The organism is Streptomyces sp. NPDC055400, assembly GCF_053644375.1.
On record NZ_JBSHLM010000005.1, the window covers coordinates 40,778 to 152,484 of the forward strand.

A 111,707-nucleotide genomic window follows, 5' to 3' on the forward strand; every position below is an offset into this window, starting at 1 on the left:
GGGGGGGGGGGGGGGGGGGGGGGGGGGGGGGCGCGGGGGGGGGGGCCCCCCCTGGTCTCTTTTCGGCCCCGGGGGGGGGGGGGCCCCGGGCCCCCCGCGGGCGGTCCCCCCCCGACACCCCCTGATCGCCTCACGGCAGACGACGGATACCCACAGCAGATGCGTACGTACAGGAGACTTGAGCCATGCACGAGTCAGCCGGGGACCGGCCACCGGAAGGCGCGCGGGCCGAGCTCTCACGCCAGGTCTCCCCGGGCGCCGTTCTGCGTGCCCCGTTCACGGCTCGTGCCTGGGCCGAGGCCGCGTACTGCCTGGCCGGCTTCCCCCTGGCCGTCGCCGGGGCCGTTCTCCTCCTCGTCCTGCTCGCCCTCGGCACCGGTCTCACCGCCTCCCTCGTCGGCGCTGTCCTCGGCCTTGCGCTGGTCGTCGGGGCGGTCGGTCTCGCGCGCGGCTGCGCCGCCGTGCATCGCCGGCTCGCCCAGGGGTTGCTGGGCGAGCGGGTGGAGGCGCCTCCGCGGCTGCGGCCGACGGGCAAGGCGTTCGCGCGGCTGGACGCTCGCCTGCGCGACGCGGCGGGGTGGCGTTCGGTGGCCTACGTCCTGGTGAAGCTGCCCGTCGCCGCCTTCGGCCTGGACGCCGTCGGCTGGTGGCTGACCGCCCTCCTCAATCTCTCCGCGCCACTGCGCTGGGCCGCGTTCCACCAGCGCCCCGCGGCGGGCGAGGCGGGTATGCCGACGATCACGCCGATCCCCGTCGGCGGTGGCGCCCCGCACAGCACGAGTTTCGCCGGGACCTTCGTGGCGGCGGCGATCGGCGCGGCGACGCTGCTGGCGGCACCCTGGTTCACGCGTGGCGTCGTCGCCGTGGACCGCTGGCTCATCCGGGCGCTGCTCGGTCCGGGCCAACTCGCCGAACGTGTAAGGAGTCTGGAGGAGAGCCGCGCTCTCGCCGTCGACGACTCGGCTGCGCTGCTGCGCCGCCTGGAGCGCGATCTGCACGACGGGGCGCAGGTCCGGCTCGTCGCGCTGGCCATGAGCCTCGACATGGCGAAGGAGCGGCTCGGCCCGGAGGGCGAACCGATCGCCGACCCGGCGCGGGTGCGGCAACTCGTGGACACCGCGCACCGCAACGCCACCGAGGCCCTGGCCGAGTTGCGTGACCTGGCACGCGGCATCCATCCCCCGGCTCTGGACGACGGCCTGCCCGACGCGCTGTCGACGCTGGCCGCGCGGAGCACCGTGCCGGTGGAGCTCTCGGTGGACGTGCCGCAGCGGCCGACGCCCGCGATCGAGACGATCGCGTACTTCTGCGCGGCGGAGCTCCTCACCAACGTGATCAAACACAGCGGCGCGCGCCGAGCGGTGCTGTGGGTGGCGCAGGAGGCCGGCGTCCTGCGGCTGCGGGTCACTGACGACGGCCGCGGCGGGGCGGCACTCGGCGCCGGAAGCGGGCTGTCGGGCCTTCAGCAGCGGGTGCGGACGGTGGACGGACGCCTTGACGTGTCGAGCCCGAGCGGCGGGCCGACCGCGGTGACGGTGGAACTTCCGCTCCACGCATGAGTGACACCGCAAGCAACGCGCTGAGGGACACGGCGGACGGCCCGCGCGCAGCGCGTCTGCCCCCGCCGTCCCCCGCTCGCACCCGTGAGAGCATGCCCCCATGCGCATCGTGATCGCCGAAGATGCCGCCGTGTTGCGGGAGTTGCTTGCCCAGATGCTCACCGAGCGTGGCCATGAGGTGTGCGCGGCCGTGCCCGACGCCGACGCCCTCCTCGCCGCCGTCGCCGAGCACCGGCCCGACGTCACCGTCGTCGACATCCGGATGCCGCCGACGCACACCGACGAGGGCCTGCGGGCCGCGATCGGCATCCGGCGCGAGCACCCGGGCACGGGCGTGCTGCTGTTCTCCCAGTACATCGAGACCAAGTACGCGACCAGGCTGCTCGCCGCGGGCTCAGCGGGGGTCGGCTATCTGCTCAAGGACCGCGTCGCGAACGTCGCCGAGTTCACGGACGCCCTGTCCCGCGTCGCCGCCGGCGGCACCGCTCTCGACGCCGAAGTGGTCACGCAGCTGGCCGGTGCGAGCCGCCGTGGAGGCGACCTGGAGTCGCTGACGGCGCGCGAGCGGGAGGTTCTGGCGCTGATGGCCGAGGGCAGGACGAACGCCGCGATCGCGCAGGCGCTGGTGGTGTCGGCGGGCACGGTCGAGAAACACGTCGCGGCCATCTTCGGCAAGCTGGGCCTGCCCGCGTCGGAGGACGCGAACCGGCGCGTGCTGGCCGTACTGCGCTACCTGGAGTCGTGAGCGATGCCGGTCCGCTGGGGGGGTGAGGCCGGATCTGTGGGCCGTGGCTGACACCGGTGCGCTGGGGTTCAGGTCGAACCTGTGGGCCGTAACTGGCGCCGTCCGGCCGGGAGTTCAGCGATCCTTCGGGTCGAGCAGCCACAGCCCCAGGACCACCAGGAAGGACAGGCAGAGGAACCCCGCGCCCCACCAAGCCGTACCGGTCGCCCCCATCATCCACTCGTTGACCACGACGGTGAGGCCCCAGAGCTGGCCGATGACCACCGTCATCGCCAGGACGAGGCGGGCCGTGAGTTTCGATGAGCGTTCCGGCTCCTGGTCGGTGCCGGCGCCGGGACCCGGTCCCGTGTGCCGGGTCCGGGGGTCGCCGTAGCCGCTGGTCGGGCGGATCTGCGGGTAGCGCTCCTGGACCGGGCGGTTGAGGCGCGGCTGGGCGCTGCCGGGGGTGTACAGGGGCCTCGGGGGGACGGCTTGAGGCTCGTCGGCGCTCATGTCCGCTGACTCCTTTCCCCGTTGGCATCGTTCGCGACGGGGCAGCCGAGCTGGGCCCGCACCTCGGGCCGCGCGTCGGCGAACTCCCTGCACACCGCGTCCTGGGCGCTCTCGCCGGAGCGGGCCGTGGCGACCGCCCACACGCTCCCGTCGCCCTGCTCGAAGAGCAGCACCTTGGGCAGGCCGCGCGGTGGCGGGCCCGCGGTGACCTCGCCGGTGCGGGCGTCGAAGACGCCTTCGTGGCAGGGGCAGTACAACTCGCCCTCGCTGCCGCGGTCCTTGCGCCACAGCACGCCGCACGCCAGGTGCGTACAGACGGCGGAGTAGCCGACGAGGCTGCCGTCCGTGAGGCGGACGGCGACCGCGCGGTCGTCCTCGCCGGGGAAGCGGAAGGCAATGGACTCGCCGGGGGCGAGGCGGCCGGTGATCCGCTTGGGTTCCGGCGCGCCGTCGGTGTCGCCGTGCCGGTGCAGCACTCCCCCGGCGACGGCGATGCCCCCGACCGCCAGGCCGCCGGAGACGGTGGCGACGATACGGAGGTAGTCGCGGCGCGTGGTGAGGGAGTCGGCTGAGATGCGGTCCTCGAGCGCCGCCTGCGCCGCGTCGTCGTCGGTTCCGGGCTCGGGGAGCGGGGGCTGCTCGGTGACGCTCATCGGGTCACGTCCTTCCCGTTGACCTGGACGATCGGCAGTCCTCCGGGCACCGGCCACTGGACCTTGTCGGCGGGGACGACCATCGCCACGCCGGTGTTGACGACGACGTCGCCGAACGTGAAGGAGTCCGCGACCTGGACGCCCGGGCGTTCGGCCTGGAGTTCCTCGAGCGTTCCGTAGAAGAGGGCTCCGGTGGGGCAGACCGTGGCGCACATGGGGGCGAGTCCGTAGGCGGTGCGGTCGTAGCAGAGGTTGCACTTCATCTGCAGCTTGGCCTGGAGGTCGATCTTCGGTACGCCGAAGGGGCAGGCGTTGACGCAGTTGGCGCAGCCGATGCAGCGGGTGGTGTCGGCCTGCTGCACGACACCGTCGGCGGTCACCAGGATCGCGTCGGCGGGACACACCTCGGCGCACGGGGCGACCGGGTCCTCGCAGTGCATGCAGACCGTGGGCAGGGACGCGACGGAGTGGCCCTCGTCGGGGTAGTCGAGGTGGATCATGGACTTGCCCCGGTGCGAGTCGCACTCCCGGCAGGCGGACACGCACGCCTGGCAGCCGATGCACCGGCCCGGGTCGATGAAGATCGTTCTGCCCATCATGGCGTGACCTCAGCTCCTCTCGGCGGTGCCACGGCCCTGCGGGGCCGTGGGCGGCAGGGGGTCGGTACGGGACACCTGGGCTTCCGGGTACGCGACCTGGCCGGGTGCGGTCGGGGGCGCGGGCACCTCGTCGATCTGCTCGGCGTGCTCGATGCGGCAGGCACAGACCTTGTACTCGGGGATCTTGGAACGGGGGTCGAGGGCGTCGATGGTGAGCGCGTTGGCGGCCGTGGGGACCGGCCAGTGGTACGGCACGAAGACGGTGTCGGGGCGGATCGCCTCGGTGACCAGAGCGGGGAAGACCTCGCTGCCCCGGCGCGTCACGACGCGTACCGGATCGCCGTTCTTGAAGCCGTGCGAGGGGTGGACCTCCGCCCATGGGCGCGGGGTCTGCTCGACCAGCGCGCCGAGCCGGCGCGTCTGGTTGCCGGACAGGAAGTGGGCGACGGTGCGGCCGGTGGTGAGCGACATGGGGTGCTCGTCGTCGTACGGGTCCATCGGCGGGTGCCACTCCACGACCTGGAGGTGGATCTTGCCGTCGGGGTGGTACGACTTGCCGTCCTCGAACAGGCGGGGGGTGCCGGGGTGGTCGGTGGCGGGGCACGGCCAGGCGATGCCGCCGGTCTCCTCGAGACGGTCGTAGGTGATTCCGTAGTAGTCGATGACCGTGCCGGCCGACGCGATGCGCAGTTCCTCGAAGACTTCGCGGGAGCCCGGATAGTCGAACTTGTCTCCCACTCCGAGGCGCCGGGCCAGCTCGCACATCACCCAGGTGTCGGTACGTACGCCCTCCGGCGGCTCCTGCGCCTTGTTGTGCTTGATCACCCGGGCCTCGGCGTTGGCCATCACGCCCTCGTCCTCGGCCCAGGTGGTGACGGGGAAGACGACGTGGGCGTTGTCCGCCGTCTCGGAGAGGAAGAAGTCGAACTGGGCGTGGAACTCGAGGGTGTCGTAACCGTCCTTGACGGTCTTGTAGTTGGGGAGGGAGATGAACGGGTTGTTGCAGATGCCGATCAGACCGCGGATCTCCTGGCGCTGCATCTGCCACACCATTTCCATCATCGACGTGCCGGCGGCCGGGAGTTCGGACTCCTCGATGCCCCAGATCTCGCAGATCTGCCGCCGGTGGTCCGGGTTCAGGATGGAGCGGCCGCCGGGCAGCAGGTCGGCCTTCTGGCCGTGCTCGCGGCCCCCCTGGCCGTTGCCCTGGCCGGTGAGGGTGCCGTAGCCGGCGCCCGGCTTGCCGATGTTGCCGGTGGCCACGCAGAGGTTGATGACGGCGAGGCAGTTCTCGACGCCCTGCGAGTGGTGCTCGACGCCCCGGGCGTGCCAGGCCATGGCGTTGTCGGCGCCCGCGAAGGCTCTGGCGACCTGGACGACCTGTGCGGCGGGGATCCCGCAGATCTCGGCGGCCCGTTCGGGGGGGTACGTCGCGACGGTGGCCCGGACCTCGTCCCAGCCGGTGGTGTGCGCGGCCACGTACTCCTCGTCGACGAGGTTCTCGCGGATGACGACGTTCAGTACGGCGCTGAAGAACGCGGAGTCGGTGCCCGGCTTGAGGGCGACGTGGATGTCGGCCGTGCGGGCGACGGACGTCTCGCGCGGGTCGACGACGATGAGGACGGCGCCGCGGTCGCGGGCGCCCCACACGTACTGGGTCATCACCGGGAAGCACTCTCCCACGTTCGACCCGGCGATCAGGAGGCAGTCGGAGAGGAGGATGTCGGAGAAGGGGTTGCCGGCCCGGTCGATGCCGAAGGACAGCTTGTTGGCTCCGGCGGCGGAGACCATGCACAGGCGGCCGTTGTAGTCGACGTGCTTCGTCTTGAGGGCGACGCGCGCGAACTTGCCGACCAGGTACGTCTTTTCGGAGAACAGGCTCGCTCCGCCGAGCAGCCCGAACGCGTCGTTGCCGTGGGCAGACTGGATGCGGCGGATCTCGGAGACCGTGAAGTCGAGGGCCTCCTCCCAGGTCGCCTCCCGGAAGGGTTCGTCGCGGGAACGGCGCATGAGGGGGGCGGTCAGCCGGTCCGGGTGGTTGATCTGCTGGTAGGCGTTGATGCCCTTGGGGCAGAGCCGCATGCGGTTGATGTCGTGGTTGCGGGGCTCGACGCCGAACACCTTGCCGCCCTTGTCGACACGCAGGTACATCCCGCACTGCACGCCGCAGAAGCAGCAGTGGGTGGGGACGAGCGTCTCGCCGTTCTGGTCGGCGTGCCACTGGTCGGCCGGAATGCCGCCCGCATCACGGAAGTTGCGGGTGCCGGGCGGTGCGATGGAGGGGTCAAGCGGGATGTACTGCTGGGTCACTTGAAGCCCTTCTTCACGTCGCTGAGGTATGCGGTGCCGCGCAGCACCCGCTTGCAGCGGGGGCAGTACTCGGTCCAGGTGTCGAAGTCGAGCTTGAGGTCGCGCATGGTGCCCTGGAGGTTCTCGACGTACGGGGCGGTGTCGATCAGCTGACCGCAGCGCTTGCAGTGGAAGAGCTGTTCGTCCTTGCGGGCCGTGTACTTGAACAGCTGCATGCCGACGGCGGCCGGCCGCTGGACGATGTGGAAGAACTTCCCGAAGGGGATGTAGATGAGGGTGAAGACCACCGACACCATGTGCAGGATCGCCAGGAACTCGTAGCCGCCGCCGTGCAGGAAGATCGACGAGAAGGTGAGGAGCAGGCCGGTCACCGAGATGACGATCAGGGCGATCAGCGGGACCAGGTCGTAGGCGAAGCGCTGGCCGGTCATGGCACCGCGGTCCTTCATGCGCCGCCACAGGAAGTACGAGGCACCGGGGATCACCAGGACGGCGGCGATGTCCAGGCCGTGGAACATCAGCCAGCCGACGATGTTCAGCGAGTCGAAGCCGAGGACCTTCAGGCCCCAGATCCGCATCTCGTAGCCGGGCCCGGCGCTGGACGAGGCGGTGAACGTGAACCAGCCCCAGGTCAGCGGGAAGGTGATCAGGGCGGCCAGGATGCAGCCCCAGAAGATCAGCTGGTGGGCGGCCCAGCGGGCCTGCGAACGGGCCCCGAGGAACTTCTGGAAGCCGAGGTAGGTGGCGATCATCTTCGGCAGCGCGGTGGGCGCCTTGTGGAAGTTGTCGGACGAGAACAGGCTGCGCCAGCCCTGCTTGAACAGACGGCGTGCGCCCGGGGCGGAGATCCACACGGTGTAGCGGTAGGCGACACCGAAGGCGAGGAACACGGTCGCGACGGCGTACGGGAGGAGAGCCGAGTCGAAGTCCTTGAGCATCCGGCTGCCGAACACGATGGCCAGGACCAGCAGTACGGACACGATGGTGCCGGCGAGCGTGGCCCGCCCTGCGACCGAACGCGGTCCGGGCCCGCTGACCGCGCCGGTGGGCGGTGGCGCGTCCTGGGCGGTGGCCACGTCCGAGGCGGCGGCAGGGGGTGCGGGTGGCTCAGTCACCCGGCCCACGATAGGGACTTTTGTATGTGTTTCGCCCGTTCTCGCAGGCGCACGAGTGACGTGTCGGTCGGCGGCGGGCTCAACGGGGCACGCACGCCCGGCCAGTGATGAGGCCGCAGACCTGCCCTATGGCCGTTCCTCCCCGATGTTCCGCATGCGGCCGTACGCATAGACGCAGCCGGCGAGAGCCAGGTCGGACAGGAGCATGAAGCCGATGGAGTACGAGCTCTTGGCGCTGTACACCGCGCCCATGACGAGCGGTGGCACGAAGCCGCCGAGGCCGCCCATCGCGCCGACGATGCCGGTGACGGAGCCGACCTGCGGCTGTGGGGTGACCTGGGAGACGAGCGCGAAGACGCTGCCGCTGGCCGTGCCGAGTCCGGCGGCCATCAGCAGGAAGCAGATCGTGCCCACGGGGTTCAGCCTCGGGTCGAAGGCCTGGACGATCGCGAAGAGCGCGACGACAGCCAGGGCGCAGGCAGTGACCGTCGCCGGGTGGATCCGGTCGGAGAGCCACCCGCCGATGGGCCGGAAGATGACAGTGACCAGGGCGAACCCGGCCGCCTTGGTGCCCGCGTCGGTGGGGTCGAGCTCGTACCAGGTCTTCAGATACGTGGGCAGGTAGACGCCGAACGCGACGATGCCGCCGAACCCGATCGCGTACAGCCCGGACAGCTCCCACGTCACCCTCAGCCGACCCGCCTGCCCGAGCCGGGTGGCGAGCGGGCTGGTGGGGATCGGCCGGTCGGGGCGGTCGGTGATGAGGAGCAGAGCGAGCAGCGCGTACGCGGCCAGCGCGATGGCCACCACGAAGAAGGGGAGGTTCTCACTGTGCTTGGCCATGCGTGGCGTGAAGTAGCCGGACAGGGCCACACCACCCATGCCCATGCCGAAGATTCCGAGCGCGAACCCGCGGCGGGCGGGCGGGAACCAGGAGTTCACGAGCGGGATACCGATGGCGAACGTCGTGCCGCCGATACCGAGCAGGAAGCCGACGCCGAGCATGGCGATGAACGAGCCCCTGGCGGGGATGACCAGGAGCACCGGGATGATCGTCAGGGCGGAGATCAGCGGGAACATCAGCTTGGCGCCGTAGCGGTCGGTCAGCGCGCCGACGGGAACGCGGCCGAGGGAGCCCACGATGACGGGCACCGCGACGAGGAACGACTGGTTGAACGAGCTCAGGTTCAGGCGTTCCCCGAAGTCGCTGCCAAGTGGCGCGATGAGGGCCCAGGCCCAGAAAGTGAGAGCGAAGCCGATGGTGGCCACGGCCAGGTTGCGGTAGGCCGCGGCGGTCGGCCGGCCGGTCGTCTGTTCCGGTGCAGGGTGTTCCACATCCCGATGCTAGGAAGCCTGCGGTATCCCGGCCTGATCTGGTGCTCCGATCGATTCTCGAACCCCGGGATCGCGTCAGCATATGTTGACACCCGTCCGAACGTCAGCATATGCTGACACCCATGGAGAGCACACTCGAAATCGCCGAGGGCGCCGCCAGCAGCGACCCGGACACCGGGCTCCGCGCGGTGGCCGCCCTGCGAGAACTCACCGAACGCCTGGAGATCCTCCAGGTCGAGAACGCCCGGAAGCTTGGATGGTCCTGGCAGGACATCGCGGAGCGGCTCGGCGTCACCAAGCAGACCGTGCACCGCAAGTACGGCCGCCTGATAGGGAGTCGATGATGTTCGAACGCTTCACACCGGACGCCCGCACCGTGGTGGTCCACACCCAGGAACACGCCCGCCGGCTCGGTCACAACTACGTCGGCCCCGAACATCTCCTGCTCGCCCTCGCCTCCGCCGATCAGCCCGCGGGCGCCGTACTGCGTGAGCACGGCGTGACTCCGCAGGGCGTGGAGGAGGAGATCGTCCGTCTGGTCGGACTCGGGGGCGCGTCCCACCTGTTCGGCACCCTCAACCGCGACGCGCTCGCGTCCGTGGGCATCGACATCGACGCCGTACGCGCCAGGATCGAGGAGTCCTTCGGGCCGGAAGCCCTCGCGCGCGCCGACAGCGCCGTCCACCACGGACCTCGCTCGCCGAGGCGCGGCCCGCGCCGCGTGGTGTCCACGGTCCTCGCCCGCCAGTGGCGCCGAAGTCGCGCCGCCCGACGCCCCGCCCGCACGGCACAGGCCCCCGCTCCCACCGGCCTGTACCAAGCCGCCCGCGCTCGCTCCGGCGGGCACATCCGGTTCTCCCCTCGCGCCAAGGAGAGCCTCGCGAACACGGTCCGCGAGGCACAGGCCCGGCACGACAGTTACATCGGCCTCGAACACCTCAGCCTCAGCCTCATCACCATGCCCACCGGCCTCGTGCCCTCGGTACTGTCGGCACTCGGCGCCTCGGCCCCGGTGTTGCGCACCGCGATCAGCGAGCGGTACTGGCAGGTGAGCTGATTCCCTCCGTCCCCCGGCCATGATCCGCCGGACACTCTTAGGGCGCCGTCGCCGTGGTCCGGTCGGGGGCGGGCGGGGCCGCCGGGTCGACGGCGATGACGAGGAACGTGGCGACGAGGGCACTGGCACCCGCGAGCCCTACGACAAGACGGCGCCGGGCCGTGAGGGTGGGAAGCGGCGTGGGGCCTGCGGGCTTGCGGTGGCGTCCCATGGGGGTCTTCCTGTCAGTGGTGTACGGCATCCGCGCCGGGTCAGAATTTGAAGCACTCTGCGTGGATGTGGTCTTCGGGCACCCCGGCCCGCACCAGCGCCGTGGTGGCCGCGGCCGTCATACCGGGCGGCCCGCACACGTACACGTCGTGCTCGGCGAGTTCGGGTACGAGATTGCGTAGGGCCTGCGGTGCGAGCGGGTCGAACGAGGCGTCCGACGGGCCGAGCAGATAGTGCAGGGCCGCCTGCCTACTGCGGGCGATGGCCTCCAACTCCTCACTCAGGACGAGTTGTTCGGCCGTGCCCGCGCGGTAGAGGAGAGTGAGGTCGCCCGGCGCTCCGGGCAGCGTCTCGAACAGGGCCCGCAGGGGCGTGATGCCGACGCCGCCCGCCAGGAGCAGCACCTTGCGCCGTGTGCGGCGGTGTGCGGTGAGCGCGCCGAAGGGCCCCGTGGCCAGGACGCGCGTGCCCGGGGCGAGCCTGCGGACGCGGCGCGTGTGCCGGCCAAGTGCCTTGACGGTGATACGCAGTTCATCGCCGCGCACGGGCGCCGAGAGGGAGAACGGGAGCGACGTGTGCCAGAGCCCTCCCCTGAGGAATCGCCAGCGGAAGAACTGGCCGGGCTCGGCCCGCAGTCCGTCGAGCCCGATGCCCTGCATGACGACGGAGAAGACGCCGGGCCCCTCGCCATGGACCGCGACCACGCGCAGGCTGTGCCGCAGCGCCTGATGGACGGGCACGACCAGCCGGTACCAGACGAGCAGGACGGCGACGGTCGCGTGCAGGAGGGCCCAGAGCCACCGCGTGGCGACGCCGCTTGCCACATCCGGGCCCGCGAGTTGATGCACGAAGCCCAGCGCAGCGCCCAGATAGGTCAGCAGATGCAGGGCCCGCCACGTCTCGTGGGCGACCCGGTGGCGTACCGCACGAGCGCTGCTCACACCGACGGCGACGAGCAGGGCCGTACCGGCGCACGCGGCCGCGACGGCCGGGTATCCGAGGAGGTCCACGACGGTGGAGACGAGGTCGGTGCCGGCGTGGGTGGCGTATCCGCACACGGCGAGGACCAGATGGGCCGCGCACAGCACCAGGACGTGACGTCCACCGGCGGCGTGACGGCGGGCGAGGCGGTCGGCGCCGACTCCGTGCTCGACCGCGGGGATGCGCGCCATGAGGAAGAGCATGACGAGGATGCCGTATCCGGCGAGCAGTCCGGTGAGATGTGCGCCGGTCGCGAAGAGCACGTCGAGCCGTGCCGACGGTTCGGCCTGTACGGCCCAGAGGGCGCCGACGCCGATGCCGCCCACGACGATGCCTGCGCGCAGGGCGCCCGGCGAGATGCGGAGGGGAGCGGCGGGACGGCCGATGCGGGGGCGGCGGGTGGGGCGCGGAGGTATGGGCGGGTACTCCGCGCCCGGGCCCTCGACATGGCGCAGATACGCGTTCAGGGCGGGGTACCTGGAGAGTTCGGATTCGCTGGCGGCCTCGGTCGTCACGCGGCCACAGTAGGGGGCGAGGGGGGTGAAAAAAGCCAGGTCAGAGCCTCATCGCTGATCCTTAAGGCGGGCTTGAGGATCGCCTCAAGGGTGGTTAAGCCACGGGCCTGTCGAGGCAACGGTGACTCCCATACCGCACAAGGGACTTCGCCCTCTTGTACACAATGTCGGACAGGCCGGGGATCCGACGCCCCCATGGAGCCTGATACAAACCGCTGGCACCCTGGTACAAAGAACACGTCTTCGGCTCCTCCCGACCGTGCCTCACACATCGGCCACGGCGTACGAGACAGACGTGCCGGCCAGACCGGCCCGCGCCGAAGCCCCCGCACCGAGCCTCGACCAGGCATGCCGGGCGCACTGATCAACAGGCGGCTCAGAGCAGCCCCCACCCGTGCAGAAAGGCCGACGGTTTGAACCCGCAGACATTTCAGGATCAGGCACCTCCCCACATACCCGCCTCGGGTCAGCGCATTGTGATCATCGAGGACGACGAGGCCCTGGGGCGCTCCGCAGCGGCTCACATCGGCCGCTGGTACGGCACGGTGCACCGCCTGCCGCGGCCCGACGACGACACGCTGCGCGAGTACCTGGAGCAGTCCGTCGACGCCGTCGCTGTCGTCTCCCGTGATGACATCGTCGCCCTGCGCTATGCCTTGCTGGCCGAACATCTCAAGCCGGGTATCCGGTTGGTCGTGACCCTCTTCGACCGCACGGTCGCCGACGAGGTCTCGCGTACGGTCCCCAACTGCACCGTCCTGAGCATGACCGACGCCATCGTGCCCAGCCTCCTGGCCGAATGCCTCGCCCCGAGCTACGCCATGCTCCAGCCCGACGGCGGGGGCGTCATCGCGGTCCGGCGGGAGGACGGGACCACGTCCGTCGAGCATCTGAACGGACGTGCCCTCGCGGCCCACGCGCATGTTCACCCCCGCGCGTCCTTCCTTTCCTGGCTGCGCTCCCTCGGGACGTCCGCGAAGGCGCTCATCGCGAGCCTGGCCGCCCTGTCGGTGGCCTTCTCGGTGGACATCGCGCTCGGCGTCCTCGTCCTGCACGAGCACTGGACCGACTCCGTGTGGAACGCCGCCCGCGCGCTCACCACGATCGGCTCCTCACCGGCGGCCGAGCACGGACCGGGCTGGTACAAGGTCCTGTCCGCCGTCTCGATGCTCGCCGTCCTGGTGCTGGCGGCCATCTTCACCGCGAGCGTCGTCGACCGGTTCACCGGGCACCGCATGACGAGCATCCTGGGCGCCCGGTCCATCCCGCGCCGCGGCCACGTCATCGTCGTCGGCCTCGGGCAGGTGGGCCTGCGGCTGTCGGCGCGGCTGAAGGACCTCGGCATCAAGGTCGTCGCCGTGGAACGCAACCCCCAGGCGGCGTGCCTCCCCCTGGCCCGCTCCCTGAACATCCCCGTCGTCCTCGGCCGGGGCGGTGACCGCTTCCTGCTCGAACGCCTCTCCGTCCTGCGGGCCCGCGGCCTTGCCGCGGTCGGCTCGGACAGTCTGGCGAACATGGCTGTCGCGGTCGCGGCCCGGGCCGTCGCCCCCGACCAGCGGATCATCCTGCGCGCCGGAAGCGACGAGGTCACGACGGACTCGCAGTCCCTGTTCCGGATCGGTGCGGTGTGCGACTTCCCGCGCATCGTCGGCGCGTTCGTCGCCGCGTCGGTACTGGGCGCCGAACCGTCCAGCGTCTTCGTCGCCGAGGACCGCACCTGCGCCCTGTTCCCGGACGGCCAGGTGGTGGACCTCGCGACGTGGGACACACGCCCCGAGCAATCCGGGGACGAGACCACACCTGGCCGTACCGCGTCAGGCGTTGCGGCGTCGGCGGCCACGAACTGAGGGCGGACTCACCACGCTGTCATTGCTGGCCAGTTGGCGGCCGTCCGCTCCACCCGGCATGCCGTGAACGCGGCCGACGAGAAGGGGGCCATTGTGTATCGCGGGCGTATCGAAATGGCATACGCCACCGCAACGGCCCTCCGTCTCCAATGGGGGCATGAACCACGACGCATCTCTGCCGGCACCGCCCGGCCGCACCCGCAGGATCGTGTTCCCCGGCCTGGCGATCGTCGCCTTGGCGAGCGGCGCGTTCGCTGTGCGCGGGCCGCTCATGATGTCCGCTCCGAGGTGCATGGCCGGGCGGTGGCACGGCTGCTTCGACACGTTCAACGGTGTGGTGCTCATGACGTCGGTCGGGCTGCCGTCGGCCGCGCTGGTGGTGTGGGCGCTGGCACGCCGTCGGCGTCTCGTGGGCGTGGCGCGGTCTCCTCGTCACGGTCCGGATTCCCGGCACCCCGTAGGCACGGTCCCCGAGCTTGGCTGGCGGTCGGACATGGCGTCGTGACGCCGGAGCCGACCTGACCGGGCTCGGCCGGGCCGCCTTCGCACCTACGGGCCGGACCGCGAAGTTCTCCCAGAGTTCCTCTACGGGCGTGCACGTACGTGGCCGGATGGCGGATCCGCTGCGATGCTGCCCTCATGGGGACAAGACCGCGGCGCAGCCAGTCCGAGCGGGATGAGATCACCGTCGAGATCGGCTATGCACTGTTCAGCGCGTGCTTCCTCGGCAGCATCGTCTTCGCGACGATCGCCGGCCCCGCCTTCGTCTGGCGCCTTCCTCCCTCTGTCGAGCACACTCTGGTGGCTACGGGGGTTGTGGTCGGCGGCGTCCTGGCAGTGATGCGCGTCGTCCACGTCCTGTGGCGATTCGACTCGCAACACCGCTGACGGACAACCAGGCGCGGGTTTCATGGCCCGCTGAGTCGGACCGCTCCGGCCACGTACAGGCTCGCGGATGTCGTCGTCAGGAGAAAGGCGAGAGTCGTGTGGACGACGAGCCCTCGTCCCGGGGCGAGGCCCAGGTATGCCCGTGCCGCACGGCTCACCCGGGGTCGGGGGACTCCTCGCGCGGCGTTCGCGTCGGCCTTCTCGATCGCTCGGCGAAGCTTCCCGCGGGCTCTCTTCGTCGTGACGCCCAGGCGCACACCATGGACGTCGCACACCACCAGGGTGCGGTGCGCGCTGCCGTACGAAAAGGTCGTGAGCAGGCGGACGGTGGTGATCCGGTTCAGGTCGACGGACCGTACGCCGGTCAGGGTGTGCGCGGTCAGGTGCGACGACGAGTGCCGGAACGGGGCTCGTTCCTCGCACAGTGCGGTGAGGAGGAGGAAGCCGATGATCGCGCACAGCAGGCCGAGCACGGTCGGTGTGCCTTCGGGGACTGCCCCGGTGCGGGCCAGTCCGTAGGCGACGAGGGGCAGCAGAAGAACGGCCACCGCCAGTCCCGATCCCACGCGCGCACGCGCCACGCTGCGGGTTGTACTCGCTTCCACTGACGCCCCCCGTTTCAGCCGACGGGCACCAGCATGCATGAGCGGTGGGTTGTGCCGCACTGCCGATGTCCGGCAATCTTCGGCGCGGGATCCGCCAGGAGCAGGACGCAGGACCGCACGCGACCCTGCCCGTCCCCGGACAAAAAAGAAAGGCAAGGAGGACTTCCCACTCCTTGCCACTCTCAACTTATAGCGCACTGGGGGGCTTGCGGCAAGGCCCCCACCTTGCCGCACAATCGCTGGCCGAGGCCCGAACTCTGCGGAAATGGGAGATCAACGAAGTGCATGTGCTGTTGTCGGTTTATGGGTCGTGCGGTGGCGTCGCGCCGGTGCGGGCGCTCGGCGCCGAGGTGCCGGTGGGCGCCGCGTCGGACTTCGCAGGCGTGACCTCGGATCGGAGCTGATGACATTGACCTCCACGACGACCAGTGCGTTCGACCTACCCGAGCGTCTTTCCTCCAAGGCCGATGCGACGCTGATCGCCGGCGATGAGCGTCACTTCGCGGCCGTCGCGAGCAGCCTCGACCAGACGATCGCCGAGCTATCCGACCGTCTCGACGTCCTGCGCAAGGCCCCCGGCGGCATCGGCCGCGAGGCGATGGACCGTGACTCGGAGATCCACCGGCTGACCGGCCGCCTGCGCGCCCTGCGCCGCTTCGGCCTGGACCTGTGCCTGGGCCGCGTCGTCAGCGCGGACGACGCCGAGCCCCTGTACATCGGGCGGCTCGGCCTCACCGACGGCGAGGGGCGCCGGCTGCTCGTCGACTGGCGCTCCCCCGCCGCCGAGCCGTTCTTCGCGGCGACGCACGCCAACCCGACGGGCCTGGCGAGCCGCCGCCGGTACCGCTGGACGGGCGGCCGGATCAGCGACTACTGGGACGAGGTGTTCACCGCCGACGGCCTGGAGCAACGCGCCGCGCTCGACGACCAGTCCGCGTTCATCGCCAGCCTGGGCAGCAACCGTTCGGCCCGTATGCGGGACGTCCTCGGCACCATCCAGGCCGACCAGGACGCCATCATCCGCGCCGGTTCGCGCGGAGCGCTCGTCGTCGACGGCGGGCCCGGCACGGGCAAGACCGTCGTCGCCCTGCACCGTTCCGCGTACCTCCTCTACTCCGACCCGCGCCTCAGCCACCGCCGGGGCGGTGTGCTGTTCGTCGGCCCGCACCGGCCCTACCTGGATTACGTAGCCGATGTCCTGCCGAGCCTCGGAGAGGACGGCGTACAGACCTGCATCCTTCAGGACCTCGTCACCGAGGGCGCCGCGGCGACCGTGGAGACCGACCCGGACGTGGCCCGCCTCAAGTCCTCGGCGGACATGGTGCAAGCGATCGAGAAGGCCGTCAGGTTCTACGAGGAGCCTCCCACCAAGGGCATGACCGCCACGACGGCCTGGTCCGACATCTGGGTGAGCGCCGACGACTGGGCCGAGGCCTTCAAGGCGCCGGGTCCGGGCGCTGCGCACAACGAGGCGCGCGAGCAGGTCTGGGAGGAACTGGCGTCCATCCTCATGGACAAGCAGGGCATGGACGAGGACGAGGACGGCGTCTCGCCCGATCTGTTCCTGCGGTCGCTGCGGCAGGACAGGGATCTGGTCGCGGCCCTCAACAGCGCGTGGCCGCTGCTCGAGGCCGCCGACCTCGTCTCCGACCTCTGGACGGTCCCCGCCTACTTGCGCATGTGTGCCCCCTGGCTCGACCGCGACGACGTGGCCAAGCTGCAGCGCAAGGACGCCCCTCAGGCCTGGACGGTGTCCGACCTGCCGCTCCTGGACGCGGCTCGGCAGCGCCTCGGTGACCCGGAGGCGGCGCGGCGCAAGCGGCAGCACGACGCCGCGGTCGCCGCCGAGCGCGAGCGCATGGCCCTCGTCATCGACGACATCATCTCGGCAGCCGACTTCAACTCGGCCGGCGACGACAGTGAGGGCGCGGTGCGGATGCTGCGCGGGAAGGACCTCCAGGACAGCCTGATCGACGAGAGCGCGCTGCCCACCGCCGACCCGGACCGGCTCGCGGGACCGTTCGCGCACATCGTCGTGGACGAGGCGCAGGAACTGACCGACGCGGAGTGGCAGATGCTGCTGCTTCGCTGCCCCTCCCGGAGCTTCACCATCGTCGGTGACCGTGCTCAGGCGAGGCACGGGTTCACGGAGTCGTGGGAGGAGCGCCTGGAGCGGGCCGGGCTCGACCGGATCAAGCTGGCCTCCCTGAGCATCAACTACCGCACGCCGGAAGAGGTCATGACGGAAGCCGAGCCGGTCATCCGGGCCGAGCTCCCCGACGCCAACGTGCCGACGTCCATCCGCAGCAGCGGCGTCCCCGTCGTCCACGGACCGGTCACGGACCTGGACTCGATCCTCGACACCTGGCTCGCCACGCACGACGACGGCATCGCCTGCGTCATCGGCGACCCCACGTTCCGGGCGACGTCACGTGTCCGGTCCCTGACCCCGGAACTGTCGAAGGGCCTCGAATTCGATCTGGTCGTGCTCATCGATCCGGAGGAGTTCGGCGACGGCATCGAAGGAGCGGTCGACCGCTACGTAGCGATGACCCGGGCGACGCAGCAGCTCGTCATCCTGACGAGTCCATCCTGACAACTTCCATCCTGACGAGTTCCTGACCCGGGAGGGACAGGCCGGCGTGATCGCCGGTCGGTGATCGTCCGGATCGCAGCCGAAGGTCTACGGGCGTGCCCGGGCCTGCCGCGTACGTGGCGGGCCCGGGCACACGGGCGTACAGGCATGCGCCTCTCAGGTGCGGTCGTCCACCAGACGGACCGGCTCCTCCTGCCCCGCCAGGGCGTGCGGCATCGGCAGTCCGCCGTCGGAGTCCAGGGTCATCAGGTGCGCGTCGACGGCCGCCCGGCCTTCGTGGAAGCCGAGGTCCATCAGACCGTCCGCCGGCCCGCTGCTGCTCCACTCGTGTTCCTGTCCGTCGCACCGGGCCGCGGTGCTCCCGAAGCCGAGCCGCTTGTTGTCCTGGACCAGGTTGCCGGAGACGAAGACCGCGCGAGCGGATGACGGGGGCTCGCACCGGTAGGTGCCGGAGAGGGTGAGGGTTCCGTCCGGCGCGATACGGACCTGCCGGTGCGCGGAAATGCTTCCGCTGAAGGAGTCGGCTGACGCGCTCGGGCTGAGCACGACAACCGCGGTCAGGGCGGCCAGGGCCAGTGCGGGAAGGCGCATGAATTCCTCCGGTGGAAGGCTGGTCGGCGGTGTCACCGTCGAACCGCATACTGCTGATCACGCCCACCGAACTCACTCACAGTCACCCCGATGTCGGCGTCATTGACCCGGACGGCGGTGTGGGCACGGCCGCACCCGTCCGTCCGGTGCAGCCCGGGCGGCGCCGGGCGCCGCACTCCGGTTGCGCGAGCACCCACCGCGCCGGGGAATGGCCAAGAGAGGAAGACCACCCACGTAAGGAACACCCCCATGCAGAACGTCCTGCTCAACAACGGCGTCGAGATGCCGATCCTCGGATTCGGCGTCTACCAGATCCCGCCCGAGCAGACCGAGCAGGCTGTCAGCGACGCACTCGCCGCCGGCTACCGGTCCCTCGACACCGCGGCCGCCTACGGCAACGAGGAGGCCGTCGGCCGTGCGATCAAGGCCAGCGGCATCCCACGCGAGGACCTGTTCGTCACGACCAAGCTGTGGATCTCCAGCGCCGGAGAGGAGAACGCCAGGCACGCCTTCCACACCTCGCTGCGCAAACTGGGCCTCGACCACCTCGACCTGTACCTGATCCACCAGCCCTTCGGCGACGTCTACGGCTCCTGGCGTGCCATGGAGCGCCTGCACCGCGAAGGCGTCGTCCGGGCCATCGGCGTCTCCAACTTCTACCCCGACCGGCTCGTGGACTTCATCGACCACAACGAGATCACGCCGGCGGTCAATCAGATCGAGACCCACCCGTTCAACCGGCGCACCGTCGACCAGGACGTCATGCGTGAGCGCGGGGTCCAGATCGAATCGTGGGGCCCCTTCGCCGAGGGCCGCAACAACCTCTTCTCCGACCCGGTGCTCACCGAGATCGGCGCCGCGCACGGCAAGTCCGTTGCGCAGGTCGTGCTGCGCTGGCTCATTCAGCGGCAGGTCGTCGTGATCCCCAAGTCGGTCCGCGCCGACCGCATGGCGGAGAACCTCGACGTCTTCGACTTCGAACTCACCGACAGCCAGATGGCGTCCATCGACGCCATGGACACAGGCAAGTCGCTGTTCCTCGACCACCGCGACCCGGAGGTCGTCAGCCGGATCGGCAAACTCCAGCCGGCCACCTGACCCTCGACCGGACGGCACGCCTTCGCTGGACATGATCCTTTCCCTCCCCCTCAACCTACCGCCACGGCACGCGTGACCTGCGCAAACACCTGAGTCCGGCACGGGCCCGGCGCCGGATGCGGACTCGTCCCCAGGTCCCCGCCTCCACCTCCCGCCTGCACCCACGGCTCTACAAAAGGGGTCCCGCGGTCATACCGGGGGATGACCGGCCACCGCGTCGTACTACCGCAGACGTGGGCCGGAGTCCGGCCCGGAGGCTGACATCCGGGCTCCGGATTGCGGCGACGATAGAGGGAGAAATCCTGCTGACTTCCCTGACGTGCCACGGCACCGCCGGGCGGTCGCGCCTGCCTCCGCCTCCACCCGACGGGAGTCTCTTTCGCCGTGGCTACCTTCCTTTACAAACTAGGGCGCCTCTCCTTCAGGCGGCGCCGCTATGTGGCCCTCCTGTGGGTGCTGCTCCTGGGCGGCATCGGATACGCGTCCTCGGCCGCGCCCGCGCCGCCCGCCGACTCGTTCTCCATGCCGGGCACGGACTCCCAGAAGGCCTTCGACCTGCTCGACGAGCGCTTCCCCGCCGCCAGCGCGGAGGGCGCGACCGCCCGCGTCGTCATCCGGGCGCCGGAGGGGGAGAAGATAACCGACCCCGCCGCGAAGGCCGAGGTCAACCAGCTCGTCACCGCGCTCGGCAAGGGTCCGCAGGTCGCCGGCGTGGCCGACCCGTACAAGGCGAACGCCGTCAGCAAGGACGGCACCACCGCGTACGCGTCCGTCACCTACAAGGTGATCTCGACGGAGCTCACGGACAAGACGCACGACGCGCTGACCGATGCCACGGACAAGACCCGCGCCGAGGGCTTCACGGTCGAGACGGGCGGTGACGCGGTCCAGGCCGAGCAGGAGATGGGCGGCTCCGCCGAGCTCATCGGCATCGCCATCTCCGCGGTCGTCCTCGTCATCACCTTCGGCTCGCTGATCGCCGCCGGCCTTCCGCTGCTGACCGCCATCATCGGCGTCGGAATCGGTGTCTCCGGCATCGCCGCCCTGGGCAGCGTCCTCAACCTCTCGGGCACGACCTCGACGCTGGCGATGATGATCGGGCTCGCGGTCGGGATCGACTACGCCCTCTTCATCGTCTCCCGCTACCGCGCCGAGATCGCCGAAGGCCGGGAACCGGAGGAAGCGGCGGGCCGGGCCACCGGCACCGCGGGCTCCGCCGTGGTCTTCGCCGGACTGACCGTCATCGTGGCTCTCGCGGGTCTGTCGGTCGTCAACATCCCCATGCTCACCAAGATGGGCCTCGCGGCGGCGGCCACGGTGGCCATCGCCGTCCTCATCGCGCTGACCATGATCCCCGCGCTGCTCGGTTTCGCGGGCAAGCGCGCCCTGCGCCGCAAGGACCGTAAGAACCTCGCGAAACCGGCCGCCGCGCACAGTGCCAGGGATGCCAAGGACGCCAAGCCCAACCTCGGCACCCGCTGGGCGCGCCTCGTGCTGCGCCGCCCCGTCACCGTGCTGCTGATCGGTGTACTCGGCCTGGGCGCGGTCGCCGTCCCGGCGACGAGCCTGGAGCTCGGGCTGCCCGACGAGGGGACGTCGGCGCCGGACACCACGCAGCGCAAGGCGTACGACATGCTGTCCGAGTCGTTCGGGGCGGGCTTCAACGGCCCGCTGATGGTCACCGTCGACACGGGCGGAGCCAAGGACGCTGCCGCCGCCGCCAAGACGGTGGGCACGTCCCTCGCCAAGGTCGACGGCGTCGCGGCGGTCACCCCCGCCTCGGTGAACCCGGCCGGTGACACGGCGATCATCACGGTCGTCCCGGCCACCGGACCGAGCGACCACAAGACCGAGGAACTCGTCAAGACGATCAGGTCCACCGCGAGCGGCCTGGAGGCGGACACCGACTCCGACGTCCTGGTCACCGGGCAGACGGCGATGACCATCGACTTCTCCCAGACCCTCAACGACGCGCTCCTGCCCTACCTGGGTCTCGTCGTCGGGCTCGCCTTCCTGCTCCTGATGCTGGTCTTCCGCTCGGTTCTCGTCCCGCTGAAGGCGGCCCTCGGCTTCCTGCTGTCGGTCGCCGCGGCGCTCGGTGCGGTCGTCGCCGTGTTCCAGTGGGGCTGGCTCGCGGACATCGTCGGCGTCGACCAGCCGGGCCCCATCATGTCGATGATGCCGATCTTCATGATCGGCGTGGTGTTCGGCCTTGCGATGGACTACGAGGTGTTCCTCGTGACACGGATGCGCGAGGCGTACGTCCACGGGGCGCGCCCCTCCGAGGCGGTCGTGACCGGCTTCAAGCATGGCGGCCGGGTCGTCGGCGCGGCGGCGATCATCATGATCAGCGTCTTCTCCGGGTTCATCATGGAGAACAACGACATGATCAAGATGATGGGCTTCGGGCTCGCCATCGCGGTGTTCTTCGACGCCTTCGTCGTCCGCATGGCGATCGTCCCGGCGGTCCTCGCGCTGCTCGGCCAGTCGGCCTGGTGGCTGCCACGCCGGCTCAACAAGATCCTGCCCAACGTGGACGTCGAGGGCGAGAAACTGCACAAGGCCCTCGCCCCGTCGTCGTCACCGGCGGCCGAGGACGAGGGCAGGGACAGCGACGAGGAGGAGCGGGAACTGGAGCCCGTACGCGGCTGAGGCCCTGCGGTCCGGCCCCGTCCGGCACCCTTCCCCACCACTAGCCCGCCGCCCCGGTGACCACGGTCACCGGGGCGGCGGGCTTGTCTCAGCCGCGGATCATCGACATCAACTGCCCATGGGTCTCGACGTCGGCGGCCACCACAAGTCCCCGCCCCCCAGCCCCGGTCGGGGCACCGTCGATCCCAGTGACCACGCAGCCGGCGGCCCGGCACAGTGCGATGCCCGCGGCGAAATGCACACTCCCGGTGAGGTCACCGCCATCGGTGACGTACGCGGCGCGCTTGCCGGCCGCGACCCAGGCCAGCGCCAGCGTCGTCGACACGACCCGCGGCCGGAACCGCTCGACGAACGCGGGACGGGCCAGCAGATCAACGGCCCGGAATCCGGGCGCGTTCGGGAACGGCGCGTCCAGGTTGACGTCCACGAGCGAGGTGGCTGACGTCGGTACCAGAGGCTCGTCCACCCCGTCGCGCCGCACCCGAGCGCTCGTACCGTCGGTGAAGAACACCTCGCCGCTGAACGGGTCGGCCACCGCCGCCGCCCCGTCGCGCAGCGCCACGTTGACGGCCACGAGCATGTTGCCGACGGCGTAGTTCAGCGTGCCGCACAGGGGGTCCACCAACCACTGGCGCGCGGCGTCGTCCGTACCGTGCTGCCCGCCTTCCTCACCGAGCACCGCGTCGTCGGGGCGGGCGCTGTGGATGACACCGACGATCGCCTTCTCCGCCTCCACGTCGGCGGCGGTCGCGAAGTCCCCGGCGCCCTTGTCGATGCGGGTGAGCCGCCGGCCGTACAGAGCGCGCACCACGTCCGCGCCGGCACTCGCCGCTGCTACGGCGACCACGGAATCGTCGGAGGCCGCAGATGAGTTGATCACGCGATGCAGGGTATCGGGCGGCGCCGCACCCGGCGGCGGAATGCTCACCGCCGGGTCCGGCCCAGGTGCACATCGCGTGGCGGACAGGTCGTTACGACGCCGCTCGCCGGGTCCCGGCTTCCACGGCGGTCGGTTCGCTCAAGCCCAAGTGGTCGCGGAGGGTGGTGCCTTCGTACTCCGTGCGGTACACCCCGCGCTCCTGGAGCAGCGGGACGACGGTGTCGGCGAAGACGTCGAGACCGCCGGGGGTGATGTGCGGGACGAGGATGAAGCCATCGGCCGCGTCCGCCTGGACGAAGTCGTTGATCGTCTCGGCGACCGTGGCCGGGGAGCCCACGAACGACTGGCGGTTGCCGGTCTCGATGACGAGATCGCGGATCGACCACTTGTTGGCGGCGGCGCGCTCCCGCCACTCGCGGGCCGTGGCCAGCGGGTCACGGTACATGCGGACCTGGGCGCGGCCGCGCGCGATGGTGTGCTCCCCGGGGTCGGGGTCGATCTCGGGGAGCGGGCCGTCCGGGTCGTAGCCGGACAGGTCACGGTTCCAGACGAACTCCAGGTGCTTGATCGCGGTGGCACCGCTGACCTGCTGTCGGCGTACCTCGCGGGCCAGTTCCGCCGCCTCGGCGTCACTCTCGCCGAGCACGAAGGTCGCGGCGGGCAGGATCAGGAGCTGGTCCTGCGTACGGCCGTGGCGGGCCAGGCGGCCCTTGACGTCCGTGTAGAACGCCTGGCCCTCCTTGAGAGTGCTGTACCGGCTGAAGATCGCGTCGGCGCTCGACGCGGCGAACTCCCGCCCCTCGTCGGAGTCCCCCGCCTGGAAGATCACGGGACGGCCCTGGGGGCTGCGGGGGACGTTGAACTGCCCGCTGATGTCGAAGTGCTGTCCCTGGTGGACGAAGGCTCCGGCCTGGGCGTCGCGCAGGAAGGTGCCGCTCGCCTGATCGGCGAGGATCTCGTCGCCGTGCCACGAGTCGAACAGCTCGCTCGCGGTGGTCAGGAACTCCTTGGCCCGCGAGTACCGCTCGTCCTGCGGCAGGAACCCTCCGCGCCGGAAGTTCTCGCCGGTGAACGCGTCCCAGGAGGTGACGACGTTCCACGCGGCACGCCCGTCCGAGAGGTGGTCGAGGCTGGCGAACTGGCGGGCGACCTCGTAGGGCTCGTTGAAGGTGGAGTTGATGGTGCCGGTCAGGCCGAGGCGCTCGGTGACCGCGGCGAGCGCGGTGAGGATCGTGAAGGTGTCGGGCCGCCCCACGACGTCCAAGTCGTAGATCTCTCCGCCCTGTTCACGCAGTCGCAGCCCCTCGGCCAGGAACAGAAAGTCGAACTTGGCCCGCTCGGCCGTCTGCGCGAAGTGGGCGAAGGAGCTGAACTCGACGTGGCTGCCGGCCTTGGGGTCGCTCCATACGGTGGTGTTGTTGACGCCCGGGAAGTGGGCCGCGAGGTGGATCTGCTTGCGAGGCATGGTCTGTGTTCCCTCCGGCTCAGACGGTGGCGGTGGCGGCGTAGCGGTTGGCGGGGCGCGTGAGCCCGAGGAGTCCGCGCAGGGTGTCGGCCTCGTACGCGCTCCGGAACGCTCCGCGCCGCTGCAGCTCGGGGACGAGTCCCTGGGTGATCGCGGGCAGGTCGTGGCCGACGACGGCGGGACGAAGCCGGAAGCCGGAGAGGCCCGACTGCTGCAACTCCTGGAGGAGATCGGCGAGTTGGGCGGGGGTACCCGCGAAGATCCGGGCGTCACTGGTGTACGTGTAGCCCGCCAGGCCGTCGAGGCGTTCGCGCCGTGCCGCCGCCGCGGCCGGGTCGTCGTCCAGGAAGACCACGAGGTCTCCGAAGACATGGACGGGCTCGTCCGAGCGTCCGGCCGCGGCCTGTGCCGTACGGATCTCGTCGACGACGGCACGCGCCTGGTCCGCGTCGTGCGGGGTCACGTATCCGATGTCGGTGGAGCGTGCGACGAGTTGGAACGGCACGCTCCGGTGGGCCAGGGCGCTGACGACCGGCTGTCCCTGGGGCGGACGTGGCGTGATCGAGGGGCCCTTGACACTGAAGTGCCTGCCCTCGAAGTCGATGTAGTGCAGTTTGTCACGGTCGATGAAGCGGCCGGTGGCGACGTCCCTGATCTCGGCGTCGTCCTCCCAGCTGTCCCACAGCCGGCGCACCGCTTCGACGTAGTCGGAGGCCTCGTCGAAGAGGTCACCCGTCAGCTCTTCCGCCTCCGGGCTGTCCAGGTCCTCGACGCGCAGGGCGGGGAACGTACGGCGCCCGAAGTGCGCGGCCTCGTTCCGGCGTGCCGACACCTGTACGCGTAGACCCGCGCGGCCGTTGCTCACATAGTCGAGCGTGGCGATCGCCTTGGATATGTGGAACGGCTCCGTGTGTGTGGCGACCACGGTCGGCACGAGGCCTATGTGCCGGGTCAGCGGGGCGACGCGGGCGGCGATGAGCACGGCGTCGAGGCGCCCGCGGACCTGGTCGGTGCGGGCGTCGGGTTCCGTGAAGTGCGAGGACTGGAGCCCGAGTCCGTCCTCGATCGTCACGAAGTCGAGCAGCCCGCGCTCGGCCTCCTGGACGAGGTCGGCCCAGTAGCGGGCGGTGAACAGCTCCCGGGGCCGCGACACCTGCTCGCGCCAGGCGGCCGGGTGCCAGCCTGCCCCGTCAAGGGCAACGGCGAGGTGCAGTGCGGAGGTTGAAGAGGGCAGCGAAGAAGACGAGGACACGACAGGGTGCCTTCCTGATCGACCGTACGAGATGAGCGACCCTCAGGCGGAGGGTGCGACGGCGAAGAATCCGGTCAGGAACAACAGAGCGCGCCGGCCACGCGCTGGAGGTCGATATGGGCCCGGGTGTACAGGTGCACCGGGCGGTACGGGGCGAGGACCAGGGCGCACAGGCGGGACACCTGGGTCATGAACGCCCCCTCCCCCTCATCGCCAGTGCGCACGGCTTTGTCAGCAAGAACGGTCGGCCCCCGCCGTCTGTTCCCGCTTGGGGGCCGGATTTCACAAGGTCAGTCCTTGGCCCGGTGAAGCCGGATCTCACGGTTCACGAAGAGGTGGACGTATCCGCACTTCCAGCAGATCAGGCCCGTCGCCGTCTCGTCCGCCCACGCCAGCTTCATGAACTCCATGCCAGTGCTGTTGAGCTTGATGCCCCGCTCACGGAAAAGTTCGCCGTGGCAGACCTGGCAGGTGATCCACATCTCCCCCAGCGACGCGCGTACCGGCTTGGCCATGGTCCTACTCCCCCGAGTCGTCACCCCACACCCGAGCCGAGTGGGGTGATCACCATACATTCGGGTGCTCGTGGCCGATGAGGCAGGTGATGCGCGCCCGTCACCGAGCGAGGGAACCGACCCAGTCCTCGACGGTGACGACCTCCGCCCACTGCGGGAACAGTTTCCCGATGAGGATCCGGTGCACCTCCGGGTCGAGGTCGAGGCAGGCGTCCGACAGGACGGTGAGGCCGAAGTCCAGGTCGTTGGCCTGGCACAGGGTGTGCAGCACCACGCCGCTGGTGGCGATGCCTGCCAGCACAAGGCTGTTGATGTCGCGCGCCCTGAGCACCGAGTCGAGGTCGCTGCCCGAGAACGCGCTCGCCCGCCTCTTGGTGACCACGATGTCGCCCGGCCGGGGCGCGACGTCGTCGTGGATTTCGGTGCCGGGAGCCCCGTCGGTGAACAGGTCCGCCTGCAAAACAGCGGCGAGCGTCCTGTTGCGCGGACTGACTTCGGGCTGACCCGGCCGTAGCCGCATGACCACGTAGATCACGGGGATGCCCGCGGCGCGGGCGCCCGCGATCGCCCCTTTCAGGCGGGCCAGACAGCCGGATCCGTCGTCGGCGATGCGGACGACGTCCCGCTGGACGTCCATCACGAGCAGAGCGCTGTTCTCCTTCGCCATGCTTACCGTCCCTTCCCTCATGGAGGACCTCGACCGGGGCCTCCATGGAATCAGAAGAGGGTGCGAAGCAGGGTCCAGTGCTGTGAAGAGTTCACCGCGTACCGGATCCGGCGTCCGAACCACTCTGTGCCGCGAGGTGGCGCCAGGGCCGTGAACCGGAATCGGCCGGTGTGCCGTCCAGGATGCGGGCCGTGCTCGTGGCCGGTTCGAGGACGACCGTCGCCAGGCTTGCCCAGCGCTGTCCCTCGGGAAGGCTCATGTCGGGCAGGCAGGTGAGGGCCGCCTCGCCCTCCCCCGATACGAGAAGGGCGACGAGTTCGTCCGGGGACTGCGGCAGCGCGGTGGGCGTCAGGCGCTCGCGGATGAGGTCGTAGCGCTCGCCGGAATCCGGCTGGTAGAGCCAGGTCTTCTCGCCGGCCGCAGGGGTCGGCGAGAGGAAGTGGTTGGTGCGCACGAGCGTGCCCCGGCGGGATTCCACCGCGAACACACCCTCGGGGCTCAGGTCGAGGAGTACGGCCTCGGTGGTGTCGAAGAGGGCGAACGATCCCGAGGAGGCGATCGGGGCGCCGCGCACGATCTCGACCGCCTCGGCCACGCTCCCGGCTTCCTCCAGGACGACGGCGGCAAGGACGTGCATGGGGATGCCGCCGATTCCGTCGCTGCGGTGGCCGAGGATGTTGAAGTGCAGTGCGAGGCCTGCGCTGTTGATGCCGATCTTGCCGAGGATGCCGTGCTCGGTGAGGCCGACCACGTCGTGGGTGCCGCCGCGGGATTCCAGGCTGTGCCAGTAGGGGTTCAGCTCGACGTGCCAGTCCCAGGTCTGAACACCGAAGGTGTCGACGGTGCCGGAGGCACCGCGGCGGACGATCGTCGAGCATTCGCCGGGTGGGACGGTGGCGCTGCGGGCGAGTATCTCGGTGCGGGCGTTGAGCGCGGCAATGCGCCAGACGTCGACGCCGGCCCCATGTGCGATTCCTTCGATCTCGGCCCGCGCATGGGGGCGGTACGCGTCGATGGCTGCGAGAGCACGCTCGGCGTCGTCGCGGACCTGCCGCGGGCCGATGCCGCCGAGACGGAAGAAGCGGTCGTACCCGGCGATCCCTCCGGGGAGGGTGTCGCGCAGTCGCTCACCGCGGGCGGCTCCGCGCGCGAAGGGGTCGGACGAGGCGACCGCGACGTGGAGGCGCTCGGCGGGGCGGGCGATCACGACTGCCTTCTCCTCGGAGGGGGTGGGGAATGGGCGGGTGTGGGGACGTGGGGGCATTGCGTGGGCAGGTGGCTGCGGCGCGGCGGTCACTCGCCCGGTTCCGTGATCACCGCGCGGCGCCGCGTGCGCCCCAACCCCCCGTACACGGCGGCCGAGACCACAAGTCCCGCGATGAGGGACAGGTTCGCGCCGCCGAGCAACGACGCGACGGGGCCGGTCCACAAGCTCGTACTCACGCACAGGACTCCGGCGAGAGCACCGGCGAGGAACCCCGCCACGCCCGCCCGGTGCACGCCCGCGTCGTACCAGAAAGGGCTGCCGCGCCTCTCGTCGAGGAGTTGGGGGCCGTCGTAGCGGTTGCGGCAGATCCAGATGTCGGCGACGTACACGCCGACGGCCGGTCCCGTGACCACCACGACGAGTTCGAGCATGGTGTTCACGCTGGTCAGGAAGTCGAAGACCAGGAGTGCGTACAGCGTCATGGCCGTGGCCAGGATGCCGATGATCAGGACGGCGCGGATCCGGCCGAGCCGCACGCCGATGGACTGGAAGGCGAGACCCGCGCTGTACGCGGTGAGGCCGTTGTTGGCGACGGTGTTGAGGACGACGGCGATGACGAACACCGGGATGAACCAGCCAGGGAGGATCCCCTCGAGCGCCGCCTCCGGGTCGCTCATGTCGAGCGTGGTGGCGGCCAGGGCGCCGACGCCGGTGAAGAGCACGCTCGGCAGGAAGGCCCCGAGCGCGGTCCACCCGGCCACCGCCTTCGGCTTGCTGTCGCGCGGCAGGTATCGCGCCAGGTCGGGGCTGTTGCTGTACGAGAGCGGGGTGGACGCGATGATCGCGAAGCCGCCGACGAGCGTCACCCAGAGCTGGGCGCCGTGCAGTGACTCGGCGGGCCGGTAGGACCAGTCGGTGTGTCCCAGTACGCAGCCGCTCACGACGACGAACACGACGGTGAGGGCGACGCTCAGCACGGAGTACAGCCGCACGATCGTGGCGTGGCCGTACACGCTGACCACGAGGGTGACCGCGGCGATCCCGCAGATGATGACGGCGTCGAGCACGGGGCTGTCGGGTGCGCCGAGCCGCCGGGCGAGCCCGAACGCGGCCACCGAGGCGGCGGACCAGTTCAGCGCCAGATAGGCGGCGGAGATCAGCCAGCCGGTGAGCGCGATGACGGCCTTGTTCCCGAGGATTCCGTACATGGCACGGGAGATGACCGAGCCCGTGGTGCCCGCGGCCGGTCCGCTGACGGCCAGGACTCCGGTGAGTGCCCACAGCAGGTTGCCGGCGACGATCACCGCAAGCGCCTGCTCGAGGGTGAGGCCCATCAGGACCAGCGCCGCACCCACGACGAGACTCAGGTAGCTCACATTGGGCGCCGCCCACACCGCGAACAGCTCCCGCGGCCAGCCGTGGCGCTCCTCCTCGGGGATGTAGTCGATCCCGTGCGCTTCCAGCTGTCCGGCCTGTTCCACGGCCTTGGCCGCGTCACTGCCGACGGTGGCTGTCAGGTCTCTGGTCGCCATCGCGTCCTCCCATGAAGCGTCACGGCATGACCGCTGGCCCTATTGGCCGCATGCCCAATAGGGGAGATCTAATAGCGGAGGGTCACGAGACGTCAAGGGTCAACCGGAAATACATTCGCGATACAACGGAGGCCACACCGTCGATAGGCCATGTTCAGGAGGCGGCCGGACCCCCGACGGGCGCCTCGGCCCTGACGCCCGCCAGGACGACGGTCACCTCACGGACCGCGACGACGGAGGCGACCGCGCGAGCCGCCGTCCCCCGGGCTACGGCTCGGCACCGGCACGTCGAGACACCCCGACCCACGTGCTCACCGTTTAAGATCAGCGACGCCGAGGCGGCAACCATGGATCGGCCGACTCGACGCGGTGAAGGTGGAGCACCGCGTCAGGTACCGCGGAAGGGGCGGGGAGCACATCGTGAGCAAGGGCGGGGCGTCCATATCGGACGAGGAGTGGGAGCGTTTCCAGAGGGAGGCCGAGGCCGGGACTCAGGGCGCGCCCGAGGAACCGTCGGCCCGGGCCCGGATGGTGACGCGACGGCTGCGGGACGAGGCCGGCCGGCCCGAGGGGTGGCGCACGCACGAACCGGCCCGGCAGCGGCGGGGCAAGGGCTGGTACGTGGTCGGTCTGCTCGTCGCCGCGGGCATGCTGGCCGTGGCGCTGGATCCCGGGCGTGTGACCGATTGGTTCGGCGGTGGAGGCGGCGGCGACACACCGCTCGCCGCGGAGTCGGTACGTCCCGTCCGGCCGCCCGGGACGGAGTCGGCGCCCCGACAGCCCACTCTCCAGCAGCCGTTCAGGGGATCGCCCGCGGCGCAGTGGGGTGACGGAACGGCGGGGATCACCGTCCCCGAGGCCCGGGCGACCGGCTGGATGAGCAAGGCGCAAGTCGCGCAGGCGCTCGACAGGTCCCGGGACTTTCTTGCCGCGTCCAATCTGGATTCCGGTGTGCTTCTCGGACGGCCGCCCGAGAAGGCGATCGCGTTGATCAATCCGGATCAGAAGGACGTCCAGGACTACCTGGCGACCGCGTTCCGCGCGCCGAGCCAGGACGACGATCCCCTGCTGCTGTTCAGCCGTTTCGCGACGGAGAAGGTGCGTCTCGTCGGGGACGTGGTCAAGACGCGCGGGCGGATCACGTACCGGGAGGGCATGCGCGGTGCGGTCGAGGTGACCACCGACGTCACGTACGTCTATCCGGTCGCGCACGCCGCGGAGGGAAGGGACGAGGTCGCGCGCACGATCGTGCGCCGCGAGGTGGTGATGAGCTGGGACGATCCGGCGAAGGTGATCACCGAGCCGGGGACGTTCTCCCTCGTCTCCTACAAGTCGGACACCGCCAACGGCGGCTGTGACAACGACACCGGTTTCTACGTCCCGGAGTTCCCCTCCGCGCGCTCAGCAACCGGCCCGGGAGCCGGCCCCGAGGTCGACCCGTATGACCGGAGCACGTCGATGGACGTGCGCATGCAGGGCGCCGACGACGCGGAGTGCGGGACCGCGACACGGTCGTGAGTGGTGCGGGGGAACAGTGTGAGCGGTGCGGGGACGCAGAGGGGACGCCAAGGGTGAAGGGGGACCGGTCGGCCTGGACACGGGGGCGCGTGCTCGCTGCGCTTGCCGTGGTGACGGCCGGACTGTTGGCGTTCCACCGGGCCGTGCCCAACTCCGTGGGTCACCTGGGCAGTCTGCTGGAGCAGTTCCTGCCCTGGCTCGGCCTGGTGGTCGTGGTGCTGTTCGCCCTGGCGCTGGTGCGCCGTTCGGCCGCAGCGCTGGTGGCCCTGCTCCTGCCCGTGGCGGCATGGACGTACCTCTGCGGCGGGCTGCTGTTGCCGGGGAAGTCGCCCGGCGCACACGACCTGGTCGTGGTGCAGCACAACGTCAGTGACGTGAACGCCGACCCGACGGGCACGGCCCGCGGCCTGGCCGACGCCGGGCCCGACCTCATCGCGCTGGAGGAGTTGGTCCCGGCAGCCCGGCCGGTCTATGACAAGACGCTGGCCGCGCGGTACCCGCACCGCGCGGTCCGGGGCACGGTCGGACTCTGGTCGAAGCATCCACTGACCGACTACCGGATGGTGGACATCAAACCCCATGGGATCACGAAGAGTTGGGAGCGTGGGCTGCGCGCCATGGCCCACACCCCGCACGGCGAGATCGCGGTGTACGTCGCGCATCTGCCCTCGGTCCGCGTCGGGGCGAGCGGCCTCGGCGCCACGTGGCGCGACGAGAGCGCCCGCATGCTGGGACAGGCCGTCGCTGCCGAGAAGTTGAAGCAGGTGATCCTGCTGGGCGACCTCAACAGCACGGTCGACGACCGCGGGCTGGCCCCGCTGACCTCACGCATGAACACGGCGGAGCGCGGATTCGCGTTCAGCTTCCCCGCCGCCTTCCCGGTGGCCCGGATCGACCAGGTGATGGCCCGCTCGGCGACGGTCACCCAGATCCGTACGCTGCGCGAAACCGGCAGCGACCACCTGCCCGTGGCCGCCCGGATCGCACTGGATTAGGGAGTGTCGCGCGGCCGCCACCGCAGGTCGGCAGCGGCCACACACGACGTCAGGACAGCTGGTCGGCGAGCGGTCCGAGCACCGGGGACCACTCCCGGACCGAGACATCGCTGACGAGTCCCTGTACGCGGAACGGGTCCTTGTCCGTGGCTGCCAGCGCCGCCTGCTTGTCGGCCGCGCGGAACAGGAGCAGCGCGCCGGGCGTCTCCCCGGTGGTGAAGGGGCCCGAGACGAGGTTGGTCCCCTGTTCGACGAGTGTGCCGAGGAACTCCCGGTGGGCGGGGTGGAGCGCGCCGCGGGCCGCGGAGTCGTCGGTGTAGGTGTAGGTCACAGCGTAGATGGGCATCGGGGCGTTCTCTCCTGTGAGTCTGGGGTGAGCCCGGGTCAGTCCGAGTCCCAGGTAGGTCCGAGGTCTTAGATCTGAGCCCTGAGGTCGGGTCTGAGTGTGAGGTGGGTCGGGGCGATCGCTGTGCGAATAAGCTGCCCGGTCTGTCGAAAAGATCAGTATCCCGTCCCTGGAGCCCGCATCCAGGGCGAGCCACGCCGGTGGGACGGCTTGGGGGGATTGCGGTGGTGACCTCCCAAGGCGACCGGGCAGGTTTCGAAATGCTGGTGGCCTCGCCCTGGGTGTGCCGTTCGGCGGATCATGGGCCGGGCCAGGGCCGGACACCGAGGCGAGGGCCGGCCAGTGCCCTAATCGTGTTGACCGCCCCCGGCAGGCAGTGCTGGAGTCGGCACGTGGACAGCATCCCCGCCAACCGGCGGCTCTGGAACCAGATCAGCAGCGCCTACCAGCACGAGCACGACCCGCAAATCGGCGCCACACCCCGGCTGTGGGGCATGTACTCCATCCCCGACGCGCACCTGCACGCCCTGGGCGACGTCACCGGCAAGCGCGTCCTCGAACTCGGCTGCGGCGCCGGTCAGTGGTCCAGGGCGCTCGCCGCCGAGGGCGCCACCGTGGTCGGGCTCGACCTGTCCGAAGCCCAACTCGCCGCAGCGGGACGCGCGATGGGAGCGGCCCGCTACCCGCTGGTGCAAGGCACCGCCGAACAACTCCCCTTCGCCGCCGACAGCTTCGACCTGGTGTTCTGCGACTTCGGTGGGCTCAGCTGGGCGCCCCCGCACCTGGCCGTCCCGCAGGCCGCACGCGTCTTGGGCCGAGGCGGGCGCCTGGTGTTCAACGTCGCCAGCCCATGGTTCGAAGCTTGCTACGACGAAGCCGCCGGCCGCGTGACCACGACGCTGCAGAAGGACTACTTCGGGCTGAACACCATCGCCGAAGGAGACGGCGCGACCAGCTATCAGCTCACCTACGGCGACTGGGTCAAGGTCCTGCGCGGCGCGGGTCTCATCATCGACGACCTCATCGAGCCGCGGCCCGAACTCGGAACACCCAACGGCTACAACGAAACCGACCCACCCGACTGGGCACACCGCTGGCCGGCGGAACTGCTCTGGGTAACCCACAAAGCGTAGTTCTCAGCCGACGCGCAGGGGCAGTTCGGTCAGGCCTCTGAGCAGGGGGCTGGTGCGCCACGTGAGGGTGGCCGGGTCCGTCGCGAACGCGAGGGTGGGGCGGTCGTGGAGGAGCAGGCGGAGGGCGATGGCGGCTTCGGCGCGGGCCAGGGGCGCGCCCAGGCAGTGGTGGAGGCCGTGGCCGAAGCCGAGGTGGCCGTTGGGCGCCCGGCGTATGTCGAACCGGTCCGGGTCGGGGAAGTGCAGTGGGTCCCGGGAAGCGGCGGCGAGGGAGATGAGTACGGCGTCGCCCGCGGGGATGCGCACGCCGGCGATGTCGAGTGGTTCGGCGGCGAAACGGAACGCGCTTGCGTGTACGGGTGAGTTGTAGCGGAGCGATTCCTCGATGGCCGCGCCCGTCAGCTCAGGTTCGGCTCTGAGGAGGTCGAGCTGGTCCGGGTGGGTGAGCAGAGCGTGGAGCGTGCCGGAGATGAGATTGACGGTGGTCTCGTGGCCCGCGACGAGGAGAAGGAAGGCCATGCCGAGCAGTTCTTCGGTGGCCAGGGGGGCGTGGACGGCCGCGGTGTCGGTGGCGGCGAGGATGCTGATCAGGCCGGAGTCCGGTGTGCGGCGTTTGTGATCGATCAACTCGGCCAGATACGCGGTCAGATCGGTGGCTGCCGTGACCGCCTGCTCCGGGCTCGCCGGCATGACCAGCGCGTTGGACCAGGTGTGGAACACGGCGCGGTCGGACGCCGGGATGCCCAGGAGGTCGCAGATCACGGTGACCGGCAGCGGCAGTGCGTAGGCGCTGACCAGGTCGGCGGTCCCGTGGCGCGGGAGTTCGGCCAGCAGGTCGGTGGCCATGGCTTCGATCCGCGGGCGCAGGACAGTGATGCGACCCGGGGTGAAGTGGCCCGCGACCAGGCGGCGCAGGCGGGTGTGCTGGGGTGGGTCGGTCTGGAGCATGTTGCGCCCGATGGCGTGTCCCCCGTCGTCGCGCCAGGAGGCCGAGTGCCGGATGTCGTTGCGCAGGCGCGGATCGGTCAGCGCGGCGCGCGCCGCGTCACGCGTGACGACCAGCCACGCCTCGCCGCTCTCCGGGACGAGGACACGGTGCACGGGACCCTCGGCCCGCAGGGCCGCGTATACGGGGAAGGGGTCTGCGGTCACGTCGTGGCCTGCCGGGGCGTGGTCGTCGAGGGTAGGTGGCTGCTGCATCCTCGTCATCCCTTCCACAGACGGGTCACCGTTTCCGCGAGCGCGGTGGCCTGGGCATGGCCGGCGCGGGCGGCGGCGGGCCGGCGCGTATCGGCGGTCATGTCGCGTCCCATGGCGCGACGGGCGGCACGGTCCGGGGACACCAGCACGACGTCGGCTCCCGCGGCCGTGAGTTCGGCCGCCTGCTGCTGGGCGCTCGGGTGCGGGCCCGGCGCGGTGGTCAACGGAGCGACGGCCAGGACCCGTCGGTAGCCACGGGCCAGATGGATGTTGGCCGTGGCGCGGCTGCCACCGTCGATCCAGCGGCGCCCGGCCGCCGAGGCCGGTGGCCAGACGATCGGGACGGCACAACTCGCCGCGACCGCTTCCGCGAGCGTGACCGGCCCGGCGGCGTCGAACGTCTCAAGTGACCCGGTGTGCGCGTCGATTGCCGTGATCCGCAGATCGGTGTTCGCGGGCCAGTCGGTGGCATCCCGCAGCAGGGTCGCGACGGTGCGGCGGACGTCTGTTTCGGGTGCTGTCCGGGCGGCGAGCGCGGCTCGCCCAAGCCGCCGCACGGACCGCTGCGCGTCCCGGGACCCCAGTGCCGCCCAGAGAAAGCGCAGGGTCTGGGCGGCGGTGACCGGCAGGTCGATCTGATCGGCTCTTGCCAGCTGCCGCTCGTGCAACTCGCGAGCGGATTCACCACAGGCCATACGGGCACCGAAGATCGCGCCCGCCGACGTGCCGATGACCAGGTCGGCACGCAGGAGGTCGATCCCCGCGTCGGCGAGCCCGGCCAGCACGCCTGTCATCCAGGCGCCGCCCACAGGTCCGCCACCACCGAGCACCAGCGCCATGCCGTCCCCGTCGCTCTTGTCACCCCTGTCGCCCCTGTCGCCTCTGTCGCTCATGCCGCAGCCCCCTCGAAGCCGTAAATGGGGAGTACTCCCCATTTCTTGCTTCGACGATAGCATCGGTACCGGGGAGCACTCCCCGGTACCGTGAGGGGTGATGAAGACGACAGGCAGAACGGACCGCCCGAACGGGACCGCGGACACGGACACGGGCAGCGGCAGCGGCAGCGGCAAGGACGGTGCGGGCGCACCCGTCCGCCGCCGAGACGCCCGGCGCAACAGGGACCTTCTGATCGACGCCGCTCACGAGGTGTTCAGCGAACAGGGCCTGAGCGCGCCGCTGGACGTGATCGCCCGTCGCGCGGGCGTGGGAAACGCCACCCTGTACCGGCACTTTCCCCACCGCGCCGCACTCGTCGACGCGGTCTTCCGCGACCAGCTGACCGGCACGATGGACGCCGGCGAACGAGCCCGGTCCACCGACGACGCCTGGACGGGGCTGACCGGCTACCTCCAGGCCGTCTTCACCGTCCTGGCCACCGACCGCGGTACGAACGACCTCATGACGACCCACCTGGAGGGCGTCGAGTCGCTGGAGGCCGTACACGCCCACAATCACCGCACCGTGGAACTCCTCCTCGAACGCGGTCGCGACCAGGGCACCGTCCGCCCCGATGTCACCACCGAGGACGTCCTGTTCGCCCTCGCCGCGCTCGGCCGCGCGGTGCCCGCGCTCACCACAGCGACCACCGCCGACGCCTGGCGTCGCCCCCTCGCGCTCCTCTGCGACGGCATCCGCGCCACGCCGCCGTCGCCCCCACTGCCCTCCCCCGCGCTCGCTCCCGCGCAACTCAACGACACCTTGCGCCACTTCAACCGCTGACGGCTGAAGCCGTCCGCCAAGGGTGCCCGCGAAGGCGCTGCGCGTCCGCCGCCGCCGCAAGTCCAAAAGGGGGCCCACGGACCGCGCGTCACAGCTACGGTCATCATGTGGAACAGGACGAACGGCTACTGCACAGCTCGTCGTTCGGTGCCGCGGCGCCCGCATACGCCGAGCACCGCCCGGACTACGCGCAGGCCGCGGTGCGTTGGGCGCTCGAGCCCGCGCCGGGCCTCCGAGTGCTCGACCTCGGCGCCGGAACGGGCAAGCTGACCGCCGCGCTGGTCGCGCTCGGCGCCGAGGTCATCGCGGTCGAACCCGACCCGGCGATGCTGAGCGAGCTGGGCCGCGCGCTGCCGACCGTCCGCGCCTTGCCGGGTAGTGCTGAGGCGGTGCCGCTGCCCGACGCGTCCGTCGATGCCGTCGTGGCCGGCAACGCCATGCACTGGTTCGACATGGACGTCGCGGGGCCCGAGATCGCCAGAGTCCTCGCACCCGGTGGGGTGCTGGCCGGCTTGTGGAACGTCTTCGACGACCAGGTCGACTGGGTCGGCGAACTCGAGCGCGTCAGTGGGAGCGCGGCCATCGGCCCGCGGGACACACGCAGCAGCTGGCGCGCCGAGACGGACGGCGCGCACCTTCCGAGTGCCGGCCTGGTCGCCCGGTTCGGCTCCCCGGAGCAGACCGAGTTCCCTCATGGGCAGCGCCGGACCGCCGACTCCCTCGTCGCGACGTTCGCGACCAAGGCGGGGGTCCTTGTCATGCCGGAACAGGAACGGGAGGCCACGCTCGGCCCGATCCGCGCGTTCCTCACGAGCAGACCGGAGACCGCCCGCGGCGAGTTCACCCTCCCGATGCTGACCGGAGTGCTGCGCGTCCGGCGTCTGTGAATGTCACCAACTCTCGTGGCCGATCACGTGAACTGGTGTGCGGGCCAGGATTGTTGGGACGTAGGTTATGCCGTGGCAACAGTTCACACCTCGGTTGGAAGACGGACGGTACCCATGACGGACGACGCGACGACGCCCGGAGCTGCGGCTCACCAGAAGATCGACACGTCGGTTCCGCATTCGGCCCGGATCTGGAACTACTGGCTGGGCGGGAAGGACAACTACCCGGTCGACGAGGAGGCGGGCGACGCGTACAGCGCCGTGTTCCCCGGGATCTCCACGATCGCCCGAAGCAGTCGCGCCTTCCTCCGCCGCAACATCTCGTACCTGGTCACCGAGGCGGGCATCCGCCAGTTCCTGGACATCGGGACCGGCCTGCCGACCGTGGACAACACCCACGAAGTCGCCCAGCGGCTCGCCCCCGAGACCAAGATCGTGTACGTCGACCACGACCCGATGGTCCTCGCGCACGCCCGCGCGCTCCTCACCTCGACCCCCGAGGGGGCGACCGCCTACGTCGACGCGAACCTGTCCGACCCCGACCGCATCCTCGCGGCGGCCGCCGAAACGCTGGACTTCACCCGCCCCACGGCCCTGATCCTCAGCAACATCCTGGGCCACATGGGCGACTACGAGCAGGCGCGGACCATCGTCAAGCGGCTGATGGACGGACTGCCGCCGGGCAGCTACCTCTCCATCAACGACGGGTCGCGCGGCTTCGACGCCGGCTTCGAGCAGGCCCAGGACGGTTACAACAGCTCCGGCGCCGTCCCTTACTTCCTGCGCCCGGTCGACGAGATCACCGCGTTCTTCGACGGCCTCGAACTCCTGGAACCCGGTGTGGTCTCGGTGCCGTTCTGGCGCCCCGAACCGACCTCTCCTGCCCCGGAGCTCGTCGCCGAACACGGCGGCCTCGCCCGAAAGCCGTAAGCACGTCCGGGAGCCGAGGCGGACCGGTCTACGCGTCCGGGTGGTCCTGCCGCCACCACGGGCCGGCGCCGAGCCGGCGGCGGCCCGAGTCCGTGAGGTCCGCGTCGTCGGCGAGGTCCGGGTCGGGGAAGGGGTCGAGTGGTCGCGGGGCAGCGCCTGCTCGCTCCGCAGCCGTGCGGCCTCGTGCGGCGCGCGCAGGCTCAGGGGCCTGGTCGCGGCTCGGTCCGGTGCCCAAGGGGCGGCGGGAATGAATCACGCGGGAGAGTCTCGCAGGTCGCCGGGGCAGGTTGCACAACACCCTCAGGACAGCGCTCTCATGACGGGCCGACGGTCTCCGCGCCAGGGGCCTTGAGGCGGGAACCACTCAAGGTCACATGGAGTCTTCCGGCCCCCGCCGGATGGCGTAAGCGCGATGGCAGGCGGAGAACAACGATCCTAAGTTGCCGCCATGGCACGATTCGTTGGCTTTTACCCTTGTATTACCAAGTCAGTTGTCGCCTCCGTCGCCGGTGCGGCGATCGTGGTCGGCCCGGTCGGCGGCGTCGCGGCCGCGGCCCCGCGCTCCGATGGCGTGAGCAGTCAGATCCAGACCGCGCCGGGGACACCGGACGCGCCGGATCTGTCGGCCCTGTCCTGGACGGTGACCGACGTCGGTACCGGCGAGCTCCTGGCCGCCAAGGCGCCGCACCTTCGCCTGCCGCCGGCCAGCACCCTCAAGACGCTGTTCGCGTTGGCTCTGTTGCCGAAGTTGCCCGCTGCCACCCAGCACACGGCCGTCACCGCCGACCTCGACGGCGTGGCTCCCGGCAGCAGTCTCGTCGGCGTGCACGAAGGAACCAGCTACACCGTCGGCGACCTGTGGCGCGGTGTGTTCCTCAGCTCCGGCAACGACGCGGTGCACACGCTCGCCAGACTGAACGGCGGACTGGATCTCACACTCGCTCAGATGCAGGCCACCGCGAACCGGCTCGGCGCGCACGACACCTCGGTGCGCACGCCCGACGGCTTCGACACCCCGGGGCAGTACTCATCCGCGTACGACCTGTCCCTGTTCGCGAAGGCGGGGTTGCGGAACCCGGACTTCCGTCGTTACTGCTCCACGAAGTGGGCCCAGTTCCCGGCCGTGGGCGGCCCCGACTCCTTCGGCATCCAGAACACCAACCGTCTGCTGGTCGGATCACACGGCGTGGATCCCTACCCGGGGCTGATCGGCGTGAAGAACGGATACACGTCCGAGGCCGGCAACACGCTTGTCTCCGCCGCGACCCAAGGCCACCGCACGATCCTGGTCACCGTCATGAACCCGCAGGACACCACTGCCAACGCCGTCTATGACGAGAGCCGCGAACTCCTGGACTGGGGTTTCGAGGCCGCTCCAGGCGCCGTGAAGGCGGCCCAGGAGCGAGGGTCGGCCTCGCACGCCCCGTCACATCGCCCGGAGTCGGCCCATCACGGTGCCGTCGCCGCGCAGGCTTCCACCACGTCCAAGGACGCGTCGTCCGGCCTGGCCCGTCACCTGGGAGCGGCCGGCGCCCTCCTCGGTCTCGCCTGTGTCCCCTTCGTCCTCAAGGCTGTCCGGCGCAGGCGCAGGCGCTCCACCAGGTGACGGCCCACGCGCACCGGGGCCCGGCGCCGGACAGGCGCCCCTGCGCGATTCCGCGCAGAATGAGGAGGTGGCCACGCCCGGCGGAGCCGTGAACCGGTGCGCCCACGGTTACCGAGGGTGTACGGGCCAGGAGGTCTCATGGATCGCTCCTTCGAACCGAGCGGCGTGCCCGATACGCAGAGTGATCCCGAGGCCGCCGCCCACGTCGCCCTGGCGGTCAACGGCATGGGCACGTTCTCGTGGGACGTGGCCGCCGGGCTGATTCAGTATGACGACGGGGGCCTGGCCGTCATGGGGTTCCGGCCCGGCGAGTTCGACGGCCGGCTGGCCACCCTGGGTGAGCGGATCGTGCCCAGCGAGCTGCCTGCCATCGAGGACCTGGTGGACAGGGCGCTGCGGGAGCGCTCCGGATTCAGCCTCTACTTCCGGGTGCGGCACCCCGACGGGCGGCTGCAGTGGACACACACGCAGGGCCACATCGTCCGGGACGGGCGCAACCGTCCGGTGCGGGTCATCGGGATCATCCGCGACGCGAGCCAGGAGCTGCGGGCGGTGGACCAGACCGAGCTGCTGCGGCAGGCCCGGGAGGACCAGCGCCGGCCGTCCGACGTCGTCGTCCACGTCAGCGACGCGCTCGTGCCGACCGTCACCGTGGAGGACGTCGCGGAGGCCCTCACCGATTCGCGCCTGATGGAGCGGATAGGCGCCTCCAGCATCATCCTCGGCCTGATCGACAACGGCCGCATGGTGCTGGTGGGCGCCAACGGCGTCCACGAGGGCCTCATCCAGGACTTTCACCTGGCACGTCTGAGCGAGCCGCTGCCGCTGACCGAGGCGGCGCGCAACCGCGAGGCGGTGTTCGTGACGAACAGGCTCGACTTCATCGCCCGCTTTCCGGCACTGACGCCGTACATGTCGCAGTTCCCGGACGCCGCGGCAGCGGTGTATCTGCCGCTGATCGCGCAGGACACCCCGATCGGTGCCGTCGGGCTCACGTACGAGGGGCGGGCGAGTTTCCCGCCGGAGGAGCGGACCGTGCTGACGGCGCTCGGCAAGGTCATCGCGCAGTCGCTCCAGCGGGCGCTGCTCTACGACCAGGAGCACGAGCTCGCCGCGGGGCTGCAGACGGCGATGCTCCCCGGGATCCTGCCGCACCTGCCCGGCGTGGACCTCGCGACCCGTTACCGGCCCACGCGCGCCCGGGGCGGCATCGGTGGCGACTGGTACGACGCGCTGACGCTGCCCGACGGGCGGATCGCCGTCGTCGTCGGCGATGTGCAGGGCCACGATGTGACGGCCGCCGCCGTGATGGGGCAGCTGCGCATCGCTCTGCGCGCGTACGCAGCGGAGGGGCATCCGCCGTCCACGGCCATGGCACGCGCCTCCGCCTTCCTCGCCGAACTCGACACCGACCGGTTCGCCACCTGTCTCATGGCCCTCGTCGATCCGCTCACGGGGATGACCTCGGTGGTGCGCGCGGGCCATCCGGAGCCCGTACTCCGTGCCCCCGACGGAAGCTGTGCCTGGCTCGACACCCCCGGCGGCCTGCCCCTCGGTCTCAACGCGCCCGGTGGCCAGCCCGCGTACCCGGTCTTCGAGACGGTCGTCGAACCCGGTTCGACGCTGGTGCTGTGCACGGACGGGCTCATCGAGTCGCGCGCCGAGGACATCGACCAGGGGCGTGAGCGGCTCCTCGACGCGCTGGAGGCAGGGCCGGGGCCGCCCGACGCACTCGCCGACCATCTGCTGGACGCCATGGCCCCGTTCACGGGCGAGGAGGACGACGTGGCTCTCCTGGTGCTGCACCGGACCCGGGGGAAGGCGACCCCGGCACCGCGTATGGAGGCGGTCATCTCCCCCACCGATCCCGACGCTCTGCGCAACGCGCGGATCGCCTTGCGCGAGGCGCTGCACAGCTGGTCGCTGGAGGCTCTCAGTGACACGGCGGAACTCCTCGCCTGCGAACTCGCCACCAACGCCCTGGTGCACACCGACGGCAGTGCCACGCTGACGGCCAGACCGGTACTGCACAGTGGCCGGGGCCTGCGCCTGGCCGTCAGCGACACGTCGACCGCGTCGCCCCGCCGCCGGGCCGCGCCCGAACGTGCCACCTCCGGCCGCGGCATCATGCTCATCGAGGAACTCGCCACGGCCTGGGGCGTCGAACCCCGCGGCAACGGCAAGACGGTGTGGTGCGAGCTGTCCCTCGATCTGGTCTAGACAGGGCACCTACGACGTCGTGGTCGGGAGCGAGATGGTGAGGGGCGCGGGCGGTGCGTCAACTACCGCCGGCGCAGGGTGATGTACGGCTCGAAGGCATCCAGCAGCAGCTCGCGCATCCGCGTCGCGTCCATGTCGCCCGTCCCCGCGAGGACCTGGATGGCCATGCCGTCGACCATGCTGGTGAAGCGGCCGGCCATGGCCTCCGCGTCCGCGCCCTGCCCCATCCCCTCGCGCTGGCAGGTCCGCAGCAGGTCGAGGACGGTCTCGCGCCAGCGGACGTGGACGCCCTTCTGTCCTTCCCTGAGGGTCGGGTCGAGGATGGCCTCGTTCCACGACTGCACCCACACCGACCATTCGTCGGCGTCCTCTTCGGTGGTCGTCAGCTGCACCTCGATCAGCCGGCGCAGCTTCTCCACGGTGGTGTCGGCCGTCCTGAACTCCTCTTCGAGGCGCGCGTGGAAGCGGTCGGCGTAGAAGACGAGCGCGGCCCGCAGGGCGTGATCCTTCGTCGGGAAGTGATAGTGGACCGTGCCGGTGCTGGTGCCGCACGCGCGGGCGATGTCGGCGACCCGTACCTTGTGGAACCCGCGGCGGGCGATGAGGCGGGCGGTGGCTTCCAGGATCTGGGCGCGGCGCAGGTCGGCGTCCACGGCGTCGGCGCGGCGGCGCACGGCCTGCCCGCCCCCCGTGGCGGGCGGCCTTCCCGCGCCGGTGCGCAGATACCGCTGCGACACCTTGCCGACCTGCGCGATCGCGGCGACCTCGTGGTCCTGGAGGCGGCGGTTGCCGCGCAGGGCCTTGGACAGGGCCGTGGGATCCATGCCCACGCGGTCGGCGAACTCCCGCTGGCTGATGGGCGCCGAGAGCACCACGAGCCGCGCCCGGTCCGCCAGGGTCGCGGAGCCGTCCGCGGTGTCCTCCGCCCCGCCTTGGATCGACGTCATTGCGCTGCGCCCGTTCAGCCTTCCGCTTGCGATGAGAGTGCCGCCACGACCTCGTCGGCCGCGCGCAGGCCCGACGAAATGGCACCGTCGATGTAGCCGTTCCACACACTAGCCGTCTCGGTTCCGGCCCAGTGCACGGTCCCGGTGGGTTCCCGCCAGCCGCGCCGCCCGTATCCCGTCCAGCCGCCGGGAGTTACGTACGCCTCGTAGCCGCCCTTCGCGAAGGCGTCCCGCGACCAGATCTTCTCCGTGTAGTCGAGCGGTCGCGCCGCCTCCTCCCCGACGACGGTGGTGAAGCCCGCCAGTACGGCCTCACGGCGGCCGGCGTCGTCGAGGTCGCTCCAGTCGGTGACGCGGTCGCCGTAGACGAATCCGACGAGGACGCCCCGGGAGGCGTCGTGGGGGGAGTTGTCGAACACGACGCCCACCGGTCCGTCGTCGTAGAGCGTGGCGACGCCCGAGAGTCCGGCGGCCCGCCAGAACGGGGAGTCGTACACCGCGTGGACCTTGGCGACGCGTCCCATCGGGCTGTGGGACAGCCAGCCGTCCCTGCTGACGGGGAGCCCCGGGGTGAAGCGGATGGTGCGGACCGCCTGTGGCGGCAGCGCGACGATGACCCTGCGGGCCTCGAACACGGTGGACGCGGTCCGGACGCGGACACCGCCGCCCTCATCGTCACACTCGACCGACTGGACCTGCTCACCGAGCCGGACGCGCCGGCCGAGGAGGTCGGCGACGGCGCGGGCCGGTCCGTCGGCTCCGGCGACGAAGCGGCTGTCCTGGGCGCAGTCCCGCGTCTCCATGAGCTGCTCGTACCCGCCGGCGGCGGCGATGTAGAACAGCACATGGAACAGGGAGATCTCGTACGGCTCCGCGCACCACAGGCCCTGCACGGCGAGTGCCAGGCGGCGCCGGGCGTCCGCGTCGTCGGTCTGCGCGCGGAAGAACGACTCGGCTGTCTGGGCGTCCCACTCGGCGAACCGGGGTGTGCGCCACGGCTGTTGGGTGTCCACGGTCCCGGCGAGTTCGTCGAGGACTTCGCTGACGCGGGTGTACTCCGCGATGCCGGGACCGTCGGCCGGTGCCGCGCCGATGTAGGGGGCGGTGCTGCCGTCGTGCCACACCTCGACGTGCTTGCCGGTCTCCCAGGTCGGGAAGGTGGCGCAGCCGAAGCGGTCCGCGAGGGCGAGGAGGCGTGTCTGGGTCGGGCCGACCCACTGGCCGCCGTGATCGAGCGTCACGCCGGCGGGCCGGGTCTCGGTGAGCACGCGGCCGCCCACGCGGTCGGCGGCCTCGACGAGAGCGAAGTCGACGCCCGCGTCGTGGAGTTGAAGAGCTGCGGCCAGTCCCGCGTAGCCGCCGCCCACGACGACCACCTCGGATTCGACCAGGTCCATTTCGGTCTGTTCCCACATGACCGCAGAGCATGTCGCAAGACTGATTGGCCAGTCAATCGTTGCGATGAATCTGTCCGCAAGTCTTGACAGGCCCTGCGCCGCCAGCATCATTGACCCACGCATCAATCTTGCGATTCGCCACCCACCCCGGACAGGGGGTCCGTCCATGGCAACGTCACCTGACACCACTTCGGAAGCCGCACCCGACAGCTCGCGCGAAAAGGGCCTGCGCACCGGTGCGCTCGGCATGACCACGAGCCTGATCCTCTCGGTGGCGTCCGCCGCCCCCGCCTACAGCCTCGCCGCGACCCTCGCGTTCATCGTCGCCTTCGTCGGCTTCCAGGCGCCGTCGATCGTCGTGCTCGCGTTCGTCCCGATCCTCTTCGTCTCCTTCGGCTACGCCGCTCTCAACCGCCAGGAGCCGGACTGCGGAACCATCTTCACCTGGGCCGCACGCGTCCTCGGCCCGCGCGTCGGCTTCATGGGCGGCTGGGCCATCATCACCTCGTTCACCCTGGTGATGGCGAGCCTGGCCCAGGTCGCCGGCCAGTACGTGTTCATCCTCTTCGGTGCGAAAGGCATCGGCTCCGCCCCGTCCAGCCCCTGGGTCCTCCTGGTGGGACTCGGCTGGATCGCCCTCATGACGGCCGTCTGCTATCGCGGCATCGAAGTGGCAGCCGCCGTCCAACGCGCCCTGCTCTTCCTTGAGTTCGCCATGCTCGCGGTCTTCTCGGTGGTCGCCCTCGTACGCGTCTGCACGGGGAACGCCGGTGCCGGCGCACGGCATCCGCACTGGTCCTGGCTCAACCCGTTCGAGATCTCCTCACCCAGCGCATTCGTCAGCGGCCTCGTCCTGATGCTGTTCATCTACTGGGGCTGGGAGACCGCGCTCACCGTCAACGAAGAGACCACCGACCGGCACCGGACACCCGGCGTCGCCGCCGTCTCCTCCACGGTCATGCTGCTCGTGCTCTACCTCGTCGCGACCGTGGCGACCCTGGCCTTCGCGGGCATCGGCACGACCGGCACCGGACTCGGCAACCCCGACAACTTCGGTGACGTCTTCTCCGCCATCGGCAGGGCCGTCTTCGGCGACAGCGGCTTCGGGTCCTTCCTGTGGCATCTGCTCGTCCTGATGGTGCTGTCCTCCGCAGCCGCGTCCACCGAGACGACCGTGCTCTCCCTGGGGCGCACGCTCCTGGCGATGGGCGTCCGCGGCGCCGTGCCGCGCGTCTTCGCGAAAGTCCACCCGCGTTACTCCATCCCGCAGTTCAGCACCATCGCCACCGGAGTCGCGGGAGCGGTCTGCTACGTCGTCATGAACTTCCTGAGCCACGGTCAGGTCATCGGCGATGCCGTGTCCTCCTGCGGGCTCATGATCGCGTTCTACTACGGCCTCACGGGCCTCACCTCGGCCTGGGCCCACCGCACCGAGTGGCGGCGCAGCGCCGCCGACTTCTGGCTGCGCCTCACCCTGCCCGCGATCGGCGGCCTGACCCTCGTCGCGGCCGGGCTGTGGAGCCTGAAGAACGACTGGGACCCGGTGAACAGCTACACGTCCTGGACCCTCCCCTTCGCACCCCACTGGCGCGTCGGCGGAGTCTTCGTCATCGGCGCCGGGACGCTCCTCCTCGGCTACCTGCTGATGCTGGCCTACGCGCGCATCGCACCGCGGTTCTTCACCTCGGCGCCGAAGGAGACCGCGGCCGCCGCCGGGCACCGGCCCCCGCACGAGCCCATCTCCAGCTGACCGCCACAGCCCCTCGGTAACCCTCCCACCACGGAGCCCGCCATGCCCTACCCCGTACGCGACGCGCTCGGCCTCTCCGCCGAGCAGTACGACTTCATCCGGCTCGCCCGCGACTTCGCCGCCGCCGAGATCCGCCCCCGTGCCCGCGCCGTCGACGACGCCCGGACCGAGTCACCGCTGGACCTGTGGGACAAGGCCGCAAGGACAGGCCTGGCCGCTTTCATGATCCCGGCGGAGTTCGGCGGCGGCGGAGTGACCGACATGGTCACGCAGGTGCTCGTACAGCAGGAGCTGTGCCACGGCGACATCGCCATCGGCAATCTGCTGACCTCCAGCGGCTTCTTCGCCGATCCCGTACTCGAACTCGGCACGCAGGCGCAGAAGGAGCGGTGGCTGCGGCCGCTCACCACCGACACACCCCCGTTGACCGCCCTCGCCGTCACCGAACCCGACCACGGTTCGGACGCCGCCGGCATCCGCACGCGCGCGGTGCGAGACGGCGATCACTATGTGCTCAGCGGCCAGAAGGCCTGGATCTCCAACGCCCCTTACGCACAGCGGTTCGTCGTGTTCGCCACGGTCGACCCGTCGCTCCGGGCGCGCGGCGTGACCGCGTTCGTCATCGACCGGGACACGCCCGGACTGACCGTGGGCAAACCGATGCGCAAGATGGGGCAGCGCGCCATCGTCAACGCCGAGGTGTTCCTCGACGACGTACGGGTCCCCGCGGCCGACCGGCTCGGCGCCGAGGGACAGGGATTCCTGGGCCTGATGCGCACCTTCGACGCCTCACGCATCCTGATCGGCGCGTCCTGCGCGGGCCTGTGCCGGGCCGCGCTGGACCTGGCCGTGGAGTACGCCCAGGAGCGCGAACAGTTCGGCGTGCCCATCATCGAGCACCAGGCGGTCGCGTTCCGGCTCGCCGACATGGCGACCCGCGCAGACACCGCCCACCTGGTGACGATGCGCGCGGCACGCCTCTTCGACCAGGGCGAGAAGGTCACCGCGGAGTCGGCGATGGCGAAGCTGACCGGCTCGGAGAACGCCATGTTCAACACGTGGGCCGCCGTGCAGACGCTGGGCGGCTGGGGCTACTCGCAGGAGTTCCTGGCCGAGAAGTGGATGCGTGACGCGAAGCTCGAGGAGATCGAGGAAGGCACCTCCGACATCCAGCGGCTGGTCATCTCCAGGGCGCTCGCGAAGTCATGACCACTCTCGACGTCTTCCGCGCCCCGGAGTCGGTCGCCGTCGTCGGCGCCACCGACAACCCGGCCAAGTGGGGCCACTGGCTCGCCCGCGGCGCCGTCGCGGGCGCGCACCGGCGCCGCGTGCACCTGGTCAACACGCGCGGCGGCGAGGTCCTCGGCCGCCGCAGCCACCCGCGCCTCGACGCGTTGCCCGAGATCCCCGATCTGGTCGCCTTCGCCGTCCCCGCCTCCGCCCTCGCCTCCGGAGTCCGAGATGCCGTCGCCCTCGGCGTGCCCGGTCTGCTCGCGATCACCGCGGGCGTCGAGGACGAGGCCGCTATAGGTGACGTGATCGCGGCGAGCGGGACCCGGCTGCTCGGGCCGAACTGCCTCGGTCTCTACGACGCGTCGGGCGAACTGGAGCTGGCCTGGGGCCGGTTCACGCCCGGCAGCCTCGCGATCGTGTCGCAGAGCGGACAGCTGGGCCTGGAGATCGCGGGGATGGCCACGAGCGCCGGTGTCGGCGTCTCCAGGTTCGTCTCCGTCGGCAGCCAGCTCGACGTGGGCGCCGCCGAACTGCTGGACGACCTGGCCCACCACGCAGCGACCCGCGTCGTCGCCGTCTATCTGGAGAGTTTCGGCGACGGCGAGCGTCTCCTGGACGCTCTGGACCGCCTGCGCGAGGCGGGCAAGCCGGTGCTCCTGCTGACGGTCGGCGCCAGCAAGGCCGCGCGGCAAGCGGCCCGTTCGCACACCGGCTCCATGACATCGGGCATCGATGTCGTGGATGCCGCCTGCCGGTCGGTCGGTGCGGTACGCGTCGAGTCACCGGTCCAACTCGTCGACACAGCACAGCTGTTGCTCCGGTCTGCGCCTGTGCGAGGGCGTCGGGTCGCGATCGTGGCCGACAGTGGCGGGCAGGGGGCCGTCGCCGCGGACACCGCGTCCCGGCTCGGTCTGACCGTCGTCGAGTTCCCCCCGGAGGTCCAGGAGCGACTGGCGGCCCTACTGCCGCCGCACGCAGCGGTCGCGAACCCTGTCGACCTCGCCGGTGCGGGTGAGAGGGACATCTCCACGTACGCCTCGACTCCAGCGGTGCTCGCCGACACCTCGGTCACCGACACCGTGGTCCTCAGCGGCTACTTCGGCAGCTACGGCCGCGACATCCCCGGACATCAGGCGGCCGAGTCGCAGGTCGCGCGGGCCATCGGCTCGCTCGCCGCCGAGCGGGCGATACCGGTCGTGGTCCACTCCATGGCCGGACACACCGAGACCGTAAGGGAGTTGCACGCGGCCGGAGTGCCGGCCTTCGCCGACATCGAGGCGGCGTTGAGGGCGGCGGCGACAGCGCACCGCTTCACTCGGGCGCCCCGTCCGCGCGGACTTCGTGCACCCGGGCGAGAGCATCAAGTACCACCGGGCGCTGGGTACTTGGCGGCTCGTCGGCTGCTGGCCGATGCCGGCGTCCCGTTCCCGCCCGCGGTCGGGATCGTGCCGGGCACGCCGGACCCCCGCGCCGCGATGCGCTCCCTCTCGGCACCGGTCGTACTCAAAGCCGACTGGCTGGAGCACAAGACGGAGCACGGCGGTGTCGCGACCGGGCTGGCCGATGCCACCGCGCTCGGCGCCGCGTACGACGACATGGTGGCGCGGCTGGGGCCTCACGGATACGTGGTCGAGGAGATGGACCGGCGCACCGACGTGGTCGAAGTGATCGTCGCCGCCCGGCGGGATGTACGCGTAGATGGTCGTGCCGTTCGGGTCGGGCGAATTGTGGAAGGAGACCGAAGGTGCCGCGCTCGCGGGCCCGGCTCCGAATCCGAGAGCCGCAGCAGTGATCATGAGGCCGCCGGCGGCGGCCGAGGCGACTCGCTTGGTGATCTGCATGGGTTGTTCCCCCTGTAGTGGTGGCCCGCCTGGCCGCACCTTCGCGGGCAGCCCAGTGGCTCCCGGCGACGCGGTGCGAGGTCGTCGCTCCCGTGCCGGTGACTCGACGCTCAGGCGGCGGACGGCGTACAGCGAGAAGTCCAGGGCCTGGTCATGGCCGTACGCCTCAGGAAAGACTCCCCGAACCGCGCTGGGGAGTCGTTAGCGCTCGGTCCACGGATGCCTTGGCTGTGAGTCGCCACCGGGCCGGTTCACGGGCGTCACCACCATCAAGTCACAAATCAATCACCTGTCATTCATATTTCCTTCACATACCTCGTCGACGTATTAGCCTCACCCCACCCGTAACACCTCAGGGGGGACAACATGACCAACGCGTACACAACGCCACCCGCGCCGCGCCCGGTTGACACCCGACCTCTGCGCAAGCGCAAGCGGGTGTGGCTGGGCGGATCAGGCCTGCTTCTCACCGGTGCGCTCATAGTGGGCGCCGGGAACGGCGATCAGCAGCCCGTCGCCGCCGAGGCCAAGCCCGCGCCGACCGTCACCGCCACCGTGACCGCCACGCCGGAGCCCGCGCCGACCGTCACGGAGACCATCAAGGCCAAGGCGAAGCCGCGCCCCACGGTCACCGTCACCAAGACCGCCCGGCCTGCCGCCGACACCGGAAGCGATACGGGCAGCGACACAGGCGACGGAAGCGGCAGCCAGGACACCACCGGCACCTGCTCGATCGTCTCCAACGCGGGCAACTGCTACTCGGCCGGCCAGTTCTGCCGCAACAGCGACCACGGCGCCGTCACCACCAACGAGGGCGGCACACGCATCAAGTGCGTGTACAGCTCCAACGCCTGGCGCTGGACGTACGCCTGACAGCCCAGCCACGCAGGGATGAACTGCGCCGCCGGCGCACCGGGCCGATACAAGGTCTTCTGCTCACGGCCAAGACCCCACGTCCCGCGTCGCATGGGCGGCAGAATCGTCGCATGCAGCAGCCGCTCTTCGTTCTCGTACACAGTCCCTCCGTGGGTCCCTCGACCTGGCACCCTGTAGCCGAGAGACTCAAGGCGAGGGGCCACCAGGTGCGGGTGCCGTCCCTTCTGCACGTCGGCGGCGGTGTCCCACCCTTCTGGCCCCGAGTCGTCAGTGCCGTCCGTGACGACCTCCGGCACGTTCCGGACGGCAGGCCCGTCATCTTGGTGGCACACAGCAACGCCGGCTTGTTCCTCCCCGTGGTCCGCGCCGCTCTCGACCATCCCGTGACCGGCTCGATCTTCGTCGATGCCGCACTGCCGGCCCGTGTCGGACCAACTGCTCTCGCACCACCGGAGTTGCTGGAGTTCCTCACGCCCATGGCCGTGAACGGCAGACTGCCGCGCTGGACCGACTGGTGGGACGAGGCCGACGTGGCACCCATGTTCTCGGATCCGACGACGCGTCAGACCGTCGTCGACGAACAGCCCACCCTACCGCTGTCCTACTACGAGCAGCGCGTCCCGGTCCCGGACGGGTGGGACGACCACCCGTGTTCCTACCTGCTGTTCGCCCCGCAGTACGAGGATGCCGCCGCCGAAGCCCGCGAACGCGGCTGGCGCGTGGCACACCTGCCGGGCGAACACCTCCACCAGATCATCGCCCCGGAAGCCACGGCACAGCACCTCATCGAGCTCGCCCGCACACCTTGACGCACCACTCACGTCACCCCGACCGCACACCAAACGGCTCCGCTGCCGTGCGAGACTCGGGGTATGGCAGGTTCTGGGGAGTTCGAGCCGGAGTCGGAGCGGGTTACGCGGCAGCTCCGGGACGACATTCTCGACGGTGTGCGCAAGCCCGGCAGCAAGCTCGTCGAGCGTGAGCTGGCGGCGCAGATAGGGGTGAGCCGCGTACCCGTGCGCGATGCCCTGCGTGTGCTTGTCGCCGAGGGTCTGGTCACGCCGCGACCGCGGACGTGGGCGGTCGTCAGGGAGTTCACACCTACGGACATCGCGGATCTGAACGAGGTCCGCGAGGCCCTTGAGGTGATGACCTTCCGTCTCGCGGCTCAACGACGCGACCGTGCCGGGCTCGGGCAACTGAGGGCGAAACTGGACGAGGAGCTGACCGCCGCCCGGGCAGGCGACGCCGTGCGCGCCCGGCGCGCGGCGGCCGACTTCCACGAGACGGTGACGTCGATGGCGGCCAACGAGTTGCTGAGCGAGCTCGAGGTCACACTGCGCAGCCGGATGCGGTGGCTCCTCGGCCAGCACGACGACCTGCTGGCGATGGCGTTGGAACACGAGGCCCTCTACGGCGCCATCGAGGACCGCAATGTCGCACTCGTCGAGGAACTCGTCGTCGAGCATCTGGCGAGCAGCCGGCGCGCGATCGCCAACGGCCCCCACTGACCACAGCCCCGGCGGGACCCGCGGCCTCGGATCAGCCCCGTACCAACGCCAGTTGGTCGGCGACGACCACTCCGTCGTGCAGGACCGTGCGGTCCGTGCCGCGGTCCATCACCGCGCTGGAGGGTGTCTCGCCGTCGACAAGCAGCAGGTCGGCGCGGTCACCGACCGCCAGGCCGGGCCGGTCGGCGACCCCGGCCGGCCGGGCCACGTCGTGGCTCATGATCGACGCCCCGCCGATCGTCGCGATCGCCAGGGACATCTCGATCAGCTCGTCACGGCGGAAGTTGTTGGTGAAGGCGAGCTGCCAGGTGCGGTCGAGCATGTCGCAGTTGCCGTACGGGCTCCAGTAGTCGCGCTGGCCGTCCTCGCCAAGGCCCACGCGCACGCCTGCCTCCGTCAGATCGACCAGTGACAGCTGCCCACGGGCCGACGGCGCCACCGTGGCCATCGCGATGTCCAGCTCGGCGAAGTCGTCGACGATGCGGCGGCTCACCGACTCGGAGACCGAGCCCAGTTCATAGGCGTGGGACATCGTGACCTTGCCCTGCATGCCGAGGGCCCGGGTACGCTCAAGGATCAGATCGGTGGAGAACACGCCCAGCTCCCCGGGCTCGTGCAGGTGGATGTCGACCTCGACCTGATACTTCTCCGCGAGCCCGAACACGACGTCCAGGTGGCCCTTGGGGTCCCGGTCCAGGGTGCAGGGATCGATGCCGCCCATCACGTCGGCGCCCGCCTTCAGCGAGGCCTCCAGGTATGCGGCGGTGCCCTTCTCGCGGAGGATGCCCGCCTGCGGGAACGTCATGATCTGGACCTCGGCCTGACCGGCGAACTTCTCCTTCGCGGCCACCACCGCCTCGAACTTCTCGAGCTTGCAGTCCACGTCGACCTGGGCGTACGACCGCACGCGGGTGGTGCCGCGCGCGATCATCCGCTCCAGGGTGCCGGCCACCCGCTCCACGAGCGGGACCTCCGCGGAGCGCCAGTTCTCGCGGTCGTTCATGGTCATCGTCCACACTCCCGGACCGCCTGTGTGCGGCCGGAACGGCAGGCCGATCCGGGTCGAGTCCAGGTGCACGTGCACGTCGCTGAACGACGGCAGCAGCAGCCGGCCGCGGCCCTCCACCACCTCACCGTCCGGCTGCGCGGCCGGGTCGTGCGGGCGGATCGCCACGATGCGGTCGCCTGACAGGACGACGTCGCTGCGCTCGCCACCCCACGGACGGACGTCACGGATCAACACTGCTGTCACCTTTCTGCTGTGCCTTGTGGTGTGCTGTTGGCGGTGTGGTGTGCTGTTGGCGGTACTGCTGTTCGTGCAGCCAGGGGCCGGGCTACCGGGATGTCGTCGTGGCCGGTGTCTCGGCGGTGACGTCGGTGTGGTGGCAGGCGATGTTTCCGCCCGGCACGCTCTCCGTGCACAACTGGCGGCGTTCCGGGTCCAGTTGCGTATGCACGGGGCACCGGGACCGGAACACACAGCCCCGCGGCGGGTCGGCCGGGCTGGGCAGATCGCCCTTCAGCCGGATCCGCCCGCTCCGGTCCGCCGCCGGGTCGGGCTGCGGTACGGCGGACAGCAGCGCCCGCGTATACGGGTGTTCCGGAGCGCCGAAAACCCTTGAGGTGTCTCCGTGTTCCATGATCTTGCCGAGGTACATCACCGCGATGCGGTCGGCGAAGTGCTGGACCACGGACAGGTCGTGGGCGATGAAGAGGTAGGCCACCCCGGTGTCCCGCTGGATGTCCTCGAGGAGGTTGATGACCTGTGCCTGGACCGAGACGTCCAGCGCGGACACCGGTTCGTCGCAGATGATGAGCTGCGGGTCCAGGGCGAGCGCCCGGGCGATGCCCACGCGCTGCTTCTGGCCGCCCGAGAACTCGTGCGGGAAGCGGTTGTAGTGGTCGGGGCGCAGCCCCACCCGGTCCATCAGGTCCCGCACCTTGGCCTTGACGCCGCCGGGCGGCGTGATCCGCTGGGCGAGGAGCGGTGCGGCGATCGCGCTGCCCACGGACTGGCGGGGGTTGAGCGAGGACGAGGGGTTCTGGAACACCATCTGCACCCGGCGCCGGTATTCCTGCAGTTCCGACCGGCGTAGCTCGGCGATCTCCCGGCCGTCGAGCCGGATGCTCCCGGACGTCGGCTCGAGGAGTCGCATGAGCAGGCGGCCGGTGGTCGACTTGCCGCAGCCGGACTCCCCCACCAGGCCGAGGGTCTGTCCTGCGTCGACGGAGAAGCTGACGCCGTCCACGGCCTTGATCGCGCCGCCGCCGGGCCTGAAGGTGCGGGAGCGGATCGGGAAGTGCTTGGTCAGGTCGGTGACCTCCAGCAGCGGCGTCATCGGGCCACCTCTCCGGTCGGTTGCAGCGTCTCGAGGTGGCATCGCGAGGGGTGCCCGTCGATGCCGGTCAGTGTCGGGCGGCGTGTACCGCAGGCGTCGTCGGGCACCAGGTGCGTCTTCGGGCAGCGGTCGGCGAAGAGGCAGCCGTCGGGCAGCGCCAGCAGTGAGGGCGGGAAGCCCGGGATGGGGCTGAGCCGCTCGGACCGCTGCGCCAGCGACGGCATCGAGGCCAGCAGTCCCTGGGTGTAGGGGTGTCGCGGGTCCTTGAAGAGGTTGGCGACGGTCGCCTGCTCCACGCACTCGCCGCCGTACATCACCACGACCTGGTGACACACCTCGGCGACGACGCCGAGGTCGTGGGTCACCAGGATCACGGAGGTCCCGGTCTCGTCCTGCAGTTCGTTGAGCAGGTCGAGGATCTGGGCCTGCACGGTGACGTCGAGGGCCGTGGTGGGTTCGTCGGCGATCAGCAGCTCGGGTTCGCAGACGAGCGCCATGGCGATCATCGCGCGCTGGCGCATGCCGCCGGAGAACTCGTGCGGGTAGGCGGCGTAGCGGCGCTTGGGGTCGGGGATTCCGACGCGGCCGAGCATGTCGACGGCGACCTGTGCCGCGGCCTTCTTGGAGACGTCGTTGTGCACCCGGTAGGCCTCGGCGATCTGGGCGCCGACGGAGTAGAAGGGGTGCATGGCCGACAGCGGGTCCTGGAAGATCATCGCGATCTTCTTGCCGCGGTAGGCGCGCATCTGCGTCTCGGTGAGGGTGTTGAGGTCCTGTCCGTCGAGGAGGATCTGTCCGGTGACGGCGGCCGTGGTGTCTTTGAGCAGGCCCATCAGCGCCTGGCTCGTGACGGTCTTGCCGGAGCCGGATTCGCCGACGATTCCGACGGTTTCCCCGCGCGCCAGGGTCAGGTCCATCCCGTTGACGGCGTGCACGACGCCGTCGTCGGTCGGGAAGGACACCCGTAGATCGCGGATGGCCAGCATGGGCGCGGCTTCGGGCGTGGTCATCAGGCGACCCTCACTCGCGGGTCGATCACCGCGTAGGCGATGTCGACCAGGACGTTGGCGACAATGATGAAGAACGCGGCCATCATGGTGATGGCCATGGTGACCGGCAGGTCACCGGACTGTGCGGCGTGCACCGCGGTGAATCCGACGCCCGGCACCGAGAAGATCTGCTCGGTGAGTACGGCGCCGCCCAGCAGGCCGCCGATGTCGAGGCCGAGCATGGTGACGACCGGAGTGATGCCGGCCCGCGCGCCGTGCTTGAACACGATGTTCCGCCGGGACAGTCCCTTCGCGCGGGCGGTGCGCATGAAGTCCTCGCCGAAGGTCTCCAGCATGTTGCTGCGGGTGACCCGGATGTACTGCGCACTGAACAGCACGGCCAGCGCCACCCACGGCAGCAGGTAGTTCAGGAGCCAGCCGCCGGGACCTGCCGCGTCGAACGGCGTGGCGATCTCGTTGGTGGTGAACGGCAGCAGGTCCAGCGTGCTGACGAACAGAAGCAGCAGCAACAGTCCGGTCACCGGAATGGGCAGCGATACGCCGACGGAGGCGCCGCCGACGATCAGCTTGTCGGCGAACCGGCCCTTGCGGAGCGCCGCGAGCAGGCCGAGGCCGACACCGGCGATGGTCCACAGCACGATCGCACCGCTGGCCACCGACAGTGTGTACGGCAGGGCCCGGCCGATGATCGTGGTGACGTCCTCGTTGGTCTGGAACGACTTGCCGAGGCACGGCCAGTTGCACAGAGTCTCGGCGCCGGGTGCGCCGACGGTGTGGCTGCCGACCAGCCCCGACATGTACGTGAAGTACTGGGTGAGGAACGGCTTGTCCATCCCGAGCGCGACGCGGGCCTCGGCGATGCGCTGCGGTGTGCACTCCTGACCGCAGGCCGCCGCGGCCGGGTCCGCCGGACCGAGCTGGAACAGACTGAACGTCACGAAGCTGATGACGAACAAGAGCACGATCATCGCGACGAAGCGCCGCATCAGGAAACTGGTCATGGGTGCGACCTGCCGGCTCGGGATGAACTCACCGTTCGATTACCTCTCTTGTGCAGCGTGCGTCAGTGCTCGGCGCCGACGATCGACAGGTCAATGGCGCCGAAGAAGTAGCCCATCTGGGCGCCCCGGACCTTGGAGCCGACCACGCTGCTGGTGTAGCTGCGCACCAGCGGGACGAGCGGGTAGGCCTGCATGGTCCGGTCGAAGAGGGTGGCCCACTTCTTGCCCAGTTCCTCGCTGGTCCCGTTGGTGCCGCGGAGCTTGTACATGTCGCGGGCGATCTTCGGATCGTGGAAGCGCGGGATGTTGGAGAATCCGTAGGACTTGCCGTCCAGGCTCGGCCCCACGTTCGGGTCCACGGTGGTGCGCACCGAACCGCTGTCGGCGCCGCCGCACCAGCCGCTGCGGGCGATGTCCGGCATCTGGTCACCGGCCAGCACGGTGTAGTAGTTGGCGGCCGGGATCGGGCGCAGTTGCAGGTCGATGCCGAGCTTCTTGAAGTTCTGCTGGAGCACCGTGCCGACGTTCTTGTAGCGGGCGTTGGTGTCCGCGTAGCCGTAGACCAGCTTCTTCGGGACCTTCTTGCCCTTCAGGAGCTTCTCGGCCTCGTCCGGCTTCGGCTTGCCCGCGGGGTCCAGGTCGGTGTGCTGCGCGACGTAACCGCGCTGGGCCGGGTTGATGTACGACTGGGCCACCTTGCCGAAGCGTGCGCCGCCGTACTGGACCTGGATGGCGGCGCGGTCGATGGAGAGTGCCATCGCCTTGCGGACGTCGGGGTCCTTGATGGTCTCGGTGTTGAAGTTCAGCACGTCGGTGCAGCCCAGCAGTCCGGCCGCGGTGCGCTTCTTGACCTTCGGGTCGTTGAGCTTGGCCGCGTCGGACGCCTGCAGTCCGCCGTTGCTGTCCAGCGTGATCGCCATCGGGTCCGAGTCGGCGAGCAGCTGCTGGCTGATGGTGGCCTGGGCCGTGGACAGCGAGAAGGTGAACGTGTCGGGCAGAGCGGGCCTGTTGGGGTCGGTCTCCGGGTTCCACTGGTCGTTGCGGACCAGCTTCATCGAGCGTCCGCGGTCGTACGACTTGATCTTGTACGGGCCCGAGGAGACCGGGTGGTTGGTGTAGTCGAGCTTGGTGTCCTCGGCCTTCGGCACCGGCGCCGTGTTCGACCGTGACACGAGCGCGGGAAACTCGGCGAACGGCTGCTTGAGGTGGAAGACGACGGTGTGGTCGTCGGGGGTGTCGATCGCCTTGAAGTCGCCGCCGGAGTACGGGCCCTTGTAGCCGTCGTCCGCCAGGGCCGAGTTCAGCTCCTGCGGTGCCTGGGTGTAGACGTCGCGGGCGTAGGTGCGCTCGACGCCGTACTTGATGGCCTTGCTGGTGATCGGCGTGCCGTCCTCGAACTTCAGCCCCTTCTTGAGGGTGTAGGTCCAGGTGAGACCGTCGGCGGAGGCCTTGCCCAGGTCGGTGGCCAGGTCCGGCACGATGGTCGGGGGCCGGCCGGCCGTCTCCTTGGCCATGGTCAGGGTGCGGTAGTACAGCTGCCCGACGTTGGCGGTCTGTACGTAGTTGCTGTTGCCGGGGTCCAGGGTCTGGAAGTCCGAGGACATCAGGACGTTGATGTTCCCGCCCTTCGTGGTGTAGCCCTTGCCGACCGTCACGGGCGCGTAGGCGTCCGCCTTGGCGCCGGCCCGGTCACCGGGGGTGGGCTTGGGGCCGCCGCAGGCGGTGAGGGCCAGCCCGGCACTCACCGTCAGGGCGAGCGCCGCCTTGGTGCTTCGATTCACTGCGTCTCCTTGCGGACGGGAAAGGGATGGCGCACACGTCAGGGGCCGATCCGGGGTGGATCGTGGGTGTTTCGAAGAGGGGTGGAACTGGCTCAGCTTCGGGACGACTTGGGGTCGAGGGCGTCCCGGACCGCGTCACCGAGCAGGTTGAAGGCGAGCACGGTGATCACCAGTGCGCCGGCCGGGACGGCCAGGAACCAGGGGTCGGAGAGGTACCAGTTCCCCGACTGGGCCGCGTTGAGCATCTGGCCCCAGGAGGGCGTGGGGTCCTTGACGCCGACGCCGAGGAACGAGAGGGCCGCTTCCGCGGTGATGTTGATGGGGATCATCATCGTCGCGTAGACCAGCACGACCCCCATCACGTTGGGGATGATCTGCCGGAAGATGATGCTCCGGTGGGAGGCGCCGTAGGCCTGCGCGGCCTCGACGAACTCCTGCTGCCGGATCGAGAGCACCTGGCCACGCACGACTCTCGCCAGGTACGCCCAGCCGAAGAAGCCGAGAATGATCACCAGTGAGGCGATCGGCACCAGGCTGCCCGAGTCGAGGGAGGTGCCCCGCAGCCGGGACTGCAGGATGGGGGTCAGCGACAGGACGAGCAGCAGGTGCGGGAAGGCCAGGAACAGGTCCATCACCCGGCTGATCACCATGTCGACCTTGCCGCCGAAGTATCCGGCGGCCGCACCGAGCACGGTGCCGAGGACCACCGACACCAGCGTCGACAGCAGCGCGATGGTGAGGGAGATCCTCGCGCCGTAGGCCATGCGGGCGAAGATGTCGCGCCCGAGCCCTGGTTCGAGACCGAGCCAGTGCTCGCCGGACGGGAAGCGGTAGTACGACAGCGGCAGGCCGGGTGTGTCGAAGTCGTCCAGGAAGTCCGGCCCGGTCCTGGCGGTGAACGGGTCGGAGCCCTCGATGGCCGCCAGCACCGGGGCCAGGACGGCGAACAGCACCATCAGGGCCACCACGATCAGCGCGGCGACGGCGATCCGGCTGCGACGGATCCGAAGCCACGCCGTGCCGAGCAGCGATCGCGCGGTGTCGATCTCGGCGGTCTGCTCACGCTCGGTTGGCGCGGCCTCGGACTCCGGTGAGGGCAGGGTGGCCACTTGCCCGTCGGAGGGCTCCGGCGCGTCGGCGTGGCGCGTCGGACTCGGCGACTCATGCGGATCCGGCACGTCGTTCCTTCGGTGCTCGGGGGTGTGGGTGGCCGGAACGGTATACCAAGAATCGCGGTTTCCACCAGGGTCATGTGACATCCGGCGCATCGGCATTGCACAGACCACAAATCGACCTTACTTCCCTTGTCACTGAGGGGTTATGGTCATGCGGAGCGTTGCGCGGGCCCGATGCCGGGGACCCGTCCTCCGTGGCGCCGCAGCCACCCGAACCCCGGACTTCGATGGCCGAATCGCCTACTTGGTGTACCAAATCTGAGAGGGATGCCGATGACAACCCTGGTGACCGCTTCATGGGTGATCGCCCACGACGGACGCTCACACGTGGAGATCCCGGACGGTGCCGTGCTGATCGACGGCGACACCGTCCTCGACGTGGGTGCGCGCGCCGAACTGGCGCGCCACGAGGCCGACGAACACCTCGACCTCGGTGACGCGGTGATCACCCCCGGCCTCATCGACCTCGACGCCCTCACCGACATCGACCACCTGATCCTGGACTCCTGGGCATCCCCGGATCTGTCCTCGGGCTTCACCTGGTCGACGGACTACTTCGCCGCGCCCCGCAGGGTGTTCGACGCAGCGCAACGGCGTACGGTGCGCGAGTACGCACTGACCCAGCTCGCCCTCCACGGCGTCACCAGCTACATGCCGATCGCCTCCGAGGTGCACAGCGACTGGGCCGAGACGTACGAGGACTTCGTGGCGATGGCCGAGGTGTCCACGAAGCTGGGTCTGCGCGCCTTCCTCGGGCCGTCGTTCCGGTCCGGGGTCAACGTGATCGGCGCGGACGGCCGGCGCACCGTGCAGTTCGACGAGAAGGCGGGCCGGCGCGGCCTGGCCGACGCGCTGCGCTTCCTGGACCACACCACACAGCTCGCCGACCCGCTGGTGACCGGGGTCCTGCTCCCCTGCCGGATCGAGACGCTCACCCCGGACCTCCTCCGCGACGTCGCCCAGGCCGCGTACCAACGCGGCGCGCTGGTACGCCTGCACGCCCTGCAAGGCATGTCCGAGCGCGACTTCATCCAGCGCACCTACGGGCGTACGCCGCTTCAACTCATCGCCGAATCAGGGCTGTTGTCGGACCGGCTGATCGTTCCGCACGGGGTGGTGCTGGACGTACACCCGGACGTGCTCGGTGCCGACACCGGCGATGTCGCGGTGCTCGCCGGCGCAGGTGTGTCGATCGTGCACTGCCCGCTGACCAACGCCCGGTACGCCCACAACCTGCATACGTTCGCCGGTTACCGGGCGCAGGGGGTGAACCTGTGCCTCGGCACCGACTCCTTCCCGCCGGACCTGATCCGGGGGATCGACGTGGGCACCCAGGTCGCCAAGATCCAGGCCGGTGACTTGGGCCAGGGCCATCTCGCCGGCTACTTCGAAGCGCTCTGGACCGGTGGCGCCACAGCGCTGCACCGGCCCGACCTCGGCCGCCTGGCCGCGGGGGCCACCGCCGACCTCGCGGCTTTCGCCCTCGACGACTTCCGCATGGGCGTCACCGAGGATCCGCTGCGCACCCTCGTGCTCAACGGCACTGCCCGCGACGCGGTCCTGACGATGGTCGCGGGCAGGGTGGTGATGCGCGACGGCACGATCCCCGGCGTCGACCTTCCCGCGCTGAGGCGCGCCGGGCAGGAGCTGTTCGACGTGATGCGGGCGGCGTATCCGGAGCGGGACCACCGGCGTCGCCCGGTGGACGAGCTCTTCCCGCCGGTGTTTCCGCGGGGGTAGGGCTCTTGGCCCCTCCCTCTCGATAATCGCCGGCGCGGCGCTCCGCCCCCTGGTGGGGTGTGGGGATGAACGAAGACAAGGAGAGCCGGGCGGCCGTGCTGACGCTGCCCACGCTGGAGCTCCGGCATCACGCCGTCATCGCGGGCGAAGACGGTGAGGAGCAGGTGGCGGCGTCCGTCGGTCCGGACGGACAGGTCATCGCTTTGTGGTCGAAGCCGCGCGACGCAGCCGGACTCTCGGCCACCACGGCCGGCGCCGGCGGCGCGACGTTCCCCGAACCGCGCGCGACGCAAGCCGTCGACGCCCGCGTGTCGGTGCACGCGCCGCACCTCACGGCCTCCGTTGAACCGCCCGGCCTGGAGCTCGCCCACGTCACCGTTCAGCCACTGACCGGGGCGCGGGTGCTTGTCGTCGGCGCCCGAGCCAGGTGGCGGCCGGAAGGCGCTGACCGTAACGCGATCGTCTACGACGCCGACGGCCGCGTGGTCGCCGAAGCCACCCTCGGCGACGGAATCTCGCACGTCTTCACCACGCACACCGGTGACATCTGGGTCGGCTACTTCGACGAAGGGGTCTACGGCAACCCCGGGTGGGGAAACTCGGGCACACCGGCGCCCATGGGCCAGTACGGCCTGATCCGCTTCTCCCCCGGCCTCGAGACGCAGTGGCACTTCCCGTCGCACACATCCGAGCCGTGGGGAGCGATCAGCGACTGCTACGCACTCAACATCGACGGTGACGCCGCCTGGGCCTGCCACTACACGGACTTCCCGATCGTCCGCATCCGCGACGGCGTGGTCACCTCCTGGCACAACAGCGTGGCCGGAGCCACGGCCCTCGCCGTCGAGGACTCACGCGTCGCCCTGTTCGGAGGCTACGGAGCGCACCGCGACCGGCTGTCCGTGGGCACCCTCGACAGTGAAGAGCTCCGTATCACGGCCGAGTACCGGATCGTGCTGCCGAACGGTGATCCCCTGCCGACGTACACACAAGTGATCGGCCGCGGCCCGGACTTGCACGCCCTTTCGGGCAACGACTGGTACCGACTCGGCCTCAGGGACATCCCCCACGTCGCTCCCTGAGAGACTGCTCGCCATGACCACCGCCACACGCAGCACCACTGTCGAGATTCCCACCGAGGACGGCACCGCCGACGCCTACCTCGCTCACCCCGACGAAGACGCCGCCCACCCGGCCGTCCTGCTCTACATGGATGCCTTCGGGCTGCGCCCTCATCTCCGGGCGATGGCCGACCGGCTCGCGGCGGCTGGCTACACCGTGCTCGTCCCCAACGTGTTCTACCGTCACGGCCGGGCGCCGGTCGTGGCGCTGCCCGACTACATCAGCGACGCCGAGCGACCCGCACTGTTCGAGCAGATCGTCCCCCTCATGGGCGACTTGACCGCGGACGCGGTGGCACGCGACTCCGCCGCCTACCTGTCCTGGCTGGCCGACTGCCCCGCGGCGGCCGCCGGGCCCGTCGGCATCACCGGTTACTGCCTGGGCGCCCGCCTGGCCCTGGTCACCGCGGGCAGCCACCCCGAGAGGGTCGCGGCGGCGGCCGGGTTCCACGGCGCGGGGCTGGCCACCGACGACCCCACGAGCCCTCACCTCCTCGCCGGCCGGATCACCGCGGAGCTCTACTTCGGACACGCCGACCAGGACCCGTCCATGCCACCCGAGCAGATCGAACGCCTCGACAAAGCGCTCTCCGCGGCGGGTGTCCGCCACCAATCCGACGTCTATACGGGCGCCCACCACGGCTTCACCATGGCGGACACCAACCGCTTCGACACCGAGGCCGCCGAACGGCACTGGGTCGCGCTGCTCGACCTGCTGGACCGCACCCTCTGATTCCGCGTCGAGCAGCTGGGTCCGCTCGTCTCTCGCGAGACCACCTCACTTGGAAGCGTCGGATGCCTAGGAAGGGCAGGAGGCCTGGGAAGCCCGGGCAGCCGCCGCGCGCAGCGTTCGTGCTGCCACCTCCAGGCCTTCGAGCTGCCCCAGCTCCAGGTCCTCGTGCTCGATGAGTTGACGGCCATGTCCGCGTCGGCATCCCGCAGCGCGCCGAGGAAGTTCCGCCAGAACCCCTCGTCGTGGCCGCGGCCGACCGCCACGAAGTCCCAGCTCGAGCCGGTCGGCCGGCGGATGAGGGTCCAGGGGCCGCCGAGTCCGACCGGGTTGTCGGTGACCCGGTCGAAGCGGTCGTCCAGTACGCCGTTGACCTTGCGGCGGTCGTTGATCCGGGTGTCCTTGGCCGGCCGCGTGGAACACCAGCGGGCCGGGGTCCTCGATCGCCGCGACCGGTCGATGCCCTGCCAGAACAGGTGTCTCGGGTCCAGCTCGGTGCCGATGTGGGTCTCCCCCCTGCGTTCGACGAGACGTCGCCATGTGCCGGGTCGAACACGAGGTTGTGCGGGTGCATCTCGGTGCACACCTTCACGTCGTGCCGGGCCGCCGCCGTGCATGCGTGCGCCGCCTTTCAGGCCGCGACCATCCCGCTCACCTAGCGCTCGCCGCCTGGAACGTGCGCCGGTATGCCAGCGGCGAGACGCCGATCGCGGCGTGCAGATGCTGCCGCAGCGACGCGGCCGTCGCGAAGCCCACTTCGCCGGCGATCCGGTCCACGGGCAGATCGCTGGACTCCAGCAGATGACGCGCTCTCGCAACCCGCTGCTGGGTGAGCCACCGGCCCGGGCTCATCCCGGCCTCGTCCCGGAACCGCCGGGCGAACGTACGCAGGCTCATCTGCGCGTGGTCCGCGAGCTCGGCCAGCGTCAGCGGCAGGTCGAGGTGGTCGAGTGCCCACTCCCTGGTGGCGGCCGTACCGGCGACGGACGCCTCGGGAACGGGCTGCTCGATGTACTGCGCCTGACCCCCTTCACGCCAGGGCGGCACCACACACCTCCGCGCCACCTGGTTGGCCACCTCGGCGCCGAAGTCCTGGCGCACGACGTGGAGGCAGACGTCGACGCCCGCTCCGGCGCCGGCCGAGGTGAGGATGTCGCCGTCCTCGACGAAGAGCACGTCGGGGTCGAGCCTCACCTGCGGGAACAGACGCCGGAAGCGGTCGGCCAGGACCCAGTGCGTGGTGGCCCGCCGGCCGTCGAGCAGCCCGGCCGCCGCGAGGACGAAAGCGCCGGTGCAGATGGACATGATGCGGGTGCCGGGCGAGATGTGCGCGAGCGCGTCGGCCACCGGGCCCGGGAGCGTGGTGCCGTTGGGCGGGTACTCGTCGACCGGCGGGATCACCACGGTGTCCGCCTCGGCCAGCGCTTCGGGACCGTGTTCGACGGTGATCAGGAAATCGGCGTCCGTGCGCACGGGGCCACCGTCGACGCTGCAGGTCCGGATCTCGTACCGGCCGTCCGCGGCGCCGAAGATCCGCCGCGGAATGCCCAGCTCGAACGGGTGGACTCCGTCGAGCGCCAGCACCACAACCCTGTGCACGCCACTGACGCCCCTGGCGTCACCGACACCACTGCAACTGCAACTGCAACTGCCACCGTCACCGCTGCCATCACCCATGGCACGATCCTATCGAATGGTGGCAGTCATGCCATTTTCCCGGGCGGTCGGCCACGGCACGCTGGAGCCGTGAGCACTTCAGAGACCACCGCACCCACCACATCCACCAAGCCCGCAGCACCCACCATGCGGGCCGTCAGCCAGGACACCCTCGGCGGCCCCGAGGTACTGAAGGAGGTCGAGCGCGAGCGCCCGGCACCGGGACCGAGCGAGATCCTGATCAGGGTCCACGCCGCAGGCGTCAACCCGACCGACTGGAAGCACCGGGAGCACGGCATCTTCCTCGGCGAACCGCCGTTCATCCTCGGCTGGGACGTGTCCGGGGTCGTCGAGCAGACGGGACTCGGCGTGACCCTGTTCAAGCCGGGCGACGAGGTGTTCGGCATGCTGCCCTACCCGCACGGTGTGGGCTCGCATGCCGAGTACGTCACCGCACCCGCCCGCGCTTTCGCGCGCAAGCCGTCCGAGGTCGACCACGTGCAGGCGGGCGCCGTTCCGCTCGCCGCGCTGACCGCCTGGCAGGCCCTGGTCGACACCGCTCAGGTGCAGCCGGGGCAGCGCGTCCTGATCCATGCGGCGGCCGGCGGCGTCGGCCATCTCGCCGTGCAGATCGCCAAGGCGCGCGGCGCGTACGTGATCGGCACGGCCAGCGCGGCCAAGCACGACTTCGTACGCGGTCTGGGCGCCGACGAACTGATCGACTACCGCACGACCGACTTCAGCGAGGCGGTCCGCGACGTGGACGTCGTCCTGGACACCATCGGCGGCGACTACCGCACCCGCTCCCTGACCACGCTGCGCCCGGGCGGCCTGCTGGTCTCCATCCTCCCGACCGGCACCACGGAGCTGGCCGAGGAGGCCGAGCGGCTCGGCGTGCGGGGCGTGGAGATGCTCGTGGAGGCCGATCACGCCGGAATGAACGCGATCGCCGACCTGATCGCCACGGGGAAGCTCCGCGCGACGATCGCCGACACCTTCCCGCTCGCCGAGGCCGCCAAGGCACACGAGCTGGGCGAGACCGGCCGGACGACCGGCAAGCTGGTCCTCGTCGTGCGCTGATCACGTCCGCCCGTCGGTCAGCCCATGGTCGGGTCACCCTTGATGAGGGCGAAGGTGGCGCCGAACGGGTCCTTGACCATGGCCATGCGGCCGACACCGGGCACGTCCATGGGCGGGAAGAGCGTCGTGGCACCGCGCTCGGTGGCGGCAGCGTAGGTCGCGTCGCAGTCCTCGACGCCGAAGTACGGGTGCCACTCGGCACCCGATCCGGCGTCGAGGTTCTCCTGCGGGAGCTGCATGAGGCCGCCGTGGCCCGCCTCGGCCACGTCCGCGGAACCGGCCGGGGCGACGACGGTGTACGGGGGGCCATCGTCACCCGATGGCATGTCCTGGTACTGCCAGGAGAACACGTCGCGATAGAAGTCCTTGGCGGCGCCGGCGTCGGTCGTGTAGAGCTCGGTCCAGCACAGGGCGTTGGGCCGCATGACCGTTTCGAGACCCTGGACGTCACCGGGCTGCCAGACGGCGAACTGCGCGCCGGCCGGATCGGTGAAGGCGGCCATCCGCCCGGAGGTGAAGACATCGCCCGGCGGAACGCGGACCGTGCCCCCGGCCGTCTCCACCGCCTTGGCGACACCGTCCGCATCGGGGGTGTGGAAGTAGACGGTCCAGGAAGGCGAGGCACCCTCCTCGGTCAGCGGACCGGCGGCGGCCACGTCCTTGCCGTCGAGCTGGAAGAACCCGTAGCCGCCCCCCTCGGGTCCGGCGGACCGGAAGGTCCAGCCGAACACTCCGCCGTAGAACGCGGCGGCCGCGTCCACATCCGGCACACCGAGATCGAGCCAGTTCGGCGCGCCCGGTACGTACGTCGTCGAAAGCATGATCAGGCCTTTCGTGTACTGACGAATCCCGATGCAACGCAGCATGGCAGCCCGCACTGACAATCGCCGCTCGGGGCACGCGCTGCGCAGGTCGCAGGCGGTGCCTGCGACCTGTGACCTGCGCCGGTGCCGGTTACCCGAACTGGCCCGGCTGGTAGTCGCCGGCGGGCTGCTGAACGAGGACGTTCACGCGGTTGTAGGCGTTGATCAGGGCGATGAGGGACACGAGCGCGGTGAGCTGGTCCTCGTCGTAGTACTTGGCCGCGTTCGCCCAGGCCGCGTCCGAGACACCGCCACTCGCGTCGGCGATACGGGTGCCCTGCTCGGTCAGCTCCAGGGCGGCGCGCTCGGCATCGCTGAACACCTTCGCCTCGCGCCACGCCGCGACCATGTTGAGGCGCGTCTGGTCCTCCCCGGCCGCGGCGGCGTCCTTGGTGTGCATGTCGGTGCAGAAACTGCAGCCGTTGATCTGGCTGGCGCGGATCTTCACCAGCTCCTGTGTGGCAGCCGGCAGCGTCGAGTCGGTCACCACCTTGGAGCCCGAGTTGATGTGCTTCAGGACCTTGGCCCCGACGTGGTTGGCGAAGAGGTTCAGGCGGGCTTCTTCCATGGCGAGCTCCTAGTTCGTGCCGATGGTTACATCCCTCTGACGGAGCGGCTCGGCACGATGTGACGAGTTCATGTGTGACGCGCGCCACACAACCTTCCAGGGTCGGGCGCCGACGGTGAGAGCCCCGCCCTCGGCGTCCCGTCAGGCAGTCTGCACGTCCGGTCCAGGTATCGCATGACGGGAGCGCTGATCACGGGGAGGGAGGGGGAAGAGAAGGCCATACCGGGCTCCGCCGTCCGTCATCGGATGCCGAGCGCCGTCCGGCAGACCGCGCTCGGCCGGATCCCGGTAGCTTGGCCCTATGCCCTCTGCACTTGTTGTTGGTTACGACCCGGAGGCGATTCCCGGTGTCGACGCGGGAGCCCTTCGCAAGAGTCTTGACGAGGAGTTGGACCGGTTCGGCGAGCACGGCATCGATGCGGCCATGGCGCTGGTCGTGTTCGACGATTCCGCCGAGTCCGTCCTCGTTGCGGCGTTGACGGAGCGCCCGTGGGACGTGGTGGTCGTCGGAGGTGGGATCCGCAAGGCGGAGCAACTACTTCCGCTCCTTGAAGAGATCATGAACCTGATCCGCCTCCATGCGCCCCAGGCCGCGATCGCGTTCAACACGAACGGCGGCGACAGTGTCGAGGCGGCACTTCGCCGGATGTGAGTCCGGCCGGCGCGGACGTAGCAGGCGGGGCGTGACGGGAAGCTGCTGGAAGGCGTCCGACCTTGATCCGTCGGACACCCCCTACCCCCTTACCCCCCTAGGAGGCGTTCGGCAGGTTCAGGTCACGGTTGACGGCACGGGCCGCGCGCTCGACGGTCGCGACGCCGTTCTCCATGGTGCGGTTGTCGTGGGAGAGCACGGCCATCCCGTAGTCGTGACCGCCGCCGGTGAACACGCCGACGCTGTGCACGCGCCAGCCGTTGGTCGAACGCGCCAGCCAGCCGTTCTTGACGTGAACGGTCGCCGTCCTCGGCGCCCCGGCGGGCGTTCCCCACCGCTGATCCGGGATGACACGGTTCATGAGCCGCAGGGCGTAGCTCCGGGAGCGCGCGCCGAGAACGCTGTTGTCCGAGGTCAGCAGGCGGAGCAGCTTCACCTGGTCGCCCGCCGTGATCCGGGTGCGACCCCACGTGCCCTTCGGGCCGGGCACGGTGTCCCGCATTCCGGCCAGGTTCAGGAAGTGCTGGATGCCGTCGTGGCCGATCTGGTGCCAGAGGGCGTTCGTGGCGGCGTTGTCCGACTTGGTGATCATGGCGGTGGTGAGGTCGACCTCGCGTGAGGTCAGGTGCCGGTTCTCGTCGGCGACCTGGCGCAGCAGGGCTCCAAGAATCGTCACCTTGACCACGCTCGCCGAGTCGAAGGCCGTGTCGGCCCGGAACGCGCACGACGTGTCCGTGGTCCGGTCGTAGAGCGCGAGCGCCGAGGCCTTGCCGTGCCCGCGGAGCGCGGTGGCTATGTCGTGCTCCAGGCGGTCCGCCAGTCCGGACTGGTGCGAGGTGCACGTCACCGGGGAGCCTCCGACGCTCGTGGCGGCCGCACTCGTCCCCGCGATGCCCGCCTGTGCAGGGGCGGCGGCCATGAAGGCGGTGAGCGCCGAGCCGGCGGCCAGGGCCGCGGCGAGTCCCCGCTTTGCGCGCCGCGGCAGCGGCATGTGCGTTCCCAGCATGGATGTTCCGTCCTGCTCTGTGTCGGCGGTCGCATCGGCACCGGTGCTGACCGTCAGCGGCGAGGCCCACGTCCTGCGACGAGGTCGGGGCTGCGGCCGATGCCCCACACCAGGGCTCCGCGTCGGCCGGCGCGGACAGTCCGTCCGCCACACTCGGTGAGCAGCGCTTCACCACGCGCCCACCGAGCGGCCGGCCGTCGGGTGAACGACCGGGATCCCGAATGACGGCGACGCTACAGGTACGGAGGAGGCGGCCGGGCGAAAGATGAGTTGCTATGTCCGCTATGCGAGTTTTAACGGCGTGTGATGTTGTTCATGGATGAATTGACCACCGGGGCGGCGATCGACAAAGGAGGAGTGCAAGGGAGACGAAGAGAGCGCGCCCTGTGGGTGGTCGAACAGGCCGTACCCGCATAGGCGGTTGAACAGGCCACCCACGCACCGCCCGCACGAAGACGACACACACCACCCGCCCGAATACGCTTGTCCGCCCTTCCCGGCCCGCAATACCGTGCAGCGGTGGATCTCTTCTCACGCTCTTGGACGGCGTTGCGCACAGCCGTCGCCGAACTCCCGGACGAGGACTTCGAGCGGCCTTCCGGCTGTACGGGCTGGCTCGTGCGGGACCTCGTGTGCCACCTGGTCATCGGCGCCCAGGACGTCCTGATCACCCTGGTCACGCCGGCGGAATCCGAACCGACCGTCGACGCCGTCACGTACTGGGGCATCGTCGAACCCCCGACCGGCGAGGATCCGCTCGACGCGCTGATCCCCCGGCTGGCCGCCGCTTACGGCGAGCCGCGGTGGCTCAAGTTCCACCTCGACGACGTCGGTTCCGCCGCGGGCCGCGCCGCCCAGCTCGCCGATCCGGCCGCCCGCGTCCGCACCCGCGACGAGGTGCTGACCGTCGGCGACTTCCTCTCCGCGTACGTCCTCGAATGGACCTTGCATCACCTCGACCTGATCGCGCACCTGCCGTCGGCCGCCCAGCCTCCCGCTGAGCCGCCCACCGAGACCCTCGCGGCGGTTCGCGCGACGCTGGAGAAGATCGCCGGGGTCCCGTTCCCCGCCTCGTTCTCCGACAAGGACGCACTCCTGGTCGGCACCGGACGTCGCACACCGACCGACAAGGAGAAGGCCGCGCTGGGCGACTTCGCCACGAGGCTCCCGCTCGTCATCGGCTGAGCGAGCGGGCTCTGTCTACGGGACAGGGCACGAGCGACATGACGTCGCGGCAGCGCGACGTCCGAATCCCGCCAGCGTCGGCTCACGCGGGCAGCGAGTATCGGTGAGGCCGAAGGTGCCGGCCTGCGGCCGCACCCCCAGGGGCAGGACCTCGGGCCCACCCCGGTCCGCCCCGACCCGTTCCGCCGCGCGCGAGAGACCCTGACTTGAACCAGCCGCACCAGCACACCCCCGCCCCTGGCACCCTCTTCAGCGACCACGCACCGGCCGCCGGCGCGCCACCCCGCATCCCGTACGACCCAACCGTCCCGACCCTCAGCGAACTCAACTGGGATGACCTATATGACCAGTTGAACGACGAGGGCGTCGCCGTCACCCCGCCTCTCCTGTCCCGCACACAGTGCCAGGAAATCATCGGCACGTTCGGGGAACCCGCGCTGTTCCGGTCCACCGTGGTCATGCAGCGCCACCAGTTCGGCCGCGGCACGTACAAGTACTACGCCGACCCCGCCGCCGTACCGCTCGTCCAGACCCTTCGCGAGCGGCTCTACCCGCCGATGGCGTGGATGGCCAACCAGTGGGCGCCGCAGCTCGGCGAGCGCACCTTCCCCGGCACGCTGGACGAGCTGATCGACGAGTGCGCGGACAACGGGCAGAAGCGGCCGACCCCGCTGATCCTCCAGTACGGCCAGGGCGACTACGCCTGCCTTCACCAGGACATCTACGGCGACATCGTCTTCCCGCTGCAGATCGCCGTCATGCTCAACCAGCCCGGCGAGGACTTCACCGGCGGCGAGAACGTGTTCGTCGAGCAGCGCCCCCGCTTCCAGTCCCGCGCCCTGGTGGTCAAACCGCAGCTCGGCCAGGGAATGATCTTCCCGGTCCGGCACCGCCCGGTCCGCGGCAAGCACGGCTTCCGCCGGCACCCGATGCGGCACGGCACGAACGCCGTCGAGTCGGGACACCGCAGCACCCTCGGTCTCATCTTCCACAACGCCCGCTGACGGCCCACGCTCAGCCGCCCGGCCCCACGCCGCCACCCCTCACGACAAGGCACCGACCCGCGTCAGGGCAATGTCCGAATCCCGCCAGACATAGCGGCGCATAAGGGGCAGAGTTGGCAGTAAGACATCACCGTACGAGGAGATCTGGAAGGAACAGACCCATGACCGTCTACACGACGCTCGGCAGCCCGCTGGGTGAACTGCTGCTCGTGGGCGAGGAGTCGGCCACCGCGAAGGGCGGCACCGCACTAGCCGCGCTGACCGTACCGGGCCAGAAGAACGGCGTCGTCGTCCGGGACGACTGGGCCGAGGACGCGGACGCGTTCGCCGAGATCACCGCGCAGCTGCGCTCGTACTTCGACGGCAGGCTCACACACTTCGACATCGAGTACACCGGCAGCGGCTCGGAGTTCCAGCGGCGGGTGTGGAAGGCGCTGGAAGCCATCCCCTACGGCAGCACCCTGACCTACGGCGACGTCGCCGCGCGCATCGGCGCCTCGAAGGCCGCCGTCCGCGCCGTGGGTACGGCGATCGGCGCGAACCCGCTGCTCGTCGTGCGCCCCTGCCACCGCGTGATCGGCGCGAACGGCGCCCTCACGGGTTACGCGGGTGGCCTCGAGCGCAAGCGGCAGCTTCTGGACCTGGAGGGCCTGCGTCGGACCGAATGAACGCAGAGTGCATGAACGCCGCCCCTAAGGCTCCCCCGGCTCCGAGGACACGCACGTCGACGGAGCCGGGGTGACACCTACGACCCGAGGATGCTCACCATGCTCGACACCACCCGCCTGACGGGCCCGGTCGCGGACCGCGTCGCTCACGAGGAGTGGGGCGCCCTGGCCGACGAGCTCAACACCTACGGAAACGCCCCGACGGGCCGGCTCCTCACACCCGGAGAGTGCCGTCGGATCGCGGACCTCTACGACGACGCCGAACGCTTCCGCACCACCGTCGACATGGCCCGCCATCGTTTCGGCTCCGGGCAGTACCGCTACTTCACCCATGAACTGCCGGACGTCGTCCGTGCGTTGCGGGAGGCGTTCTATCCGCGGCTGCTGCCCATCGCCCGGGACTGGGCCGAGAAGCTCGGCAAACCCGCGCCCTGGCCCGACTCGCTCGACGAGTGGATCGAGATGTGCCACACGGCCGGGCAGGACCGATCGGCCCAGATTCTGCTGCGGTACGGGCCCGGGGACTGGAACGCGCTGCACCGCGACGTGTTCGGCGTCATGCTCTTCCCCCTCCAGGTCGTCATCGGCCTCGACGCGCCGGGAACCGACTTCACCGGTGGTGAGTTCCTGATGACCGAGCAGCGCGCCCGCGCACAGTCGAGGGGATCGTCCACCACCCTGCTCCAGGGCCACGGGCTGATCTTCACCACCCGCGACCGGCCCGTCGCCTCGAAGCGCGGCTGGTCCAACGCCCCCATGCGGCACGGCGTGAGCACCGTGCGCAGCGGGCGACGGCGCACCCTCGGACTCGTCTTCCACGACGCGGCATGAACCCCGACCACCCGCCCGCCCCGTACGAGCCTCGGCGCACATACGCGCTGCTCGGCCGGGACGGCACGCCCTACCTGAGCACGACCCCGGGAACGCTCGGCGGGCACCGCCGCGGGCGCCTGTACGGGCGTCTGGACTGCCCGTCCGCGCTGCGGGCCATCTCCCGGGGCCACTACGTGAAGCACCGGGTGTTCTTCCCGGACGAGGCCACCGCCGTCGCGGCCGGATTCCGGCCGTGCGCGGTCTGCCTGCCCGAGGAGTACGCCCGCTGGAGAGCCGACCGAGAGAGCACGCACCACACCATGAACAACCTCTCCGACCAGGAACCGTCCCGCTCCCCCCTGATCAGCCCCGCGGACCTGGCCGCGCACGGCGACCTGCCCCTCCCCTCGCCGCACACGGAGGCTGAACTCGCCGCACTCATACGCCTGTTGACACTCCCCAGGTCCCGGATCGAGACCGTCACCGTGGGACACAGCCGTGACGAGGCGTCCGGCCAGGCCGCCGGCGCGTTCGCCACCGCCTGGGCCGCGCGGGGCGGCAGGGTGCTCACGACGGTCAACTGGCCCGAGAGCGCGGCCTCCTGGCTGCGACCGGCCACGCGGCTCACGGCCGGACTCCCCGACGCATGGGTGGTGGCCGCGGCACCGCTCGGCTTCGCCCAACTGGCCCGCCGCCTGCGCCACTCCACCGACTGGGACCCGTCCCGGACCTACGCGTTCGCCTCCCTCAACGACTCCCGCCTCCCGGCACTCACCGGCCCGGACACCCTGCACGGCCTGCGCGGAGCGACCTCCGACGGGGGCACATGGGCGATACGCCGCGGCTGGGTGACCACGTACGACCCCGCCGACTCGGCCTCATGACCGGGACCTCACGACCAGGCCGGCAACCGGCTCCCACCCGATGCGCCGATCCCCCGCCGTCACAGCCGGTGCCGCGCACATCCCTGTCGGCCGTGCAGCGCGTCGTGGCAGAATCCGCGCATGTCAGTTCGATATCCGCGCCCCCTGCGCCCCGGTGACCGTGTCGGTGTCACCTCTCCGTCGAGTGGTGTCCCGAAGGCGTTGAGTGCGCGCCTCCAGGTCGCGATCCGTGAGGTGGAGGACCGCGGGTACGAGGTTGTGGTCGGGCAGTGCATGGGCGCTTCCCGGCACATCAGTGCATCGGCCGCCGAGCGCGCGGCCGAGTTGATGTCGATGCTGACCGATCCCACCATCAGGGCGGTCGTTCCGCCGTGGGGCGGGGAGACCGCGATCGATCTGATCCCGCTGCTCGACTGGGACCGGCTGCGCGAGGCCGAGCCGACCTGGTTCGTCGGGTTCTCCGACATCTCGACCCTGATCACACCGCTGACCCTGCTCACCGGCACCGCGACCGTCCATGGCAACAACCTCATGGACACGCCCTATCACGCACCCGAAGGGCTGCTGTCGTGGCTCGACATCGTCGCCGCTCCCCCGGGCCACCGCTTCACGCAGACTCCGCCCGGCAGCCACCGTTCCAGCGGCTTCGACGACTACGCCGCGTTCCCGGACGTTCGCGAGTTCACGCTCGACGTCCCGGGCACCTGGAGCCGGATCGACGGCAGCGGCGACGTGGAGGCCGAGGGGCGGCTGATCGGCGGATGCATCGAGACGCTGTGCACTCTGGCGGGAACGCCGTACCTCGACGCCTCGGCCTTCGCCCGTGACGAGTCCCCCGACGGACTCCTCGTCTACGTCGAGGCGTGCGAGGACAACGCCTTCACCATCTGCCGGAACCTGCACGGCATGAAGCTCGCGGGCCTCTTCGACCACGCGAACGCGATCCTCGTCGGCCGCACCAACGCGCCGGACGCCCGCACCCTGACCCAGCACGAGGCCGTGCTCGACGCGCTCGGCTCCCTGAACGTGCCGATCGTCGCCGACCTCGAATGCGGCCACGTCCCGCCCTACATGCCCATCGTCAACGGTGCGCTCGGCCGCATCGTCCACACGCCGGCCCGCAGCGAGCTCACGCAGACACTGGCCTGACGATATCGGCGGGAGGGCTCCGGCCCATCGGCCCGGAGCCTTCCCGCCGAAGACGAGCCTCCCTCGTCACGCGATGTGGCGGATCCGGCGCACGGCGAGGAAGACCAGGAGCGCCGCCAGAGCGACGAAGATGCCCGTCTCGATGCTCTGGAACACCCAGAACCGGTCACCGGGCTGGTAGAGCTGCCAGTTGTGGGAACCGGGCCCCAGGCCCTGGTGCGCCATCTGGTCCAGGCACGAACTCGCGCCGCCCTTACCCTCGCCTGTGGGCGGGCACCCCACCTGCGCGTTCTCCCTCACGAGCTTCCCGGCGCCGTCGCGCAGCCCCTGGCCGAGAATCCAGTCGCTGGACGCGGGGTTCGGCCCCCGGGTACTCGCCAGGCCGTAGTTGAGGGTCTTGGCGGGCAGGTAGTGGGATCGGCCGAGCGTTTCGACGGCGATGCGTATGACGGCGAATCCGGCGAGCGTGACCGCCATGGCCGGCAGGACCCGGCGCGCGAAGGTGCCGGCGAAGATGCCCAGCGCCACGGCGAAGAGGGTGTAGCCGATCGGCGCGATGCCCTGCACGTCGAACCAGAGGTAGCCGAATCGCCCGTTGCCATTGGCGGCCAGGGGCTCGTACCACCAGGACACCCCAACGGCGTACACGACGGCGAGGAGGACGGTGACGGCGCCCACCAGGCCGAACTTGACGAGCGCCCACCGAAGACGGCTGACACCCTGGGTCCACACGAACCGGTGGGTGCCGTGTTCCACCTCGCGGGAGATCAGCGGTGCGCCGAGGAACAGCCCCACCAGCAGTGGCAGGACCACGAAGAGGATTCCGACGAACGACAGATCCTTGAACTCGTTCTGGAACTGCAGGCTGAGGGCGTTGCAACTGTCCACGGCCTTGTTCGCGGCCAGGGCGTCCGTGCCCAGCCCGGAAAGACAGGACGCCAGGCCGGAGTTGTCGAAGGCATCGTGCATGCGCAGGCCGGTGGGGATCATGATGGCAGCGAGTACTGCCAGCCCGATCCCGGCGAAGAGAGCTTGCTTGCGATGCTGTTTCCAGGTCAGCCAGATCATGCGGTCACCTCCGAAACGGTGTGCACCGCACGGCTGTCGGCCGTGTGGAGGTAGGCGAGGACGAGGTCTTCCAGCGTCACCTCGTGCTGGGTCCAGGCCGGGTCGTCGACGGGTCGCCCTTGCGTGCGCACGAGCAGCGTGGACTGGCGGTCGGTGTGGCTGGCGTTGATGACCTGTGCCGGGCCCTCCATCGGGACGGCGTCCGGCTCGGTGCGCGGGCCGACCAACGTCCGGTGTTCGTCGAGCAGTTCGTCGATCGAGCCGGCCAGCCGGACATGTGCCTTCTGCAGCACGATCAGGTAGTCGCAGACCCGTTCCAGATCCGCCACCAGGTGTGAGGAGAGCAGCACGGTCGTGCCGCTCTCGGCGACCACGCCCATCAGCGCCTGCATGAACTCCCGCCGGGCCAGCGGGTCCAGAGCGGCGACCGGCTCGTCGAGCAGCAGCAGACGAGGCCGCTTGGCCATGGCCAGCGCGAGAGCCACCTGGGCACGCTGCCCGCCGGAGAGCTTCCCGACCGGCTTCTTGAGCGGAATGCCGAGTCGGTCGATCCGCTCACGCGCGAAGGCGGCGTCCCAGCGGCTGTTGAGCCTGCCGCCCAAGGTGATGTGGTCGGCGGCGGTGAACTCGCGGTAGAGCGGTGTGTCCTGGGCCACGAACCCGACCTCCCGCAGGACCGCGGTGTTGTTACGCGGATCCTGGCCGAAGACGCGCACCTGTCCGGCGTCGGGCCGCAGCAGTCCGACGGCGAGATGCAGGAGGGTGGACTTGCCCGCGCCGTTGGGTCCGGCGAGCCCGGCGATCCGGCCTGCGGGCAGGTGAAGGGAGCACTCCTGGAGTGCCCAGGTGCGCCCGTACCGCTTTCCGAGCGCATCGGCCGCCAACGCCATTTCCGTCATGTGCCATCCCCCAACTGATCACGCATGTCTGGTCCCCCAACTGGTCACGAGGCGTCCTCGGCCGGCGGTGCGTCGAGCGTGGTGCGCACAGTGGTGTCGATCAGCGCGGTGATGTCCTCGCGGCTCAGACCCGCGGCTCTGGCCTTGTGCAGCCAGGCGAGCAGGTCCTCCCGCAGCCCGGCCTGCTGGGCCAGGGCCGGGCCGGCGAGGGTGCCCACGAGGAAGGTGCCCACCCCGGGGCGCCCCTCTGCCAGTCCTTCGAGCTCAAGCTCGCGGTATGCCTTGAGGACGGTGTTCGGATTGATCGCCAGCGACTGAGCCACCTGACGCACCTTGGGCAGTTGGTCCCCGGGCTCGGCGAGGCCGACCCGCAGAGCCTGGCGCACCTGGAGCACAAGCTGCATGTAGGTGGCCACCCGTGAACGGCCGTCAAGTACGAACTCGATCACTACTTCTCCCGTTGTCTTACGACAGTAAGACAGCCTGCTGGCGCTGGATCCGGATGTCAAGACTGAATGTCCTACGACAGTAAGACAGGAGGGGGCCGGGACTGGCCCGCGGGAGACGGAGGAGGCTGTTTCAGCGCCCGTCGGCGTCGATGCGGCGATGGCCCGAATCCGCAGCGCCATGGTCACGGTCGGCATTCCCTTCGGATACTGGTGCCGTAGCGACGAGTACGGGCCGTGAGGAGAGGGACGACGTGGCGGACGAGCGGAACGAAGTGCCGGACAGCAGCGCCGTACGGGTTGCCCTCTGGCGGGCGTTGCATGTGCGGATCGACGCGCCACCGCACGTGTTCGAGGACGAGGTCGGCCTGGAACTGGCGGCTCCTGAGGCCGGATGGCAGGGCCGCCCGGACATGGACCCGCACGCCACCAGCGGATTCCGGGCGGCCATCGTGTCCCGCGCTCGATTCATCGAGGACCTGATCGACGAGCGGCTCGACGACGGCATCACGCAGTACGTCGTTCTGGGCGCCGGGCTCGACACGTTCGCCCAGCGCCGGCCCGAGGTCGCGGGACGCCTGCGGGTCTTCGAGATCGACCAGCCGGCGACCCAGGCCTGGAAGCGGCGGCGCCTGATCGAGCTCGGCTACGGGGTCCCCGACTGGCTGCGGCTGACGCCGGTCGACTTCGAGGCGGGCGGGGACTGGTGGGAGCAGCTGTCGGGCACCGGTTTCGATCCCGCCCGCCCGGCGGTCGTCGTGTGCACCGGCGTCACCATGTACCTCACCAAGGACGCCACCGCGGCGACCCTTCGCCGGCTCGCCGGGCTGGCCCACGGGTCGACGCTCGCCATGACGTTCATGCTGCCCGCCGAACTCCTCGACGATGCCGACCGCCCCGCACTTGAGGCGACCAAGCCGCAGGCGCAGGCAGCCGGAACTCCGTTCATCAGCTTCTACACCCCCGAGGAGATGCTGGAGCTGGCCCACGACGCCGGCTTCAAGGATGTCCGGCACGTGGCGGGAACCACCCTGGCCGACCGCTACTTCGCCGACCGGACCGACGGTCTGCGCCCGTCGAGCGGCGAGGATCTGCTGGTGGCCACGACCTGACACCCCGCACCCCCTGCGCCCCTCAGCCGCCCTTCGCCGGGCCCGTGATGTCCAGCGCCACACCCGTCTGATCGGCGAGCGTCACAGCGACGAGGCGCGCCTGGAGCGACGGGACGGGGCCTGGCCCGGGCGTGAGCATGTAGCGGCCGTTGCCGTACGCACGCAGTTCGATCTCGCCGTCCGGCCAGCCCCCGCTGTCGACGTCCCAGCGCCTGCGGCCGACCACCACGGTGCCGTCCTGTTCCAGGCGCGGCGGCCGCCCCAGGAGCGTGCCGTACTCGAATCGGCAGCCGCGCAGTCCGAGCAGCTCGGTCAGCTGTTCGCGCACGTGGCCGACGACCGCGTCCGCGGAGGTGGCGGACTGGGCGAGGTCGGCGGTCCCGTGGATCCGCGTGAGGTACTCCGCGTCGGTCACCGTGACCACCTTGAGCCGGCGCGCGCGGGCCGCGAGCTGCGACACGATCAGCCCGACGACCAGGAGCAGCACCGCCGTCTCGACGTCGTCGGAGTCGGTGATGCTGAACCGTTGGTACGGGCGGGTGAGGAAGAAGTCGAACCAGGCCGCCGCCGAGAGCGCCGCGACGGCGCCCGCCGGCCGGCTGCCGACGGCCGCCACGGCGACGACCACCACGACCAGGATCAGGGCCGCGTTGGTGGACGAGAGGTCCGTACGGAAGGGCACCAGGACGAGCGCGACGAAGAAGGGGCAGACGAGTCCGGCGGCCAGTGCGATCCGGTCCCGCACGGGGTAGCCGGTCAGCGGATTGCCGGTCATACGTGTCGCCTCCAGCTCTCGGGCACCGCCCCCAGATCTACGTATCACGGAGATGCGCCGCCCGCCCGCGAAGCCCGGGGGCAGCCGCGTGACCTGCCTTCCTTTCAAGTGTGCTGTGCGACGTGGGCACCGTCCATCGCCCCGGTCGTGGCCTCCGCCGGATGCGCTCCGCCGCCGTGCCGATCCCCCGGCCGCTGGTGACAATGGGCGGCACGGACGAGCGGCGCCGTTCCTCTCAGCGCGGAGCCGGGCGTGGGCCTGGGTCTCGCGCGCTGTGGACGTCGGCCCGGGTGTCCGTGTGATGGCCGGGACCCCGGGCTGGGCAGCACGTCAGGAGTACACCGATGGCCACCACCCACGGGCCCCGTACGAGTCGCCTGCGCGCGTGGATGCTCGAGGGCCTGTCCGACATGGCGAAGACCGCTCCGCACGGGGCGGCCGCCGCCGCGGAGCCGTCCCACAAGGGGCAGCCCTGGTGGCGCGTGATGTGTCTGACCGGCGTCGACTACTTCTCCACCCTCGGCTACCAGCCCGGCATCGCGGCTCTCGCGGCTGGTCTGCTGTCGCCGGTGGCGACCATCGTGCTGGTGATCGTCACTCTGGTGGGTGCACTGCCGGTCTACCGCCGGGTCGCGGAGGAGAGCCCGCACGGCGAGGGCTCGATCGCGATGCTGGAGCGGCTGCTGTCCTTCTGGAAGGGCAAGCTGTTCGTCCTCACCCTGCTCGGCTTCGCCGCCACCGACTTCCTCATCACCATCACCCTGTCGGCGGCGGACGCCTCCACCCACCTCGTCGAGAACCCCCATCTGAACGACACCCTGCACGACAGACAAATGGTCATCACGCTCGTACTGGTGGCCCTGCTCGGCGCGGTGTTCCTCAAAGGGTTCCTGGAGGCGATCGGCGTCGCCGTCGTCCTGGTCGGCATCTACCTGTCGCTCAACGTCGTGGTGGTGGTGACCGGCCTCTGGCACGTGATCACGAAGGAGCATGTGATCACCGACTGGTCCACGGCACTCACGGCCGAACACGGCAACGCGTTCGCCATGATCGGGGTCGCCCTGCTGGTCTTCCCCAAGCTCGCGCTCGGCCTCTCCGGCTTCGAGACCGGTGTGGCGGTCATGCCCCACGTCAAGGGCGACCCCACCGACACCGAGGAGCGGCCGGAGGGCCGTATCCGGGGCGCCAAGAAGCTGCTGACCACGGCCGCCGCGATCATGAGCGTGTTCCTCGTCTGCACGAGCTTCGTCACCACACTGCTCATCCCGGAGAAGGAGTTCGAGTCCGGCGGCCAGGCCAACGGCCGGGCGCTCGCCTATCTGGCTCACGAGTACCTCGGCAACGCCTTCGGCACGGTCTACGACATCTCCACCATCGCGATCCTGTGGTTCGCGGGCGCCTCCGCGATGGCCGGGCTCCTCAACCTGATGCCGCGCTACCTGCCGCGCTACGGCATGGCGCCGCACTGGGCCCGCGCCGTACGTCCGATGGTGATCGTCTTCACCCTGGTCGCGTTCCTGGTGACCTGGATCTTCGACGCCGACGTCGACGCCCAGGGCGGCGCCTACGCCACCGGTGTCCTCGTCCTGATCTGCTCCGCCGCGATCGCCGTCACCATCGCCGCTCGCAAGGCCCGCCAGCGCAACTGGACGATCGGCTTCGCCGTCATCTCGGCGGTGTTCCTCTACACGACGGTCGTGAACGTCATCGAGCGCCCCGACGGTGTGAAGATCGGTGCCTGTTTCATCGCCGGCATCATCCTCGTCTCGCTCCTCTCCCGACTGGCCCGCGCCTTCGAACTGCGCGTCACCCACGTCACGTTCGACTCCATGGCCGAGCGTTTCGTACGGGACATCGCCAGCCGGAAGGTCAGGTTCATCGCGAACGAGCCCGAGGCCCGCGACATCGCCGAGTACCGCGCGAAGATCGACCAGATCCGCCACGACAACGACGTCCCGCCACACGAGGACTTCGTCTTCGTCGAGGTCACGGTGCTCGACCCGTCGGAGTTCGAGGGGGATCTGAACGTGCGCGGCGAGGTGCTGCACGGCCGCTACCGGGTTCTGGCCCTGGAGGGCTCCTCGATCCCCAACGCCCTGGCCGCCCTGCTCCTGCACATCCGCGACACCACCGGCCGGGTTCCCCACATCTACTTCGAGTGGACCGAGGGCAATCCGCTCGCCAACTTCCTGCGCTTCTTCCTCTTCGGCCAGGGCGAGGTGGCCCCCGTCACCCGCGAGGTCCTGCGCGAAGCCGAACCCGACCCCGCCCGCCGGCCCCATGTCCACGTGGGCTGAACTCCCCGGCGCTTCCGTCAATCGGTTGCCGTCAGCGCTTCGCGCGCGGCGGTGAGGATCTCCTCTGAGACCGGGAATTCCCTGGTGGCGCGGGCCAGGACGAGCGCGCCGACCATCGTGCAGAGCCGGGCCATGCCGTCCTGGTCCTCGGTGGCCAGCCAGTCGGCGAAGTCGCCGACTCCCTCGCTGTACACACGGCGGGCCTCACGGTCACCCGACCCGCGTGCCATATCCGTGGCGAGTGCGGCGGCGGGACAGCCGTCCGCCGAGTTGTCGCGGTGCGCGACGGAGAGATAGCCGTCGATCAACGCCTGCTGCGCGGCATCGCGCTGCCCGTCACTCTGCTCGAGGCCGTCCGCGCGACGCCGAGTGAGCTCGTCGAACGCGTGGGCGGTAGCTTCGTCCACGAGCGCCTCCTTGGAGGCGAACTGCTTGTAGAACCCGCCATGGGTCAGGCCGGACGCCTTCATGAGCTCGGCAACGCTGACGTGCGTCCCCTTCTCCCGGAACAGCCGGGAGGCGTTCTCCACGACGCGCTCACGGTTCTCCAGCGCCCGCGCCTGCGATACGCGGCCCATGGGCCACCTCCCCATTCCCCCCATTGGATGTCAGTTGCCATCTATCCTAGACGCTGTTTAGATTGAGTATGTAATCTAATTGCCGGGACCCGGACACCGGGCCCCCGAATCGCTGGGAGCGGACATGGAACTCAAGGGCGCGGTCGCGGTCGTCACCGGGGCCAATCGAGGGCTGGGCCGCCATCTGGCCGACCAGCTCGTCCAGCGCGGAGCGAAGGTGTACGCGGCGGCGCGGCACCCCGAGAGCGTGGACCTGGCGGGCACCACCCCGCTCCGCCTGGACGTGACCGACGCGGGGTCGATCCGGGAGGCGGCTCGCATCGCATCCGACACGACCCTGCTCGTGAACAACGCCGGGATCTCCACCGGCACCACCCTCATCACCGGCGAACTGGACGCCGTACGCCTCGAGCTGGAGACGAACTTCTTCGGGCCTCTCGCCCTGACGCGGGCGTTCGCCCCGGTCATCGAGGGCAACGGCGGAGGCGCGGTCCTGAACGTGCTCTCCGCGCTGTCCTGGCTGCACCCGGCCGGTCTCGGCTCCTACGCGGCGACCAAGGCCGCCACATGGGCGCAGACGAACGCGGTACGCGAGGAACTGGCCCCCCGCGGCATCGCGGTCACCGCTCTGCACGTGGCGTACATGGACACCGACATGGCAGCCGGCGTCCCCGCCGACCAGAAGGTCGACCCCGCGGATGTGGCGGCTTCGGCACTCAACGCCGTGGCGGACGGCCTCCCCGAAATCCTCGCCGACGAAGTCACCCGACAGGTCAAGCTGAGCCTGGCCACCGCACTGAATCCGGCATGAGGCCGATCACCTCCCGGCCGTGGCCGAGCGGGGGTCATTGCGCCAGATGAAGATCTCTGTGCCCGGCTGACGCTCCGAGAACCGGCCCGACGGGGAGACATCCCGCAGCAGTTGGCACAGGTCCCTCTCGAAGGCGTCGAGGCGCGTGCCGAACAGGTGCGGCGCCGAGAACGACATCGAGAACACGCCTGCGACCACGTTGTCAGCGGTGCGTTCCAATAGCTGTCCGCCTGGCACGACGTGGTGCTGTGGTCCGGAGAATCCCGCCCGCGTGAGCACGGCCGCCTCGCCGCCCGGTGTCCCGTGCGGCAGCACGCCCCGACCGGCCCGGCGGACGGGTCCGAGATACTGCTTCACCAGTTCGTCGATGGCCGAACAGGGCACTGCCGGGTGCGGAAGCGTATCGACGGCGCGCGTGTCCGTCTCCCTCTGCGTCTTCAGGTCGGAGATGTGCGCGAGGACCCCGCCAGGCCGGAGCATGCCCCTGATGATGACCGCGACCCGGTCGCGGTCCATCCAGTGGAAGGACTGGGCGAAGGTCGCCACGTCGAACGTGCCGAGGCCTGCCGGCAGATCCTCGGCCCTGGCCCGGACCCACCGCGTCTTCCCGGCCACGCCCTGACCGTCGGCTTCTCGCGTGGCTTCGGAGATCATCCCGCCGTCCGGGTCCACGCCGACGATCTCGCTGAACAGATGCGCCAGGCTCAGGGCGATGACGCCCGGTCCGCATCCGACATCGATGAGCCTCCCGCGCCCGTCAAGCCTCAGAACCCCGGCGAGTGTGTCCGCCAGCCCGGGGGCGTACGGCAGTCGCCCGAGGCGGTAGTAGCGAGCGGTGCCTGCGAACAGGGTGTCGTCCCACTCCCATCGACCCCCCATCCCCGCCCACCGCCCGTCATAGAGTTCACGCACATGTCCGGCGAGCCGATGATTCCACGTCCGGCTGCCGGCAGCGTCTCGTCGCATCCCGTTTCCCGATGAGGTCGTCAGCCCCTCGGCCGTCGTCGACTACCGGCCGCAGTGGCCCCTGGAATTCGACCAGTTGGCCCGGAAGTTGCGTGCGACCATGGGTGTCTCCGGGAGAACACCGGGCCCAACGCCCGCTACGCGCTCCTGTTCCGCGACTATCTGCGAGCCGACGAGCCGGCACGGCGGGCATGGGGAGCGTTCCAAGCAGCGGCTGGGGGCGAGTGTGCCCGGCCTGTTCGACCACGGACAGATCAAGGCGACCGCCACCGAGATCCTGATGGCCGCGGCCGAGCGGTGGGCGACGGACACCACCTGGACCGTCCCACCGCCGCAGACCCCGACGGCGTCCGAATGACAACGGACAGTGGGGGCGCCTACCCCCGCCCCGCATCCCCACTCCATGATTTCGATCATGGGTAATCCGCGTGCTTCGCCCTAGCATGGCGCGCCGTGAACAGACACCCGATGCGCAAGAAGCCCGTCCTCCTCGGAGCGGCGGGCGCCCTCACCGGCGCGGTGGTCGCCGCGGGCGCCCTGTGGCCGGACACCGAGGCCACGGCGGCGGACGGCGCACAGCAGCGTGCCGTGGCGGCGGAGCTCAAGCACTGGCCGGCGCCCGTGGCGAAGAAGCTGGCGAAGGTCATCGCCGCGCATGACCACCAGGGCGCGTACGCGGTCTTCGACGCGGACAACACCACGTACCGCAACGACCTCGAAGAGGCCCTGCTCCCCTTCCTGGGGATGAAGGGCGTCCTGACGCGCGACACCATGGACCCGTCCTTGAAGATCATTCCTTTCAAGGACACGGCCACGCACAAGGAGACGCTGACCGAGTACTACGCCCGTCTGTGCGACATCGACGACCAGGTCTCGTACCCGTGGGCCGCGCAGATCTTCTCCGGCTTCACGCTGAAGCAACTCAAGGGCTACATCGACGAGTTGCTGGCCTACGACAAGCCGCTGCCGGGCGGGGCGAAGCCGCCGCAGTTCTCGACGGGCATGCAGGAGCTCTACCGCACGCTGAGCAAGCACGGCATCAAGGTGTACGTGGTGAGCGCTGCGAGTGAGGACCTCGTACGGATGGTGCTCGCCGACCCCAAGTACGGCTACGGCGTCCGGCCCGAGAACGTACTCGGCGTCTCCGCCCTGCTCAAGGACCGCAAGACGGGTGAAGTGACCAGCTCCCGCAAGGAGATCGCGGCCGGCCACTACGACCAGGCGAAGCTCGCCGACCGTGAACTGACGCCCACCCTCTGGGCGCCGGCCACCTGGTACGAGGGCAAGCCCGCCGCGATCAGCACGTATATCGACGCCTGGCAGAAGCCCGTCCTGGCCGCGGGCGACACCCCGAAGAGCGACGGCCCGATGCTGCTGCGGTCGACGGACGTGGAGCACGGCGGCGTGCGCGTGTGGGTCAACCGCAAGGACAGCTACATGAAGGAGATCGACGGTATGAAGGCCGCGGGCGCGAAACGGCAGAAGGAGCTCGGCCAGAAGGTCACGGCGGACAAGCAGTGGCTGACGGTGACGCCGGAGCAGATCCGCTGACGCCGGCCGGGACGCGGTCGGTCACAGGGGGGAGAAGAGCGGGGAGCGGTCCCTGCGTCATGTCGTCCAGTAGTCGCGCTGCGGCAGTTCGACCCACGTGTCCGGCGGGCCTGTGACGGCGCGCGCGTCGGTCAGGCGCAGGCCCGCATAAGCGCACGAGTATGCCACCGCGTTGTAGTGGAAGAGGTAGGAGACCAGGACTTCTTCCGACGTGTCGCCGTGGTCCGGCCCACCGCCTGGGTGGAGGTCCGAACCTTCGATGACCCCGTCGCGCGCGATGATGCCCTGGTTGCCGCTCTTGGGGTTGGCGTACAGGCCGTAGGCGTAGGTGCCGGTGGACAGCGCGGTCATGACGCCCGGCATCTGGGGCGCGTAGCCCCAGGGCTGGGTGACGACGCACCCTCCTGGCACGGTCGTCACGCCGATGATCTGGAGGCTCTCGTCCATGTCATAGGCGTAGGGGTCGTCCAGGAGTTCTTCGAGGTCCTCGTCTTCCGCGGGCTTCGCGTCCAGGCGGCGGATCGCCTCCTGCGCGTCGATCCCGGCCACGCAGGCGAGGCCCGTGCCCTCGTAGTGGAAGGTGCCCAGGGCCTCGACGAGGCGTCTGCCCTCCCGGGCCACCGTGCGCTCCGCCTCGGTCAGCCCGCGTTCGCCTTCGGGCACCGGGAACAGGTCCGGTGTCGGACCGGCCAGGCCGATCCGGCCGGGCGACCAACCGCCGAACTGGAGTCGCCAGGGATCGGCCCCGGCCGCGGCCAACGCCCTTGCGTTGTCGGGCCGGTTCCCGATGACCGCCTCCCACAGCGCGGTCGTACCGGCGTCGAACGCGTCCACATCCCGTACGCGTCGCGCCAGTTCCGCCACGACCTCCGGTGAGCCGAAGGCCGCCGCCCGGTGCAAGGGCCGTCCTCCGCCCCAGACTTCGGGATCGGCCCCCCGATCGAGGCGCCGCCGGACGTTGTCGGCGTCCCGCCAGTCGTCCCACCTCATGCCGGCCCAGCCGCTGCTGACCTCTGCCATCGTCCGCCCCCTCCAGTGCTTGCACGGGCAGTTCGTCGCACCGCCCCCGCACGAACACCATGGCAGAGGGGTCTGACAACGCGGGCCCTGCCGCGGTCGATCAGCCGAGGGGCACGTCCGCCGAGCGCGACGAAACGGCGTCGAGGGAGGCGACCATGGCCTCGTCGAGTGCGATCGCGCCCGCCGCGATGTTGGCCTCGAGATGATCGGGGTCCGCGGTCCCCGGGATGAGCAGCGTGTTCGGGGAGTGCTGGAGCAGCCAGGCCAGACCGACCTGCGACGGCGTCCTGCCGAGGGACTGCGCGGCGGCCAGGACCGCAGGCTCCTCCGTCACCTTCGGAATGCCGGGGAACGCGCCGCCGAGCGGGAAGTACGGCACCCAGGCGATGCCCTCGGCGGCGCAGATCTCCACCATGGTCTCGTCGTCGCGCGCCACGAGGCTGTACGCGTTCTGCACGCACACGATGCCCGCCGGGATCGCCCGGCGCAGGCCCTCGGCCGTCACGCTGCTCAGTCCGATCGCGCCGATCATGCCCTCGTCGCGCATCGCGGTCATGGCCGCGAGCTGGTCGTCGATGTCGACCACCTGGTCGCCCTCGGCCCGGATCCCGGGTCCGGAGTCGAGCCGCCGCAGGTTCACCACAGGGACCTGGTCGACACCCAGGGATGTGAGGTTGTCCTCGACGCTCGCCCGGAGTTCCTCGGGCCGCTGCGCGGGGCGCAGGGGGATGCGACCGCCCGGATCGGGGTCAGCGCCGACCTTGCTCACGACGAGTACGCCGTCCTCGGGGCGGAGCGCTTCGCGCAGAAGCCCGTTGACGAAGGCATTGCCGTAGAAGTGGGCTGTGTCGACGTGGTCGATGCCGAGCTCGACGGCCCGGCGCAGGAGGGCGAGTCCGGCGCGGCGATCGTCGCGCAGTCGCTCGAGCTGCATCGCTCCGAAGCCGACGCGCGAGACCGTGCGGCCCGCGAGCTGTCCGGGGCCGCCGGGGCGTGCCGCGCCCGTGGCCGTGGTGTCGTAAGCGGAAGAGGGAGTGCCGGCGGTCGTCATAGGAAGTCGCTCCTGTGGGACGATTGGCTAAGCGGAGGAACCTCCGCTCTATCGACGGTAGCACTACCGGAGGGACCTCCGCTTTGACTCCGCCGGAACCGACGCCCACCGGCGCGCCCGCAGACACGCCTCAACCCGCCGAGCGCGGCGAACGCCCCCTGCGCGCCGATGCCCGGCGCAACCGCGAGAACCTCGTCGCTGTAGCACGGGCAGTCTTCGCCGCCGCCGACGGCACCGTCGCCTTGGAGGGCATCGCCCGCGAGGCAGGTGTCGGGATCGGCACGCTCTATCGCCACTTCCCCACGCGCGAGGCGCTCGTCGAGGCCGTCTACGCCGCCGAGCTCGACGCCGTCACCACGAGCGCCCCCGCGCTGCTCGAGGAGTTCCCGCCCGATGTCGCGCTCCGCGCCTGGCTCGACAACTACGCGAAGTTCACGGCGACGAAGCGCGGGATGATCGACACGCTGCGCGCCGGCTGGGCCTCGGGACGGATCACGACGCCGACCACGCGCGAACGGATCACGGCCGCGATCGGCACGATCCTGACCGCGGGAGCGAAAGCGGGCTCGCTGCGCGGGGACGTCGACCCGGATGACGTCACCGCGATCGTCCTCGGAGCGTTCCTGTCGACGGCCGCCAACAGCAACACGCCGGAGCAGACGGGCCGGCTGCTCGACCTGGTCGTCGACGCCGTGCGGCCGAAGGCGCACCCTTAGGGGCGACGGGGCCGGTGGGTCACTCCGCGTCGAACCGGCCCAGCAGCTCCAACGTCGTGTCCAGCGCCGCCTCCAGATGGGCGATGCTGCCGGTGGCCATGAGGACGGCCACCCCGCCCTGCACCGTGGCGACCAGGGCGGCCGCCGTACGGTCGGCGTCCAGCGCGGGGTCCATCCGCCCACCGCCCTGCATGCACCGCACACCGTCCCTCAGCGCGGACTGCCACTGGGCGAGCAGTTGCCCGGTCAGCTGCCGCGAGGCGGGCGTTCTGCGGCCCAGCTCGGTCATGAGCACGCCCAAGGGGCAGTTGACGCCCTGTCGTTCGTAGCGCCGGACGACCGCGTCGCGCCAGTCGCTCCACGCCTGCCAGGTGTCGAGGCGGCCGAGGTCGTCCAGGTGGGGCTGCTGGTCCTCCAGGATCCGTTCCGCCTCCAGGGCGGCGACGGCGAGGAGCAGCTCGTCCTTGCCGCCGGGGAAATAGTGGAAGATCTGGCTCTTGCTGGTCGCGGTGCGGGCGCGGATGTCGTCGAGCGTGGTCGTGGCGGCGCCCCGCTCCCTGATCTCGGCGGCCGCACCCTTGACGATGCGCAGCCGGGTGGCGGCACCCTTCGCGGTGAGGCGCGCTGCCGTCGTCCCGCTGGAGTTCATGGATTCCCTCGCTGCCGCTGTGGACCTGCTGGTCCATTTTACGCGGAAGCCGCGAGGCCAGTCATGGTGCAGCGGCCGGGCCGGTACGGAACTGGGCCCGCCCAGGAGTTCCCGGGCGGGCCCAGCCGTGGTGCTCCGGCGTCAGATCAGTCGTTGGAGCAGTGGTTGCCGAGCGCGGGGTTCAGCAGACCGATGACGCTGACCGAGTTGCCGCAGGCGTTGATCGGAATGTCGATCGGTACCTGGACGACGTTGCCGGCGATCAAACCGGGCGAGTTGACGGCGAAGCCGTCCGCGTCGCTGTCGGCGCTGGCCACGCCGGCTCCTGCGAGGACGGTGGCGGCGCCCAGAGCGGCAGTGACGATAAAGGTCCGGATACGCATTCTTCTCCTCGAGTGAGATGACGGTACTTCCGGACCAATAACACCCCCCTCACCCGCCACGCGCGATTCATTGCACCCATCGGGGGCGTGGCGACGACCCGGCGCAGCGAGGCGGTCAGCTCGGGAACATCCCCGCCGTCGCGTTGATCCACGTACCCGTGATCGAGGAGGCCGCGTCCGATGCGAGGAAGGTCGCGAGCGCGGCGATGTCCGCGATCCTCGGTGAACGCTTCGTCATACGCAGGCTGTCGAGGTGGGCGAGTACCCCCTGGAGGGCCTCCTCGTCCATGTCCGGGGCGCCGGCCCCCGCCAGCTTCTCCGGTGTCAGCGTGTCCGCGACACCTGCGGTCCAGATGCCCAGGGCACGCACGCCGGACGGGCCGAGCTCCTGCGCGAGCTGGCGGATCAGCGCGTCCATCGCGCCGTCGGCGGCGCCGGTGCCGCCCAGCATCGGGGTGCCGTTCTTGGAGCCGCTGTCGAGGGAGAGGATCACTCCCCCGCCCTGGTCGACCATGCGCCGGGCGGCGGCTCGCGCGGTGATGAACTGGCAGGAGATGCCCTGCACGACCGGCCGCGTGTAGTCGTCGACGGACATCTCCGTGAGCGGGATGCCCTGGAGGTCGCCTCGCGGCACGAGGTTGAAGGAGATGTCGATCCGGCCGGCCCGCTCGACCACCGCGTCAGCCTGCGCCTCCACGGCCGCTTCGTCCAGCGCGTCGACGACGTCGTACTCCGCGCCCACCTCGGCCGAAGCCTTCCGCAGGGTCTCCTCCGTACGCCCCGCAAGGAAGACCCGCGCGCCCGCGTCCGCGTACGCCCGCGCCACACCCGCTCCCAGGGAGCCGGCTCCGCCGTAGATGACCGCGACCTTGTCCTTCAGCGCGTCCGTGAGCATGGGGCGTCGTCCTCTCCTCGGCCGGACGCCGCGTGCGTCCGCTGTTTCATAGGACTCATCGTCCGCCGAAACTCATCGCCGCACCGGCAGATTGTTCAGAGAAGCGGCACCCCATGGGGTGAAGCTTGCGGGCCCGCCCGTTCGCCGCCGAGGACATGTGGGAGGGGTATGGCCGTACCTCCCGCCATCGGAACGAGGTCGTCACATGCTCCGCACCAGGTTCCTGTCCGTCGCCGCCGCATCCCTGTTCGCCTGGTTCGGTCCGGCGGCCTCAGCGGTCTCCGAACCGCCCGATGCCACGGTCACCGTCACGTCGCCGGCCGCCGACTCCGTGCACCCCGTGGACAGCAGTCTCTTCGTGCGGTGGCACAACGACACCGGACAGGAGGTCGACGTCTGGCTGACGCAGGGCGACGGTGACGGCGGGGCGCAGCGCCTGTTCAAGCTGGCCTCGAAAGCGAGCAGCAAACCGGAGACCGAGCTGGTCGCGGCGGTGCCCCCGGTGCCGGACGGCGCCGATTACACCGTCGAGGTCACGACCCGGGACACGGGTGTACGCGGCTACAGCGCCCCCTTCAAGGTGGGCCCGGTTCCAGCCGGCGACCCGGCCGTCGGCTCCGGCTCCGGCTCCGGCTCCGGCTCCGGCTCCGAAAAGATCGCCTCGCCGCTCAGCTGGCTTCAGGCGCAGGAGGGGCACAGCCCTCGGTAGGTCACCTCGACCTTGGACACTCTGAAGCCGAAGCGCTCCTGCACTGGGAGGCCGGACAGCGGGTCGCCGGTCGGATGGACGTCGCGGATGATTCCGCAGCCGGAGCACACCAAGTGCTGGTGCGGCCGGTGCGCGTTCGGGTCGTAGCGCTTCGCCCGGCCGTCAGTGGAGACCTCTATGACCTCGCCCAGCGCGACCAGCTCGCCCAGCGCGTTGTACACGGTCGCTCTGGAGATCTCGGGCAGCCGCTGCACCGCGCGGGCGTGCACCTCGTCGGCCGTGAGATGCACATGATCACCGTCGAGAACCTCCGCCACGACGCGCCGCTGAGAGGTCATCCGCCAGCCACGTCCCCGCAATCGCTCAAGCAGGCCACTCATATCGGTTCACCTTTTCAGGTTGGGTGGGATACCCGAGGTTGACCGGCGCACTCCCGGTCCCATCGGAAATGCGGTTGGTGCACTTCTTGACTTGGATTCTGTCCATCGTAGGATCGGTTATGGCGATAGCCAAGGGACAGGAAGACTCCAGTGCGGCAGGAGACAGAAGTTGATCAGCTCCGAGGGGCGCGCGATCGCGCGTCGGTCGTCGCCCTCTCCACGCCGCTTGAGGCCCACCGCGCACTCGACGCGGCCGAATTCGTACCGCTTCGCCTCACCTTGAGTCGTAGTGTCGAACTGTCCCGGAAGACCGCGGCCTCGCGATCGACACGATCCGCTCATTCAACACCCCTGTCTCGATCGTCTGGATCGACGAGGCTGAGGCGATCCACGGGGCCCGCGCCCCACCCGTTCCACCGCCGTAGTTCCTGAGCAATGTGATCCGCCCCGTCCGGAAGGATTCCCAATGTCTGAGAACCAAGATGCGATCGTCACAGACGCGAAAACACAGGACGGAGGAGGCTGCCCGGTCGTGCACGGCAGCGCCCCGCACCCGACGCAGGGCAACGGCGCGAACAGCCAGTGGTGGCCGCAGCGGCTCAACCTGAAGATCCTTGCCAAGAATCCCGCCGTGGCCAACCCGCTCGGTGAGAAGTTCGATTACGCCGCGGCGTTCAAGACGCTCGACCTCGCCGAGGTCAAGCAGGACATCGCGGAGGTGCTGACCACCTCGAAGGACTGGTGGCCCGCCGACTTCGGCCACTACGGCCCGTTCATGATCCGCATGGCGTGGCACAGCGCCGGCACCTACCGGATCAGCGACGGCCGCGGTGGCGCCGACACCGGGCAGCAGCGCTTCGCCCCGCTCAACAGCTGGCCGGACAACGGAAACCTGGACAAGGCCCGCCGTCTGCTGTGGCCGGTCAAGAAGAAGTACGGCAAGAACCTTTCGTGGGCCGACCTCATGATCCTCACGGGCAACGTCGCCCTGGAGACGATGGGCTTCGACACCTTCGGCTTCGGCGGCGGACGGGTCGACGCCTGGGAGCCCGACGACGACGTCTACTGGGGTCCCGAGACCACCTGGCTCGGCGACGAGCGCTACACGGGCGACCGTGAGCTGGAGAACCCGCTCGCCGCGGTCCAGATGGGCCTCATCTACGTCAACCCGGAGGGCCCCAACGGCAACCCGGACCCGCTCGCCGCGGCCCGCGACATCCGCGAGACGTTCCGCCGGATGGCGATGAACGACGAGGAGACGGTCGCCCTGATCGCCGGCGGCCACACCTTCGGCAAGACCCATGGCGCGGGCCCCGCGGAGTCCGTCGCCGAGGCCCCCGAGGCCGCCCCGATGGAGGAGATGGGCCTCGGCTGGAAGAACGCGTTCGGTACCGGCAAGGGTGACGACGCGATCACCAGTGGTCTCGAGGGGATCTGGACGAACACCCCGACCACCTGGGACAACACCTTCTTCGACATCCTCTTCGGCTACGAGTGGGAGCTCTACCAGAGCCCCGCGGGCGCGAACCAGTGGCGGCCGAAGGAGGGCGCGGGCGCGGGGTCCGTACCCGATGCCCACGACGCGTCGAAGAGCCACGCCCCCACGATGCTCACGACCGACCTCTCGCTCCGGTTCGACCCGACGTACGAGCCGATCTCGCGCCGGTTCCACGAGAACCCGGCCGAGTTCGCGGACGCCTTCGCCCGCGCGTGGTTCAAGCTGACCCACCGCGACATGGGCCCGATCGTGCGCTACCTCGGCCCGGAGGTCCCGAGCGAGGAGCTGCTGTGGCAGGACCCGCTGCCCGCGGTGACGCACCCGCTCGTCGACGCCGCTGACGTCTCCGCCCTCAAGGACCAGATCCTGGCCTCGGGCCTGACGGTCTCTCAGCTCGTGTCCACGGCCTGGGCGTCGGCCTCGTCCTTCCGCGCCAGCGACAAGCGCGGCGGCGCGAACGGCGCGCGCATCCGCCTCCAGCCGCAGGCCGGCTGGGAGGTCAACCAGCCCGACGAGCTGGCGGCCGTGCTGCGCACGCTGGAGGGGGTCCGCCAGACCTTCAACAGCGCCCAGTCCGGCGGCAAGCAGATCTCGCTGGCCGACCTGATCGTGCTCGCGGGTGCCGCGGGCGTCGAGAAGGCCGCGAAGGACGCGGGCTCCGACATCCAGGTGCCCTTCACGCCGGGGCGCGCGGACGCCACGCAGGAGCAGACGGACGTGGAGTCGTTCTCCGCGCTCGAGCCGTCCGCCGACGGGTTCCGCAACTACCTCGGCAAGGGCAACCGTCTGCCGGCCGAGTATCTGCTCGTCGACAAGGCGAACCTGCTCGACCTGAGCGCGCCCGAGCTGACGGTCCTCGTCGGCGGCCTGCGCGTCCTGGGCGCGAACTACGGGCAGTCGACGCACGGCGTCCTCACCACGACCCCCGGGTCGCTGACCAACGACTTCTTCGTCAACCTCCTCGACCTGGACACGACGTGGAGCGCGACGGCCGACGACGCGAGCACCTTCGAGGGCCGTGACGCCTCGGGCAAGGTCATCTGGACCGGCACCCGTGCCGACCTCGTGTTCGGCTCGAATTCCGAGCTGCGCGCGGTCGCGGAGGTCTACGCGAGCGATGACGCGAAGGAGAAGTTCGTCAAGGACTTCGTCGCCGCGTGGGACAAGGTCATGAACCTGGACCGGTTCGACCTCTCCTGATCAGGCATGATCGCGAAGTCCAGGTCGGCCCGCACCGGGCCGGCCTGGACTTCCGCGTTTCCGCATCAATGCTCCGGCTGGTCCGGCGCCAGGGGGGTCCCGGAGGTCACCACCAGTACGCGGGGTACTTCGGCGCCCCGCGCCGTACCCGAGAGGCCGCGAAGCCGGTCAGCACGAGCAGCACGGTGGAGCCGAACAGCAGCGGCACGAAGCGGCCGGGGGCCGGCGTCTGGAGTACGACGATGACGGCGGTGGCGCAGGCCGCCGCGTGCGGGGTACGGGCGAGCATCGTCGCGGCGAGCGTGAAGCCTCCCGCCAGTGCCGCCGTCCACGGGCTGCTGTCCGTGAGTGCGAGGACCGCGTAACCGGCCCCGGCGCCGAGCAGGTGGCCGAGAACGATGCTCCGGGGCTGGGCCAGGGGCAGGCTGGGTGCGCTGTGCACGAGGGCTGCGCTCGCGGCCAGCGGCGGTATCAGGACCGGCTCGTGAATCATCGCGCCTATCGCCACCAGCCCGAGCAGGACCGCGGTGACCGCGCTGATGCTGTGGAGGGCCGCCGCCGCGGTGGGCCGGGCCGGCGCCCTGCCGACTCGGCGCGGCGTTCGGGGCGAGTCGGGGGCGGGAGTGGGCTGCTGGCGCAGCACGGAATCAGTGCTCACGGTGACGTTTTCTGGGGCAGGCGGCTCTCGGCCGGCAGGACGACGGGAGAAGGAACGGTCGTAGCTGCGCGGAGCACACCTCTGTGATCAACAGTGGTACTGACCTTGCGCCTGTCCGGTGGGGCGGGCGCAGTCCAGCGAAGATTTTACCTGTCGGGCCGTGCGCGCCAGGCAGGGGGCCGACCACAATCCCCGAGCGCTGCACCGCCCCTCGCAGGTCACACCGCCTCAGAGCCACGGCAGCTTTGCCCCGCCCTGAACAGACCCTGACCGCAACCTTGTTGAGCCGACCTGTGGCGCACGGGATCATCCGCCCCATGGACGAGCCGGGCGCTGCCTACGAGATCCGCTACGGGTGGACCGCCCCGGCATGGGTGGCTCTGGCGTTCGCCCTGCTCATCGGCGCGGGATTCGTCCCCGGCGTCGAACCACCGGGAAACGACCACATCGAGCTGATCCTCGCGCCCTACGTGGCGCTGGTCGTGCCGCCCGCCACGCTCCGACTGACCGCTGCGCGTATCGGCCCCGAAGGCATCGCCTTGGGCCGCCTGCCGTTCTTCCGTAGACCGCAGTTCTTTCCCTGGTCCGAGATCGTGTCCGTCAGCCTCTCCGACGGCGCGCGGGGGCGTGGACGCCTCCGGATCCCCGAGCTCACGGTGCGTCACCACAGCGGGCCCGCCCCGCGACGGGAGCGGACCACGTCCGGCGCACTGCACGAGATCGACGCCTATCTGACTGCGTACGTGGATCCCGACTTCGTCGAGGCCTTCAGAGGATCCACGGAGTCCGCCCGTTCCATGGTGCTGTGCAGGGTGGACACCGCACGCCTCGAACGGGCCGTACGGGCCTTCGCTCCCCAGGTCCACCTCTTCGGCGATGCCGGCCGCCCATGACGATACGGGCAAGGATCTGACTGAACGCATGCGTCATACAAGGGAGTTGAGTGACCATGGTGACACCTGCGGAGGCGGGCCGGGGAGCGATCGACACGTACGGGGGACGAGGGAGCCATGGCCGAACAGAAGGGGCCCCAGCCGCCGCGCTCTCCGGCACCGGTCGCAATGAGCCTTGGCTCGGGCTGCTTCCCGTGGCCGGTGCTCGCGGTTCTGATCGCTCTGGTCTCCGGCCTGTTCTTGTTCCTCGGCCGCGGCGGCGAACCCGGGAAGGGCAACCCCGGCGCGGGCAAACAGCAGACCTATGTCGACGAGATCGACGAGGCGCGGCAGCAGCTCTTCAAAGGCGAACTCGTCCGCACCAGTACGAGCTCACTGCATCTGGTGGCCGGCGGCGATCCGCTCCCCTTCCGGGCCCAGATCCTGGGCAGTTGGCGCTCGGACGGGCCCGACGGAACGCACTCCCCGACCAGCGCGGGCGCCGAGATCGGCGTGAAACTTCACTGCTCGGGTGCCCAAGTGCGATGCACACCCCTGTCGTCGGAGCGTCAGAACGTCATCTCCAAGAAGGACACGGCAACGTGGCTCTGGGATGTGAGCGCCAAGAAGGCAGGTACGGTCGCTCTCTCCGTGACGGTGACCGCCTACTACCGGGACAGCGACACCGTGCTCCTTGAGCAACCGCCCGCGACCACCCACGTCAAGGTGGCAGCCCCGCCCGGCGACAGCACCACCTGGGTCAAACAGTCGTGGCAGTGGATCTCCGGCGCGATCACAAGCCTGGGCGGCCTCGCCGTGTCCGTGACCGCCGTCATCACCCTGACCGTCATGGTGGCCCGCCGGACCACTCCGGCGACCGGCCCCGAACCCGGCCATGACGACACGGACGCGGACACCGACTCGTCCTCCTGAGCGTCCCAGAGTGCCGCGACACTACGTGAGGCCAAGGTCACAGTTTCGCGCGGAGCGGCCGACTCCAGGCCCGATTTCCCAGGTCAGGGCCGACCGCAGGGCAACTCCCGGCCTCCGCCCCGCGCCACAGCGACGCCGATTGTCACACCGACCCTCTAGGCTTCTTCACATGTCCACCACTCCGATCCCTGGTTCCGTGCGGTCCGCCGACGATCTGAACGAAGAGATTCGCTGCCTGATGCTGTGCAGCGGTGGCCGGTTGAGCGCGGAGCAGCGCCGGGAGTACGAAGTTCTCGTCATCGAGTGGTCCGCGGCGATACGTGGCGAGGTTGTGAAGGCCGCGTAAGTCCCGGGCCTCACCTGCCGATCCCCCGCGTGAGTCACTCGGACGGCTGCGGGGTCAGGCCGTGCAGCCCCTTGCAGTCGTAGTAGCAGGTCATCGCGAACCCGAAGACCGCGCAGACGACGGAGCCGACGGAGCCGACGGAGCCGACGGAGCCGACCGCGATCATGATCCAGGCGCGCAGGAGACCGCCATCGGCTCGCGCGTCGAAGAAGAGGACGGAGCGGACTCCGCCGCTGAGCTGCCTCATGGGTTCGAAGATGCCGAGGAAGCGGTAGAAGCCGGGGACCGCCTCGAGCGGAACGGTCGCTCCCGGCGGTGGCAGCCCGAGGACGTACGACCAAGGGTGTTCCAGGTGCCTGCACCAGCAGTACGGCCCGTGTGGCCACCCCGCCACGCGACCGGGCCCGGATCCCGCATCGGCTCCGGACACAGCAAGGCCCGGATCCAGAAGGATCCGGGCCTTGACCGTCAGTAGCGGGGACAGGATTTGAACCTGCGACCTCTGGGTTATGAGCCCAGCGAGCTACCGAGCTGCTCCACCCCGCGTCGGTAGACACCACCGTACGCCATCGCAGCCGGTCCCCATGACCATGTTCCCGCCGAGCGCTAGCGGACGAGGCACGGGCGCTTGCTGTCGAACTGCCAGTCCGGGACGAGATACCGCATGCCGATGGCGTCGTCGCGTGCGCCGAGGGCCTTCGTCCTGTAGAGGTCGTGGGCCGCGAGGAGCCGGTCCATGTCGAGCTGGACGCCCAGGCCCGGGGCGTCGGGCACGGCGATCTCACCGTCGACGATCCGGGGCGGGGCGGTGGTGAGGCGCTCCAGGCCTTCCTGCCAGATCCAGTGCGTGTCCAGGGCGTTGTACTCGCCGGGAGCGGCGGCTCCGCAGTGGGTCACCATGGCGAGGGAGATGTCGAAGTGGTTGTTGGAGTGGCAGCCCCAGGTCAGGCCCATCGCGTTGCAGAGCTGGGCCACGCGGACCGAGCCCTGCATGGTCCAGAAGTGCGGGTCGGCCAGAGGGATGGAGACCGACTGGAGGGCCAGGGCGTGCGTGAGCTGGCGCCAGTCCGTGGCGATCATGTTGGTCGCGGTGGGCAGGCCCGTGGCGCGGCGGAACTCGGCGAGGATCTCCCGGCCCGAGTAGCCGCCTTCTGCTCCGCAGGGGTCCTCGGCGTAGGCGAGGGTGCCGGACAGGGGCGTGCACAGCTCGATCGCCTCGCGCAGCGACCACGCGCCGTTGGGGTCGAGGGTGATCCTGGCCTCGGGGAAGCGGTCCTTCAGGGCCTGCACGGCCCTGACCTCCTCGGCGCCTTCCAGGACGCCGCCCTTGAGCTTGAAGTCACGGAATCCGTACCGGTCGTACGCGGCTTCGGCCTGGCGGACGATCGCTTCGGGTGTCAGGGCCTCTTCGTGGCGGACGCGGTGCCAGTCGACGGCCGCGTCGGGTTCGCGGACGTATTCCAGGTCGGTGCGGCCGGGGTCACCGACGTAGAAGAGGTAGCCCAGCACCCGTACGGAGTCGCGCTGCTGGCCGTCGCCGAGGAGTGCGGCGACGGGGACGTCGAGGTGCTGGCCCAGGAGATCGAGCATCGCCGACTCGACGGCGGTGACGGCGTGGACCGTGGTGCGCAGGTCGAAGGTCTGGGCGCCTCGTCCGCCGGCGTCGCGGTCGGCGAACCTGGCTCCGATCTCGCGCAGGACGCGCTTGTAGTCGCCCACCTTCGCGCCGACCACGAGGGACTCGGCGTCGCGCAGGGTCTGGGTGATCTTCTCGCCGCCCGGTACCTCGCCCAGGCCGGTGCGGCCTTCCGAGTCCTGGAGAACGACGACGTTGCGGGTGAAGTAGGGGCCGTGCGCGCCGGAGAGGTTCAGCTCCATGCAGTCCCGGCCGGCGACCGGATACACGGCGAACGCGGTGACGGTCGGCTGCTTGCTCAAGGTCATTGCGGTTCCTGTGGTCGGAAGGTGTGCGGGTTGATGTGTGTCACAGGCTCAGGGCGTCCAAGGCCCATTCCATGGCAAGTACGCCGCCCAGGCCCAGCACCGCGAGCACGGTCGTGTACGTGGTCCTGACCTTGATCGCCTCGATGACCGAGAGGTTGAAGTACTCCTTGAAGAGCCAGAATCCGGGGTCGTTCACATGGGAGAACGCGATCGACCCGCAGGAGACGGCGAGCACCATGATTTCGGGGTGGATCCCGCTGCCCGCGAGCATCGGAAGCACCACACCGGACGCCGTGACGACGGCGACCGTGGCCGAGCCGAGGGCCACGCGGAGGATGACCGCGATGAGCCACGCCAGGATGAGGGGCGAGATGGCCCAGCTGTCCGTGACGTCCTTGATGTAGTCGGAGATTCCGCCCTCCACGAGGACGTTCTTGAAGGCGCCGCCGGCTCCGATGACCAGGAGGATCATCGCCATCGCCTGGGCCGCCGAGGCGCAGGAGGCGCTGACGTCCGTGAGGCTGCGGCCGATGCGCGGACCGAAGGCCCAGATCGCCAGGAGCAGCGTCAGCATGAGCGCGATCGGCGCCGAGCCGATGAACGCGACCGCGTGCAGGAGCGGGCTCTCGCCGGACGTGGCCATGTCGATCACCGCGGCGCCCGCGATCAGGACCACGGGGAAGAGGGCCACGAGCAGCGACCAGCCCATGCCGGGCATCTCTTCGTCGGTGAACTCGCGGTCGCTGACCAGGCCCTTGGGGATGGACGGGTTCATCGCCTTGACGAACGGCAGACGCGGCCATGCGAGGGCGATGAGCGCTCCGGCGGGTACGGCGATGAAGAGGCCGTAGAACAGGGTGTGTCCGACGGAGGCGTGGAAGCTCGCGGCGACGGCGGTGGGGCCGGGGTGCGGCGGGAGGAAGCTGTGCATGGTGGACAGGGCGATCGACATCGGCAGCCCGACCCACAGCAGCTTCGCGCCGGTGACCCGCACGAGGGTGAACGCGATGGGCACGATGATGATGAAGGCGACCTCGTAGAACATGGTGACGCCGATGAGCATGGACGTGACCACCATGGCCACCTGGACCCAGCGTGGTCCGAAGGCGTCGAGGAGCCGGTTGGCTATTCGCTGCGCCGCTCCGGAGTCCCCCATGACGCGGCCGACCATGGCGCCGAGGCCGATGGTCAGCATCGTGTCGCCGATCTGGCCGCCGATGCCCTCCGAGAGGACATCCGGGATCGTCGCCGCCGGAATCCCCTGCACCAGCGCGACGCCGATCGCCACGAGGAGGAGGGCGGCGAACCCGTTCATTCTCAGCCTGGTCATGAGGAAGAGCAGAATCAGAACGCTGATTCCCACTACGACGAGAGGCAAGTCAGTTCCCCTTTGAACTGTGGAGCGCGAGTCGGGCGGTTACGGGGGGGGAACGCGTCGAAGCCGCAGGGCTTCAACTGCGTGTTTCTGAAGGTCAGTTGACGCGCCGTACGGCTCCGACGAGGTGCAGCCCGGCGTCCAGCACCTTCTCGAGATCCGCGAGGTCGGCCGGGGAGGGGTCGGTGAGCGGGGCGCGTACGGGGCCGACCGGGAGACCCCGCAGCCGTGCCGCGGCCTTGACCAAGGAGACGGCGTAGCCCGGGACGCGGTCGCGCAGGTCCACCAGGGGAACGTAGAAGTCGCGCAGCAGCTTGTTCACCGCCTCGTCGTCGCCGGCGCGCAGTGCGGTGAAGAAGGCGTTCGCGATCTCGGGCGCGAAGGCGTGGACCGCGGAGGAGTAGGCGGGCACGCCGACGGTCGCGTAGGCGCGGGCCTGCATCTCGGCGGTGGCGGCGCCGTTGAAGAAGAGGAAGCCGTCGGGTGCGGCGAGTGTCAGGCGCTGGAGCCGGTCGAGGTCGGAGTGCCCGTCCTTCAGGCCGATGACGGTGGGGATCTCGGCGATCCGGCGCAGGGCATCGGCGCTGAAAGTGACCTGGTCGCGCTGGTACGCGATCAGCGGCAGCCGGGTGCCCGCGGCGATCCGGCGCAACTGCTCCACCAGCCCGTCCTGCGGAGCGCCGACCAGGTAGTGCGGCAGCACGAGCAGCGCGTCCGCGCCTTCCTCCTGTGCGATCCGGGCGAACCGCAGCGCCTGTGACCAGCCGTAGCCGGTGCCGGCGACCACCGGGAGCCGCCCGTCGGCGACCTCGACCGTGACCCTGACGACCGCCCGGTACTCCTCCTCGTCCAGCGAGAAGAACTCCCCCGTGCCGCAGGCGGGGAAGACCATGCCCGGCGCGTTGGCCAACTGGGCGGTCAGATAGACCCGGTGGGCGTCCAGGTCGAGGCTGCCGTCGTCCCGAAGGCTCGTGAGCGGGAAGGACAGCACCCCCTTCGCCATCCCGTCACGCAGCCTCTGTGCAGCGTCCTCGGGTTGCGTGCCGACCTCGTTCATAGATGTGATCCCCATATGCAGACGGCGTCCATGTATGAGAATGGAGGCTAAGTCCGTGAACTGGTCGGGTCAATGGGTGAAGCCCTGCCGATTTACGGTGACCGGCACCGGGAACCGGGGGACGCAAGTGACATCAGGGGCCCGTGGGGTGAAGTCGGCGCTGCGCACAGTCGCGTTGCTGGAGCTGCTCGCGGCGAGGGAGGACCGGCCCGCACGCCTGGACGAACTCGCCGAGGAACTGGACGTGCAGCGCAGCAGCATGTACCAACTCCTGCGGACCCTCGTCGACTGCGGCTGGGTGCGCACGGACACCACCGGCTCGCTGTACGGGATCGGGATCCGCACCCTCCTCACGGGCACGAGCTACCTCGACAGCGACCCACGCGTGCGCGCCGTGCGCCCGTACCTCGACGAGGCGTCGGAGGCGCTCGGCGAGACGATCCACCTGGCGCGGCTCGACGGTCCGCACGTGGTCTGTCTCGCGACCCTCGAGTCCCACGAGTACCTGCGTACGATCAGCCGCGTCGGCCGCCGGGTGCCCGCGCACGCCGGCGCCCTCGGAAAGGCGCTGCTCGCCGAGCGTGCGGACAGTGAACTACCGCTCGACAACGGCCCGTTGGCCGCCCTCACTGCGAACACGCACACCGACCGCGCCGCGCTGCCCGCCGACCTCGCGGGCGTCCGCGAACGGGGCTACTCCCTCGACCACGAGGAGACGGTGACCGGTATCGCGGGCTTCGGCTTCGCCCTGCGGTACGGCACACCGGCGGTCGACGCCATCAGCTGCTCGGTCCCGGTCGCCCGCCTCACCGGGAACCGTCAGGAACGCGCCGTCGCCGTGATGCGGGACGCACAGACGAAGATCGAGGCGGTGTCGTCTCCTCACTCGGGGGCGCCTGACCGGCGGTGCGCCGGGGGTGAGCCCTGGGCTTCGTCACAGGTGCCCGAGCAGGGCCTCCAGCGCCGGATTGTCGTTGTTCCTGCGCCACACCAGATTCAGCTCGACCGGCTTGGGCTCCCTCAGGTACAGCGGCTTGTACGTGATCCCGCTGAACCTCATCTGCGCCGCGGCCTCCGGGACCAGGGCGATGCCCCAGCCCGCGTTCACCATCGCCAGAATGCTGTGCACCTGGCTGAGGTACTGGGTGAAGACGGGTGCGACCTGGGCCGCGCGGAAGATGCTCACGAGCAGCTCGTGGAAGTAGCGGGCCTCGACCGGCGAGTACATCAGGACCTCCTCCCCGTCGAAGTCCTCCACGCGCAGGTCGCCCTCGCGCGCGGCCAGCGGATGGCCCGTCGGCAGGGCGGCGAGCAGCCCCTCCCTGACGGCGGGCCGGGTCTCCAGGTCGGGCCCGGTGTTCGCGGGGCGGATCATGCCCAGGTCGAGGGAGCCTTCGGTGATGGCCTCCAGCTGATCGCGGGTGACCAGTTCGCGCAGCACGACCTCCACTCGAGGCATGGCCGAGCGGGCCACGTCGAGCAGGGTGCCGAGGGCCGAGTTCGCGCTGGCCGCCGTGAATCCGATGGCGATGGCTCCGGCCTCACCGGCCGACACCTGCCGTACGGCGAGGGCCGCGTGCTCGGACTGGCGCAGGATGTGGCGCGCCTCGTTGAGGAAGGTGCGGCCCGCCGGGGTGAGCCGCACGGACCGATTGGTGCGGTCCAGGAGCTGCACTCCGAGCTCGTGCTCGAGGAGCTGGATCTGCCGGCTCAGCGGGGGCTGCGTCATCTGGAGGCGCTCCGCGGCGCGCGTGAAGTGCAGTTCCTCGGCCACCGCCACGAAGCTCACGAGCTGTGCCAGCGTGAACAATGATTCCCTCCGGGTATCAGCGCATGCAAAATTGGTCTTGGACGTGGATCAATCGCCGACTCTAGCTTCAACAGGAGTCAACGCCTCCGTCGGCCGCAGACCGACAGGGCCCGCCGACACGGCCGGGCGCGGCCTGCCGAGCGGCCGGCCGTATCCGCCTCACACCCCAGGGACACGCAGTGGTGACGAAGACCCACACGACGACCAACGCCGCGCACGTCGCAGGCGAGGCGACGCTCGACAGGATCTCCTGGATCAGGCTCTCCTCCGTAACGCTGCCGCTGGCCACGCCGATCAGCGACGCCAAGGTCCTCACCGGGCGCCAGAAGCCCATGACCGAAGTGGCGTTCCTCTTCGTGGAACTGGAGACGGAGCAGGGGCACGAGGGCATCGGCTTCAGCTACTCCAAGCGGGCCGGCGGCCCCGGCCAGTTCGCCCACGCCCGGGAGATCGCCGACAATCTGCTCGGCGAGGACCCCAGCGACATCGGCAAGATCTGGACGAAGCTGGCGTGGTCCGGTGCCTCGGTGGGCCGCAGCGGTCTGGCCACACAGGCCATCGCCGCGTACGACGTGGCCCTGTGGGACCTCAAGGCCAAGCGCGCGGGCCTGCCGCTGGCCAAACTCCTGGGCGCCCACCGCGACTCCGTACGCTGCTACAACACCTCCGGCGGCTTCCTGCACACCCCGACCGAGCAGGTGCTCGACAACGCGTCCGCCTCCCTGGCGAGTGGCATCGGCGGCATCAAGATCAAGGTCGGCAACCCCGACCGCAAGCAGGACCTGCGCCGCCTGACCGCCGTCCGCGAGCACATCGGCGACGACGCCCCGCTGATGGTCGACGCAAACCAGCAGTGGGACCGGCCGACCGCCCAGCGGATGGGCCGGGCCATGGAGGAGTTCGACCTCGTCTGGATCGAGGAGCCGCTCGACGCCTACGACGCCCAGGGGCACGCGGCGCTCGCCGCTTCGCTCGACACCCCCATCGCCACCGGCGAGATGCTCGCCAGCGTGGCCGAGCACTGGGAGCTGATCCGCAACAACGCGGCGGACATCATCCAGCCCGACGCCCCGCGCATCGGCGGCATCACACAGTTCCTCAAGCTCGCGGCGCTCGCGGAGCACCACAACCTCCAGCTGGCACCGCACTTCGCCATGGAGATCCACCTCCACCTCGCGGCCGCCTATCCGATCGAGCCGTGGGTGGAGCACTTCGACTGGCTGGAGCCGCTGTTCAACGAGCGCCTCACCATCAGCGACGGCCGCATGCACGTCCCGTCCCGCCCCGGCCTCGGCATCACCCTCACCGACCAGGCCCGCGCCTGGACCCAGGCCACCCACGAGGCCGGCAAGCGCCACTGACGCCTCATGGCACGACACTCACTCGTCCGGCGCCTCCTCAAGGGGGCGCCGGACGCATGTGCACACCTCTCCCGCTCGCGCAATACCGATCCTGTATCACCGGATGCGAAATCAGTGTTGGACCGGCATGAGTCGTTGCTCGTAGCGTCGTCACCGGGGCATCCGTCACGCCCTACCCCGACTCCAGGAGCAGAACGCAGATGACGTCGTCCTACACCCCGTCAGAGCTCGGCAGGCGCATCGGATCCGGCCTGCTGTCCTTCCCCGTCACCCACTTCACGGCCGACGACCACTCCTTCGACGAGAGCGCCTACCGCGACAGCATCACGCGCCTGGCCGGGTACGAGGTGGGCGGCCTGTTCGCCGCCGGCGGCACCGGCGAGTTCTTCTCTCTGACGGGCGCCGAGGTCGAGCGCGTCGTCGCCGCCGCCGTGCAGAGCGCCCCCGAGTCAACACCCGTCCTGGCCCCGGCCGGATACGGCACACGTACGGCCGTCGAGTGCGCGCAGGCCGCGGAACGCGCGGGCGCGGACGGCATCCTGCTCTTCCCGCCGTACCTCACCGAGGCCGGGCAGGAGGGCCTGGCCGACCACGTCGAGGCCGTGTGCCGCTCCACCTCGCTCGGCGTCATCGTCTACAGCCGCGCCAACGCCGTCTACACCGCACCCACGCTCGCCCGCGTCGCCGACCGCTGCCCCAACCTCATCGGCTACAAGGACGGCGTCGGCGACATCGACGCCCTGACGCGGATCTACGCCCGTCTCGGAGAGCGCCTCACGTACATCGGCGGCCTGCCCACGGCGGAGACGTTCGCTCTCCCCTACCTCGAACTCGGTGTCACCACCTACTCGTCGGCCATCTTCAACTTCCTGCCCGAGTTCGCCCTCGAGTTCTACGGCGCCGTCCGCGAGCGCAGGCACGACACCGTCATCAAGCTCCTGAGCGACTTCGTCCTGCCGTACACCGAGATCCGCAACCGGCGGCCCGGCTACGCGGTGAGCATCGTGAAGGCGGGCATGACCGTGGTCGGCCACAGCGCGGGCCCGGTCCGGCCGCCACTGACCGACCTGACTCCGGACGACCTGGCCGAGCTCGCCGCGCTGATCAACGGCCTGCCCACGCCTGCGGCCTGACGCCCCGTCGGAGTGCCCGCCACCGATGTGGCGGGCCGCCCGGTCACAGCTTGAACACCACTCCGCGCCATGTCCACCCCGCGCCGAGGTCGCGTTCTGCAACGGGGCCTTCATCTCCGCGGGGTCGAAGCGGAAGACCTCCGTCTTGTGCAGGCGGCCGTCGGACCCCCGCTTGACCTCCCACTGCCGGCTCACCGCGGTCACCTGCCCTCGGGAGTACTCACGTGACCGGGCGAGCCTGGGCGTGTCCCCGACCCACGTGACCTCCCACTGCTCGTCGAGCGCGCGAACCTCATTGCTCTCAGGAACCAGGCGCATCCTCGTCTTCAGCGTCCGGCTCATCTGACTCCGCGAGAAGAAGGTGCGCCAGGCCGGTTCCAAGACCCGCCACTCGGCGACGAGGTCGGCACCCTCGGCCGGGGCGCCATTGCGTACGACGTACGGCACGTCGGGCCCGTTGATCGCGAGGAGTGCGGCCCGGACTTCTCCGGCCGGGCGCGGTATGACACCGGCGCCGGGATGCCTGGTGCCGGTCAGTTTGTCGAAGAGACCCATCGGGTCAACCTATGGACGCACCGGCCGTACGGACAAGCTCGCCGCCGGCCCGCGCCATGACCCTCGCGCAGACCGACTAGCGTTCCGCGCTTCGTTTTCGCCGGGCCCGGGAGATCCACCGGCCGGCCTCCGTCGCGAGGCCCAGGCCTTCAGGATCTCCCGGAAGCAGAAGAACGCCTGCACGCAGGCGCGATTTTGCCGTCATTTTTGCATCTGACCGCACAACCATTTCAAGAATGACATTCGCGCGACCACGCGCAAAAAGAATGCGGAGAATGGTGGAACTGGCGGACTGTGAGTGCAGTCTTATCCCATGACCAGAAGCCCGCAGGATTCACTGCGGCACCGAATGACGGGGAAGGTTTTACCGACCATGCACGCTCGCACCCGCACCGCTCTCTTCGCCTCTGCCGCTGTCGCGGCCACGCTCTCCCTGACCGCGATCACCCCGGCCCTGGCCGGTACGTCCGCCCGCACCACGGCCGTCGCCGCCCCCGCACCGTCCCAGGGCGACCCGCGAAGCACCACCAATCGCGTCGCCGATTTCTACGGTGCGTACATCGACGCGATCTGGGAAAACGAGGACCCGGCCGCCGGCACCAGCGCGAAGGCGCTGCGCTCCTTCTACCTGTCGGCGGCGGCGCAGAAGAAAGTCGCCGCGTTCGAGGCGAAGGAGCACGCCGACGGGATCCTGTTCGCGCAGAACGTGCCCGTGAAGTGGAAGGTCGACTACACGGGCTCCGGCGCCGGCCACGCGACCTCGCTCGTCACGCTCACCTGGAGCGACGGCGCCAGCCCCGAGGTCACCAAGATCAAGGTCCAGTCGGACCTCCAGACCCGCAAGATCACCGACCTGGCGGCCGTCAACTAGCCCGCACCCGCCCAGCGGTGGCCCGTACCGGAGACGTCCGGTACGGGCCACGCGCATCTCCCTTTCGCAGGGGAATTCAAAAGCACGGCCGTCGATCACCATCTCACGGGCCGCGCTTTATCTCAGTATTCTGCGCCTTGCAGTACGTACTCTTCAGCGTCGACAGCATTCGTGTCCTCGAAATGCAGTCCGCTCTGGCGGTCTCAGCGGAGCTGCCGTGGTCGTCGCGGAAGCCTGACCGGCTTTGACTGCCCAGCAGACGACGAAGGGCAAGGAGAGCGTCCGCTCCCTTGCCCTCTTCAACATATAGCGCACAGGGGGCCTTGCGGCAAGGCCCCGGTCTTGCCGCAGAATGGCCGGCCTGGGCCAGGACCTGCGGATGTCAAGGATTCGCGTAGTACATGCGCTTTATTCATGTACGGGGGCATGCGCGAACCTCGTCATCGCCGTCATCGCCGCCGGACTTCGCGGACCGCCGGGCCGCTGTTCAACTCGTCACGTAGGGGGATTTCATGATCGACGTCATCGTTGTGGGCTGCGGACCGACCGGCTTGATGCTGGCCAGTGAGCTGCGGCTGCACGGCGTGAACGTGGTCGTGCTGGAGAAGCTGACCGAGCCGACCAAGGAGTCCCGCGGACAGGGCCTGCACGCGCGCAGCGTGGAAGTGATGGACCAGCGCGGCCTGCTGGACCGGTTCCTCGCCGTCAGCGAGAAGTTCAGCGTCGGCGGCCTCTACGGCGGCATCATCAAGCCCTGGCCGGACCGGTTGGACACCGCTCACCCGTTCGGTGTCACCGCCTCGCAGCCGGTCACCGAGCGGCTGCTCAACGAGCGTGCGCTCGAACTCGGGGCCGAGATCCGGCGCGGGTGCGAGGTGGCCGGTGTGAGCCAGGACGAGGACGGGGTGACCGTCGAGTTGGCCGACGGCACGCAGCTGCGCTCGCGCTACCTCGTCGGGTGCGACGGCGGCCGCAGCGTGGTGCGCAAGCAGCTGGGCGTCGGCTTCCCCGGCGAGCCCGCCACGATCGAGACGCTGCTGGGTGAGATGGCAGCGACCGAGAATCCGGAGACGATGGCCGCCGTCGTCGACGAAGTCCGCAAGACCCATCTGCGATTCGGCGTCATCCCCCAGAGCGACGGGATGTACCGCATCGTCGTGCCCGCCGCCGAAGTGTCCGAGGACCGCGCGACAGCGCCGACCCTCGACGACTTCAAGGAACGGCTGCGGGCGACCGCCGGCACCGACTTCGGCGTGCACTCGCCGCGCTGGCTGTCCCGGTTCGGCGACGCCACCCGGCAGGCCGAGCGCTACCGGGTCGACCGCGTGTTCCTGGCCGGCGACGCGGCACACATCCACCCCCCGACCGGTGGGCAGGGGCTCAACCTCGGCGTCCAGGACGCCTTCAACCTCGGCTGGAAACTCGCGGCCGCGGTCAGCGGCTGGGCGCCGGAGGGGCTGTTGGACAGCTACCACACCGAACGGCACCCGGTGGGCGCCCGCGTGCTGGACAACACCCGTGCGCAGATCACCCTGTTGGGGACCGACCCGGGTGCGACCGCGCTCCGTGAACTGTTCTCGAAGCTGATGGACTTCGAGGAGGTGAACCGGTACGTGACCGGGATCATCACCGCGGTCGGGGTCAGCTACGACTTCGGCGAAGGTCACGAACTGCTCGGCCGTCGAATGCGGGACGTCGACCTGAAGCGGGGACACCTCTACGAGCTGATGCACGACGGACGCGGGCTGCTCCTCGACCAGACCGGCCGTCTCTCGGCGGAGGGCTGGGCGGACCGGGTCGACCACGTCGTCGACGTCAGCGAGGAACTGGACGTGCCCGCGGTGCTGCTCCGGCCGGACGGCCACGTGGCGTGGGTCGGTCAGGACCAGCAGGATCTGCTCAGCCACTTGCCCAAGTGGTTCGGACCTGCCGCCAGTTGAGCACGCGGGTGCGGGGACGCGATGTGCGACTGGACCCACCAGTACCTCGGCCACATCGAGGCCGCCCGCCACCGCTTCGACGGCTGATGACAGACCCCCGCTCCACGGCTCATGGCCTACGCATCGCTGCCCGAGGTGTCGGGGAACGAGTGGTGCTCGTGCGCCACCGTCCAGTGTCCCTCTTCCTTGCGCAGCCCGAGCGTCAGGCGCAGGCGGTTCTCCGGCTGCGCGGCCAGGTCGTGCGGCGTTCCGCAGTGCAGCAGAGCATGGGCGTAGGCGACATCGTCGCCGGCGGTGACGTCGAACGACACGAGGTCGAACACGGCCCCTTGTGACTGCCACTCGAAGAACGGCGGCCACGTCTCGCGGTAGGCGTCGAGGCCGCGGACGCCGTCCTGGGGCTGCGGTACGTCGAACATCACGATGTCGTCGGCGTGGTCGGCCAGGACGCCCTTCATGTCGCCCGCGTGCACCGCCGCGGCCCATCGCTCGACCAGGGCCCGGATCTGCCGCTCGTCGTCCGTCATCGCCGGCTCACAGTCCTTGTCGACGCGCGGCGCGCGCCTCAGTCACCGTGTTGCCACGGCCCGTACGCCTCTCCCCCTGCTCATACGCCGACTCCGTTCGTATGCGCCCGTCGGGCCCTGCGCTCGGTGACGAAGCCGACCGTCACCACCAGTACGCCGGCGGTTACACCGAACGCGGCGGTGAGACCGTTCAGCCACGCGTAACCACTGCTGCTGGGGTACGTGGTTCCGTCGTCCAGCACGCAGTCGAAGCGCAGCGGCACATAGGAAGTCCGGTGCCCGACCAGGTGCTGGAGGGTGCTGTCGTCGACGGCGTCGCGGCACGAGGGCGCCGGAGACGAGGAGGCGCCGCTCTCCGACTCGTGTTCGGACAGCTGCACCGCGCCGAGCCCCAGCACGTACAGGCCGACTGCCGCTGCCGCCGCCATCGCGGCACACCATCGCACCAGATCCAGTGACCAGTCCGCGCGGCGGCCGGGAAGGGCGACGGAGATGAACTTGACGACCACCGCGATGACCCAGACGGGAATCGCGAGCAGAGCGGGCAGTGCCAGAAAGACGAACACGAGCCAGGCACCCTTCACAGGCGTTCGGCGCGGGCGAGTTCATGGAGCGCAGCTCGGCCGCCTTGCCCGGAGTAGACCTTCGAAGGCCTCAACAGGTTGTGGTCGTCGCCTGATCGGCAGGGGTTCGGGTTCACCGGGTGGGACTCCCAGTACCAGGTAGATCCGCGCCGGGCGGTGCACAGTGGAGTCATGGCGACCACGGAGTTCGGGCACACGGTGCGGCGCTGGCGCGACCGCGTCTCGCCGGAGGCGGCCGGGCTGCCCATCGGCGGTGGCCGGCGCGCGCCCGGGCTGCGCCGCGAGGAGCTCGCCATGCTGGCCGGTATCTCCGTCGACTACGTCACCCGCCTCGAACAGGGCCGCGCGACCCACCCCTCCGAGCAGGTCGTCGAGGCGCTGGGCCGGGCGCTGCGCGTGTCCGCGACCGAGCGCGAGCACCTGTTCCACCTGGCCGGGCTCGTACCGCCGGGGCAGGGCACGGTGCCCGCCTTCATCACGCCGAGTGTCCAGCGGATGCTGGACCGGCTGACCGGGACGCCCGTCGCGGTCTCCGACGCCACCTGGACGCTGCTGCTGGCCAACCCCCTGTACACGGCGCTGATGGGTGAGCGGCACGGCAACGAGCGCAACGCGGTGTGGCGCAACTTCCTCGGCCCGGCCGGCCGCGTCCGCCACACGCCGCAGTCCCTGCGCGCGCTCGAGACGGCGCAGGTCTCCGACCTGCGTGCGGCGGCGAGCCGCTATCCGCAGGACCAGCTGCTGCGGCGGCTGATCGCGGAACTGCGCGCGAACAGTGACCGGTTCGCCGAGCTGTGGGATTCCGGCGCCGTCGGGCAGACCGTGGCGTCGCGCAAGACCATCGATCATCCCGAGGTGGGCGCCCTGACGCTGGACTGCGACATCCTCAGCGTCGCGGGCACCGGCCTGCGCATCATCATCTACACCGCTGAGCCCGGCACCCAGGACGCCGAGCGCCTCGCGCTCCTCGGCGTCATCGGCACCCAGACACTCGCCGGACACCGGTCCGGCGCTCAGTGGCCGTAGGGCGGCTCGAAGCAGCCGGTCTCCATGTACGGGCCATTGACATGGACCTCGAAGTTCGTCTCCTGGACGAACGCCGTGACGCATGCGTCGGCATGCACACGAAGGCCGACCTGTGCGCCTTCGGGCGTGACGTACTGGTCGGTCTCGTAGCGCGCGTCCATCCCCCGTACGCTCAGCGTCCCGCCGGCCCGCTCGCCCCCGTCGCCGGTCCCCTCCTGTACGTAACCGAGCTTGAGGAGTGCCGCGCGGACGCTCTCGGGGTCCCACTCCTTCTGCCCCCAGAGGCGCTTGAGCACGGGCTCGATGCGGGCCGCTTCCCGCCGCGCGTCCCTTTCACTGGCGGGCGACATGTCGCCCGCGCGACGGTAGGCGTTGTTGTCGCCGATGTGCGGCGCTCCGTCGACCACTCCGGGCTCGACGTGAGGGGAAGCGGAAGGAGACGTCGTGGCGGAAGAAGGCGAGGCAGGCGGGCTGGAACTCGCGGATGAGGTCGGCAGTCCGGCCGCCGTGTCCGCGGCGTGCTCCTCGCCGCAGCCGGTCAGCGTCACGGCAGCGGCGCTCAGGAGCAGTGCGAGCGCGGTGCACCGTCTGCGCTGCGTCGTCGTCAAGGTCAGCATGGGCGAGACTCTGCCATCGCCGGTCCTGCTGTGGGGGCAGCCGAGCCATGTTGTCCGCGAATGCGTGACACCGCGTCCGTCCCGTGGGCCGACCCTCATCCGGCGGCGGACCGGTATTCCTTCGGAGGCGATCCGTACCTGCCGCGGAAGGCGTGGCTGAAGTGGAACGGTCCCGCGAAGCCCGAGGCCGCGGCCACCTGGGCCACGGTGAGTTCGGTACCCGTCAGCAAGCACGCCGCATGCCGCAGCCGCGCCTCCCGCAGGGCCCGCATCGGCGTGGAGCCGGTCTCCTCGGCGAACAGGTGGGCGAACCGTGAGGGTGACAGGGCCACCGCCGCGGCAAGGGAGTCGACGGTGTGCGCGGCTGCCGGGTCGGCGTCGATCAGGGCCTGGGCGCGGCGCACGCGCGCGTCGCCGGGGCCGGTGACGCCGGACGGGGAGGTGACGAGCAGCAGGGCGCGCTCCACGGAGCCCAGGGCCAGCGCGGCGGCGTCCGGGCCCGTCGCCACCGAGGCCGGGACGGTGCGGCGCGTGGCGCTCATCGGGCGGGGCGGAGCGCCGGCGCCTGTCCAGCGGCTGTCGGCGTGCGCCTGCCGCAGCGCCGTGGCGACACCGGTACGGGCTCCCGGGGGGACATCGGGCATCACGTGACAGCCGCTGCCGCGGTCGTACGGGCGCAGGCGCTGCTCCCAGCCGGGGCGCAGCAGGAAGTGGGCCCACCACAGCCCCCAGTGCTCGGCGTCCGGCGCGGTCCGGTAGGTGTGGTGTACGCCCGGCGCGAGCAGCACCAGGCTCCCGGGTCCCGCAACCGTCCCGGCCCCGCCCTGGCGGACGTGACCGGCACCGGACTCCGTCCACAAAAGGAGCCAGCTCGGGGCGCCGGCCGTCCTGCGGACGGCGTAGTCGGGCTGCCCGTCGTGGCGGCCGACGATCAGGACACCCGGGGGCGGCGCAGCAGTTTCACGAAGGTCTGTGGCGGACACGCGCATAGCCTGGCACACCGGCGCGGTTCTACGGTCGTTGTATGAACACAGTCGATATCTCGACCTTCGAGGCCTCGGGCTACGTGATCGCCCGCCGGCTCCTGTCACGCGAAGAGGTGGCCGCGCTCACCGACAGTTTCATGGAATATCCCCGACGAGGCGCTGTACCAGGGCACTTCCAGCCGTCGGCGCAGAATCCTGACGGCCCGCA

At 70.2% G+C, this 111,707-nt stretch carries 107 protein-coding genes, 1 tRNA gene and 3 pseudogenes (1 of these 111 cut by a window edge); 53 read left to right on the forward strand and 58 right to left on the reverse strand.

Features of this window, described 5'->3' with window-relative positions; translation table 11 throughout:
• Positions 1–185 precede the first annotated feature (185 nt).
• Positions 186–1,559, forward strand: coding sequence for a sensor histidine kinase (locus ACWIGU_RS14305; RefSeq protein ID WP_454400666.1), 1,374 nt, complete (start codon positions 186–188; stop codon positions 1,557–1,559).
• A gap of 100 nt (positions 1,560–1,659) precedes the next feature.
• On the forward strand, positions 1,660–2,304 hold the full coding sequence (locus ACWIGU_RS14310; protein WP_454400668.1) for a response regulator transcription factor: 645 nt from the start codon (positions 1,660–1,662) through the stop codon (positions 2,302–2,304).
• A 114-nt stretch (positions 2,305–2,418) separates the two neighbouring features.
• Here ACWIGU_RS14310 and ACWIGU_RS14315 read toward each other — a convergent pair whose 3' ends face one another.
• The 6 genes from ACWIGU_RS14315 to ACWIGU_RS14340 all read right to left on the reverse strand — a co-directional run bounded on the left by ACWIGU_RS14315 (position 2,419) and on the right by ACWIGU_RS14340 (position 8,808).
• A complete protein-coding gene (locus ACWIGU_RS14315; RefSeq protein WP_454400670.1) occupies positions 2,419–2,796 on the reverse strand; it encodes a hypothetical protein in 378 nt (125 codons plus the stop codon).
• Complete coding sequence (locus ACWIGU_RS14320) at positions 2,793–3,449, reverse strand: QcrA and Rieske domain-containing protein (RefSeq protein WP_454400672.1); 657 nt, start codon at positions 3,447–3,449, stop codon at positions 2,793–2,795. The genes ACWIGU_RS14315 and ACWIGU_RS14320 overlap by 4 nt, the downstream gene beginning before the upstream one ends.
• Complete coding sequence (locus ACWIGU_RS14325; RefSeq protein ID WP_326714768.1) at positions 3,446–4,048, reverse strand: 4Fe-4S dicluster domain-containing protein; 603 nt, start codon at positions 4,046–4,048, stop codon at positions 3,446–3,448. The genes ACWIGU_RS14320 and ACWIGU_RS14325 overlap by 4 nt, the downstream gene beginning before the upstream one ends.
• Before the next feature lie 9 nt (positions 4,049–4,057).
• Positions 4,058–6,358, reverse strand: coding sequence for a molybdopterin oxidoreductase family protein (locus ACWIGU_RS14330; RefSeq protein ID WP_454400674.1), 2,301 nt, complete (start codon positions 6,356–6,358; stop codon positions 4,058–4,060).
• Positions 6,355–7,473, reverse strand: a complete 1,119-nt coding sequence (locus ACWIGU_RS14335; RefSeq protein WP_454400676.1) for an MFS transporter — start codon at positions 7,471–7,473, stop codon at positions 6,355–6,357. The genes ACWIGU_RS14330 and ACWIGU_RS14335 overlap by 4 nt, the downstream gene beginning before the upstream one ends.
• A 126-nt stretch (positions 7,474–7,599) precedes the next feature.
• Positions 7,600–8,808: a nitrate/nitrite transporter gene (locus tag ACWIGU_RS14340; RefSeq protein ID WP_454400678.1), complete on the reverse strand. Its 1,209-nt coding sequence runs from the start codon at positions 8,806–8,808 to the stop codon at positions 7,600–7,602.
• A gap of 122 nt (positions 8,809–8,930) precedes the next feature.
• On the opposite strand from ACWIGU_RS14340, the gene ACWIGU_RS14345 reads away from it, so the two are divergent.
• Positions 8,931–9,152, forward strand: a complete 222-nt coding sequence (locus ACWIGU_RS14345; protein ID WP_100594665.1) for a helix-turn-helix domain-containing protein — start codon at positions 8,931–8,933, stop codon at positions 9,150–9,152.
• On the forward strand, positions 9,149–9,865 hold the full coding sequence (locus tag ACWIGU_RS14350; RefSeq protein ID WP_454400681.1) for a Clp protease N-terminal domain-containing protein: 717 nt from the start codon (positions 9,149–9,151) through the stop codon (positions 9,863–9,865). Before ACWIGU_RS14345 ends, ACWIGU_RS14350 begins: the two co-directional genes overlap by 4 nt.
• A gap of 37 nt (positions 9,866–9,902) precedes the next feature.
• On the opposite strand, the gene ACWIGU_RS14355 is transcribed toward ACWIGU_RS14350, so the two are convergent.
• Together ACWIGU_RS14355 and ACWIGU_RS14360 are read right to left on the reverse strand one after the other, a co-directional pair.
• Complete coding sequence (locus ACWIGU_RS14355) at positions 9,903–10,076, reverse strand: hypothetical protein (protein WP_454400683.1); 174 nt, start codon at positions 10,074–10,076, stop codon at positions 9,903–9,905.
• Positions 10,077–10,116: 40 nt separating this feature from the next.
• Positions 10,117–11,571: a ferredoxin reductase family protein gene (locus ACWIGU_RS14360; protein ID WP_454400685.1), complete on the reverse strand. Its 1,455-nt coding sequence runs from the start codon at positions 11,569–11,571 to the stop codon at positions 10,117–10,119.
• A gap of 476 nt (positions 11,572–12,047) precedes the next feature.
• Between ACWIGU_RS14360 and ACWIGU_RS14365 the strand changes: the two genes are divergently transcribed.
• From ACWIGU_RS14365 to ACWIGU_RS14375, 3 genes are all read left to right on the forward strand, one after another.
• Positions 12,048–13,418: an NAD-binding protein gene (locus ACWIGU_RS14365; RefSeq protein ID WP_454400687.1), complete on the forward strand. Its 1,371-nt coding sequence runs from the start codon at positions 12,048–12,050 to the stop codon at positions 13,416–13,418.
• A 157-nt stretch (positions 13,419–13,575) separates the two neighbouring features.
• Entirely contained in the window at positions 13,576–13,923 is a 348-nt protein-coding gene (locus ACWIGU_RS14370; RefSeq protein ID WP_454400689.1) for a hypothetical protein, read from the forward strand.
• Between the two features lie 134 nt (positions 13,924–14,057).
• Positions 14,058–14,306 (forward strand): DUF6332 family protein, encoded by a 249-nt coding sequence (locus ACWIGU_RS14375; RefSeq protein WP_454400691.1) that lies wholly within the window; start codon positions 14,058–14,060, stop codon positions 14,304–14,306.
• Positions 14,307–14,326: 20 nt separating this feature from the next.
• On the opposite strand, the gene ACWIGU_RS14380 is transcribed toward ACWIGU_RS14375, so the two are convergent.
• Positions 14,327–14,887: a hypothetical protein gene (locus ACWIGU_RS14380; RefSeq protein WP_454400693.1), complete on the reverse strand. Its 561-nt coding sequence runs from the start codon at positions 14,885–14,887 to the stop codon at positions 14,327–14,329.
• Between the two features lie 433 nt (positions 14,888–15,320).
• Here ACWIGU_RS14380 and helR point away from each other — a divergent pair, with 433 nt between their 5' ends.
• Positions 15,321–17,507 (forward strand): RNA polymerase recycling motor ATPase HelR, encoded by a 2,187-nt coding sequence (helR, locus tag ACWIGU_RS14385; RefSeq protein WP_454401583.1) that lies wholly within the window; start codon positions 15,321–15,323, stop codon positions 17,505–17,507.
• 156 nt (positions 17,508–17,663) lie between these two features.
• Here the strand turns inward: helR and ACWIGU_RS14390 are convergent, their stop codons facing one another.
• A complete protein-coding gene (locus ACWIGU_RS14390) occupies positions 17,664–18,098 on the reverse strand; it encodes a DUF6299 family protein (protein ID WP_454400695.1) in 435 nt (144 codons plus the stop codon).
• 249 nt (positions 18,099–18,347) lie between these two features.
• Between ACWIGU_RS14390 and ACWIGU_RS14395 the strand changes: the two genes are divergently transcribed.
• Together ACWIGU_RS14395 and ACWIGU_RS14400 are read left to right on the forward strand one after the other, a co-directional pair.
• Positions 18,348–19,196, forward strand: a complete 849-nt coding sequence (locus ACWIGU_RS14395) for an aldo/keto reductase (protein ID WP_454400697.1) — start codon at positions 18,348–18,350, stop codon at positions 19,194–19,196.
• A gap of 384 nt (positions 19,197–19,580) precedes the next feature.
• A complete protein-coding gene (locus ACWIGU_RS14400) occupies positions 19,581–21,848 on the forward strand; it encodes an MMPL family transporter (RefSeq protein WP_454400699.1) in 2,268 nt (755 codons plus the stop codon).
• 88 nt (positions 21,849–21,936) lie between these two features.
• On the opposite strand, the gene ACWIGU_RS14405 is transcribed toward ACWIGU_RS14400, so the two are convergent.
• From ACWIGU_RS14405 to ACWIGU_RS14440, 8 genes are all read right to left on the reverse strand, one after another.
• Positions 21,937–22,728 (reverse strand): inositol monophosphatase family protein, encoded by a 792-nt coding sequence (locus ACWIGU_RS14405; RefSeq protein WP_454400701.1) that lies wholly within the window; start codon positions 22,726–22,728, stop codon positions 21,937–21,939.
• A gap of 91 nt (positions 22,729–22,819) precedes the next feature.
• On the reverse strand, positions 22,820–24,193 hold the full coding sequence (locus ACWIGU_RS14410; RefSeq protein ID WP_454400702.1) for an NtaA/DmoA family FMN-dependent monooxygenase: 1,374 nt from the start codon (positions 24,191–24,193) through the stop codon (positions 22,820–22,822).
• 19 nt (positions 24,194–24,212) lie between these two features.
• On the reverse strand, positions 24,213–25,445 hold the full coding sequence (locus ACWIGU_RS14415; protein ID WP_454400704.1) for an LLM class flavin-dependent oxidoreductase: 1,233 nt from the start codon (positions 25,443–25,445) through the stop codon (positions 24,213–24,215).
• A 74-nt stretch (positions 25,446–25,519) separates the two neighbouring features.
• Positions 25,520–25,636, reverse strand: a complete 117-nt coding sequence (locus ACWIGU_RS14420) for a putative leader peptide (protein ID WP_323136385.1) — start codon at positions 25,634–25,636, stop codon at positions 25,520–25,522.
• Positions 25,637–25,735: 99 nt separating this feature from the next.
• The gene (locus tag ACWIGU_RS14425; RefSeq protein ID WP_356275440.1) at positions 25,736–25,960 is read right to left on the reverse strand and encodes a hypothetical protein; all 225 of its coding nucleotides are present in this window, start codon (positions 25,958–25,960) and stop codon (positions 25,736–25,738) included.
• Between the two features lie 100 nt (positions 25,961–26,060).
• On the reverse strand, positions 26,061–26,627 hold the full coding sequence (locus tag ACWIGU_RS14430; protein WP_454400706.1) for a cysteine hydrolase family protein: 567 nt from the start codon (positions 26,625–26,627) through the stop codon (positions 26,061–26,063).
• Between the two features lie 91 nt (positions 26,628–26,718).
• On the reverse strand, positions 26,719–27,834 hold the full coding sequence (locus tag ACWIGU_RS14435; protein WP_454400708.1) for a C45 family autoproteolytic acyltransferase/hydolase: 1,116 nt from the start codon (positions 27,832–27,834) through the stop codon (positions 26,719–26,721).
• Positions 27,835–27,920: 86 nt separating this feature from the next.
• Positions 27,921–29,366: a purine-cytosine permease family protein gene (locus ACWIGU_RS14440; RefSeq protein ID WP_454400710.1), complete on the reverse strand. Its 1,446-nt coding sequence runs from the start codon at positions 29,364–29,366 to the stop codon at positions 27,921–27,923.
• Between the two features lie 420 nt (positions 29,367–29,786).
• Here ACWIGU_RS14440 and ACWIGU_RS14445 point away from each other — a divergent pair, with 420 nt between their 5' ends.
• Positions 29,787–30,884 carry a hypothetical protein gene (locus ACWIGU_RS14445; protein ID WP_454400712.1) on the forward strand — a complete coding sequence of 366 codons (1,098 nt, stop codon included), beginning with the start codon at positions 29,787–29,789 and terminating at the stop codon, positions 30,882–30,884.
• 53 nt (positions 30,885–30,937) lie between these two features.
• Complete coding sequence (locus ACWIGU_RS14450; RefSeq protein WP_454400714.1) at positions 30,938–31,879, forward strand: endonuclease/exonuclease/phosphatase family protein; 942 nt, start codon at positions 30,938–30,940, stop codon at positions 31,877–31,879.
• Between the two features lie 49 nt (positions 31,880–31,928).
• Here the strand turns inward: ACWIGU_RS14450 and ACWIGU_RS14455 are convergent, their stop codons facing one another.
• A complete protein-coding gene (locus tag ACWIGU_RS14455) occupies positions 31,929–32,225 on the reverse strand; it encodes a YciI family protein (protein WP_454400716.1) in 297 nt (98 codons plus the stop codon).
• A 392-nt stretch (positions 32,226–32,617) separates the two neighbouring features.
• On the opposite strand from ACWIGU_RS14455, the gene ACWIGU_RS14460 reads away from it, so the two are divergent.
• Positions 32,618–33,358: a class I SAM-dependent methyltransferase gene (locus tag ACWIGU_RS14460; protein WP_454400718.1), complete on the forward strand. Its 741-nt coding sequence runs from the start codon at positions 32,618–32,620 to the stop codon at positions 33,356–33,358.
• 3 nt (positions 33,359–33,361) lie between these two features.
• Here the strand turns inward: ACWIGU_RS14460 and ACWIGU_RS14465 are convergent, their stop codons facing one another.
• On the reverse strand, positions 33,362–34,558 hold the full coding sequence (locus tag ACWIGU_RS14465) for a cytochrome P450 family protein (protein WP_454400720.1): 1,197 nt from the start codon (positions 34,556–34,558) through the stop codon (positions 33,362–33,364).
• Between the two features lie 5 nt (positions 34,559–34,563).
• Positions 34,564–35,451, reverse strand: coding sequence for a patatin-like phospholipase family protein (locus ACWIGU_RS14470; protein WP_454400722.1), 888 nt, complete (start codon positions 35,449–35,451; stop codon positions 34,564–34,566).
• A 100-nt stretch (positions 35,452–35,551) separates the two neighbouring features.
• On the opposite strand from ACWIGU_RS14470, the gene ACWIGU_RS14475 reads away from it, so the two are divergent.
• The 3 genes from ACWIGU_RS14475 (at position 35,552) to ACWIGU_RS14485 (ending at position 38,094) form a co-directional block, all read left to right on the forward strand.
• Entirely contained in the window at positions 35,552–36,277 is a 726-nt protein-coding gene (locus ACWIGU_RS14475) for a TetR/AcrR family transcriptional regulator (protein WP_454400724.1), read from the forward strand.
• 107 nt (positions 36,278–36,384) lie between these two features.
• Positions 36,385–37,164: a class I SAM-dependent methyltransferase gene (locus ACWIGU_RS14480; protein ID WP_454400726.1), complete on the forward strand. Its 780-nt coding sequence runs from the start codon at positions 36,385–36,387 to the stop codon at positions 37,162–37,164.
• 114 nt (positions 37,165–37,278) lie between these two features.
• Positions 37,279–38,094, forward strand: a complete 816-nt coding sequence (locus ACWIGU_RS14485) for an SAM-dependent methyltransferase (RefSeq protein ID WP_454400728.1) — start codon at positions 37,279–37,281, stop codon at positions 38,092–38,094.
• A 28-nt stretch (positions 38,095–38,122) separates the two neighbouring features.
• Here the strand turns inward: ACWIGU_RS14485 and ACWIGU_RS14490 are convergent, their stop codons facing one another.
• Complete coding sequence (locus ACWIGU_RS14490; protein ID WP_454400730.1) at positions 38,123–38,350, reverse strand: hypothetical protein; 228 nt, start codon at positions 38,348–38,350, stop codon at positions 38,123–38,125.
• 192 nt (positions 38,351–38,542) lie between these two features.
• Between ACWIGU_RS14490 and ACWIGU_RS14495 the strand changes: the two genes are divergently transcribed.
• Together ACWIGU_RS14495 and ACWIGU_RS14500 are read left to right on the forward strand one after the other, a co-directional pair.
• Positions 38,543–39,700: a D-alanyl-D-alanine carboxypeptidase family protein gene (locus ACWIGU_RS14495; RefSeq protein WP_454400732.1), complete on the forward strand. Its 1,158-nt coding sequence runs from the start codon at positions 38,543–38,545 to the stop codon at positions 39,698–39,700.
• Between the two features lie 138 nt (positions 39,701–39,838).
• Entirely contained in the window at positions 39,839–41,920 is a 2,082-nt protein-coding gene (locus ACWIGU_RS14500; protein ID WP_454400734.1) for a SpoIIE family protein phosphatase, read from the forward strand.
• Between the two features lie 62 nt (positions 41,921–41,982).
• Here ACWIGU_RS14500 and ACWIGU_RS14505 read toward each other — a convergent pair whose 3' ends face one another.
• Both ACWIGU_RS14505 and ACWIGU_RS14510 read right to left on the reverse strand, forming a co-directional pair.
• Positions 41,983–42,867, reverse strand: a complete 885-nt coding sequence (locus tag ACWIGU_RS14505) for a TetR family transcriptional regulator C-terminal domain-containing protein (protein WP_454400736.1) — start codon at positions 42,865–42,867, stop codon at positions 41,983–41,985.
• 14 nt (positions 42,868–42,881) lie between these two features.
• Positions 42,882–44,282 (reverse strand): flavin monoamine oxidase family protein, encoded by a 1,401-nt coding sequence (locus ACWIGU_RS14510; RefSeq protein ID WP_454400738.1) that lies wholly within the window; start codon positions 44,280–44,282, stop codon positions 42,882–42,884.
• Between the two features lie 148 nt (positions 44,283–44,430).
• Between ACWIGU_RS14510 and ACWIGU_RS14515 the strand changes: the two genes are divergently transcribed.
• The 6 genes from ACWIGU_RS14515 to ACWIGU_RS14540 all read left to right on the forward strand — a co-directional run bounded on the left by ACWIGU_RS14515 (position 44,431) and on the right by ACWIGU_RS14540 (position 51,475).
• Complete coding sequence (locus ACWIGU_RS14515) at positions 44,431–46,014, forward strand: APC family permease (RefSeq protein WP_454400740.1); 1,584 nt, start codon at positions 44,431–44,433, stop codon at positions 46,012–46,014.
• A gap of 42 nt (positions 46,015–46,056) precedes the next feature.
• The gene (locus ACWIGU_RS14520; RefSeq protein ID WP_454400742.1) at positions 46,057–47,223 is read left to right on the forward strand and encodes an acyl-CoA dehydrogenase family protein; all 1,167 of its coding nucleotides are present in this window, start codon (positions 46,057–46,059) and stop codon (positions 47,221–47,223) included.
• Positions 47,220–49,106, forward strand: coding sequence for an acetate--CoA ligase family protein (locus tag ACWIGU_RS14525; RefSeq protein ID WP_454400744.1), 1,887 nt, complete (start codon positions 47,220–47,222; stop codon positions 49,104–49,106). The genes ACWIGU_RS14520 and ACWIGU_RS14525 overlap by 4 nt, the downstream gene beginning before the upstream one ends.
• Before the next feature lie 348 nt (positions 49,107–49,454).
• Positions 49,455–49,961: a hypothetical protein gene (locus ACWIGU_RS14530; RefSeq protein WP_454400748.1), complete on the forward strand. Its 507-nt coding sequence runs from the start codon at positions 49,455–49,457 to the stop codon at positions 49,959–49,961.
• Positions 49,962–50,287: 326 nt separating this feature from the next.
• On the forward strand, positions 50,288–50,773 hold the full coding sequence (locus ACWIGU_RS14535) for an alpha/beta hydrolase (protein ID WP_454400750.1): 486 nt from the start codon (positions 50,288–50,290) through the stop codon (positions 50,771–50,773).
• A 63-nt stretch (positions 50,774–50,836) separates the two neighbouring features.
• A complete protein-coding gene (locus tag ACWIGU_RS14540) occupies positions 50,837–51,475 on the forward strand; it encodes a GntR family transcriptional regulator (RefSeq protein WP_454400751.1) in 639 nt (212 codons plus the stop codon).
• A gap of 31 nt (positions 51,476–51,506) precedes the next feature.
• On the opposite strand, the gene ACWIGU_RS14545 is transcribed toward ACWIGU_RS14540, so the two are convergent.
• The 6 genes from ACWIGU_RS14545 to ACWIGU_RS14570 all read right to left on the reverse strand — a co-directional run bounded on the left by ACWIGU_RS14545 (position 51,507) and on the right by ACWIGU_RS14570 (position 58,706).
• Complete coding sequence (locus tag ACWIGU_RS14545) at positions 51,507–52,718, reverse strand: amidohydrolase (RefSeq protein ID WP_454400753.1); 1,212 nt, start codon at positions 52,716–52,718, stop codon at positions 51,507–51,509.
• A gap of 91 nt (positions 52,719–52,809) precedes the next feature.
• Positions 52,810–53,814, reverse strand: a complete 1,005-nt coding sequence (locus ACWIGU_RS14550; RefSeq protein WP_454400755.1) for an ABC transporter ATP-binding protein — start codon at positions 53,812–53,814, stop codon at positions 52,810–52,812.
• Entirely contained in the window at positions 53,811–54,824 is a 1,014-nt protein-coding gene (locus ACWIGU_RS14555) for an ABC transporter ATP-binding protein (protein ID WP_454400757.1), read from the reverse strand. Before ACWIGU_RS14555 ends, ACWIGU_RS14550 begins: the two co-directional genes overlap by 4 nt.
• The gene (locus tag ACWIGU_RS14560) at positions 54,824–55,825 is read right to left on the reverse strand and encodes an ABC transporter permease (protein WP_356273452.1); all 1,002 of its coding nucleotides are present in this window, start codon (positions 55,823–55,825) and stop codon (positions 54,824–54,826) included. Before ACWIGU_RS14560 ends, ACWIGU_RS14555 begins: the two co-directional genes overlap by 1 nt.
• Before the next feature lie 62 nt (positions 55,826–55,887).
• Positions 55,888–57,606 carry an ABC transporter substrate-binding protein gene (locus ACWIGU_RS14565; RefSeq protein ID WP_454400759.1) on the reverse strand — a complete coding sequence of 573 codons (1,719 nt, stop codon included), beginning with the start codon at positions 57,604–57,606 and terminating at the stop codon, positions 55,888–55,890.
• Between the two features lie 92 nt (positions 57,607–57,698).
• Positions 57,699–58,706, reverse strand: a complete 1,008-nt coding sequence (locus tag ACWIGU_RS14570) for an ABC transporter permease (RefSeq protein WP_454401585.1) — start codon at positions 58,704–58,706, stop codon at positions 57,699–57,701.
• 348 nt (positions 58,707–59,054) lie between these two features.
• On the opposite strand from ACWIGU_RS14570, the gene ACWIGU_RS14575 reads away from it, so the two are divergent.
• The 3 genes from ACWIGU_RS14575 to ACWIGU_RS14585 all read left to right on the forward strand — a co-directional run bounded on the left by ACWIGU_RS14575 (position 59,055) and on the right by ACWIGU_RS14585 (position 62,375).
• Complete coding sequence (locus tag ACWIGU_RS14575; RefSeq protein ID WP_454400761.1) at positions 59,055–60,521, forward strand: chlorohydrolase family protein; 1,467 nt, start codon at positions 59,055–59,057, stop codon at positions 60,519–60,521.
• Between the two features lie 65 nt (positions 60,522–60,586).
• Complete coding sequence (locus ACWIGU_RS14580) at positions 60,587–61,603, forward strand: hypothetical protein (RefSeq protein ID WP_454400763.1); 1,017 nt, start codon at positions 60,587–60,589, stop codon at positions 61,601–61,603.
• Between the two features lie 13 nt (positions 61,604–61,616).
• Complete coding sequence (locus ACWIGU_RS14585) at positions 61,617–62,375, forward strand: dienelactone hydrolase family protein (RefSeq protein ID WP_454400765.1); 759 nt, start codon at positions 61,617–61,619, stop codon at positions 62,373–62,375.
• A 648-nt stretch (positions 62,376–63,023) separates the two neighbouring features.
• Here ACWIGU_RS14585 and ACWIGU_RS14590 read toward each other — a convergent pair.
• Positions 63,024–63,971 (reverse strand): GlxA family transcriptional regulator, encoded by a 948-nt coding sequence (locus ACWIGU_RS14590; protein WP_454400767.1) that lies wholly within the window; start codon positions 63,969–63,971, stop codon positions 63,024–63,026.
• A gap of 204 nt (positions 63,972–64,175) precedes the next feature.
• On the opposite strand from ACWIGU_RS14590, the gene ACWIGU_RS14595 reads away from it, so the two are divergent.
• Positions 64,176–65,108, forward strand: coding sequence for an NADP-dependent oxidoreductase (locus tag ACWIGU_RS14595; RefSeq protein WP_454401587.1), 933 nt, complete (start codon positions 64,176–64,178; stop codon positions 65,106–65,108).
• 17 nt (positions 65,109–65,125) lie between these two features.
• Here ACWIGU_RS14595 and ACWIGU_RS14600 read toward each other — a convergent pair whose 3' ends face one another.
• Positions 65,126–65,929 (reverse strand): VOC family protein, encoded by an 804-nt coding sequence (locus ACWIGU_RS14600; RefSeq protein WP_454400769.1) that lies wholly within the window; start codon positions 65,927–65,929, stop codon positions 65,126–65,128.
• Positions 65,930–66,062: 133 nt separating this feature from the next.
• A complete protein-coding gene (locus tag ACWIGU_RS14605) occupies positions 66,063–66,539 on the reverse strand; it encodes a carboxymuconolactone decarboxylase family protein (protein ID WP_454400770.1) in 477 nt (158 codons plus the stop codon).
• Positions 66,540–66,840: 301 nt separating this feature from the next.
• Here ACWIGU_RS14605 and ACWIGU_RS14610 point away from each other — a divergent pair, with 301 nt between their 5' ends.
• Positions 66,841–67,191 carry a hypothetical protein gene (locus tag ACWIGU_RS14610; protein WP_454400772.1) on the forward strand — a complete coding sequence of 117 codons (351 nt, stop codon included), beginning with the start codon at positions 66,841–66,843 and terminating at the stop codon, positions 67,189–67,191.
• A gap of 97 nt (positions 67,192–67,288) precedes the next feature.
• On the opposite strand, the gene ACWIGU_RS14615 is transcribed toward ACWIGU_RS14610, so the two are convergent.
• Positions 67,289–68,197, reverse strand: coding sequence for a serine hydrolase (locus tag ACWIGU_RS14615; protein ID WP_454400774.1), 909 nt, complete (start codon positions 68,195–68,197; stop codon positions 67,289–67,291).
• A gap of 519 nt (positions 68,198–68,716) precedes the next feature.
• Here ACWIGU_RS14615 and ACWIGU_RS14620 point away from each other — a divergent pair.
• The 6 genes from ACWIGU_RS14620 (at position 68,717) to ACWIGU_RS14645 (ending at position 73,900) form a co-directional block, all read left to right on the forward strand.
• A complete protein-coding gene (locus tag ACWIGU_RS14620) occupies positions 68,717–69,382 on the forward strand; it encodes a maleylpyruvate isomerase N-terminal domain-containing protein (protein WP_454400776.1) in 666 nt (221 codons plus the stop codon).
• Between the two features lie 206 nt (positions 69,383–69,588).
• Positions 69,589–70,386 carry a 2OG-Fe(II) oxygenase gene (locus ACWIGU_RS14625; protein WP_454400778.1) on the forward strand — a complete coding sequence of 266 codons (798 nt, stop codon included), beginning with the start codon at positions 69,589–69,591 and terminating at the stop codon, positions 70,384–70,386.
• Positions 70,387–70,547: 161 nt separating this feature from the next.
• On the forward strand, positions 70,548–71,054 hold the full coding sequence (locus ACWIGU_RS14630; RefSeq protein WP_454400780.1) for a methylated-DNA--[protein]-cysteine S-methyltransferase: 507 nt from the start codon (positions 70,548–70,550) through the stop codon (positions 71,052–71,054).
• Positions 71,055–71,153: 99 nt separating this feature from the next.
• Positions 71,154–71,885: a 2OG-Fe(II) oxygenase gene (locus ACWIGU_RS14635; protein ID WP_454400782.1), complete on the forward strand. Its 732-nt coding sequence runs from the start codon at positions 71,154–71,156 to the stop codon at positions 71,883–71,885.
• Complete coding sequence (locus ACWIGU_RS14640) at positions 71,882–72,751, forward strand: Ada metal-binding domain-containing protein (RefSeq protein WP_454400784.1); 870 nt, start codon at positions 71,882–71,884, stop codon at positions 72,749–72,751. Before ACWIGU_RS14635 ends, ACWIGU_RS14640 begins: the two co-directional genes overlap by 4 nt.
• 120 nt (positions 72,752–72,871) lie before the next feature.
• Positions 72,872–73,900 (forward strand): S66 family peptidase, encoded by a 1,029-nt coding sequence (locus tag ACWIGU_RS14645; protein ID WP_454400786.1) that lies wholly within the window; start codon positions 72,872–72,874, stop codon positions 73,898–73,900.
• 66 nt (positions 73,901–73,966) lie between these two features.
• Here ACWIGU_RS14645 and ACWIGU_RS14650 read toward each other — a convergent pair whose 3' ends face one another.
• The 3 genes from ACWIGU_RS14650 to ACWIGU_RS14660 are packed head-to-tail and all read right to left on the reverse strand — an operon-like array spanning position 73,967 to position 76,316.
• On the reverse strand, positions 73,967–74,968 hold the full coding sequence (locus ACWIGU_RS14650; protein ID WP_454400788.1) for an ABC transporter permease: 1,002 nt from the start codon (positions 74,966–74,968) through the stop codon (positions 73,967–73,969).
• A complete protein-coding gene (locus ACWIGU_RS14655; protein WP_454400790.1) occupies positions 74,965–75,867 on the reverse strand; it encodes an ABC transporter ATP-binding protein in 903 nt (300 codons plus the stop codon). Before ACWIGU_RS14655 ends, ACWIGU_RS14650 begins: the two co-directional genes overlap by 4 nt.
• Positions 75,868–75,911: 44 nt before the next feature.
• Positions 75,912–76,316, reverse strand: a complete 405-nt coding sequence (locus ACWIGU_RS14660; protein WP_454400792.1) for a GntR family transcriptional regulator — start codon at positions 76,314–76,316, stop codon at positions 75,912–75,914.
• 251 nt (positions 76,317–76,567) lie between these two features.
• On the opposite strand from ACWIGU_RS14660, the gene ACWIGU_RS14665 reads away from it, so the two are divergent.
• Entirely contained in the window at positions 76,568–77,425 is an 858-nt protein-coding gene (locus tag ACWIGU_RS14665; protein WP_454400794.1) for a class I SAM-dependent methyltransferase, read from the forward strand.
• Between the two features lie 22 nt (positions 77,426–77,447).
• Here the strand turns inward: ACWIGU_RS14665 and ACWIGU_RS14670 are convergent, their stop codons facing one another.
• Positions 77,448–78,200, reverse strand: coding sequence for a DUF4118 domain-containing protein (locus ACWIGU_RS14670; protein WP_454400796.1), 753 nt, complete (start codon positions 78,198–78,200; stop codon positions 77,448–77,450).
• Between the two features lie 344 nt (positions 78,201–78,544).
• On the opposite strand from ACWIGU_RS14670, the gene ACWIGU_RS14675 reads away from it, so the two are divergent.
• Positions 78,545–80,497: an amino acid transporter gene (locus ACWIGU_RS14675; RefSeq protein ID WP_454400798.1), complete on the forward strand. Its 1,953-nt coding sequence runs from the start codon at positions 78,545–78,547 to the stop codon at positions 80,495–80,497.
• Between the two features lie 17 nt (positions 80,498–80,514).
• Here ACWIGU_RS14675 and ACWIGU_RS14680 read toward each other — a convergent pair whose 3' ends face one another.
• Entirely contained in the window at positions 80,515–81,075 is a 561-nt protein-coding gene (locus ACWIGU_RS14680) for a TetR/AcrR family transcriptional regulator (protein ID WP_454400800.1), read from the reverse strand.
• A 124-nt stretch (positions 81,076–81,199) separates the two neighbouring features.
• Here ACWIGU_RS14680 and ACWIGU_RS14685 point away from each other — a divergent pair, with 124 nt between their 5' ends.
• Positions 81,200–81,886 carry an SDR family oxidoreductase gene (locus ACWIGU_RS14685; protein ID WP_454400802.1) on the forward strand — a complete coding sequence of 229 codons (687 nt, stop codon included), beginning with the start codon at positions 81,200–81,202 and terminating at the stop codon, positions 81,884–81,886.
• 6 nt (positions 81,887–81,892) lie between these two features.
• On the opposite strand, the gene ACWIGU_RS14690 is transcribed toward ACWIGU_RS14685, so the two are convergent.
• Positions 81,893–82,765, reverse strand: coding sequence for a class I SAM-dependent methyltransferase (locus tag ACWIGU_RS14690; protein WP_454400804.1), 873 nt, complete (start codon positions 82,763–82,765; stop codon positions 81,893–81,895).
• A gap of 313 nt (positions 82,766–83,078) precedes the next feature.
• On the opposite strand from ACWIGU_RS14690, the gene ACWIGU_RS14695 reads away from it, so the two are divergent.
• The gene (locus ACWIGU_RS14695) at positions 83,079–83,210 is read left to right on the forward strand and encodes a hypothetical protein (RefSeq protein WP_454400806.1); all 132 of its coding nucleotides are present in this window, start codon (positions 83,079–83,081) and stop codon (positions 83,208–83,210) included.
• Between the two features lie 95 nt (positions 83,211–83,305).
• Positions 83,306–84,403 carry a haloacid dehalogenase-like hydrolase gene (locus ACWIGU_RS14700; RefSeq protein ID WP_454400808.1) on the forward strand — a complete coding sequence of 366 codons (1,098 nt, stop codon included), beginning with the start codon at positions 83,306–83,308 and terminating at the stop codon, positions 84,401–84,403.
• A 57-nt stretch (positions 84,404–84,460) separates the two neighbouring features.
• Here ACWIGU_RS14700 and ACWIGU_RS14705 read toward each other — a convergent pair whose 3' ends face one another.
• The gene (locus ACWIGU_RS14705; RefSeq protein WP_454400810.1) at positions 84,461–85,423 is read right to left on the reverse strand and encodes an ankyrin repeat domain-containing protein; all 963 of its coding nucleotides are present in this window, start codon (positions 85,421–85,423) and stop codon (positions 84,461–84,463) included.
• Positions 85,424–85,523: 100 nt separating this feature from the next.
• Positions 85,524–86,474, reverse strand: a complete 951-nt coding sequence (locus tag ACWIGU_RS14710) for an aldo/keto reductase (protein ID WP_454400812.1) — start codon at positions 86,472–86,474, stop codon at positions 85,524–85,526.
• Between the two features lie 83 nt (positions 86,475–86,557).
• Here ACWIGU_RS14710 and ACWIGU_RS14715 point away from each other — a divergent pair, with 83 nt between their 5' ends.
• A complete protein-coding gene (locus ACWIGU_RS14715) occupies positions 86,558–87,190 on the forward strand; it encodes a TetR/AcrR family transcriptional regulator (RefSeq protein WP_454400814.1) in 633 nt (210 codons plus the stop codon).
• 19 nt (positions 87,191–87,209) lie between these two features.
• Here the strand turns inward: ACWIGU_RS14715 and ACWIGU_RS14720 are convergent, their stop codons facing one another.
• The 3 genes from ACWIGU_RS14720 to ACWIGU_RS14730 form a co-directional block, all read right to left on the reverse strand.
• Positions 87,210–87,839: a TetR/AcrR family transcriptional regulator gene (locus tag ACWIGU_RS14720; RefSeq protein WP_454400816.1), complete on the reverse strand. Its 630-nt coding sequence runs from the start codon at positions 87,837–87,839 to the stop codon at positions 87,210–87,212.
• A gap of 146 nt (positions 87,840–87,985) precedes the next feature.
• The gene (locus ACWIGU_RS14725) at positions 87,986–88,222 is read right to left on the reverse strand and encodes a chaplin (RefSeq protein ID WP_454400818.1); all 237 of its coding nucleotides are present in this window, start codon (positions 88,220–88,222) and stop codon (positions 87,986–87,988) included.
• Positions 88,223–88,337: 115 nt separating this feature from the next.
• A complete protein-coding gene (locus ACWIGU_RS14730; protein ID WP_454400819.1) occupies positions 88,338–89,117 on the reverse strand; it encodes an SDR family NAD(P)-dependent oxidoreductase in 780 nt (259 codons plus the stop codon).
• A 205-nt stretch (positions 89,118–89,322) separates the two neighbouring features.
• Between ACWIGU_RS14730 and ACWIGU_RS14735 the strand changes: the two genes are divergently transcribed.
• Positions 89,323–89,826: a Ser-Thr-rich GPI-anchored membrane family protein gene (locus tag ACWIGU_RS14735; RefSeq protein WP_454400821.1), complete on the forward strand. Its 504-nt coding sequence runs from the start codon at positions 89,323–89,325 to the stop codon at positions 89,824–89,826.
• Here ACWIGU_RS14735 and ACWIGU_RS14740 read toward each other — a convergent pair.
• The gene (locus ACWIGU_RS14740; RefSeq protein WP_454400823.1) at positions 89,796–90,206 is read right to left on the reverse strand and encodes a Fur family transcriptional regulator; all 411 of its coding nucleotides are present in this window, start codon (positions 90,204–90,206) and stop codon (positions 89,796–89,798) included. The two genes, ACWIGU_RS14735 and ACWIGU_RS14740, sit on opposite strands and share 31 nt — an antisense overlap.
• A 466-nt stretch (positions 90,207–90,672) precedes the next feature.
• On the opposite strand from ACWIGU_RS14740, the gene katG reads away from it, so the two are divergent.
• On the forward strand, positions 90,673–92,904 hold the full coding sequence (gene katG, locus ACWIGU_RS14745; protein WP_454400825.1) for a catalase/peroxidase HPI: 2,232 nt from the start codon (positions 90,673–90,675) through the stop codon (positions 92,902–92,904).
• Positions 92,905–93,010: 106 nt separating this feature from the next.
• Here the strand turns inward: katG and ACWIGU_RS14750 are convergent, their stop codons facing one another.
• Positions 93,011–93,562, reverse strand: a complete 552-nt coding sequence (locus ACWIGU_RS14750; protein WP_454400827.1) for an HPP family protein — start codon at positions 93,560–93,562, stop codon at positions 93,011–93,013.
• Positions 93,563–93,879: 317 nt separating this feature from the next.
• Here ACWIGU_RS14750 and ACWIGU_RS14755 point away from each other — a divergent pair, with 317 nt between their 5' ends.
• The 3 genes from ACWIGU_RS14755 to ACWIGU_RS14765 all read left to right on the forward strand — a co-directional run bounded on the left by ACWIGU_RS14755 (position 93,880) and on the right by ACWIGU_RS14765 (position 95,713).
• Positions 93,880–94,455 carry a hypothetical protein gene (locus tag ACWIGU_RS14755; RefSeq protein WP_454400829.1) on the forward strand — a complete coding sequence of 192 codons (576 nt, stop codon included), beginning with the start codon at positions 93,880–93,882 and terminating at the stop codon, positions 94,453–94,455.
• A 117-nt stretch (positions 94,456–94,572) separates the two neighbouring features.
• Complete coding sequence (locus ACWIGU_RS14760) at positions 94,573–95,367, forward strand: hypothetical protein (RefSeq protein WP_454400831.1); 795 nt, start codon at positions 94,573–94,575, stop codon at positions 95,365–95,367.
• Positions 95,368–95,536: 169 nt separating this feature from the next.
• Positions 95,537–95,713, forward strand: a complete 177-nt coding sequence (locus ACWIGU_RS14765; RefSeq protein ID WP_165914507.1) for a hypothetical protein — start codon at positions 95,537–95,539, stop codon at positions 95,711–95,713.
• A gap of 34 nt (positions 95,714–95,747) precedes the next feature.
• Here ACWIGU_RS14765 and ACWIGU_RS14770 read toward each other — a convergent pair.
• The 5 genes and pseudogenes from ACWIGU_RS14770 to ACWIGU_RS14790 form a co-directional block, all read right to left on the reverse strand.
• Positions 95,748–96,041: pseudogene (locus tag ACWIGU_RS14770) on the reverse strand (DUF3533 domain-containing protein); the annotation flags it as partial.
• A 144-nt stretch (positions 96,042–96,185) separates the two neighbouring features.
• Positions 96,186–96,259 (reverse strand) — tRNA-Met (locus ACWIGU_RS14775).
• A gap of 60 nt (positions 96,260–96,319) precedes the next feature.
• Complete coding sequence (locus ACWIGU_RS14780) at positions 96,320–97,657, reverse strand: enolase C-terminal domain-like protein (RefSeq protein WP_454400834.1); 1,338 nt, start codon at positions 97,655–97,657, stop codon at positions 96,320–96,322.
• 40 nt (positions 97,658–97,697) lie between these two features.
• Entirely contained in the window at positions 97,698–99,035 is a 1,338-nt protein-coding gene (locus tag ACWIGU_RS14785; protein ID WP_454400836.1) for a gluconate:H+ symporter, read from the reverse strand.
• 94 nt (positions 99,036–99,129) lie between these two features.
• Positions 99,130–100,104, reverse strand: a complete 975-nt coding sequence (locus tag ACWIGU_RS14790) for a 5-dehydro-4-deoxyglucarate dehydratase (RefSeq protein ID WP_454400838.1) — start codon at positions 100,102–100,104, stop codon at positions 99,130–99,132.
• Positions 100,105–100,237: 133 nt separating this feature from the next.
• Here ACWIGU_RS14790 and ACWIGU_RS14795 point away from each other — a divergent pair.
• Positions 100,238–100,987, forward strand: a pseudogene (locus tag ACWIGU_RS14795) (IclR family transcriptional regulator); the annotation flags it as partial.
• A gap of 36 nt (positions 100,988–101,023) precedes the next feature.
• On the opposite strand, the gene ACWIGU_RS14800 reads toward ACWIGU_RS14795, so the two are convergent.
• Positions 101,024–101,899 (reverse strand): LysR substrate-binding domain-containing protein, encoded by an 876-nt coding sequence (locus tag ACWIGU_RS14800; protein ID WP_454400840.1) that lies wholly within the window; start codon positions 101,897–101,899, stop codon positions 101,024–101,026.
• A 179-nt stretch (positions 101,900–102,078) separates the two neighbouring features.
• Between ACWIGU_RS14800 and ACWIGU_RS14805 the strand changes: the two genes are divergently transcribed.
• Positions 102,079–103,260 (forward strand): L-talarate/galactarate dehydratase, encoded by a 1,182-nt coding sequence (locus tag ACWIGU_RS14805; protein ID WP_454400842.1) that lies wholly within the window; start codon positions 102,079–102,081, stop codon positions 103,258–103,260.
• Positions 103,261–103,460: 200 nt separating this feature from the next.
• Positions 103,461–104,393, forward strand: a complete 933-nt coding sequence (kdgD, locus tag ACWIGU_RS14810) for a 5-dehydro-4-deoxyglucarate dehydratase (RefSeq protein ID WP_454400844.1) — start codon at positions 103,461–103,463, stop codon at positions 104,391–104,393.
• A 43-nt stretch (positions 104,394–104,436) separates the two neighbouring features.
• Here kdgD and ACWIGU_RS14815 read toward each other — a convergent pair.
• Positions 104,437–104,948: pseudogene (locus ACWIGU_RS14815) on the reverse strand (hypothetical protein).
• Between the two features lie 373 nt (positions 104,949–105,321).
• On the opposite strand from ACWIGU_RS14815, the gene ACWIGU_RS14820 reads away from it, so the two are divergent.
• Together ACWIGU_RS14820 and rox are read left to right on the forward strand one after the other, a co-directional pair.
• Positions 105,322–105,819: a hypothetical protein gene (locus ACWIGU_RS14820; RefSeq protein ID WP_454400846.1), complete on the forward strand. Its 498-nt coding sequence runs from the start codon at positions 105,322–105,324 to the stop codon at positions 105,817–105,819.
• 512 nt (positions 105,820–106,331) lie between these two features.
• Positions 106,332–107,759 carry a rifampin monooxygenase gene (gene rox, locus ACWIGU_RS14825; protein ID WP_454400848.1) on the forward strand — a complete coding sequence of 476 codons (1,428 nt, stop codon included), beginning with the start codon at positions 106,332–106,334 and terminating at the stop codon, positions 107,757–107,759.
• Positions 107,760–107,875: 116 nt separating this feature from the next.
• Here the strand turns inward: rox and ACWIGU_RS14830 are convergent, their stop codons facing one another.
• Together ACWIGU_RS14830 and ACWIGU_RS14835 are read right to left on the reverse strand one after the other, a co-directional pair.
• On the reverse strand, positions 107,876–108,286 hold the full coding sequence (locus tag ACWIGU_RS14830; protein ID WP_454400850.1) for a YybH family protein: 411 nt from the start codon (positions 108,284–108,286) through the stop codon (positions 107,876–107,878).
• 80 nt (positions 108,287–108,366) lie between these two features.
• On the reverse strand, positions 108,367–108,852 hold the full coding sequence (locus tag ACWIGU_RS14835; RefSeq protein ID WP_454400852.1) for a hypothetical protein: 486 nt from the start codon (positions 108,850–108,852) through the stop codon (positions 108,367–108,369).
• A gap of 189 nt (positions 108,853–109,041) precedes the next feature.
• Between ACWIGU_RS14835 and ACWIGU_RS14840 the strand changes: the two genes are divergently transcribed.
• Positions 109,042–109,896 (forward strand): helix-turn-helix transcriptional regulator, encoded by an 855-nt coding sequence (locus ACWIGU_RS14840; protein WP_454400854.1) that lies wholly within the window; start codon positions 109,042–109,044, stop codon positions 109,894–109,896.
• On the opposite strand, the gene ACWIGU_RS14845 is transcribed toward ACWIGU_RS14840, so the two are convergent.
• Positions 109,884–110,513, reverse strand: a complete 630-nt coding sequence (locus ACWIGU_RS14845) for a hypothetical protein (RefSeq protein ID WP_454400855.1) — start codon at positions 110,511–110,513, stop codon at positions 109,884–109,886. The genes ACWIGU_RS14840 and ACWIGU_RS14845 overlap by 13 nt on opposite strands.
• 95 nt (positions 110,514–110,608) lie before the next feature.
• Positions 110,609–111,502 (reverse strand): helix-turn-helix domain-containing protein, encoded by an 894-nt coding sequence (locus tag ACWIGU_RS14850; protein ID WP_454400857.1) that lies wholly within the window; start codon positions 111,500–111,502, stop codon positions 110,609–110,611.
• Positions 111,503–111,537: 35 nt separating this feature from the next.
• On the opposite strand from ACWIGU_RS14850, the gene ACWIGU_RS14855 reads away from it, so the two are divergent.
• Positions 111,538–111,707 carry the start of a phytanoyl-CoA dioxygenase family protein gene (locus ACWIGU_RS14855; protein WP_454400859.1) on the forward strand. 625 nt of this gene lie beyond the right edge of the window, so only the first 170 of its 795 coding nucleotides appear in the window; its start codon is at positions 111,538–111,540; the stop codon falls past the right edge of the window.

Excerpts from the sequence above, each read along its gene's own strand:
- ACWIGU_RS14600 (WP_454400769.1), bottom strand. The coding sequence starts at position 65,929 with ATGCTTTCGACGACGTACGTACCGGGCGCGCCGAACTGGCTCGATCTC.
- ACWIGU_RS14465 (WP_454400720.1), bottom strand. The coding sequence starts at position 34,558 with ATGCAGCAGCCACCTACCCTCGACGACCACGCCCCGGCAGGCCACGAC.
- ACWIGU_RS14515 (WP_454400740.1), top strand. The coding sequence starts at position 44,431 with ATGGCAACGTCACCTGACACCACTTCGGAAGCCGCACCCGACAGCTCG.
- ACWIGU_RS14780 (WP_454400834.1), bottom strand. The coding sequence starts at position 97,657 with ATGACCTTGAGCAAGCAGCCGACCGTCACCGCGTTCGCCGTGTATCCG.
- ACWIGU_RS14610 (WP_454400772.1), top strand. The coding sequence starts at position 66,841 with ATGCCCTCTGCACTTGTTGTTGGTTACGACCCGGAGGCGATTCCCGGT.
- ACWIGU_RS14485 (WP_454400728.1), top strand. The coding sequence starts at position 37,279 with ATGACGGACGACGCGACGACGCCCGGAGCTGCGGCTCACCAGAAGATC.
- ACWIGU_RS14390 (WP_454400695.1), bottom strand. The coding sequence starts at position 18,098 with ATGCGCCTTCCCGCACTGGCCCTGGCCGCCCTGACCGCGGTTGTCGTG.
- ACWIGU_RS14675 (WP_454400798.1), top strand. The coding sequence starts at position 78,545 with ATGGCCACCACCCACGGGCCCCGTACGAGTCGCCTGCGCGCGTGGATG.
- ACWIGU_RS14585 (WP_454400765.1), top strand. The coding sequence starts at position 61,617 with ATGACCACCGCCACACGCAGCACCACTGTCGAGATTCCCACCGAGGAC.
- ACWIGU_RS14410 (WP_454400702.1), bottom strand. The coding sequence starts at position 24,193 with ATGCCTCGCAAGCAGATCCACCTCGCGGCCCACTTCCCGGGCGTCAAC.
- ACWIGU_RS14690 (WP_454400804.1), bottom strand. The coding sequence starts at position 82,765 with ATGGGGGGTCGATGGGAGTGGGACGACACCCTGTTCGCAGGCACCGCT.
- ACWIGU_RS14325 (WP_326714768.1), bottom strand. The coding sequence starts at position 4,048 with ATGATGGGCAGAACGATCTTCATCGACCCGGGCCGGTGCATCGGCTGC.
- ACWIGU_RS14725 (WP_454400818.1), bottom strand. The coding sequence starts at position 88,222 with ATGCGTATCCGGACCTTTATCGTCACTGCCGCTCTGGGCGCCGCCACC.
- ACWIGU_RS14640 (WP_454400784.1), top strand. The coding sequence starts at position 71,882 with ATGAACCCCGACCACCCGCCCGCCCCGTACGAGCCTCGGCGCACATAC.
- ACWIGU_RS14555 (WP_454400757.1), bottom strand. The coding sequence starts at position 54,824 with ATGACCACGCCCGAAGCCGCGCCCATGCTGGCCATCCGCGATCTACGG.
- ACWIGU_RS14575 (WP_454400761.1), top strand. The coding sequence starts at position 59,055 with ATGACAACCCTGGTGACCGCTTCATGGGTGATCGCCCACGACGGACGC.
- ACWIGU_RS14350 (WP_454400681.1), top strand. The coding sequence starts at position 9,149 with ATGATGTTCGAACGCTTCACACCGGACGCCCGCACCGTGGTGGTCCAC.
- ACWIGU_RS14760 (WP_454400831.1), top strand. The coding sequence starts at position 94,573 with ATGGCCGAACAGAAGGGGCCCCAGCCGCCGCGCTCTCCGGCACCGGTC.
- ACWIGU_RS14510 (WP_454400738.1), bottom strand. The coding sequence starts at position 44,282 with ATGTGGGAACAGACCGAAATGGACCTGGTCGAATCCGAGGTGGTCGTC.
- ACWIGU_RS14305 (WP_454400666.1), top strand. The coding sequence starts at position 186 with ATGCACGAGTCAGCCGGGGACCGGCCACCGGAAGGCGCGCGGGCCGAG.
- ACWIGU_RS14615 (WP_454400774.1), bottom strand. The coding sequence starts at position 68,197 with ATGCTGGGAACGCACATGCCGCTGCCGCGGCGCGCAAAGCGGGGACTC.
- ACWIGU_RS14645 (WP_454400786.1), top strand. The coding sequence starts at position 72,872 with ATGTCAGTTCGATATCCGCGCCCCCTGCGCCCCGGTGACCGTGTCGGT.
- ACWIGU_RS14735 (WP_454400821.1), top strand. The coding sequence starts at position 89,323 with ATGCTCCGCACCAGGTTCCTGTCCGTCGCCGCCGCATCCCTGTTCGCC.
- ACWIGU_RS14500 (WP_454400734.1), top strand. The coding sequence starts at position 39,839 with ATGGATCGCTCCTTCGAACCGAGCGGCGTGCCCGATACGCAGAGTGAT.
- ACWIGU_RS14820 (WP_454400846.1), top strand. The coding sequence starts at position 105,322 with ATGCACGCTCGCACCCGCACCGCTCTCTTCGCCTCTGCCGCTGTCGCG.
- ACWIGU_RS14395 (WP_454400697.1), top strand. The coding sequence starts at position 18,348 with ATGCAGAACGTCCTGCTCAACAACGGCGTCGAGATGCCGATCCTCGGA.
- ACWIGU_RS14320 (WP_454400672.1), bottom strand. The coding sequence starts at position 3,449 with ATGAGCGTCACCGAGCAGCCCCCGCTCCCCGAGCCCGGAACCGACGAC.
- ACWIGU_RS14830 (WP_454400850.1), bottom strand. The coding sequence starts at position 108,286 with ATGACGGACGACGAGCGGCAGATCCGGGCCCTGGTCGAGCGATGGGCC.
- ACWIGU_RS14370 (WP_454400689.1), top strand. The coding sequence starts at position 13,576 with ATGAACCACGACGCATCTCTGCCGGCACCGCCCGGCCGCACCCGCAGG.
- ACWIGU_RS14540 (WP_454400751.1), top strand. The coding sequence starts at position 50,837 with ATGGCAGGTTCTGGGGAGTTCGAGCCGGAGTCGGAGCGGGTTACGCGG.
- ACWIGU_RS14635 (WP_454400782.1), top strand. The coding sequence starts at position 71,154 with ATGCTCGACACCACCCGCCTGACGGGCCCGGTCGCGGACCGCGTCGCT.
- ACWIGU_RS14530 (WP_454400748.1), top strand. The coding sequence starts at position 49,455 with ATGACCAACGCGTACACAACGCCACCCGCGCCGCGCCCGGTTGACACC.
- katG (WP_454400825.1), top strand. The coding sequence starts at position 90,673 with ATGTCTGAGAACCAAGATGCGATCGTCACAGACGCGAAAACACAGGAC.
- kdgD (WP_454400844.1), top strand. The coding sequence starts at position 103,461 with ATGACGTCGTCCTACACCCCGTCAGAGCTCGGCAGGCGCATCGGATCC.
- ACWIGU_RS14580 (WP_454400763.1), top strand. The coding sequence starts at position 60,587 with ATGAACGAAGACAAGGAGAGCCGGGCGGCCGTGCTGACGCTGCCCACG.
- ACWIGU_RS14425 (WP_356275440.1), bottom strand. The coding sequence starts at position 25,960 with ATGGCCAAGCCGGTACGCGCGTCGCTGGGGGAGATGTGGATCACCTGC.
- ACWIGU_RS14315 (WP_454400670.1), bottom strand. The coding sequence starts at position 2,796 with ATGAGCGCCGACGAGCCTCAAGCCGTCCCCCCGAGGCCCCTGTACACC.
- ACWIGU_RS14505 (WP_454400736.1), bottom strand. The coding sequence starts at position 42,867 with ATGACGTCGATCCAAGGCGGGGCGGAGGACACCGCGGACGGCTCCGCG.
- ACWIGU_RS14790 (WP_454400838.1), bottom strand. The coding sequence starts at position 100,104 with ATGGGGATCACATCTATGAACGAGGTCGGCACGCAACCCGAGGACGCT.
- ACWIGU_RS14685 (WP_454400802.1), top strand. The coding sequence starts at position 81,200 with ATGGAACTCAAGGGCGCGGTCGCGGTCGTCACCGGGGCCAATCGAGGG.
- ACWIGU_RS14525 (WP_454400744.1), top strand. The coding sequence starts at position 47,220 with ATGACCACTCTCGACGTCTTCCGCGCCCCGGAGTCGGTCGCCGTCGTC.
- ACWIGU_RS14850 (WP_454400857.1), bottom strand. The coding sequence starts at position 111,502 with ATGCGCGTGTCCGCCACAGACCTTCGTGAAACTGCTGCGCCGCCCCCG.
- ACWIGU_RS14440 (WP_454400710.1), bottom strand. The coding sequence starts at position 29,366 with ATGGCGACCAGAGACCTGACAGCCACCGTCGGCAGTGACGCGGCCAAG.
- ACWIGU_RS14680 (WP_454400800.1), bottom strand. The coding sequence starts at position 81,075 with ATGGGCCGCGTATCGCAGGCGCGGGCGCTGGAGAACCGTGAGCGCGTC.
- ACWIGU_RS14430 (WP_454400706.1), bottom strand. The coding sequence starts at position 26,627 with ATGGCGAAGGAGAACAGCGCTCTGCTCGTGATGGACGTCCAGCGGGAC.
- ACWIGU_RS14670 (WP_454400796.1), bottom strand. The coding sequence starts at position 78,200 with ATGACCGGCAATCCGCTGACCGGCTACCCCGTGCGGGACCGGATCGCA.
- ACWIGU_RS14720 (WP_454400816.1), bottom strand. The coding sequence starts at position 87,839 with ATGAACTCCAGCGGGACGACGGCAGCGCGCCTCACCGCGAAGGGTGCC.
- ACWIGU_RS14605 (WP_454400770.1), bottom strand. The coding sequence starts at position 66,539 with ATGGAAGAAGCCCGCCTGAACCTCTTCGCCAACCACGTCGGGGCCAAG.
- ACWIGU_RS14310 (WP_454400668.1), top strand. The coding sequence starts at position 1,660 with ATGCGCATCGTGATCGCCGAAGATGCCGCCGTGTTGCGGGAGTTGCTT.
- ACWIGU_RS14455 (WP_454400716.1), bottom strand. The coding sequence starts at position 32,225 with ATGCCCATCTACGCTGTGACCTACACCTACACCGACGACTCCGCGGCC.
- ACWIGU_RS14355 (WP_454400683.1), bottom strand. The coding sequence starts at position 10,076 with ATGGGACGCCACCGCAAGCCCGCAGGCCCCACGCCGCTTCCCACCCTC.
- ACWIGU_RS14345 (WP_100594665.1), top strand. The coding sequence starts at position 8,931 with ATGGAGAGCACACTCGAAATCGCCGAGGGCGCCGCCAGCAGCGACCCG.
- ACWIGU_RS14420 (WP_323136385.1), bottom strand. The coding sequence starts at position 25,636 with ATGACCCAGGTGTCCCGCCTGTGCGCCCTGGTCCTCGCCCCGTACCGC.
- ACWIGU_RS14765 (WP_165914507.1), top strand. The coding sequence starts at position 95,537 with ATGTCCACCACTCCGATCCCTGGTTCCGTGCGGTCCGCCGACGATCTG.
- ACWIGU_RS14470 (WP_454400722.1), bottom strand. The coding sequence starts at position 35,451 with ATGAGCGACAGAGGCGACAGGGGCGACAGGGGTGACAAGAGCGACGGG.
- ACWIGU_RS14475 (WP_454400724.1), top strand. The coding sequence starts at position 35,552 with ATGAAGACGACAGGCAGAACGGACCGCCCGAACGGGACCGCGGACACG.
- ACWIGU_RS14710 (WP_454400812.1), bottom strand. The coding sequence starts at position 86,474 with ATGACGACCGCCGGCACTCCCTCTTCCGCTTACGACACCACGGCCACG.
- ACWIGU_RS14375 (WP_454400691.1), top strand. The coding sequence starts at position 14,058 with ATGGGGACAAGACCGCGGCGCAGCCAGTCCGAGCGGGATGAGATCACC.
- ACWIGU_RS14650 (WP_454400788.1), bottom strand. The coding sequence starts at position 74,968 with ATGATCTGGCTGACCTGGAAACAGCATCGCAAGCAAGCTCTCTTCGCC.
- ACWIGU_RS14730 (WP_454400819.1), bottom strand. The coding sequence starts at position 89,117 with ATGCTCACGGACGCGCTGAAGGACAAGGTCGCGGTCATCTACGGCGGA.
- ACWIGU_RS14840 (WP_454400854.1), top strand. The coding sequence starts at position 109,042 with ATGGCGACCACGGAGTTCGGGCACACGGTGCGGCGCTGGCGCGACCGC.
- ACWIGU_RS14630 (WP_454400780.1), top strand. The coding sequence starts at position 70,548 with ATGACCGTCTACACGACGCTCGGCAGCCCGCTGGGTGAACTGCTGCTC.
- ACWIGU_RS14550 (WP_454400755.1), bottom strand. The coding sequence starts at position 53,814 with ATGACGCCGCTGCTGGAGGTCACCGACCTGACCAAGCACTTCCCGATC.
- ACWIGU_RS14560 (WP_356273452.1), bottom strand. The coding sequence starts at position 55,825 with ATGACCAGTTTCCTGATGCGGCGCTTCGTCGCGATGATCGTGCTCTTG.
- ACWIGU_RS14655 (WP_454400790.1), bottom strand. The coding sequence starts at position 75,867 with ATGACGGAAATGGCGTTGGCGGCCGATGCGCTCGGAAAGCGGTACGGG.
- ACWIGU_RS14495 (WP_454400732.1), top strand. The coding sequence starts at position 38,543 with ATGGCACGATTCGTTGGCTTTTACCCTTGTATTACCAAGTCAGTTGTC.
- ACWIGU_RS14740 (WP_454400823.1), bottom strand. The coding sequence starts at position 90,206 with ATGAGTGGCCTGCTTGAGCGATTGCGGGGACGTGGCTGGCGGATGACC.
- rox (WP_454400848.1), top strand. The coding sequence starts at position 106,332 with ATGATCGACGTCATCGTTGTGGGCTGCGGACCGACCGGCTTGATGCTG.
- ACWIGU_RS14755 (WP_454400829.1), top strand. The coding sequence starts at position 93,880 with ATGGACGAGCCGGGCGCTGCCTACGAGATCCGCTACGGGTGGACCGCC.
- ACWIGU_RS14705 (WP_454400810.1), bottom strand. The coding sequence starts at position 85,423 with ATGGCAGAGGTCAGCAGCGGCTGGGCCGGCATGAGGTGGGACGACTGG.
- ACWIGU_RS14595 (WP_454401587.1), top strand. The coding sequence starts at position 64,176 with ATGCGGGCCGTCAGCCAGGACACCCTCGGCGGCCCCGAGGTACTGAAG.
- ACWIGU_RS14845 (WP_454400855.1), bottom strand. The coding sequence starts at position 110,513 with ATGCTGACCTTGACGACGACGCAGCGCAGACGGTGCACCGCGCTCGCA.
- ACWIGU_RS14520 (WP_454400742.1), top strand. The coding sequence starts at position 46,057 with ATGCCCTACCCCGTACGCGACGCGCTCGGCCTCTCCGCCGAGCAGTAC.